The 115,343-nt window shown below is 65.5% G+C and carries 100 protein-coding genes and 1 pseudogene (1 of these 101 running past the window's edge); 67 read left to right on the forward strand and 34 right to left on the reverse strand.

Annotated elements, in window-relative coordinates; all coding sequences use genetic code 11:
* Positions 1 to 354 precede the first annotated feature (354 nt).
* From LWE61_RS20750 to LWE61_RS03270, 3 genes are all read right to left on the reverse strand, one after another.
* Complete coding sequence (locus tag LWE61_RS20750; protein ID WP_234148606.1) at positions 355 to 2,472, reverse strand: DUF262 domain-containing protein; 2,118 nt, start codon at positions 2,470 to 2,472, stop codon at positions 355 to 357.
* Positions 2,473 to 2,527: 55 nt separating this feature from the next.
* On the reverse strand, positions 2,528 to 6,325 hold the full coding sequence (locus LWE61_RS03265) for a hypothetical protein (RefSeq protein ID WP_234148607.1): 3,798 nt from the start codon (positions 6,323 to 6,325) through the stop codon (positions 2,528 to 2,530).
* A gap of 105 nt (positions 6,326 to 6,430) precedes the next feature.
* Complete coding sequence (locus LWE61_RS03270; RefSeq protein ID WP_234148608.1) at positions 6,431 to 6,661, reverse strand: helix-turn-helix domain-containing protein; 231 nt, start codon at positions 6,659 to 6,661, stop codon at positions 6,431 to 6,433.
* Positions 6,662 to 6,750: 89 nt separating this feature from the next.
* Between LWE61_RS03270 and LWE61_RS03275 the strand changes: the two genes are divergently transcribed.
* Positions 6,751 to 7,536 carry a hypothetical protein gene (locus LWE61_RS03275; protein WP_234148609.1) on the forward strand — a complete coding sequence of 262 codons (786 nt, stop codon included), beginning with the start codon at positions 6,751 to 6,753 and terminating at the stop codon, positions 7,534 to 7,536.
* Between the two features lie 115 nt (positions 7,537 to 7,651).
* Here the strand turns inward: LWE61_RS03275 and LWE61_RS03280 are convergent, their stop codons facing one another.
* The 8 genes from LWE61_RS03280 to argH form a co-directional block, all read right to left on the reverse strand.
* The gene (locus LWE61_RS03280; protein ID WP_234148610.1) at positions 7,652 to 9,094 is read right to left on the reverse strand and encodes a hypothetical protein; all 1,443 of its coding nucleotides are present in this window, start codon (positions 9,092 to 9,094) and stop codon (positions 7,652 to 7,654) included.
* A 527-nt stretch (positions 9,095 to 9,621) separates the two neighbouring features.
* Positions 9,622 to 10,821 (reverse strand): tyrosine-type recombinase/integrase, encoded by a 1,200-nt coding sequence (locus tag LWE61_RS03285; RefSeq protein WP_234148611.1) that lies wholly within the window; start codon positions 10,819 to 10,821, stop codon positions 9,622 to 9,624.
* 362 nt (positions 10,822 to 11,183) lie between these two features.
* A complete protein-coding gene (locus tag LWE61_RS03290; RefSeq protein ID WP_326490598.1) occupies positions 11,184 to 11,681 on the reverse strand; it encodes a class I SAM-dependent methyltransferase in 498 nt (165 codons plus the stop codon).
* A gap of 149 nt (positions 11,682 to 11,830) precedes the next feature.
* Positions 11,831 to 14,140: an FtsK/SpoIIIE family DNA translocase gene (locus LWE61_RS03295; protein ID WP_407696185.1), complete on the reverse strand. Its 2,310-nt coding sequence runs from the start codon at positions 14,138 to 14,140 to the stop codon at positions 11,831 to 11,833.
* Positions 14,141 to 14,287: 147 nt separating this feature from the next.
* On the reverse strand, positions 14,288 to 15,229 hold the full coding sequence (locus tag LWE61_RS03300) for a DMT family transporter (RefSeq protein ID WP_234148614.1): 942 nt from the start codon (positions 15,227 to 15,229) through the stop codon (positions 14,288 to 14,290).
* Between the two features lie 199 nt (positions 15,230 to 15,428).
* On the reverse strand, positions 15,429 to 16,715 hold the full coding sequence (lysA, locus tag LWE61_RS03305; RefSeq protein WP_234148615.1) for a diaminopimelate decarboxylase: 1,287 nt from the start codon (positions 16,713 to 16,715) through the stop codon (positions 15,429 to 15,431).
* 18 nt (positions 16,716 to 16,733) lie between these two features.
* Positions 16,734 to 16,997, reverse strand: a complete 264-nt coding sequence (locus tag LWE61_RS03310) for a hypothetical protein (protein WP_234148616.1) — start codon at positions 16,995 to 16,997, stop codon at positions 16,734 to 16,736.
* Entirely contained in the window at positions 16,994 to 18,370 is a 1,377-nt protein-coding gene (gene argH / locus LWE61_RS03315) for an argininosuccinate lyase (RefSeq protein WP_234148617.1), read from the reverse strand. The genes LWE61_RS03310 and argH overlap by 4 nt, the downstream gene beginning before the upstream one ends.
* A 43-nt stretch (positions 18,371 to 18,413) precedes the next feature.
* On the opposite strand from argH, the gene LWE61_RS03320 reads away from it, so the two are divergent.
* Positions 18,414 to 19,052: a TlpA family protein disulfide reductase gene (locus tag LWE61_RS03320; RefSeq protein WP_234148618.1), complete on the forward strand. Its 639-nt coding sequence runs from the start codon at positions 18,414 to 18,416 to the stop codon at positions 19,050 to 19,052.
* 52 nt (positions 19,053 to 19,104) lie between these two features.
* Here the strand turns inward: LWE61_RS03320 and LWE61_RS03325 are convergent, their stop codons facing one another.
* Positions 19,105 to 19,998 (reverse strand): tyrosine-protein phosphatase, encoded by an 894-nt coding sequence (locus LWE61_RS03325; protein ID WP_234148619.1) that lies wholly within the window; start codon positions 19,996 to 19,998, stop codon positions 19,105 to 19,107.
* Between the two features lie 122 nt (positions 19,999 to 20,120).
* Positions 20,121 to 21,233, reverse strand: a complete 1,113-nt coding sequence (locus tag LWE61_RS03330) for a serine hydrolase domain-containing protein (RefSeq protein ID WP_234148620.1) — start codon at positions 21,231 to 21,233, stop codon at positions 20,121 to 20,123.
* Between the two features lie 144 nt (positions 21,234 to 21,377).
* Between LWE61_RS03330 and LWE61_RS03335 the strand changes: the two genes are divergently transcribed.
* The 4 genes from LWE61_RS03335 to LWE61_RS03350 all read left to right on the forward strand — a co-directional run bounded on the left by LWE61_RS03335 (position 21,378) and on the right by LWE61_RS03350 (position 24,388).
* A complete protein-coding gene (locus LWE61_RS03335; protein WP_234148621.1) occupies positions 21,378 to 21,731 on the forward strand; it encodes a hypothetical protein in 354 nt (117 codons plus the stop codon).
* 114 nt (positions 21,732 to 21,845) lie between these two features.
* Entirely contained in the window at positions 21,846 to 22,649 is an 804-nt protein-coding gene (locus LWE61_RS03340; RefSeq protein ID WP_234148622.1) for a transglutaminase-like domain-containing protein, read from the forward strand.
* Between the two features lie 118 nt (positions 22,650 to 22,767).
* On the forward strand, positions 22,768 to 24,015 hold the full coding sequence (locus LWE61_RS03345) for a M23 family metallopeptidase (protein WP_234148623.1): 1,248 nt from the start codon (positions 22,768 to 22,770) through the stop codon (positions 24,013 to 24,015).
* Positions 23,954 to 24,388, forward strand: a complete 435-nt coding sequence (locus LWE61_RS03350) for a bactofilin family protein (RefSeq protein ID WP_234148624.1) — start codon at positions 23,954 to 23,956, stop codon at positions 24,386 to 24,388. The genes LWE61_RS03345 and LWE61_RS03350 overlap by 62 nt, the downstream gene beginning before the upstream one ends.
* Positions 24,389 to 24,579: 191 nt before the next feature.
* Here the strand turns inward: LWE61_RS03350 and LWE61_RS03355 are convergent, their stop codons facing one another.
* The 3 genes from LWE61_RS03355 to LWE61_RS03365 form a co-directional block, all read right to left on the reverse strand.
* Positions 24,580 to 24,927 (reverse strand): hypothetical protein, encoded by a 348-nt coding sequence (locus tag LWE61_RS03355; RefSeq protein ID WP_234148625.1) that lies wholly within the window; start codon positions 24,925 to 24,927, stop codon positions 24,580 to 24,582.
* 452 nt (positions 24,928 to 25,379) lie between these two features.
* Complete coding sequence (locus LWE61_RS03360; RefSeq protein ID WP_234148626.1) at positions 25,380 to 25,637, reverse strand: hypothetical protein; 258 nt, start codon at positions 25,635 to 25,637, stop codon at positions 25,380 to 25,382.
* Positions 25,638 to 25,785: 148 nt separating this feature from the next.
* The gene (locus LWE61_RS03365) at positions 25,786 to 27,303 is read right to left on the reverse strand and encodes a fumarate hydratase (RefSeq protein WP_234148627.1); all 1,518 of its coding nucleotides are present in this window, start codon (positions 27,301 to 27,303) and stop codon (positions 25,786 to 25,788) included.
* Between the two features lie 144 nt (positions 27,304 to 27,447).
* Here LWE61_RS03365 and LWE61_RS03370 point away from each other — a divergent pair, with 144 nt between their 5' ends.
* Positions 27,448 to 27,702: a GlsB/YeaQ/YmgE family stress response membrane protein gene (locus LWE61_RS03370; protein ID WP_234148628.1), complete on the forward strand. Its 255-nt coding sequence runs from the start codon at positions 27,448 to 27,450 to the stop codon at positions 27,700 to 27,702.
* Here LWE61_RS03370 and LWE61_RS03375 read toward each other — a convergent pair.
* The 6 genes from LWE61_RS03375 to LWE61_RS03400 all read right to left on the reverse strand — a co-directional run bounded on the left by LWE61_RS03375 (position 27,676) and on the right by LWE61_RS03400 (position 34,074).
* Entirely contained in the window at positions 27,676 to 29,022 is a 1,347-nt protein-coding gene (locus LWE61_RS03375) for a dicarboxylate/amino acid:cation symporter (protein WP_407696186.1), read from the reverse strand. The genes LWE61_RS03370 and LWE61_RS03375 overlap by 27 nt on opposite strands.
* A gap of 146 nt (positions 29,023 to 29,168) precedes the next feature.
* Positions 29,169 to 29,729, reverse strand: a complete 561-nt coding sequence (locus LWE61_RS03380) for a hypothetical protein (protein ID WP_234148629.1) — start codon at positions 29,727 to 29,729, stop codon at positions 29,169 to 29,171.
* 392 nt (positions 29,730 to 30,121) lie between these two features.
* Positions 30,122 to 31,213, reverse strand: coding sequence for a chorismate synthase (aroC, locus tag LWE61_RS03385; RefSeq protein ID WP_234148630.1), 1,092 nt, complete (start codon positions 31,211 to 31,213; stop codon positions 30,122 to 30,124).
* A gap of 15 nt (positions 31,214 to 31,228) precedes the next feature.
* Entirely contained in the window at positions 31,229 to 32,035 is an 807-nt protein-coding gene (fabI, locus tag LWE61_RS03390) for an enoyl-ACP reductase FabI (RefSeq protein WP_234148631.1), read from the reverse strand.
* Positions 32,032 to 32,997 carry a YihY/virulence factor BrkB family protein gene (locus tag LWE61_RS03395; RefSeq protein ID WP_234148632.1) on the reverse strand — a complete coding sequence of 322 codons (966 nt, stop codon included), beginning with the start codon at positions 32,995 to 32,997 and terminating at the stop codon, positions 32,032 to 32,034. Before LWE61_RS03395 ends, fabI begins: the two co-directional genes overlap by 4 nt.
* Positions 32,998 to 33,153: 156 nt before the next feature.
* A complete protein-coding gene (locus LWE61_RS03400) occupies positions 33,154 to 34,074 on the reverse strand; it encodes a DnaJ C-terminal domain-containing protein (protein ID WP_234148633.1) in 921 nt (306 codons plus the stop codon).
* A 151-nt stretch (positions 34,075 to 34,225) separates the two neighbouring features.
* On the opposite strand from LWE61_RS03400, the gene pdxH reads away from it, so the two are divergent.
* The 3 genes and pseudogenes from pdxH to LWE61_RS03415 form a co-directional block, all read left to right on the forward strand.
* Entirely contained in the window at positions 34,226 to 34,810 is a 585-nt protein-coding gene (gene pdxH / locus LWE61_RS03405; protein ID WP_234148634.1) for a pyridoxamine 5'-phosphate oxidase, read from the forward strand.
* 82 nt (positions 34,811 to 34,892) lie between these two features.
* Complete coding sequence (locus LWE61_RS03410) at positions 34,893 to 35,879, forward strand: cation diffusion facilitator family transporter (protein ID WP_234148635.1); 987 nt, start codon at positions 34,893 to 34,895, stop codon at positions 35,877 to 35,879.
* A gap of 37 nt (positions 35,880 to 35,916) precedes the next feature.
* Positions 35,917 to 36,670, forward strand: a pseudogene (locus tag LWE61_RS03415) (PhzF family phenazine biosynthesis protein); the annotation flags it as partial.
* On the opposite strand, the gene LWE61_RS03420 reads toward LWE61_RS03415, so the two are convergent.
* Positions 36,648 to 37,781 carry a serine hydrolase gene (locus LWE61_RS03420; RefSeq protein ID WP_234148636.1) on the reverse strand — a complete coding sequence of 378 codons (1,134 nt, stop codon included), beginning with the start codon at positions 37,779 to 37,781 and terminating at the stop codon, positions 36,648 to 36,650. The pseudogene LWE61_RS03415 and the gene LWE61_RS03420 overlap by 23 nt on opposite strands.
* Positions 37,782 to 38,031: 250 nt before the next feature.
* Here LWE61_RS03420 and LWE61_RS03425 point away from each other — a divergent pair, with 250 nt between their 5' ends.
* The 15 genes from LWE61_RS03425 to LWE61_RS03495 all read left to right on the forward strand — a co-directional run bounded on the left by LWE61_RS03425 (position 38,032) and on the right by LWE61_RS03495 (position 52,614).
* Entirely contained in the window at positions 38,032 to 38,466 is a 435-nt protein-coding gene (locus tag LWE61_RS03425) for an RrF2 family transcriptional regulator (protein ID WP_234148637.1), read from the forward strand.
* A complete protein-coding gene (locus LWE61_RS03430) occupies positions 38,463 to 38,807 on the forward strand; it encodes an ArsC family reductase (protein ID WP_234148638.1) in 345 nt (114 codons plus the stop codon). Before LWE61_RS03425 ends, LWE61_RS03430 begins: the two co-directional genes overlap by 4 nt.
* Before the next feature lie 354 nt (positions 38,808 to 39,161).
* Complete coding sequence (locus LWE61_RS03435; RefSeq protein ID WP_234148639.1) at positions 39,162 to 39,824, forward strand: RBBP9/YdeN family alpha/beta hydrolase; 663 nt, start codon at positions 39,162 to 39,164, stop codon at positions 39,822 to 39,824.
* 128 nt (positions 39,825 to 39,952) lie between these two features.
* The gene (locus LWE61_RS03440; RefSeq protein ID WP_234148640.1) at positions 39,953 to 40,123 is read left to right on the forward strand and encodes a YezD family protein; all 171 of its coding nucleotides are present in this window, start codon (positions 39,953 to 39,955) and stop codon (positions 40,121 to 40,123) included.
* Positions 40,124 to 40,288: 165 nt separating this feature from the next.
* A complete protein-coding gene (locus tag LWE61_RS03445) occupies positions 40,289 to 42,772 on the forward strand; it encodes a TonB-dependent receptor (RefSeq protein WP_234148641.1) in 2,484 nt (827 codons plus the stop codon).
* A 305-nt stretch (positions 42,773 to 43,077) separates the two neighbouring features.
* Positions 43,078 to 43,854, forward strand: a complete 777-nt coding sequence (rfbF, locus tag LWE61_RS03450) for a glucose-1-phosphate cytidylyltransferase (RefSeq protein WP_234148642.1) — start codon at positions 43,078 to 43,080, stop codon at positions 43,852 to 43,854.
* Positions 43,845 to 44,909: a CDP-glucose 4,6-dehydratase gene (gene rfbG, locus LWE61_RS03455; RefSeq protein ID WP_234148643.1), complete on the forward strand. Its 1,065-nt coding sequence runs from the start codon at positions 43,845 to 43,847 to the stop codon at positions 44,907 to 44,909. Before rfbF ends, rfbG begins: the two co-directional genes overlap by 10 nt.
* Positions 44,906 to 46,141, forward strand: coding sequence for a class I SAM-dependent methyltransferase (locus tag LWE61_RS03460; RefSeq protein WP_234148644.1), 1,236 nt, complete (start codon positions 44,906 to 44,908; stop codon positions 46,139 to 46,141). The genes rfbG and LWE61_RS03460 overlap by 4 nt, the downstream gene beginning before the upstream one ends.
* Positions 46,138 to 46,680 carry a dTDP-4-dehydrorhamnose 3,5-epimerase gene (gene rfbC / locus LWE61_RS03465; RefSeq protein WP_234148645.1) on the forward strand — a complete coding sequence of 181 codons (543 nt, stop codon included), beginning with the start codon at positions 46,138 to 46,140 and terminating at the stop codon, positions 46,678 to 46,680. The genes LWE61_RS03460 and rfbC overlap by 4 nt, the downstream gene beginning before the upstream one ends.
* Positions 46,677 to 47,921: a glycosyltransferase family 2 protein gene (locus LWE61_RS03470; protein WP_234148646.1), complete on the forward strand. Its 1,245-nt coding sequence runs from the start codon at positions 46,677 to 46,679 to the stop codon at positions 47,919 to 47,921. The genes rfbC and LWE61_RS03470 overlap by 4 nt, the downstream gene beginning before the upstream one ends.
* Before the next feature lie 26 nt (positions 47,922 to 47,947).
* Positions 47,948 to 49,072 carry a DegT/DnrJ/EryC1/StrS family aminotransferase gene (locus LWE61_RS03475; RefSeq protein ID WP_234148647.1) on the forward strand — a complete coding sequence of 375 codons (1,125 nt, stop codon included), beginning with the start codon at positions 47,948 to 47,950 and terminating at the stop codon, positions 49,070 to 49,072.
* Between the two features lie 5 nt (positions 49,073 to 49,077).
* The gene (locus tag LWE61_RS03480; protein WP_234149054.1) at positions 49,078 to 49,830 is read left to right on the forward strand and encodes a cephalosporin hydroxylase family protein; all 753 of its coding nucleotides are present in this window, start codon (positions 49,078 to 49,080) and stop codon (positions 49,828 to 49,830) included.
* Positions 49,831 to 49,883: 53 nt separating this feature from the next.
* On the forward strand, positions 49,884 to 50,606 hold the full coding sequence (locus LWE61_RS03485; RefSeq protein WP_234148648.1) for a WbqC family protein: 723 nt from the start codon (positions 49,884 to 49,886) through the stop codon (positions 50,604 to 50,606).
* Positions 50,603 to 51,460 carry a phytanoyl-CoA dioxygenase family protein gene (locus tag LWE61_RS03490; RefSeq protein WP_234148649.1) on the forward strand — a complete coding sequence of 286 codons (858 nt, stop codon included), beginning with the start codon at positions 50,603 to 50,605 and terminating at the stop codon, positions 51,458 to 51,460. The genes LWE61_RS03485 and LWE61_RS03490 overlap by 4 nt, the downstream gene beginning before the upstream one ends.
* Positions 51,457 to 52,614, forward strand: coding sequence for a class I SAM-dependent methyltransferase (locus LWE61_RS03495; RefSeq protein WP_234148650.1), 1,158 nt, complete (start codon positions 51,457 to 51,459; stop codon positions 52,612 to 52,614). The genes LWE61_RS03490 and LWE61_RS03495 overlap by 4 nt, the downstream gene beginning before the upstream one ends.
* Positions 52,615 to 53,698: 1,084 nt before the next feature.
* On the opposite strand, the gene LWE61_RS03500 is transcribed toward LWE61_RS03495, so the two are convergent.
* Entirely contained in the window at positions 53,699 to 55,939 is a 2,241-nt protein-coding gene (locus LWE61_RS03500) for a tetratricopeptide repeat protein (RefSeq protein WP_234148651.1), read from the reverse strand.
* Positions 55,940 to 56,202: 263 nt separating this feature from the next.
* The gene (locus LWE61_RS03505) at positions 56,203 to 57,039 is read right to left on the reverse strand and encodes a flagellin N-terminal helical domain-containing protein (protein WP_326490606.1); all 837 of its coding nucleotides are present in this window, start codon (positions 57,037 to 57,039) and stop codon (positions 56,203 to 56,205) included.
* A gap of 345 nt (positions 57,040 to 57,384) precedes the next feature.
* Here LWE61_RS03505 and LWE61_RS03510 point away from each other — a divergent pair, with 345 nt between their 5' ends.
* From LWE61_RS03510 to LWE61_RS03615, 22 genes are all read left to right on the forward strand, one after another.
* Positions 57,385 to 58,671 (forward strand): sigma 54-interacting transcriptional regulator, encoded by a 1,287-nt coding sequence (locus LWE61_RS03510; protein ID WP_234148652.1) that lies wholly within the window; start codon positions 57,385 to 57,387, stop codon positions 58,669 to 58,671.
* 14 nt (positions 58,672 to 58,685) lie between these two features.
* Positions 58,686 to 59,063: a flagellar hook-basal body complex protein FliE gene (gene fliE, locus LWE61_RS03515; protein ID WP_234148653.1), complete on the forward strand. Its 378-nt coding sequence runs from the start codon at positions 58,686 to 58,688 to the stop codon at positions 59,061 to 59,063.
* Positions 59,064 to 59,074: 11 nt separating this feature from the next.
* Positions 59,075 to 60,814 (forward strand): flagellar basal-body MS-ring/collar protein FliF, encoded by a 1,740-nt coding sequence (gene fliF / locus LWE61_RS03520; protein ID WP_234148654.1) that lies wholly within the window; start codon positions 59,075 to 59,077, stop codon positions 60,812 to 60,814.
* Positions 60,807 to 61,844: a flagellar motor switch protein FliG gene (fliG, locus tag LWE61_RS03525; RefSeq protein WP_234148655.1), complete on the forward strand. Its 1,038-nt coding sequence runs from the start codon at positions 60,807 to 60,809 to the stop codon at positions 61,842 to 61,844. Before fliF ends, fliG begins: the two co-directional genes overlap by 8 nt.
* Positions 61,837 to 62,514 (forward strand): FliH/SctL family protein, encoded by a 678-nt coding sequence (locus LWE61_RS03530; RefSeq protein ID WP_234148656.1) that lies wholly within the window; start codon positions 61,837 to 61,839, stop codon positions 62,512 to 62,514. The genes fliG and LWE61_RS03530 overlap by 8 nt, the downstream gene beginning before the upstream one ends.
* Positions 62,511 to 63,857 carry a FliI/YscN family ATPase gene (locus LWE61_RS03535; RefSeq protein ID WP_234148657.1) on the forward strand — a complete coding sequence of 449 codons (1,347 nt, stop codon included), beginning with the start codon at positions 62,511 to 62,513 and terminating at the stop codon, positions 63,855 to 63,857. Before LWE61_RS03530 ends, LWE61_RS03535 begins: the two co-directional genes overlap by 4 nt.
* Complete coding sequence (locus LWE61_RS03540) at positions 63,854 to 64,285, forward strand: hypothetical protein (RefSeq protein WP_234148658.1); 432 nt, start codon at positions 63,854 to 63,856, stop codon at positions 64,283 to 64,285. Before LWE61_RS03535 ends, LWE61_RS03540 begins: the two co-directional genes overlap by 4 nt.
* On the forward strand, positions 64,282 to 66,306 hold the full coding sequence (locus LWE61_RS03545; protein WP_234148659.1) for a flagellar hook-length control protein FliK: 2,025 nt from the start codon (positions 64,282 to 64,284) through the stop codon (positions 66,304 to 66,306). Before LWE61_RS03540 ends, LWE61_RS03545 begins: the two co-directional genes overlap by 4 nt.
* A gap of 85 nt (positions 66,307 to 66,391) precedes the next feature.
* Positions 66,392 to 67,039: a flagellar basal body-associated FliL family protein gene (locus LWE61_RS03550; protein ID WP_234148660.1), complete on the forward strand. Its 648-nt coding sequence runs from the start codon at positions 66,392 to 66,394 to the stop codon at positions 67,037 to 67,039.
* 38 nt (positions 67,040 to 67,077) lie between these two features.
* The gene (locus LWE61_RS03555) at positions 67,078 to 67,947 is read left to right on the forward strand and encodes a flagellar motor switch protein FliM (protein ID WP_234148661.1); all 870 of its coding nucleotides are present in this window, start codon (positions 67,078 to 67,080) and stop codon (positions 67,945 to 67,947) included.
* 14 nt (positions 67,948 to 67,961) lie between these two features.
* A complete protein-coding gene (gene fliN / locus LWE61_RS03560; RefSeq protein ID WP_234148662.1) occupies positions 67,962 to 68,288 on the forward strand; it encodes a flagellar motor switch protein FliN in 327 nt (108 codons plus the stop codon).
* Between the two features lie 10 nt (positions 68,289 to 68,298).
* Entirely contained in the window at positions 68,299 to 68,559 is a 261-nt protein-coding gene (locus LWE61_RS03565; protein ID WP_234148663.1) for a FliO/MopB family protein, read from the forward strand.
* A gap of 13 nt (positions 68,560 to 68,572) precedes the next feature.
* Positions 68,573 to 69,352 carry a flagellar type III secretion system pore protein FliP gene (gene fliP / locus LWE61_RS03570; protein WP_234149056.1) on the forward strand — a complete coding sequence of 260 codons (780 nt, stop codon included), beginning with the start codon at positions 68,573 to 68,575 and terminating at the stop codon, positions 69,350 to 69,352.
* A 23-nt stretch (positions 69,353 to 69,375) separates the two neighbouring features.
* Positions 69,376 to 69,648 (forward strand): flagellar biosynthetic protein FliQ, encoded by a 273-nt coding sequence (locus LWE61_RS03575; RefSeq protein ID WP_234148664.1) that lies wholly within the window; start codon positions 69,376 to 69,378, stop codon positions 69,646 to 69,648.
* Between the two features lie 19 nt (positions 69,649 to 69,667).
* Positions 69,668 to 70,450: a flagellar biosynthetic protein FliR gene (gene fliR / locus LWE61_RS03580; RefSeq protein WP_234148665.1), complete on the forward strand. Its 783-nt coding sequence runs from the start codon at positions 69,668 to 69,670 to the stop codon at positions 70,448 to 70,450.
* 3 nt (positions 70,451 to 70,453) lie between these two features.
* Positions 70,454 to 71,590 (forward strand): EscU/YscU/HrcU family type III secretion system export apparatus switch protein, encoded by a 1,137-nt coding sequence (locus LWE61_RS03585; protein ID WP_234148666.1) that lies wholly within the window; start codon positions 70,454 to 70,456, stop codon positions 71,588 to 71,590.
* Positions 71,591 to 71,804: 214 nt separating this feature from the next.
* The gene (locus LWE61_RS03590; RefSeq protein WP_234148667.1) at positions 71,805 to 72,257 is read left to right on the forward strand and encodes a hypothetical protein; all 453 of its coding nucleotides are present in this window, start codon (positions 71,805 to 71,807) and stop codon (positions 72,255 to 72,257) included.
* Positions 72,258 to 72,549: 292 nt separating this feature from the next.
* Positions 72,550 to 73,947 (forward strand): flagellar filament capping protein FliD, encoded by a 1,398-nt coding sequence (gene fliD, locus LWE61_RS03595; protein ID WP_234148668.1) that lies wholly within the window; start codon positions 72,550 to 72,552, stop codon positions 73,945 to 73,947.
* A gap of 61 nt (positions 73,948 to 74,008) precedes the next feature.
* Positions 74,009 to 74,398 carry a flagellar export chaperone FliS gene (locus LWE61_RS03600; protein WP_234148669.1) on the forward strand — a complete coding sequence of 130 codons (390 nt, stop codon included), beginning with the start codon at positions 74,009 to 74,011 and terminating at the stop codon, positions 74,396 to 74,398.
* 253 nt (positions 74,399 to 74,651) lie between these two features.
* A complete protein-coding gene (gene ung / locus LWE61_RS03605; protein WP_234148670.1) occupies positions 74,652 to 75,395 on the forward strand; it encodes a uracil-DNA glycosylase in 744 nt (247 codons plus the stop codon).
* Positions 75,396 to 75,408: 13 nt separating this feature from the next.
* On the forward strand, positions 75,409 to 76,362 hold the full coding sequence (locus LWE61_RS03610; protein WP_234148671.1) for a DUF808 domain-containing protein: 954 nt from the start codon (positions 75,409 to 75,411) through the stop codon (positions 76,360 to 76,362).
* 205 nt (positions 76,363 to 76,567) lie between these two features.
* Entirely contained in the window at positions 76,568 to 77,857 is a 1,290-nt protein-coding gene (locus LWE61_RS03615; protein WP_234148672.1) for an MFS transporter, read from the forward strand.
* Between the two features lie 206 nt (positions 77,858 to 78,063).
* Here LWE61_RS03615 and LWE61_RS03620 read toward each other — a convergent pair whose 3' ends face one another.
* Both LWE61_RS03620 and LWE61_RS03625 read right to left on the reverse strand, forming a co-directional pair.
* Entirely contained in the window at positions 78,064 to 78,708 is a 645-nt protein-coding gene (locus tag LWE61_RS03620) for a hypothetical protein (protein ID WP_234148673.1), read from the reverse strand.
* 142 nt (positions 78,709 to 78,850) lie between these two features.
* Positions 78,851 to 79,024 carry a DUF1674 domain-containing protein gene (locus tag LWE61_RS03625; RefSeq protein ID WP_234148674.1) on the reverse strand — a complete coding sequence of 58 codons (174 nt, stop codon included), beginning with the start codon at positions 79,022 to 79,024 and terminating at the stop codon, positions 78,851 to 78,853.
* An 83-nt stretch (positions 79,025 to 79,107) separates the two neighbouring features.
* Here LWE61_RS03625 and LWE61_RS03630 point away from each other — a divergent pair, with 83 nt between their 5' ends.
* The 7 genes from LWE61_RS03630 (at position 79,108) to LWE61_RS03660 (ending at position 88,692) form a co-directional block, all read left to right on the forward strand.
* Positions 79,108 to 80,424, forward strand: a complete 1,317-nt coding sequence (locus tag LWE61_RS03630; protein ID WP_234148675.1) for an RsmB/NOP family class I SAM-dependent RNA methyltransferase — start codon at positions 79,108 to 79,110, stop codon at positions 80,422 to 80,424.
* A gap of 116 nt (positions 80,425 to 80,540) precedes the next feature.
* A complete protein-coding gene (rpe, locus tag LWE61_RS03635) occupies positions 80,541 to 81,200 on the forward strand; it encodes a ribulose-phosphate 3-epimerase (protein ID WP_234148676.1) in 660 nt (219 codons plus the stop codon).
* The gene (locus LWE61_RS03640) at positions 81,197 to 82,957 is read left to right on the forward strand and encodes a heparinase II/III family protein (protein ID WP_234148677.1); all 1,761 of its coding nucleotides are present in this window, start codon (positions 81,197 to 81,199) and stop codon (positions 82,955 to 82,957) included. The genes rpe and LWE61_RS03640 overlap by 4 nt, the downstream gene beginning before the upstream one ends.
* A 102-nt stretch (positions 82,958 to 83,059) precedes the next feature.
* Positions 83,060 to 84,649 (forward strand): bifunctional phosphoribosylaminoimidazolecarboxamide formyltransferase/IMP cyclohydrolase, encoded by a 1,590-nt coding sequence (gene purH / locus LWE61_RS03645; RefSeq protein ID WP_234148678.1) that lies wholly within the window; start codon positions 83,060 to 83,062, stop codon positions 84,647 to 84,649.
* A gap of 264 nt (positions 84,650 to 84,913) precedes the next feature.
* The gene (locus LWE61_RS03650; protein WP_234148679.1) at positions 84,914 to 86,431 is read left to right on the forward strand and encodes an NAD(P)/FAD-dependent oxidoreductase; all 1,518 of its coding nucleotides are present in this window, start codon (positions 84,914 to 84,916) and stop codon (positions 86,429 to 86,431) included.
* Between the two features lie 4 nt (positions 86,432 to 86,435).
* Positions 86,436 to 86,855 (forward strand): GtrA family protein, encoded by a 420-nt coding sequence (locus tag LWE61_RS03655; protein WP_234148680.1) that lies wholly within the window; start codon positions 86,436 to 86,438, stop codon positions 86,853 to 86,855.
* A gap of 13 nt (positions 86,856 to 86,868) precedes the next feature.
* Positions 86,869 to 88,692, forward strand: a complete 1,824-nt coding sequence (locus LWE61_RS03660) for a hypothetical protein (protein WP_234148681.1) — start codon at positions 86,869 to 86,871, stop codon at positions 88,690 to 88,692.
* On the opposite strand, the gene msrB is transcribed toward LWE61_RS03660, so the two are convergent.
* Entirely contained in the window at positions 88,679 to 89,167 is a 489-nt protein-coding gene (gene msrB, locus LWE61_RS03665) for a peptide-methionine (R)-S-oxide reductase MsrB (RefSeq protein WP_267961577.1), read from the reverse strand. The genes LWE61_RS03660 and msrB overlap by 14 nt on opposite strands.
* A gap of 94 nt (positions 89,168 to 89,261) precedes the next feature.
* Between msrB and queG the strand changes: the two genes are divergently transcribed.
* Complete coding sequence (gene queG / locus LWE61_RS03670) at positions 89,262 to 90,326, forward strand: tRNA epoxyqueuosine(34) reductase QueG (protein WP_234148682.1); 1,065 nt, start codon at positions 89,262 to 89,264, stop codon at positions 90,324 to 90,326.
* Between the two features lie 34 nt (positions 90,327 to 90,360).
* Here the strand turns inward: queG and LWE61_RS03675 are convergent, their stop codons facing one another.
* The gene (locus LWE61_RS03675) at positions 90,361 to 90,768 is read right to left on the reverse strand and encodes a hypothetical protein (protein WP_234148683.1); all 408 of its coding nucleotides are present in this window, start codon (positions 90,766 to 90,768) and stop codon (positions 90,361 to 90,363) included.
* Positions 90,769 to 90,949: 181 nt separating this feature from the next.
* On the opposite strand from LWE61_RS03675, the gene LWE61_RS03680 reads away from it, so the two are divergent.
* Genes LWE61_RS03680 through LWE61_RS03710 form a run of 7 tightly spaced genes read left to right on the forward strand, consistent with a single transcriptional unit; the run spans position 90,950 to position 99,062 of the window.
* A complete protein-coding gene (locus LWE61_RS03680; RefSeq protein WP_234148684.1) occupies positions 90,950 to 91,570 on the forward strand; it encodes a CerR family C-terminal domain-containing protein in 621 nt (206 codons plus the stop codon).
* The gene (locus tag LWE61_RS03685) at positions 91,567 to 92,568 is read left to right on the forward strand and encodes an HlyD family efflux transporter periplasmic adaptor subunit (protein ID WP_234148685.1); all 1,002 of its coding nucleotides are present in this window, start codon (positions 91,567 to 91,569) and stop codon (positions 92,566 to 92,568) included. The genes LWE61_RS03680 and LWE61_RS03685 overlap by 4 nt, the downstream gene beginning before the upstream one ends.
* Positions 92,569 to 92,573: 5 nt before the next feature.
* Positions 92,574 to 94,343, forward strand: a complete 1,770-nt coding sequence (locus LWE61_RS03690; protein ID WP_234148686.1) for an ATP-binding cassette domain-containing protein — start codon at positions 92,574 to 92,576, stop codon at positions 94,341 to 94,343.
* On the forward strand, positions 94,340 to 95,461 hold the full coding sequence (locus LWE61_RS03695) for an ABC transporter permease (protein ID WP_234148687.1): 1,122 nt from the start codon (positions 94,340 to 94,342) through the stop codon (positions 95,459 to 95,461). The genes LWE61_RS03690 and LWE61_RS03695 overlap by 4 nt, the downstream gene beginning before the upstream one ends.
* Positions 95,461 to 96,564, forward strand: a complete 1,104-nt coding sequence (locus LWE61_RS03700; RefSeq protein ID WP_234148688.1) for an ABC transporter permease — start codon at positions 95,461 to 95,463, stop codon at positions 96,562 to 96,564. Before LWE61_RS03695 ends, LWE61_RS03700 begins: the two co-directional genes overlap by 1 nt.
* Before the next feature lie 5 nt (positions 96,565 to 96,569).
* The gene (locus LWE61_RS03705) at positions 96,570 to 98,015 is read left to right on the forward strand and encodes an efflux transporter outer membrane subunit (RefSeq protein ID WP_234148689.1); all 1,446 of its coding nucleotides are present in this window, start codon (positions 96,570 to 96,572) and stop codon (positions 98,013 to 98,015) included.
* Between the two features lie 36 nt (positions 98,016 to 98,051).
* On the forward strand, positions 98,052 to 99,062 hold the full coding sequence (locus tag LWE61_RS03710) for an adenosine kinase (RefSeq protein ID WP_234148690.1): 1,011 nt from the start codon (positions 98,052 to 98,054) through the stop codon (positions 99,060 to 99,062).
* A gap of 452 nt (positions 99,063 to 99,514) precedes the next feature.
* Here the strand turns inward: LWE61_RS03710 and LWE61_RS03715 are convergent, their stop codons facing one another.
* The 4 genes from LWE61_RS03715 to tsaD form a co-directional block, all read right to left on the reverse strand.
* Positions 99,515 to 101,725 carry a putative bifunctional diguanylate cyclase/phosphodiesterase gene (locus tag LWE61_RS03715; RefSeq protein WP_234148691.1) on the reverse strand — a complete coding sequence of 737 codons (2,211 nt, stop codon included), beginning with the start codon at positions 101,723 to 101,725 and terminating at the stop codon, positions 99,515 to 99,517.
* 86 nt (positions 101,726 to 101,811) lie between these two features.
* Positions 101,812 to 103,368: a lipopolysaccharide biosynthesis protein gene (locus tag LWE61_RS03720; protein WP_234148692.1), complete on the reverse strand. Its 1,557-nt coding sequence runs from the start codon at positions 103,366 to 103,368 to the stop codon at positions 101,812 to 101,814.
* Positions 103,369 to 103,501: 133 nt separating this feature from the next.
* Positions 103,502 to 104,479, reverse strand: a complete 978-nt coding sequence (locus LWE61_RS03725) for an NAD(P)H-dependent glycerol-3-phosphate dehydrogenase (RefSeq protein ID WP_234148693.1) — start codon at positions 104,477 to 104,479, stop codon at positions 103,502 to 103,504.
* Positions 104,476 to 105,567: a tRNA (adenosine(37)-N6)-threonylcarbamoyltransferase complex transferase subunit TsaD gene (tsaD, locus tag LWE61_RS03730; RefSeq protein ID WP_234148694.1), complete on the reverse strand. Its 1,092-nt coding sequence runs from the start codon at positions 105,565 to 105,567 to the stop codon at positions 104,476 to 104,478. Before tsaD ends, LWE61_RS03725 begins: the two co-directional genes overlap by 4 nt.
* Before the next feature lie 44 nt (positions 105,568 to 105,611).
* On the opposite strand from tsaD, the gene hemC reads away from it, so the two are divergent.
* The 5 genes from hemC to LWE61_RS03755 all read left to right on the forward strand — a co-directional run bounded on the left by hemC (position 105,612) and on the right by LWE61_RS03755 (position 112,676).
* On the forward strand, positions 105,612 to 106,544 hold the full coding sequence (gene hemC / locus LWE61_RS03735; protein WP_234148695.1) for a hydroxymethylbilane synthase: 933 nt from the start codon (positions 105,612 to 105,614) through the stop codon (positions 106,542 to 106,544).
* The gene (locus LWE61_RS03740; protein WP_234148696.1) at positions 106,537 to 107,214 is read left to right on the forward strand and encodes a uroporphyrinogen-III synthase; all 678 of its coding nucleotides are present in this window, start codon (positions 106,537 to 106,539) and stop codon (positions 107,212 to 107,214) included. The genes hemC and LWE61_RS03740 overlap by 8 nt, the downstream gene beginning before the upstream one ends.
* A 47-nt stretch (positions 107,215 to 107,261) precedes the next feature.
* Positions 107,262 to 108,179, forward strand: a complete 918-nt coding sequence (locus tag LWE61_RS03745) for an MICOS complex subunit MIC60 (RefSeq protein ID WP_234148697.1) — start codon at positions 107,262 to 107,264, stop codon at positions 108,177 to 108,179.
* A gap of 272 nt (positions 108,180 to 108,451) precedes the next feature.
* Positions 108,452 to 110,533 (forward strand): M13 family metallopeptidase, encoded by a 2,082-nt coding sequence (locus tag LWE61_RS03750; protein ID WP_234148698.1) that lies wholly within the window; start codon positions 108,452 to 108,454, stop codon positions 110,531 to 110,533.
* 85 nt (positions 110,534 to 110,618) lie between these two features.
* Complete coding sequence (locus tag LWE61_RS03755; RefSeq protein ID WP_234148699.1) at positions 110,619 to 112,676, forward strand: acyltransferase family protein; 2,058 nt, start codon at positions 110,619 to 110,621, stop codon at positions 112,674 to 112,676.
* 39 nt (positions 112,677 to 112,715) lie between these two features.
* Here LWE61_RS03755 and LWE61_RS03760 read toward each other — a convergent pair whose 3' ends face one another.
* Positions 112,716 to 115,343, reverse strand: the 3' portion of a protein-coding gene (locus LWE61_RS03760) for a PAS domain-containing protein (RefSeq protein ID WP_234148700.1). Its footprint extends 654 nt past the window's final position; the window shows 2,628 of its 3,282 coding nt (coding positions 655-3,282); its start codon lies beyond the right edge, outside the window — the gene reads right to left on this strand; the stop codon is at positions 112,716 to 112,718.

The following is a 115,343-nucleotide window of genomic DNA, read 5'->3' on the forward strand; positions in this document are numbered from 1 at the left end:
CAATATCAACATCCCGATCCCGCCGTCTGGTCATCACCAAACGGACGCAACTAAACCATCGAGATGGGGGTCCCTTTTAGACGCCGATCACCCCCATAACGGGGTCCTTTTTGCACGCCGATCCACAGCGAGATGCATCGGCCTCCCGAGAACCACATATTTCAGCAACAACGTGCTGCCTTTGACTAGCAGCGTTGGTTCGAAACCATTATCGCCTTTGGCATACTCAAAGCGTACCAGTTCCGGGCAGGCTAGAAATTCCGAGCGATTATGATCTGCCAGCCAGTGCATTTTCCATATGTGGCATAGATTGGCTGCTTGACGAAAGATGCCCGTAGATACCGCGCCTCGTCATCAGTTAGCCATTGCGGGCAACCCTTGCCGCCACTCATCCGCGAGTAAGTCGGCTGCGGTTCCGGGAAGGCGAAGCCGCCAATCCATCCATCCGTTCCGACTCGTGCCCGTCACCATCCGCGATGCTGCCGTGAAGGTGGAGGCCAGACCGTCCAAGCTCTCGATCCGCATTCCACCTTCGATGATAAGGCCGTTCCAAACTTTGTCAGCATAGCGGAAGCTGCATTCTGTTCCGATGGGAGGCAGGCCAGCGGCATAAGCCATCCCACTGCCCGATCCTGCCGGAATGGCACCCTCCGGCCTATCAGGCGCACCCCAAACCAAACGGGCTACCTTAAAAAGAGTCAATCCGCGCTCGGCTACGGCTTCTTCGTCCCAACTCTGATAGGCTCCCAATTCCCGGTTGAGTGCAAGCGACGAGTGGGCGCGAACGGCAGGCATTTTCACGTCGAATGGTCCGTTCGATACTGACGCATTGAGGCTGTGCGTCAGTAGAGTCAGGTTGCCCATCTTGTTGATGCACATGCTCCGGGCGATCTCGGTATCCACCGTCCCCAGAATGTCGATTTCCCCTTCTATCTGAGAAACCGGCCAGTTGTCGCGCCACGACTGAGGCATGATATGCTCGATGGTCAGCGCAGAGCGGATTTCGATGTCCTCATTCAACAGGGACCGTTTGCGCTGTTCGATCCCCTCGAAAATCAGGCGCAGGCGGGGTTGCCTCGCATTCTTGTATTGATCCCGGCCAAGCCAACCGTTCCGGAATTCCGCGTCGTCGGGCCAACGATCAATGTCCGATGTCCGGCCCGAGAGATATTCACGCAAGTTTGCGGCAATGTCGCCCTCTGCCTTGCGTAGCCATTGGACGGTGCCGACGAAGAACCGATTGTAGTTCTTGGTTGTGAGGCCGCACACGTCCCGGCGCAGGATGTAACTTTTCAGGGATGCCAGTGCATCGGCCAGCGCCATCTCATCGCTGATCGTGTTGGCGAGGTAGATCACCAGCGGCATCGCCGTTGAAACGTCGAAGGCTTCGGCAAATCCGCCAAACTGCCCCAAGGCATCATCCTTTGATTGCTCGAACAGCCGACGCTCGATTGCCGCTGTTGCCGAAATTGCCTTCAACTCATCCTCGGTGGAGGCAAAGGGATGCTGAGTGAGAACCCACTTCCGATAGGTATCGAACAGACCGTCCACGGAAACCAAGTCCGCCAAGTGCATCGAAAGGTGGTCCGTTAGCATCCACACCAGACGGGGGCGGAACAAGCGCCCCCTAGAGGCTGGCGTCTGCCAGAATGAGCCGTCCAGCGGCAGCCAGTGCATCGCATACAGCTTGTCGATGTTGAGCGAACCGGCAGACTGGCCCAAGCCCTTTGCCCGTTGGAAAATGAAGTTCCGCATGAGGTCGCCGGGAGTCAACTCCACCCCTCGGCTGTTCAATGTTTCAAAGATCGTCTGCGGATCGTCGCCACCCTCCAGTTCGATGGAGACAACCGCCAGCCCCTCTTTCAGCGCCTCGAAAAGCCGCTCCAACCTATGCTCCTCATATTCCCCATCATCGGGCAAAACATGATTTCGAACCCGCTGGAGGAAGTAGGCGTGAGCCTCGGTCGAGCGGCGCACATAGCTGGCTTCATCAATCACAGCCGCTTCAATCTCTGAGGGATCGGCGGAAGGGTCGATGAGCGAGACAAACGCGCGGCGATCAGTCAGAGAAGGCCACAGCTTGTAGCGTTCGACCGCAGGGGTTTCCATGACCCCGCTGTTCAACAGGTAGTCCTGAATTTCCGCGCCGTAGGCCGATCCAAATTCGTTCGCCACGTCCCGCAATGCGGATAGTAGGATTTGAAACGTCGTAAGGCGCTGCTGGCCGTCGATAATCTCGTAAGCCTGGACCTGCTTGCCGAAGGTCTTGACCTGGCTGATGACTATCGCCCCCATGAAGTGCGGGGTCAGGGTGGTCCGGTCGGTGTTAAGCCGGTCAACGGCCCGCTCGATGTCCTCCCACAGCAATTCAAGCTGAGCAATCGGCCAAGCATATTGCCGCTGATAGAGGGGGATGAGGTATCGCTTCTTGCCGTCGAAAAGATCGACGATAGATCGTGTAAACGGCTTCACTGAATACCCCCTAATTCCCCTGATCGCTCACAGCAGCGATATATGTCCGTTAAAACTACTCAAACGCCTCTTCTCGCTCGGTTTCTCGCTCTCGTTCATGGTTTGCCCATGCCTTGAGATTGGTGACTTGCTCTGTAACCCACGCTCGAACGTCTTTATCGAGGTGGTCCGCTATCGCGCTGAGATATTCACGGCGGCGATCCAAAATGACCGAGAGATTTCCAGACCAGCCATTTGGGCGCATTCGGTCCGCGTTACTTTTCAGGAAGGCTGCCCGATCCGGTGCCCTTTCCAGCCCCTCCAGAAACAGCGGGGATAGGCCGTTGTCGTCATCAAAATCTTTGGTGGCAAAGACGTTCAACGAACGGCTTACGAGCGGGTATCTCACAGCGGGAGCTTGATCGACCCATGACCAGAGAACGGCGGGATCGACTTTTTCAAGCGGAGATTGCCTACTGAGGCCGATATTTCCGTAGATCGAGTCCTCATCGTCCGCTTCGGACGCCAACAGAAATTTGTCTAGGGCAACTATCGGCTGCACCTCAAATAGAGCGTCGAACGCATGGTCTAGGTTGAAGGCATATACCTCGCGGGCGGCAACTTTAGCTTTGAGCAGGCGGCATAGCTCACGCGCACCGGCCTCGCCTCGCGGACCAGAATAGCATTCCGCGATGGTCTGTTGGACTCGGTACTCCCTAACGTCCTGAGTGTTCTGGTAGTCCGTGCGGAGCAGAAGTTGATGCCCGATGTCGAGTAGAACGCCCTCCACCTCTAGACCGTCAGTTTTTAGGCAGTAGGTCGCCATGTGGAAGATTTCGAGTGCAGTTGCAGTGCCCCCTTCCAGCCCGCAGAGATCGTCCAACATTCCCGCAAGCGCCTCTTGCGGAGCGGGGCCGATGACTCCTGAGGCTAAGGAATAAAAGCTGTGAGCCTTGATATGCCCTGACGAGATTGCTCTCCTCAGTCGCGCAATAGCTTCGTCGTTCATCTCCGCCTGCGCTTGGAGATATACAAAATGAGGAGCCATATCTGGATCGTTGAGCATCTCATCGAGGATCGCTGACCCAAGCGCGGCATCAGTTCGATTGAGCTTGTGCAAGAATCCACCAAGGATCGTGGAATTACGTTGTTCAACTGGAAGCGCGAGTAGCGCGGTGCGAAGCGTTTGCCATGTCTCCGCCAATGGCACCGAGGACTGAGCTAGCCCCACGCCAAAAGAGAAAGCGCGAGGAGCATGATTGGCTTGCAGGGCTTCGGACAGGAACGGCGTCAACAATTCCTTTTGGCCGCCAAAGTCTCGTCCGATGGCTTCCGCCTTCTGCGCTAACCGTTCGTGGGCGGCTGCATAGTCTCTTTCACCGTCCCCGTGGTCATCACCGTCGAGAAGGTCGAAGCCTGATCCTCTGCCCTCCAAAACATAGGCTTTCGCTACATTAAGCGGATCGGACGGACGTAGTTGTTTCTCTATGGCCAAAATCCGACTTTTGACCTCAGGCTTCCAGTTCTTGCCGTCGAATTGAATAGCGCCACGAACAGCGAGCCACCCGTCGATCCATTCCCCGTCTTTGAGAAATTCCGTCACAGCAGCCTCAATGGCGCCGAGGCAAGCTTCGATTCTCAGAACGCCTCGCAAACCGGCCGAAACGATGCGCCTGATCTCTGGACGCATATGGACATCTGCGCTCAACTCAACAGCGAGATTGATGCCGTCGCTATACCAATTCCAGATGTCCCCATAGGTCGGCGGGTGCCAGCCAAAATCTCTAGGACGCGCGCCGAAGTCGAAGTTTGATGAGGAAGAAAAATGCCCGGATTGTAGCAGAGCACGCATCGCGAGATGCCCGCAGCGGACGGAGCCGGAGTCGCCGCTGGCGTAAAGGCTGCGGATCAATTTCCGCCGCTGATCGGGAGGCGCTTGGGTGCCTGAAAGATGTAGGTGGAAGAGTTCCTCGAACGATCCACGGGCTGCGTTATGATTTTCCTTCGGGGCCTCCGCTGCCACGAATTTTCCTAGCAGCACCGCCGCGCGATCAAACAATTCCGTATCGTAGGCCAGCGACTTTAGGATCATCGTCAACTGCCAGCGCGAAGATGATTTCGGGTTGAGTATTGCGGCTCCCTTGGGGCCTGCCACTTCTTCCTCCATACGCCGCAGAACGGCCTCCGGGGCGACCGGAGCGATATTGCGGAGGAGTTGGAGGGATTGGTCATCTCCGACCATGAGATTGCCTAGTGGGCCATCTGCACGAAGCCAGCGCGCGGTAGCTTGTTTGGCTTGGTCGTTGTCATGCAAATAACCGAGTCTTCGAGTCAGAGACTTTTGCATCCGAGGTGGGACGTTAGCGCAGAGCCTATCCAACTCGTCCGCAGGTATGCGCTCCAACGCCTGCGCTGCCAATCGGTTGGCGATCGCATGGGGTAACAGCGCCCTCCATCGTCCACGCGATTGAACGACAGAACGCCGCTTTAGCTCAGCGACGAAGGCATAAAGCTTTGTGGCGCTGATACCGGCGATAGGAGCTAGCATCGCAAGCTCGCCAGATGCCGAGGTATCGGTTCCGTCGAACGAGTAAACCAAGGAAAGGGCTTCTGCCGCGCTCAGCAAGTCATCGCTATGGTCATTACGCTGTTGGAAAATGCGAGCAAAAAGCTCGCGATCTTTCAGATTTCCAAGCGTGTCGCCCTTTTTCAGAGTGTCAGTCAGCACGCCAGCTACGCGAAAATTGCCACCGCTAAACTCGGCTATTCGGTCGCGATCAACTTGGGAAACGTGATCGAAATTTGCCTTTAGCCATTCCCCAATCGTACCCTCCGAGGCGGCTTGCAGTCTAAAAACCTCTGTTCGTTCTGGCTCGTCGTCGCGGACGTCATATTCGACCGTAATAAGGCTAAGCTTGCTTTTGCTGCTGGCGCAGATTTTCGCCAGATCGGAATGGGTTTGTGGGTTGCAGTTATCTACAACGAGGATGGCCCGCTGGCCTGTTTCAACCAAACTCAGAGCCAGTTGCTTTGCGGTAGGGTCCGGGGTTTCGGAGTAGTCGGTATAGACGGCAAGAGACGGATCGAGCGCGTCGGCTCCAACTTCGCTTTCAAACAGGGCCTGAACCAGCCTCGTTTTGCCGAGGCCAGACATTCCGATTAGCCGCACACATTGCCCAGGCAGAGCCAAGGCCTCTCTTATGCAATTGATGCCTTCTATAATGGGAAGAACGGTTTGCTCCTTTGAGCGAGCATCAACCAAACAGGCCGCGTCATCCGTTATATATTTGCCATCCCCGCCAACGCGGATGCCCGACCAGTCTCCCAGCGACTGCCAACCAGAAAGGGGCCGTCCAATGCGTGCCCGGACCCATGCCGCAACGCCGGCATATTGATTGACCCAAAGCGCAAGGCGTTCGCGATCATAGAAATCAGTATGCACCTTGTGCGCCGAGGCGTGCCCCGAAAAGGCATCTGTCATGGCTTTGCGCCGGTTTTGAAGCGGCTTATCGGCCACAGAGCCTTGCGAGCTTACAATGACATAGGCCCCGCTATCGTCAGCCAGATCGCCTAGAACAGTTCTCAGAGCGCCGTTCGGCTTCATCTCGCCCGTAATGGCCGCAGGCCCCATGTCAGGTTTCTTGACCTGAAAGCCCAATGGAGTGCGAGGGATGAAATCTCCGGCGTAGACGCTGCCGAGAAGTTCAACGCGAACGTCAAGGCCGCCATCGGCTGCGTTTTGATCGCCACCTGCGGTCACACCTGAAACAGGAAGCACCTTTGCGTTTAACTCTGCGATTGCCAAGCGAGCGACCAGAGTGCGCAACTGCACATCATCAAGTCGTTGTATCTCGTCTCCGGTGACTTCGAACATTGCCGCTCCGATCAACTTACCGCCGAAACGATATACGACCGTCGCTTGCGACAAAAGGGGAACATTAAAGCTGGATTGGAGAAAGCATCCGTTGCGCGTTTCGGTTCAATTTGCCGCCGGAAGCTCTCTCGTGAGTTGAGCTAAATCGCAACGAAGGGCAACGCACAGGCGGCAGAGGACCGTAAAAGTGACGTTGCGCTCTCCACGCTCCACAGCGCCGTAATATGACCGATCCACATTGGCCGCTAAGGCAAGCGCCTCCTGCGTCAGGCCGATGCTCTTACGCTGCGTCCTGATCCGTTTGCCCAATTCAAGAAGGATAGCCCCTTCGTCCATCGAGTAGGATAGACGGCAAATGATGACTTTCAGTCCACGGGCATTTATACCTCATTTTGGGGTTGCGATTTTCCGGGGGCTGACTGCCAATGTATCGAATAGCTATCGTTCTTGTGGCGTTGGCCTGCGCCACGGATGCTTTGGGTCAATCCACCAGCACGACGATGGATATGGGCGGCGGGATGACCCACGTTGATACGATGGGACCGAGCGGCGCAATGAGTTCGTCCAATTGCATGAACGTGGGCGGGGGCATGGCCAAGTGCAATACGATGGATATGAGCCAGCCACAGCGCGCCAATCCAATGCCCGACATGAGCCGCCCACAGACTAACGGAACGACAACCAGCTTCATTGGCGGCCTGATTGGGCAATCTCGGGAACGCTCCTTTCAAAAGAAAGTGGGGCAAATGCTGGCAGCGGGCGATTGCATTGAAGCATCGACGTTCGCCCATGCTCATGGCCACGAGGCGCAAAGCGACCAAATTTTGCGGTCCTGCCGTTTCAACCAGCCAGCGGCCGCCAATACCGAAGCGGCCCCACGGCAAGGCGTTGCCCAGCCAATTCCATTGACAGAGCGGCTGAGGTTGGCGGCTGTAACGGCCAACGCGGCAACGCCGATAGCTCTGGACGAAATCACCACGGTTTCGAAGGTCGAGGCAATTGGCAGTCAGATATTGTTGACCGCCACCGTCAACGCCACAGGTACGACGATTTCCGAACCGTTCCGATCCAAGGTGCAGAACCGGCTTTGCGCCGATCAATCAGCCCCCGCCTTGCTTACTGCCGGGGCGTCCATCCGTATCAAGTATTTTGAGCCGAACGGGAAAGAAATTGGCTCTGTCATGGTGACACGAAATGAATGTGGATTGTGAAATTTATTCACGACCGAGCCGGTGCAAGAGCTTTCCTTACGGGTTCCCATTAATGGTGTAAGATCATAGATATTAAGGTCATTCTAATTTTATAGATTATCCAACTAGAAATCATTCAATTGATGTCTGGATTCATTCCGAACCTATGGAAATGGGCTTGGTTCATCAACTCTTCCAACCTATCCCTTTTATTGACCGTCGTTATGAAAGAGTCGTGGACCGACAGGGCGACCCAGCCTTCGGCCATCGCTGTTGTCACGATCTCCAAAGCTATGTCGGACTCCAATCGCATCAACCGCAAACCCGCGCCTGTCTTGAAGGCATCGGCAATCGGCTGGTGCCGTGCCTCAAGCAAAGCCACGATCTCCCGCAACGTGAAACCCGGCGGAAGGGCAAGATGGTCCGGCAACTCCTTTTCGTTCGGTCGCCTTTTTCCGTTTATCAGCACCTGCATCGCCCATTTGACTAGGCGACGGAAATTATCGCCAATCTCGGGCAACGCATACAAGTCCCCGTCGCAGTTCAGCCCCCGTTCGGCATAGAGCATCCGAGGATGGCAGTTCCCATAATCCAGTTCCACCGTGGACTGTCCGTTGATGGTGATCGCTTCCCGCAGTCCCTCAGAAATGTGCATCCACCAGCCGCCGAACATGCGCCCGCCCTGACCGAACCTCGGGTTATCCTGATCCCCGTTGTTGAACACGCGGTAGATGTCCGTCCCGAATGTTTCCGGTAGCCGGTAGGGCGTTCCCGTCCGGTCTGGATCGGCGTTGCGTTCGGTCAGCCAAAAGTCCAGTTGCTCCGGGGCCAAGCCAAGCGAAATATCCTGTAGCCTGTAGAAGGCATTGATTGCCGCTAAGGTTGCCGTCCATTCGGCTGTTTCGGCAGTTGGCTCGAACGTGATCCGCTTGCCCTTACGGGGCTGGACCAATCCGCCCTTAGTCCAGTCAAATTCGGGCTGAGGCTTCGGCCCAAAAAGCCTGACCAGTTCCTCGGCTGGTATGCTTCGCCGGATCGACTGCGCCGTTATGCCGCATTCCAGAGCGATGCCGATCAGTGCTTCGGCCGGAGCGTAGGAGGATGCCGACGATGGCGTTACGGAGCCGTCTTGCATCTTTCTCCCCGTTATGGTCCTAAACAACCCCGCATCCGCCAGAGCGTCCACAGCCTCTCCTAGCGCGCCGTGGCGCATCCATGACGGGCTATCCTCATACCACTCCGCATCTGCCTTCCTGAAATAAAGGACCGAAGGCAGAACGCGGAAAAAATGCGCCCGCATGGCGTTCGCCAGCAACCGGCATATTCGCTCGGTATGATTGGATTGCGCCGCTTGGTTTCGTTTCCTTTGCCGTGGTCGCACCTCATCAAAGACTGCCAGCACCTGCTCCACCAGTGCCATCCCCTCGGGATTGCGGATTTCGATAAATTCATCGAAGAACGTTCCTCTTCCCGGCATCAAGACAACCTCGCCGGATTGCTCCGGCTCGGCTGGCTCCACGTCAAAAGCGAACACGTCGAAGGGTTCGGCCAAAAGGCCGGGGTCAAACATCCCTTCCATGTCCGTTAGCCCCGGATCGCGGTTACGAAGGCTTCCACCTCTTCCCGGACGTATCGAGCGCAAGCCCCGATGTAGCGGGGTTCAAGATCGAAGGTGCAGGGTTCACCGTGTCGGCGCTTATGCCGCTGTCCCCGCACCCACGCGGACGACATACAGAGGATACGCGCAACTTCTTTGTCAGAATAAAATTCAGGACTCGCATTCATGGCGATCTCACTTTTACCGTAATGCGATAGACGGTAAAATCGCGCCAGAATGCCTCAGAGACTACTCCTCAGTCGCTACAACCCAAAAGGGCAACTCCAGTTACGGACCCCTATCGCAGGGCCATCGCCGGAATTAATGCAACTGGTTCTTCTTTCGTCCCTTAACCCCCGAAGGGGCGCTTTCTAGTGTCCTTCACTTTACGAAGCACCATGCCCGTGGCCATATTATACCAACATCGGATCGCAAACGCAACGGTTCCAGCGAACAGCCGAATGACTAGACTTTGCTAGACCGGCGCTAGACCCTTAAACCGAGGAAAATCAGCCGAAAGCCGCCGCCGCTTCCTTGTCTCCGCGATCAACGGCATAGTGTTTTGCCAGCATTGCCGTGCCGGTATGCCCAAGGCGTCCCGCAACCGTGCGGACATCAAATCCCTTGCCAACTAGGATGGTGGCATGGCTTCGGCGAAGGTCGTGCAAGCGAACATCTTTCAGCCCTGTTTCTTTCCAGAGGGCGGTCAGCGCGCGTTTCAGAGTGGTCAGGGACAGGGGGAAAAGCCGCTTGTCGCCTTCCTCGCGTGGCAGGGCTTGGAGCGCCGTCAGAATGTTCCGCATTTCCGCCGTGCAGGTGACATAGCGGGATTTGCCATTCTTGGAGTTTAGCACTTCCACAACGATATGCTCGGCATCGACCTCCCGCACATTGTCCCATTCCAGCCCTAGGATTTCAGAACGGCGCATCCCCGAGTTGTAGGCCCATGCAACGAAGTGACGAAGCCATCCGCGCTTCTCTTGCGGCATCAACTCGCGCCGTTCCTCCTGCTCCTGTTCGATCCGGTCGCAGGTTTCCAGAATGACTAGCCATTCTTTTTCGGTAACGAACCGCTGCCGCTCCTCACCCGCCTTGACCCGCTTAGCGTGCTGTGAGGGATTGGCGTCGATAACGCCCTCTTTCACTGCCTCATTCATGATCGAATTGAAGGTGTTTAGCTGCCGTTTGACCGTGGCAGGGGCGAGCGTGGCACTCTGCTTCCCGATCCAGCGGTTCACGTCCGCCACGGTGATCGCATTCAACGCAATCTTGCCGAACGTCGGATTGAGCGCCGTCTTCACATGGCCGTTGCTGATCCCATAGCCTTTGAGCGTTGGCTTTCGCCTTTCCAGCCATGCTGCCGCATAAGTGGCGAAGATTTCGGCTTGAGCCTGTTCCAATGGCTCATTGCGATCCGCGAGGCCCTGTAGGCGGTCCCGCTCGGCTTCTAGCTGTTGCCACGTCCACGACGCCCTGTTGCCTGCTTTGTGCTCTACTGAGCCGCCGGGGGGTACTGAGCGGCCATTATAGATGCCCCCGTGCGGCAGCCGGACCTTGATCCATACCGTGAAGGACTTCGCCCCCCGGAACAGTCCTATCCCTTCGCAGTAGGCCGGACGCTTGGTCATCACGGGAGGAAGCGACGCCTCCAAATCTTCATACTTCGCATATCGACCTGGCCGACCGATTGGGCGCTTCACTCCTGCCATGTCCGATCCCCTTCCGGTTGCATCGGGAGTGGCATAGCATCATTTTCAGTGGGGAATCGAGTGGGGAATTTCAAACGGCATCAAAATGGGGTGCCGATTTCACCCCACTAAATCCCCACTCGGAACGCTGGAAAATTCGGATAAACGCTAAAAACGGCAGAAACGCCTAGGTTTCAGGAATGGCGGAAATCCGGGAACGGCATGAACGGCGATAACGCCAAAAACAGATGATGCCGACCTTGCCAAGGTTGGGGTCGAGGGTTCGAATCCCTTCGCCCGCTCCAGTCGCCGCCTGTCCGGTCCTTTGATCCACCGGCGGGCAAGAGCGCACGAAGCACCTCCTCAGCCAGACTATTTCTTCGTCAGCCCGATTTCCGCAGGGCCAGCCATGTCCAGCGGACGCCGTTCGACCGGTTGCCCGCCTGAACAGAATCGGCCTCCACCCTCCGCACCTGTTCGAACCCGTGACGTTTCGCCAGCGCGACCGTGCCGTCCACCGACACGGGGAACACCGGCCGTCCTTCGGCGCCGGGGCCATGGCGCAGCGACAGGATCAGCAGGCTGTCCGGGGCGGCAATCGCGCCAAGGCTGGGCATCGCCTCGGCCCGCGCCGGATCGTCGAGATGCTGCCACACCGCGCATAGTGTCAGGAGGTCGAACGGCCCATGGGCGCGCGTGCGGTTCAGGGCGGGCAGGCGGTCGTCCAGCCACCGGATCGCCGGATACGCCGGGTCGCAATGCCGCGCCCTGCCAGCGTGGCGCAGGGCATCGACCGGTTCGACGGCCAGCCCATCATGACCCTGCCGCGCGAACCAGGCGGCGCCGCGCCCCGTGCCCGCGCCGATGTCCACCACCCGCACCGGCGCGCTGGGCCGCAGGTCGAGGACCGGGGCCTAGAGCGTGCGTGAATCCACCGCCTCGAACCGCGCGATCAGGTCGGGCGCGGCGGCGGCATAGCCGGCCAGACTATCTCCCACCCGCGCCTCCATCCGGACCGCGGCCTGCACCGTCAGAGCGGATGCCCGCTCTCGTCGCGCAGCACGTCGCGGCGGCCGACATGGTTGGGCGGGCCGACCAGGCCTTCCTCCTCCATCTTCTCGATCAGGCGGGCGGCGCTGTTATAGCCGACGCGCAATTGCCGTTGCAGCCAGCTTGTCGACGCCTTCTGGTTCTCGAACACCAGCTGGCAGGCCTTGCGATAGAGTTTCGCGTCGGCGCTGTCGTCGCCCAGATCCGCACCGTCGAGCGCAAAGCCGCCGTCTTCCGGTTCCTCGGTCACGGCGCTGATATAGTCGGGGGTGCCCTTGCTGCGCCAATGGTCGGCGACGGCGCGCACTTCGTCATCCGACACGAACGGGCCATGCACGCGGGTCAGGCCCTTGCCGCCCGCCATGTACAGCATGTCGCCCTTGCCCAGCAGCTGCTCGGCGCCCTGTTCGCCCAGGATGGTGCGGCTGTCGATCTTGGAGGTGACGAAGAAGCTGATCCGCGTCGGCAGGTTCGCCTTGATGACGCCGGTGATGACGTCGACGGACGGACGCTGCGTGGCGAGGATGAGGTGGATGCCCGCCGCGCGCGCCTTTTGCGCGATGCGCTGGATCAGGAATTCCACTTCCTTGCCCGCCGTCATCATCAGGTCGGCCAGCTCGTCCACCACCACCACGATCTGCGGCAGCGGCTGGTAATCGAGCTGTTCCTCCTCATAAATGGGCTGGCCAGTCTCAGGATCATATCCGGTCTGCACCCGGCGGCCCAGCGGCTTGCCCTTCGCCTTGGCGGCGCGCACCTTCTCATTATAGTTTTCGAGGTTGCGCACGCCGATGGACGCCATCATGCGATAGCGATCCTCCATCTGCTCCACCGCCCATTTCAGCGCGCGGATCGCCTTGTCGGGCGCGGTCACGACCGGGGCGAGCAGATGCGGAATATCGTCATAGATGCTGAGTTCCAGCATCTTGGGGTCGATCATGATCAGGCGCAGCTCGTCCGGCGTCATGCGATACAGCAGCGACAGGATCATGCAGTTCAGCCCGACCGACTTGCCCGAACCCGTCGTACCCGCGATCAGCAGGTGGGGCATGGGGGCGAGGTCCGCGACGATCGGCTCGCCACTGATGTTCTTGCCCAGAATGATGGGCAGCTTCGCTCCCTGATCCGCGAACGCCTGGCTGGTAATGAGCTGGCGCAGCACCACCGATTCCCGGTTCACATTGGGCAGTTCGATGCCGATGACGGTGCGGCCCGGAATGGTCGCGACACGCGCCGACAGGGCGGACATGTTGCGCGCGATGTCGTCGGCCAGCGCGATGACACGGCTGGCCTTGATGCCCGGCGCCGGCTCCAGTTCGTACATGGTGACGACGGGGCCGGGGCGGACCTCCGTAATATGGCCCTTCACATGGAAATCGTCGAGCACGGACTCCAGCAGCCGCGCATTGCGCTCCAGCGCGGGCTTGTCGATCTTCACCTCCTGCGACTGCGGCGGTGCGCTCAGCAGTTCAGGGGAGGGCAGCGAGCCGTTGCCGAACAGGTCGTCCTGGCTGGATACGGGGGCAAAGGCCTTGGACGCGGGGGTGCCGGTCTGGATGGTGATCGGCGGCTTGGGGCTGGTGTCCACCGGCTTGCGCGGTTCGGCCACGCGGTCCCGGTCGCGCTCCGCCCGCTCCGGCTGGTCGAAGGGCACGTCGCCGCGCTCCGCCCGTTCGGCCTTCGCGCTGCCCCGGAACAATTGCTTCACCGGGGCGAAGGAGACGCTGGGCACGGTGGGGCGGGCAAAGCGGAACAGCGGCTTTTCCAGCGCGAGGCTGCGGATCCAGATCAGCACGCCCGCGCCCAGCAGCACCAGCATGGCGATGCCCAGCACCCAGCGGCGCACGCTCTCGTCCATCACCGCCGCCAGGCTGAGGATACCGCGCGCCGCGACCAGGCCGAGCAGGCCGCCCCATCCGGCGGGCAGGCCGACCAGCGGTTCCGGCTGGAACAGCGACAGCGACAGGCCGATCAGGAAGATACCGAGCAGGCATTTGCCAATCTGCCCCTGCCATCCCTTCATATCCTGGTCGAACCACATGCGCCGGGCGCTGATGAGCATCAGCGGCAGGGCGAGGCCCACGGGCACGCCCATCAGCCACAGCAATATGTCGGACGCCCATGCGCCGGGCGTGCCCAGCACATTGGCGACGACCGACCCGGCCTCGGTGTTCATCGACCGGTCGGCGGGGCTGTAGGTCAGCAGCGCCAGCGCCAGCATCAGCGCGATGGCGCACAGCGCCACCGCCGTGCCCAGCGCCGCCATGCGTATCAGGCTGCGCTTCAGCATGACGCGCCATTCCGGTGTCCGATTGGCCGAAGCCCGGCTTGCCATTGTCCCCGATGTCCCCGAAATCCTTGGGCTATCGCGCGAATGGAGGGCGCGATGGACCCGAAATGTTCCCTTCTGGCACAATCGGCTTTTAGGGCGAATCCGTCAAGAGTCCCCGTGTTGGTTGATAGCCTGACCGCCGATCTCTTCATGCGGCGCCGCCGGGGTGCCACCCCGCGCCGTCCACAGGCAGGCGCCCATGATGAGCGCCGCGCCCGCCAGCGTCGCGGGCGTCACCGTCTCGCCGAACACCAGCCAGCCGAACAGCGCGGCCCATAGGAAGGCGCTATACTCCACCGGCAGCAGATATTGAGCTTCCGCCCGCGCATAGGCCCAGGCGACCAGCATGATGGAGACATTGGCGGAGCAGGTCGCGGCCAGCAGCGCGGGGAGATGCGCGGACGGCGGAAAGGCCGCGAACCACGGCGCGCCGGTCAGGAACAGCCCGCCCGCGACGATGTTGAAGAACAGCGCGATCTCCAGCGGCCCGGCGCGCTGCGCCAGCGGGCGGCTCAGCACCGTGCCGATCGCATAGAGCAGCGCGGCCAGCAGGATGGCGGCGGGCGCGCGCCAGTCCGTAATGACCGCGCCGCCGCCCGGCTGCCCCGCCAATATCACCAGCACGCCCGCAAAGGCGACGACCGACGCGCTCACCGCGCGGCTCCCGACCCGCTCCTTCAGGAACAGCGCCGCCAGGCCCAGCCCGATCAGCGGGGCGACGAAGGACAGGGCGATGCCCAGCGCCATCGGCACCCGCGCCAATGCCCAGAAGAACAGGACCAGCGAACAGCCCATCACCAGGCCCCGGCAGGCATGCAGGACCAGCACGGTTCGCGACGGCCAGCGCCCGCCCAGCAGCAGGAAGGCGGGCGTCAGCACGATCAGCGAGAACATCGTGCGCCACAGCATGGCGTTATACGCGCCCATCACCATGGAGAGATGCTTCATCACCGTGTCCATGATCGAGAAGATCGCGATGCCGAGACAGGCCGCGCCAAAGGGCAGCAGCGACGGCGGGAGAAGGCGGGCGGCAGGGCTGGCGGTCATGGCGGGCCTATCGGCGCTCGGCGTGGCCAAGTCCAGCGGCGGGTTGGGGCTGAGGCGGGGGACTGTGCCGCGCGACCCGATGCTGTGCGAAGGGCGCGCTCTTGCCCGTCATCCCGGATTGGGTCCGGGATGACGGGTTGTCTATCCTTTTGAAGGATGGGGTCTTGGAAGGATGGGAAGCGGAAGTTGCCAGCCCCGTTCAGTCCGCCAGAAAGTCCGGCACATGCTCCGCCGCGATGATCGTCTCCGGCTTGATCCGTTCGGCGACCACCGCGAACCTGTCGCCATCCACCATCACTTCCGGCACCAGCGCCCGGCTGTTGTACGTGCTGGCCATCGTCGCGCCATAGGCGCCCGCGGTGCGGAACACGGCCAGGTCGCCCGCCTTCACCGCGTCGATGTCGCGGCCCATGGCGAAGGTGTCGCCGCTCTCGCACACTGGCCCTGCGATATTGGCGATCATCCGCTCGCCGGTCGGCGCTACCGCCTCGAAATCATGCCAGGCGTCGTACATGGCGGGGCGGGCGAGGTCGTTCATCGCCGCGTCCACGATGATATAGGGGTTCACCGCGCCCGGTTTGACCCAGATCACCTCGGTCAGCAGCACGCCGGCATTGCCCACGATCACCCGGCCCGGCTCGAACATGAGCGTCACGGGAGGGTGACCGTCGGCACCATCCCGCCAACCCTTCGTCGCGCGCTCGACCATCTGGCCATAGGTCGCGGGGCTGGGCGGCACCTTGTCGCGCTCGTACGGCACGCCGAGGCCGCCGCCGAGGTCCACTCGGTCGATGACATGTCCGGCGGCGCGCAGTTCCGCGACTTTGTCCCCGACATGGCCATAAGCGGCCTCCATCGGGCCGAGGTCGAACAACTGGCTGCCGATGTGGCAGGCCAGACCGCGCAGCGACAATCCCGCTGTGCCGGACAATCGGTCGAAGATGCCGTTCGCCTCGCCGATGGCGACGCCGAACTTATTCTCCTTCTTGCCGGTCGAGATCTTGGCGTGGGTGCCCGCGTCCACGTCCGGGTTGACGCGCAGCGTGGCGGTGGCGGTCTTGCCCATCGACGCCGCGATCTGGCCCAGGACCGCGCCTTCCTCCTCCAGCTCCAGGTTGAACTGGCCCACGCCGACGCCCAGCGCATATTCCATCTCGGCGCGCGTCTTGCCGACGCCGGAGAAGACGATGTCCTCCGGCTTCATGCCCGCCGCAATGGCGCGCGCGACTTCGCCGCCGGACACCACGTCCGCGCCAAAGCCCTGCTTCGCCAGCACCTTCAGCACCGCGATATTGGGATTGGCCTTGATCGCGAACGCCACATGCACGCGCGGCAGGCCGGACAGGGCCTCGCGGAACACCTGCGCGTGTCGCTCCAGCGTGGCGCGGGAATAGACATAGACCGGCGTGCCGACCGCCTCCGCAATGCGGGTCAGCGGCACATCCTCCACATGGAGGACGCCATTCTTATACTGAAAATGATCCATCTTTAGTCCTGACGGCGCTTATTTCTGGCGGCCATTGTCCGGGCCGGGGGGAAGGTCGAACGGGTCTTCGGCCCGTTTTTCGGACCGGGTGAGGACATCCACGTTGCGGCTGGGTCGGCTCTGCGTGTTGGGCGCGATCAACTGGTCGGCGGTGGCCGGTTCGCTGGCGCCCGCCGCCACGGGCAGGGGCCGCATACCGGTCGTCCGTTTCAGCGGGGCCATGCGCCCGCACCCGCCGAGTCCGACGGCGACGATCATCAGCGTTGCGGCGGCCCGGTTCATGTCGTGGCTCCCAACAAAGCACGGGCGTCGGCGATCCGGGCGCGCACCTGGTCGGGCGCGGTGCCGCCATGGCTGCGGCGGCTGGCGACCGATGCGTCGATGGTCAGCACGCCATAAACACGCTCGTCGATCCGCGCGTCGATGGCCGTCAGCGTCCCGATGGGCAGGGCGGCGAGCGCCACGCCCGCATCCTCCGCCGCCTTGACCGCGCGGCCGGTGATGTGATGCGCCTCGCGGAACGGCACCTTGGCCTCCCGCACCAGCCAGTCGGCGAGGTCGGTTGCGGTGGCAAAGCCGCTTTCGGCCAGCGCGCGCATCCGGTCGGTGCGGAACGTCACCGTCTCCACCATGCCGGTCATCGCCGCGATGCACAGGCCCAGCAGGTCGTGCGCCTCGAACAAAGGCGGCTTGTCGTCCTGCATGTCCTTGGAATAGGCGAGCGGCAGGCCCTTCATCGTCACGCACAGCGACGTCATGCAGCCCATGATCCGGCCCGCATGGCCGCGCACCAGTTCGGCGGCGTCCGGGTTGCGCTTTTGCGGCATGATCGAGCTGCCGGTCGAATAGGCGTCGGGCAGCGACACGAAGCCAAAGGGCTGGCTGGCCCAGATGATGAACTCCTCCGCCAGCCGCGACAGGTGCAGCGACAACTGCGTCGCCGCCATCAGATAGTCGAGCGCGAAGTCGCGGTCGGACACGGAATCGAGGCTGTTGTCGGTCGGCCGGTCGAACCCCAGCGCGCTGGCCGTCGCATGACGATCGACCGGAAAGCCCGTGCCCGCCAGCGCCGCCGCGCCCAGCGGACACTCGTTCATCCGCACCCGCGCATCGGTAAAGCGGCTGCGATCGCGGCGCAGCATCTCATAATAGGCCATCAGGTGATGGCCCAGCGTCACCGGCTGCGCGCTCTGCAAATGGGTAAAGCCCGGCATGATGGTGTCTGCGAATGTCTCCGCCCGATTTACCAGCGCGCGCTGGAGACCGGCGAGACCCGTGTCCACCTCGTCCAGCGCATCGCGCACCCACAGGCGGAAATCGGTCGCCACCTGATCGTTGCGGCTGCGCGCGGTGTGCAGGCGACCGGCGGTCGCGCCGATCTTCTCCGCCAGCCGCGTTTCCGTGACCATGTGGATGTCTTCCAGCGCCAGGTCGACCGGTACGCCGTCCCGCTCATAATCCGCTGCGACCTGCCCCAGCCCGTCGATGATCGACACGGCGTCGGCGGCCTCGATGATGCCCGTCGCGCCCAGCATGGTGGCGTGCGCGACCGATCCTGCGATATCCTGCCGCCACATTCGCTTGTCGAAGGGGATGGAGGCATTTATCTCCCGCATCACGGCGGCCGGACCTTCCGCGAAACGGCCGCCCCACATGCTGTTGCTGGCCTCCGCCGGGGAGATTGTCTTGCGATCCGAAATGACCTTGCTCCTGCTTTGCGGGATGACGTTGATGACTGGCGGCTGCGATAGGCGATCCGGCGAAAACGGGCAAGGCGGCAGCAACGCCGCCGTCAATGCCGCGTCCGTGCCGTTGCCCGCCGATATCTCGTCCGGTGAAGTTCCGCCCGCGGGCGATGCGACGGCGGGGGGCGACAAGGGCGCCTTCACCGCAAAGCTCGACCGCAGCCATGCGGGCGCGGACCTGCCCGACCTGATCTTCACCGATCCGGCGGGCAAGGACGTGACCCTCGACAGTTTCCGGGGCCGGCCGGTGCTGGTCAACCTGTGGGCGACATGGTGTGGCCCGTGCGTGGCGGAAATGCCGATGCTCGACAGGCTGGCGGCGCAATATAAGGGCAAGGGGCTGGCCGTGCTGACCGTCTCGCAGGACACGGGAGAGGCGGGGGCGATCACCGCCTTCTTCGCCAGGAACAAGCTGCCTCATCTGGCCGCATGGCGCGACCCGGAAAATGGTCTGGGCTTCCATTATGCCACCGGCGTCCTGCCAACGACGGTGCTGTACGACCGCGAGGGGAAGGAAGTGGTGCGGGTCGTGGGCGCGAAGGACTGGTCCGACGCGGAAGGCCGGGAGCTGATCGAGGATCTGGTGGATTGAAGCGTTCGCGACGGCAGCGGGGCGATGGTCCTGCTGCCGTCGCGCGCGCACCTTACGCCTTCGTAAGGTACATCCCCCGCAATTGCGCGATGGCCGCCGCATCCAGCCCCAGCTTCTCCCGATAATAGGCGTTCGCCCCGCCCGGATAGGCGTCGATGGTGGCAAAAGCGGTCTCGATATAGCGGCGGTCGACGCCCATCAGCGCCTTCAGCACGTCCGGCGACAGGCCCTGCATCGCGGCGGCATGGGGGTCGCGCGAATCGAGCGCGGTGGCCGGTTTGAAATATTGGTTGGACAGGAGGTAATCCTGCACCGCCGTTTCCCGGTCCACGCCCAGCACCGACAGCAGGATCGCCGCCGCCACGCCGGTCCGGTCCTTGCCCGCCGAACAGTTGAACGCCAGCGGGGCGTGTCCCGCCAGCAGTTCCGCGAACAGGAGGCGATACTGGTCGGCAAAGGCGGTGGGAATGTCGCGATAGAGCTGCGCCATCACCGCGCGCGCCTCGTCCCCGGTCAGTCCCTTCTTGACCAGCGGCGCCATCAGCGACGCATTGGCCAGTTCATAATCACGGGCGAAGACGACCGGCTTGGACGCTTCGGGCCAGACGACCGGCGCGGATTTGCGCTCGCCCGATCCGCGAAAATCGACCACGGTCTTCAGGCCGATGGAGGCGAGATACTGGAAATCGGCGGGGGTCAGCCGGTTCATCGCGCCGGACCGATAGAGCATGCCCCATTTCACCCGATGCCCGTCGGCGGTGCGATAGCCGCCCAGGTCGCGGAAATTCTGTCCGCCCTCCAGCGGGACCAGCCGCTGCTCGCCAGCCTTCGCCGGGGCAGGCGGCACCTCCCGCGCCATCACGGCGGCTGCGGGCAGCGCGGTCGCGATCAGGGCCAATGCGGGCAGCAGGGCCAGTCGAACAGGGGTGGGCACAGGGGTCGTCATCGGGTCATCCTCTCCAGTCGGGGCGATGCGGATGCCGCCATGTCGATGGCTGGTCCGCGTCGTCTGCCTTCCTGTTAGGCGAAGATGCCCGCCGCCGTCAGCCCGTTTTCATCCGCATATTTTCAACCACCCGGAAATTTGCGGATGATGCGGGCCAGCCGCTCGCGCAACGCGGGCAGCTGCTCGTCGCTGGTGACGCCCAGCCGCACGATGGTCAGCCCCTGCGCGGGCGACACGATGACATATTGGCCGCGCAGGCCGTTGGCGGCGTAGAGGCTGCGTGGCGCATCGTCGACGAACATCACCCGCTCCGACCCCGGCCGGTTCAGCCAGAGGTGGCCGCCATAGCCCTCATGCACCGGCGTCGGCCGCGTCATGAACTGCACCCAGCGTTGCGACACGATCTGCCGCCCACGCGCCAGCCCGCCCCGGCGCAGCAGCTCGCCCAGCCTGCCATAATCGCGCGCCGTCATATGCATGATCGCCCCGCCGATCATCGTGCCGCGCGCATCATATTCGGGGATCAGGCTGTTGAGGCCCACCGGCACCATTAACCGTTCGCGGACGAACCGCTGCATCGCATCGCGCCGCGCCTTCGGGCTGTCCTCATTGGTCAGCAGGCGCGTCATCATGTCGGACAGGATCAGCGTGGTGGCGCTGCTATATTGCCATGTCTCTCCCGGCGTATGGGCCAGCGGCTTGCTCTCGGCATAGCGCGCCATGTCGCTCGCCCCGTCGCCCACCAGCATGCGCAGCGTGTCGGTGCGTTCCAGCGGCTCCTCTTTTTCATTGTGCGTCAGGCCGGACGTCATGGTCAGCATCTGGCGCAGGGTGATCGCCCCGCGTGGGTCCGCACCCCGTTGCCACGCCGGGACCGGCACCGGTTCGTCCAGGCTGAGTCGTCCGTCGGACACCATGATGCCGACCAGCACCGCCGTCACCGTCTTGGCCACCGACCAGCTCAGGAAACGGCTGTCGGCGGTGAAGCCGGGGGCGTAGCGTTCTGCCACCACCTTGCCATCGTGCAGGACGATGACGGCGCGAGTCTCGCCCGCCGCATCCTGCCCCTCGTCATCGAACAGCGATTCGACCGCCGGGCGCAGCGCATCCGTGCTGACGTCCGAATCGCCCGTATAGACGGCCGCCACCTCGCCCTCTCTGGACGATGGCGAACAACCGCAGGTGAGGGCGATCAGGGCCGCAAGGCCGAGGCGGGCGAAGGGAGGCAGGTGCATCGCGCGGCTTTTAGGGGCTGTGCCGCCCGGAGGAAAGCATGGTGATGGACCTGGCCCGTCCCGGCATCACCTCTCTTCCCTCGCGCCGGGACAGGCATTAGAGGCGGGCGGGCAGGGCGCTCCCGCTCGCCCGATGGGGATTTCATGAAACGGCGTTTCGACTGGCGGCTTCCCGTTCTGGCGGTGGTGGCGATCATCCTTCTGGCCTGCGTCTGGAACTGGTCCGCATGGCGCGACCGGGCGTGGATCGCCGCCGGATTCGGCGCGCGCATCGCCTGCTCCTGCCGCCATGTGGAAGGACGCCCGATCGAAAGCTGCCGGACGGACTTCGCCCGGCTGACCGGCATGGGGCTGGTCCATCTGTCCGACACCCCCGCCGATAGCGATGGGCCGGGTCGGGGCGCGGCAGGTCGGGGCGTGGACGCCAGCGTGCCCGTGCTCGCGCATCGCACCGCCCGTCTGGTGCCCGGCTTCGGCTGTGTGATGCAGGATCGCTGACCGGCCCCGGCTACGACTGATATTTCTGCAATCGCCACAGGCCGTGCAACACTGGCACATATGGCGTGTTACGGTCGCATACTCCCCACATCATAAATCCGAGAGACACTCCGCATGCGCTGCAAGATCGAAGTGCTGATGACCTATGACCTGCCCGGCCCGGCGGACATACTGCTGGCGGTGCAGGCGATCCCGATGGCGGACCAGCAACTGCTCAGCGACAATCTGCTGGTGACGGGTGCGGAGCCGATGAAGCCGGTGATCGACCCCATCGACGGCAGCAGCCGGACATGGTTCACCGGCAATGGCCGCGTCACCGTGGATTATGTGGCGGAGGTGCTGGTGGACCGCGCGCCCACCTCGCTGGCGGGCAAGCCGCTGGGCCGCCGCATCGACCTCCCGGCGGAGGCGGTGCCCTATCTCTTCCCCAGCCGCTATTGCGAATCGGACCGGCTGCCCCTGTTCGTCGGCGATACCTTTGGCGAATTGCAGGGCGGCGATCAGGTGGAGGCGATGGCGGACTGGATCTGCGAGCATCTGACCTACACGCCCGGCGCCAGCACGGCGGAGACGACGGCGATCGACACCTTTCTGTCCCGCCGGGGCGTGTGCCGCGACTATGCGCATCTGATGATCAGCTTCGCGCGCGCGGCGGGCATCCCGGCGCGGGCTGTATCCGTCTATGCCCCCGGTCTCGACCCGCAGGATTTCCATGCGGTGGTGGAGGTGTATCTCGACGGCGCATGGCATCTGGTCGATCCGGCTCGCATGGCGCCGGACCAGCATTTCGTCCGCATCGCCACCGGGCGCGACGCGACGGACATCAGCTTCATGAGCATTTTCGGCTCGGCCATGCTGGTGTCGCAACGGGTCAACGCTTTCGACATGGACGCCCTACCGGACAGCGCCGCCGCCTGAAATCCCTCCGAGTCGAGGGACGATTCCCCCGATCCTGTGACCAAAAAGTCACGGGAATATTCGATTCATCTCAGTAACGGTTCGACTCGTCCCGCGAATCCGCCAGCGGATTCGGATCATGCTGCCTGCTCTGGTAGCGCCCCGCCCGTGGGGTAATCATAACATCGGGTCGCCAGTGCTGAAAACCAATATGGGGACGGGGATCGTCCCGCGCCTGCTGGCGCTCGTCCCCGAACGCGAGATTTTCGTCCGTGCGGGCGGGACCGTCCGTTTCGTGCGGATCACGACGCGCATGCAGGTCATGGCGGCCGGGATCGTGGCGATGCTGCTCGGCGTCTGGCTCGTCCTGATGGGCCTGATGCTGTGGCGGCAGGCGTCGGTGGAGGCGCAGCAGGCCGCGATCCTCGCCACCCGCACCGCCGTCAGCAGCGAGGCCGCACGGGCCAGCGCCGACCGCCGATCCGTCGATAGTGTCGCGCGCGATCTGGAAAAGCGTCAGGATGCGCTCGACGCCCTGATGCAGACCCATTTCGGTGAGGATGTGGACCAGTCCCGCGTCGTCGGTGAAGCGGCCAGGGCTGCTTCCGGGAAGCCCGCCGCAGACCCCAAACCCCGGACGCTGGGCATGACCGGCCACAGCGGCGCGGGCCGCCTCGCGATCCTGCGCGAACGGCAGAGCGATTTCGCCGCCGCGCTCGGCGTCGCGGCCAAGGCGCGGCTGGCCAGAGTGGAGGCCGCGATCCGGCAGGTCGGCCTCAACCCCGCGCAGCTTGCCCGCTCCGGCAGCGGCGGTCCCTTCATCCCGGCGGCGGGCACGGTCGCGCTGGCCACGCTGGGCAAGGACCGGCAGCTTCGTTCGCTCTCCACCCTGCTCGACCGGCTCTCCGCGATGGAATCGGCGCTGACCGTCCTGCCATCGGGCAGCCCCACCGCGTCGCCGATGCTGACCAGCTCCTATGGCTATCGTCGCGATCCGTTCAACGGCCTCGCCGCCTTCCACAGCGGCATCGACTTTCCCGGCCGTTACGGCCAGCCGATCCTCGCCGCGTCGGAGGGGCGCGTCGCCTTCGTCGGCCAACGCAGCGGCTATGGCAATTGCATCGAGGTCGATCATGGCCATGGCATCCTGACCCGCTACGCCCATCTGGCGGGCTTCGTCGCCCGGCCCGGACAGGCGGTGGAGCGCGGACAGCCGATCGGCCGCATGGGTTCGACGGGCCGCTCGACCGGCACCCATCTCCATTTCGAAGTACGGATCAACGGCGCGGCGGTGAACCCCCGGCCTTTCCTGGAGGCACGACCCCATGTTCTCGAAGCCCGCGAAGACAGCCTCCCGTCCGGCCGTCGGCCCGGCAACCGGGGCTAACCGGATTCCCTTCTCGCTCATCGGCGCGGACGTCACCATCCAGGGCGATGTGGCGGCGTCGGTCGATCTGCATGTCGATGGCCGGGTGAACGGCAATATCGCCTGCGCCGCGCTGGTGCAGGGACCGGAAAGCCATATCCATGGCGCGATCACCGCCCGCAGCGCGCGCATCGCGGGCCATGTCGAGGGCAGCATCGCCGCCGACGAACTGATCGTGGAGGCCAGCGCCCGCATCACCGGCGACATTGTCTATCAGTCGATCAGCATCGCGCCCGGCGCCGAAGTCGCGGGCCAGTTCAGCCATCGTGGCGGAGAGGCGCATGCCGACCTGCGTCTGGTCAGCAATGAGGGCGCGACGGTCGGCCAAAGCTGAAGGATTTTGCTGACGGCGTTTCTCGCCGGATGGTGAAGAAAGGCGGGATACTCTCCCACTGATCCGCCGCCGGCCGTTCGGGCAAAGGGCATCCGACGGGGGCGTTCAACGGCGACCGCGCCCCATTCTTCCGGCGGCGCATTGTGTAGCGTCCGCCATCACCCCCTGCGCTGTGCGAAGCCGCTCCCGCTTCAGCGCCGGTCGCGCGGAACGCTGGCCCGATAGACATCGGCGATCTGGATGATCTGGTCCACGCTGCGCCCGCTCACCATTCGGGCGAACTGCGGCGTCATATTGCCGATCGAGCGGGCGTCGTTCTTGTCCGGCGAGACCAGCGCCAGCGTGGTGATCGCCTGCTCGAACGCGACTTGCCGCTTCCCCTCCAGTCCCGCCTTCAGCCGGCTGATGGATGACGCCACGTCGCGCGGCGTATCGCCCGCGATGCGCGGCGCGTCCGGCACCTCATCCGTGTGCATGCAGGCGCAGGCGACCAGCGCGAGGGCTGGAGTCGATGCCCGAAAAATCTTCCAGATCAACATGATGCCCGTAGACAGCAGCGCGGCTAAGGAAACGGCAACGGCCGGGGTTAATGTTGGTTACAGCATGGACTGGCGACCGGTTCGGCCCCTTGGCGTGACGGGGGCATGGCTGACCGGGCCGTTCGTCCCTCGGCTCCGGGACGTTGCAGGGGGATGCGAGCGGCCACCGCCGCCAGACCTTCGTTCGGTTACAGCATGGACAGGCGGCCATTCCAGAGCATGATCCATCGGCTTGCACCGCTCCATGCTCTTTTTTCCGTTTGGCTCCGCATTTCCGGGTCAGCGTATGACGCCATCCGCTTCGAAAAGCGCCCCGGCGCTCACGGTCCGGCGATGACGGATATGACCGTGTGAGATCGGGCCAGCTCTTCCGCTGCCGAGGTCATCGACCGGCACCGCCACCGTCACCCGATGCCCTATCCCCTACGCCGCGCGCACAACCCTACCGGCCCTCACGCCCCGTTCACCGTCCGCAACCCCTCGACCGGCCAGCGCGCCGCCCCGTCCGGCGCCTTGCCCCGGCCCATCGTCCAGTTGGATTGCATCCGCACCTGCGGATTGGGCGCGCACCAGATTTCGCCGGTCGCGTCGATCGCCGTCACCCAGATCAGATTATGCTCCGGGCCATAGTCAATCATGCCGATCGCCATGCCCTTTCCCTTGTCGAGGACGTCGAGCGGGATCGGGGGATTGAGCTGGGTGAAGGACATGGGGGCGTCTCCTTGCCCATGGAAACGTCCCTCTCGCGGCGGGGTTTCCCGCCTTGATCCAGTATAACGGGAAAATGGCGGCCCCCGTTTCCCGACGACCGCCACCCGATGCCCTATGCCCTATGCCCTATGCTGCCGTCGCGCCCGATCAGGCGAGCAGCTTTTCCTTCGCGATCCGCTCTTTCCATTCGGCAGGGGCGAGGGTGTGGACATTCTTGCCCTCGCTATCCACGGCCACGGTCACCGGCATGTCCTGCACATCGAACTCATAGATGGCTTCCATGCCCAGATCCTCGAAGCCGACGACCTTCGCGCCCTTGATCGCGCGGGCGACCAGATAGGCCGCGCCGCCGACCGCCATGAGGTAGGCGCTCTTATGCTTGGCGATGGCGGCGGTGGCGGCGACGCCGCGCTCCGCCTTGCCGACGCAGGACAGCAGGCCCTGCTCCAGCATCATGTCCATGAAGCTGTCCATGCGGGTCGCGGTGGTGGGGCCGGCGGGGCCGACCACCTCGTCACCCACCGGGTCGACAGGGCCGACATAATAGATCACCCGGCCCTTGAAATCGACGGGCAGCGTCTCGCCCTTGGCCAGCATGTCCTTGATCCGCTTGTGCGCGGCGTCGCGGCCGGTCAGCATCTTGCCGTTCAGCAGCAGGCGGTCGCCATGCTTCCAGCTCTGCACCACGTCGGGGGTCAGCGTGTCGAGGTCGACGCTGATCGCCGCCTTGTCCGGTTTCCAGTCGACCTTGGGCCACTCGTCCAGCTTGGGCGCTTCCAGATAGGCCGGGCCGCTGCCGTCGAGGGTGAAATGGGCGTGGCGGGTCGCCGCGCAATTGGGGATCATCGCCACCGGCTTGCCCGCCGCATGGCAGGGATAGTCGAAGATCTTGACGTCGAGGATGGTGGACAGGCCGCCCAGACCCTGCGCGCCCACGCCCAGCGCGTTGACCTTGTCGAAAATCTCGATCCGCATCGCCTCGATGTCGTTCTGCGGACCGCGCTCTTTAAGCTGCGCCATGTCGATCTGGCCCATCAGCGATTCCTTGGCCAGCATCACGGCCTTTTCCGCCGTGCCGCCGATGCCGATGCCCAACATGCCGGGCGGGCACCAGCCTGCGCCCATCTGCGGGATCATGTCCACGACCCAGTCGACGATATTGTCGGACGGGTTCATCATCTTGAACTTGGTCTTGTTCTCCGACCCGCCGCCCTTGGCCGCGACGTCCACATGCACATGATGGCCGGGCACCATGTCCACGGTCAGCACGCAGGGCGTATTGTCCTTGGTGTTGCGGCGGGTGAAGGCCGGGTCCGCGAGGACGGAGGCGCGCAGGCGGTTTTCGGGGTTGAGGTAGGCGCGGCGCACGCCCTCATCCACCACATCCTGCAACGACCGGCTGGTGTCGTCCAGGCGGCAGTCCATGCCCCATTTCAGGAAGACGTTGACGATGCCCGTGTCCTGGCAGATCGGGCGATGCCCCTCCGCGCACATGCGGCTGTTGGTCAGGATCTGCGCGATGGCGTCCTTGGCCGCGGGGGATTTCTCCGCCTCATAGGCGTCGCCCAGTGCGCGGATATAGTCCATCGGGTGATAATAGCTGATGTACTGGAGCGCATCGGCGACGCTATCGATCAGGTCTGCCGTCTTGATGATGGTGGTCATGGCTGTTTCCCTTGCCTTGGATCGCGCCGCGATAGGCGCTCCGGCTAATGGCAAAAGCTTGCCAAGTCCATATCATGCGGGGCCTTGCGCCGTGGCGGATGCGCCACATATCATTCCGGCGTTCTGGCAAAGGGGGAGTGAACGATGTTCTATATTCTGCGGCTCATCATCGTCGGCCTCTTTTTCGGATGGCTGGCCCGCTTCTTCTACCCCGGCACGGTGCCGATGGGCTGGATCGCGACCATCCTGCTGGGCCTTGGCGGGTCGTTCGCGGGCGGGCTGGTCGGCAAAGTCTTCAGCGCGCGGCGCGGTCGCCCGGTGGAGCCTGCGGGATGCCTCGGCTCCGTGCTGGGCGCGATGCTGCTGATCTTCCTAGGGCGCCTGTTCAACCTGATGTGAGGAGAGGGCGGTGGCGGAGGTGGCGCTGACCACCTGCGCCGCCACCAGATCGCCGATCACGTTGACGGTGGTGCGGCACATGTCGAGGAAGCGGTCGACGCCGAGGACGAGGCCGATACCCTCCGGCGGCACGCCCATGGAGCCAAGGATCAGCGCGATCACCGGCAGAGTCCCCGCCGGGACGCCCGCCGTGCCGATGCCGCCCAATATGCAGATCAGCATCACCACCACCTGCTGCCCCAGGTCCAGGTTCACGCCGAAAAACTGCGCGAGGAACAGGACGGTCACGCCCTCGAACATCGCCGATCCATTCTGGTTGGCGGTCGCGCCGATGGTCAGCACGAAGCGGGCGACCGTATCGGGCAGGTGCAACTTGTCGCGCGCGGCCACCAGAGACGTGGGCAGCGTGGCGTTGGAGGAGGCGGTGGCGAAGGCCATCACCATCGGCTCGCGCACCTCGCGGAAAAAGGCGACGGGGCTTTTGCGGCCCAGCGTGGCGAGGATCAGCGGAAAGACGCCGAACATCTGCAACCCCAGCGCCAGCAGCACGACCGCGACATAGCCGGAAAGCCGGATCAGCAAGTCCCATCCGAACTGCGCCGCCAGATTGAACATGAAGCAGAAGATGGCGAGGGGCGCGAGCCGGATGACGAGGCCGATCAGCTTCATCGCAATCTCGAACACGCCCTCGATGGCGGCCTTCAGCGGGGCGGTCTTCTCCTCCGGCGTGAACAGGAAGCCGATGCCGAAGAGCAGGGCGAAGAACATGACGGCCAGCACGTCATTCTCGCTCATCGCGCGGATGAAGTTGGACGGGACGATGGCGATGAACTGCTCCATGCCCGTCTTCGCTTCCCCGGCGGAGGCGGTGATCGCCTTGGCGCTGTCGCCGGACTGGGCCAGCATCTGCGCCGCGACCTCGCGGCTGACGCCCGCGCCCGGCTGGATCAGGTTGACGAGGGCGAGGCTGATGACAACCGCGATGGTGGAGACGGCGATGGTGTAGATCAGCGTGCGGACGCCCACGGACTTCAGCGTCCCGATCTCCCGCATGTCCGCCACGCCGACGATCAGCGCGGACACGAGCAGCGGGATGACCAGCATGAACAGCAGGCGCAGGAAAATCTGGCCGATGGGGCTGGTGACATGGCTGATGACCCATCCGACCCATGCGGCGTCATGCGCGCTGCTATAGACGATCAGGCCGAGGATCAGGCCGCCCAGAAAGCCGCCCAGCATCCACCATTGCAGGGTCGAACCCTGTTCCCCGCCAGTGGCGTCCCCGTCTGCCGCTTTCCCGCCTGTGGCCGATACCGTCATTGATGCTGCGCTCCCGATACAGGCTCGATACAGGCCCAATACAGGATGGCAGCATGGCATGGAAACGGGGGCGACGCCTATGCAAAAGGTCCGGGCGGTAAAGCCCGGACCTCTTTCATGGCGTATAGGGGGGAGGGAACGAAGCGTCAGCGACCGTTCGTCGCGCCGCCCGATCCCGCCGCGCCGACATTGGCGCCATTGGGGGTAACCGACGCGCCTGCGCCGACATTCGCGCCGCCGGCCGCGCCGCTGGCGTTGGAGCCGCCCGCCGCGCCCGATGCGCCAACCGAACTGCCGCCGGGCGTGATCGCACCGACCGCCCCGGCGTTTCCGCCCACGCTGCCGGTGGTCGCGCCGGATGCGGCACCGGTCGCGCTATCGGTGGTGGAACGGGCGGTGTCCGCCGCCTTGTCCGCGGCGTTGCGGCCCGCCCGCTTGGCCTTGCGCGTGGTGTCGCGCGCGGTGCCTGCGCCCTGCGTGACGGCAGCGCCAGCATGGTCGCTGGTCTGGCCCACGGTCGATCCGACGACATCCACGGTGGAGCCGGTCGGTGCGGTAACGGAACCGCCCACCGTGCTGCCAACCTGTCCGCCGGCGCTACCCACCGTCGATCCAACGGTGCCGCCCACCGCACCGCCGATCTGGGCCTGCGCGGCGAAGGGAAGAACGAGTGCCGACAAGGCGGCAATAATGGGGAACCTCTTCATATCCAATCCTCACGAATTTTCTGTGCTTGTCTAAAGCGTGCCTAATAAGCCGCTGGACGGTGCAAAGGTTCCGGTCGATCCGGTCATAGGGATGAAGCGTCTGATACTATTGATCTATATCAGGATAGTGCGCGCCGGTTCGCATCATCTGTGGATCGGATGGAATACACAAAGAAGAGAAGAGGGAAAGCATGGCCCGGTTAAGGTGGAACGGGCCATGCTCCGGTCCCGTCGCGCGGCGGCAGGGGCCGCGTCCAAAGGACTGGCGAGCGCGGGACAGGGGGCAGGGGGAGGCAACCACACTGTGACGGGGGTGGGGTGTCACTGTGACGGGGCAGGGGGGGGGCAGGCGGCGGGGGGAGGCAACCACAGGAGAGGATGCCCGTCGCCGGTCAGGCCCCCCGCACGCCGCATTGTGCGCGGTCGAGCAGATATTGGTCCGCCAGCACCAGCGCCATCATCGCCTCCACCACCGGTACGCCACGGATGCCGACGCACGGGTCGTGGCGGCCCTTGGTGACGATCTCGGCCGCCGCGCCGTCGCGCGTCACCGTGTCGACGGGGATCAGGATGGAACTGGTGGGCTTGAACGCCACGCGCACCCGGATCGGCTGGCCGTTGGAGATGCCGCCCAATATGCCGCCCGCATGGTTCGCCATGATGCGCGGGCCGCTGTTGGAGCCGGGCGGGCCGGGGCGGATGGGGTCGGCATTGTCCTCACCGCGCGCGGAGGCCGCCTCGAACCCGTCGCCGATCTCCACGCCCTTGACCGCGTTGATGCTCATCATCGCGGAGGCCAGTTCGCTGTCCAGTTTGGCATAGAGCGGCGCGCCCCAGCCTGCGGGAACGCCGGTCGCCTCGCACTCCACCACCGCGCCGATGGACGAACCGGCCTTGCGCACCTCGTCCACCAGCTTCTCCCACCGCTCTGCGGCGCGGGGGTCGGGGCAGAAGAAGGGGTTGCGGTCGATCTCCGCCGCGTCGAAATGGGCATAGTCGATGCCGTCGCCGCCGATGGCGCTGACCCAGCCACGGATGCTCACGCCCGGAATGGCCGCCCGCGCTACCGCGCCCGCCGCGACCCGGCTCGCCGTTTCGCGCGCCGACGAACGCCCGCCGCCGCGATAGTCGCGAAAGCCATATTTCACGTCATAGACCTGATCTGCATGGCCGGGACGATAGGCGAGCGCGACGTCGCCATAATCCTTCGACCGCTGGTCCACATTCTCGATCATCAGGCTGATCGGGGTGCCCGTGGTCTTGCCCTCGAACACGCCGGACAGGATGCGCACCTCGTCCGGTTCGCGCCGCTGCGTGGTGAAGCGGGACGTGCCGGGCTTGCGCCGGTCCAGCCAGGGCTGGATGTCCGCCTCGCTCAGCGGGATGCCGGGGGGGCAGCCGTCCACGACCGTGCCGATGGCGGGGCCATGGCTCTCCCCCCAGGTGGTGAAGCGGAAGACGCGACCGAAGGTGTTGAAGCTCACGCGATCAGCCTGCCTTCACTTCACCAGCGCGATGTCGGGCGCGTCCTCGGCCTTCATGCCGACGACATGATAGCCCGCGTCGACATGATGCGTCTCGCCGGTCACGCCCGACGCCAGGTCGGAGAGGAGGTAGAGGGCGGAGCCGCCCACATCCTCGATCGTGACATTGCGGCGCAGCGGCGAATTCAGCTCGTTCCATTTCAGGATCAGGTTGAAATCGCCGATGCCCGACGCCGCCAGCGTGCGGATCGGCCCGGCGGAGATGGCGTTGACGCGGATATTGTCCTGGCCCAGGTCGGCGGCCAGATATTTCACGCTGGTCTCCAGCGCCGATTTCGCCACGCCCATCACATTATAATGGGGCACGACCTTTTCCGCGCCATAATAGCTCAGCGTCAGCAGCGATCCGCCGTCCGGCATCATCGCGGCGGCGCGCTGGGCGACGGCGGTGAAGCTGTACACGCTGATGTTCATCGTGCTCAGGAAGTTTTCGAGGCTGGTGTCGGCGTAGCGGCCGCGCAGTTCATTCTTGTCCGACGCACCAATGGCGTGGACGAGGAAGTCGATCTTGGGCCAGCGCGCCGCCAGTGTCGCAAAAGCGTCATCAAGCGCGGCCATGTCGGACACGTCGCAGGGGAACACGAAATCGCTCCCCAGCGACTCCGCCAGCGGGCGCACGCGCTTTTCGATCGCCGCGTTGGGAAAGCTGAAGGCAAGCTCCGCCCCCTGCGCGTGCAATGCCTGCGCAATACCCCATGCCAGCGACTTGTCGTTCGCGAGGCCCATAATCAGCCCGCGTTTTCCGGTCATCAGTCCGCTCATTCCCCGGAAGTCTCCCTCATTTCAGTGGCTGGCGTCATGGTGTCGAGTTCCTCGCCCGTATCGGGGAACTCCGCAAGCGCCGCGTTTAATTCCGCGCCAATTACCACGCCAAGCCCGATGATGAAGAAAAAAATGAGGGTGATCATCGCACCGGCCAGACCGCCATAGGTCAGGTTGTAGCCGCCGAGGTAGGACAGGGCGGTGGGAAGCGCCAGGCAGGTGACGTACCACCAGCCCGTCGTCATCGCCGCGCCGGGCCATTTGGGGAAGGCCGGTCCCCGGTAACGGCTGGGTGTCAGCGCCGCGAAAAGATAGAAAAGGCCGACGAACAGGATCAGCGCGGGTGCGATCCGCGTCGCCTGCACGATGGCGATGGCCTCGTCCGCGAAGGGCAGCAGCCGGTGCAGGAAGGCGTCCGCCGCCCCGATGATGACCTGCAACGAAAAGGCGAACATGATCGCGAACACGCACACGAAGATGATGCCGATCGACCCCAGCCGATAATGCCAGAAGGGGCGGCTGCTCTTCGTCCCATAGGCGCGGCGCAATATGTCGCGGATCGTCTCGATCAGGCTGCCCACCGTCCACAGCCCGACCGCCGCGCCGAACCACAGCAGGTTGCCGGTGCGCGCCACCAGCGCCTGATGGATCGGTTCGCGCAGCACCACCTCCACATTAGGCGGCAGGGTGGAGAGGAAGGCGTTGACCGCCGCCAGCCCCTCCGTCGTCTTGCCGAACACCTGCGCCACCGCCGCCGCGACGATGAAGAAGGGGAACAGGGCGACGAGGGTCAGATAGGCCAGATTGCCCGCGTGGATGAACCCGTCGGAATAGACGCCGACCGCGACCCGCTTGATGATCTCCACCGTGCGCAGGCCCAGTTGCTCCTCAACCTCCGCGCGAAAGCGGGCGGTCCCGCGTTTGCGCCGCGCCTCCGGGGACTGGGGGGAAAGATCCTGCATCCGCGCTCCTGCCCCCTTTCGGCCTTATGCCCAGTCGACCCTATGTCCTGCCAACGCTATCCCGCGCCGGTATCCCGCGCCATCGTGCAACGCATGACGGGCCTTGCGGTCCCATGCCTGCCGCAAAGCTGTCAGGGACCACAGGGGCGCAGGGCGTCAGACGCCCAGGTCGCCCCGCACCGCCCGCGTATCCGTCCAGTCCGCGACAAAGGCCTTCAGCCGCTCGTCATCGGCGGGCAGGTCGATCATCAGCGTGACATATTGCGCGCCGCGCGTGCCGTCCTTGCGGGTGAAGCCCCTTTCCTTCAGGCGCAGCGACTGGCCGGACCGGGCGCCAGCGGCCACCGCCAATATCACCGGGCCGTCGACCGTCGGCACCTTGATCCGCGCGCCGTTGACCGCCTCGTCCAGCGTGATGGGCACGTCCACCCGCACATCGTCGCCATCGCGCTTGAAAAAGGGGTGGTTGTCGATCTCGATGGTGACGATGGCGTCGCCCGCGCCGCCGGGGCCGCGCTCGCCCTTGCCGGACAGCCGCATCTGCATACCGCTCTCCACGCCCGCGGGCAGCTTGAGGTCGAGCGTCTTGCCATCCTGCAACGTGATGCGCTGCGGCGCGCGGGTCGCCGCGTCGATGAAGCCGACACGCAGGCGATATTGCACATTGTCGCCCTGTCGTGGCGGCTGGGCGCGCGCGCCAAATCCGGTGAAGCCGCCGGTGCCGCCGCCCCGCCGTCCGCCGCCGAACAGCCCTTCGAAAATATCGCCGAAATCATTGCCGCCGGTTTCGAACCCGCCCGGACCCTGGCGAAAACCGCCGCCGCCGCCGAATCCGCCACCAAAGGGGTTGGTGGGGTTGCCGCTGCCGTCGATCTCGCCCCGGTCGAACTGGGCGCGCTTGTCCTTGTCCGACAACAGGTCATAAGCGGCCGTCACCTCCGAAAAGCGGTCCGCCGCCTTCGGATTATCCTTGTTCTTGTCCGGGTGCAGCTCCTTGGCGAGCTTGCGATAGGCGGACTTGATGGCCGCGTCATCGGCCGTGCGGGGTATGCCCAGCAGGGAATAGGGATCAGCCATTGCGTCTTTTCATGCTCCGTGGCGCTCCATCTGGCAATTTGCGGGCCGCTCCGCAAGTGCAACCGGCCTTTCGCCGTGCGGGATCGTCGTCATGCCCGGCGGCGCGTCAGCGTCTCGACAGGGGCGGGGGCCGGGGCTAGACATGGCGGCCATGACCCAGACCGATCCTTTTTCGCTGTTCGACCAATGGTATGCGGAGGCGCGGTCGAGCGAGATCAACGACAGCAATGCCATGACGCTGGCGACGGTGGACGCGCAGGGACGGCCCTCCGCGCGCATGGTGCTGCTCAAGGGGCACGGGCCGGACGGCTTTGTCTTCTACACGAATTTCGAAGGGCGCAAGGCGGGCGATCTGCTGGGCAATCCCCATGCCGCGCTGCTGTTCCACTGGAAGTCGCTGCGGCGTCAAATTCGGATAGAGGGCGTCGTGGGCCGGGTCGACGATGCGACCGCCGACGCCTATTTCGCGACGCGCAGCCGCGATTCCCAGCTCGGCGCATGGGCCTCCGACCAGTCGCGGCCGCTGCCCGGCCGGGACGTGTTCCTCGCCCGCTTTGCGGAGCGGGAGGCGCAGTTCGCCGGGGGCGACGTGCCGCGCCCGCCCCACTGGTCGGGCTTCCGGCTGGTGCCGGACCGGATCGAATATTGGCAGGACCGCGAATATCGCCTGCATGAACGCACCCTGTTCACGCGCGACGGGCATGGCGGCTGGCGGAGCGGGCTGCTCTACCCGTGACGCGGGGTCACCCCTCATGCCGGGCGATCCCTGATGCCGGGCCATCCATGACGCAGGCTCCTTCGATCAGAAAGGCCGCGGCATGACGCAGGCGCTCTACGCCGCGCAGGACCGGCAGCATCTGGCCGCGACCGGGGCGCTCAACCGGCGGGCGGCGGTGGCCAGCGTGTCGGCCGCGCTGCTGCTGGGCCTGCTCAAGGGCTATGCGCTCTGGGCGACCGGCTCCATCGCGATGCTGGGGTCGCTGGCGGACACCGCGCTGGATCTGGTCGCCAGCCTCGTCACGCTGGTCGCCGTGCATGTCGCGGCGCAGCCCGCCGACGCCCATCACCGTTTCGGCCATGGCAAGGCGGAGGCGCTGGCCGCCCTGTTCCAGGTTTCCCTCATCAGCGTCGCCGCCATCGCGATCATCGCCCGGTCGGTGGATCGGTTGCAGGGGGGCGCCGCGCCGGAGGGGCTGGGGACAGGCGTGGGCGTGTCCCTTGCGGCGATGGCGGTGACGCTGGCGCTGCTTGCCTATCAGCGGCGGATCATCCGCCGGACCGGCTCGGTCGCCATTCAGGCGGACAATGTCCATTATCAGTCCGACCTGCTGCTCAACGGCGCGGTGATCGCGGCGCTGCTCCTCGACATAGTGGCGGGGCTGCGCGGGGCGGATGCGCTGTTCGGCATCGCCATCGGGCTGTGGCTGGGCTGGGGGGCATGGCGCGCCTCGACGCAGGCGATCGACCAGTTGATGGATCGCGAATGGCCGCTCGACCGGCGGGAGCGTTTCCTGGCCGTCGCCAGCCGCCACCCGGAGTTGCAGGGCATCCATGATCTGCGCACCCGGACGGCGGGAGCGCGCGATTTCGTGCAATTTCACGTCTGGATGGACCCGTTTATGCCGCTTTCGCACGCGCATCGGGTGATGGACGAGGTGGAAAGCCGCCTGCGGCTTGAGTTTCCGGGGGTGGAGATATTGATACACCCCGATCCGGTTGGTCATGTTGATAAAGGCGATCCCCTGACAGAGCGCGACGCGCGCGATCTCGTGGCCGATCAAAAGGCGGAAAGGCGGGGGTTTTGACGTCTCCCACGCGCCTGCCCTTCACCTAGGTTGACGCTTCGCCGACGCGCCCTTCACCGGCAATCCCGCCGCCGTGATCCATCTCGACGCCTGGCTCCCCGACCCTGTGTTGCAGGCCATCGCGGCGGAAAATAATCTCGCCGAATCCGCCTTCACCGTCGCTTTGCCAAAGAGGGCGGGGGCGGATCATGAACTGCGGTGGTTCACGCCGACGGTCGAGGTTGCGCTCTGCGGCCACGCAACCATGGCGTCGGGCCATGTACTGATCGGCGAGCGGAACCATATCCTGTTCCGTACCCGGCAGGCGGGTGGTCTGCTGGTCAGCCGTATGGCTGACAGATTGGCGTTGCGCCTGCCGGATTGGGGCGCAGAACCCAGCGCGCTGCCGGATTTCCTCGCGCCCATGGGCGGCCCGGTGGAGAGTACGCTATGGCGGGAGGGTGGGTACGCCGTCTTCGTCTATCCCGACGAGGCTGCGATACGGGCGTTGGCGCCGGACCTCTCAGCTTTACGCGAGATGGGCTATCCTGTTGATCGCAACAGCGCCAGGGGAGGCGATGGATGTGGTCAGCCGTGTCTTTCTGCCCGGTGGAGGCGTGGGAGAAGATACTGTTACCGGTGCGGCCTATTTCGTCATCGCCCGCTATTGGGCGCAGCGTCTCGGCCGCCGCACCTTCACCGCCCATCAGGCCAGAGCGCGGGTTGGCAGACTGGACTGCCGACTGGACGATGTGACGGTGACGCCGACCGGCCGTTGTCGCACTGCCATCAGGGGCGATTTCTACCTGTGATATTATCGTTATAGGCTGAGCGCGCGGCGGGCTGGTGCATGCCTGCCACCGTGCGCGACACCGCCTGCATCAGCGCCCAGCGTTCGGGAATGGATACGGTCGTGCTGCCGATCATAACCGCCAGCGCATAGCTGGAGCCATCGGGGGCAGTCATGATGCCAACATCGTTGAAGCCGGTGGACCGTGGGGCCAGCTCCTGCCCGGTCCCGGTCTTGTGGGCATAATACCAGCCGGCGGGAACGCCCCCCTTGATCCGCTGCGGTCCGGTCTTGGCTTCGGACATGGTGGATAGCAGGATGCTGGTCGACGCTGGCGAGAGCATCTCGCCGCGCTTCAGCTTGGCGAGCGCGGTCACAATGCCGACCGGCGATGCGCCATCCGGCGGATCGGCGAGATAGGCGTCGAGTGCACGATTGCGTGCCGCTAGGGGCAAGGCTGCGCGCGCGGCATAGAAACTGCGGCCATAGGCCAAGTTCTGGTCCCAGATTAGACCCGCCGTGCCGCTTTGGAGCAGGCGTTCGCCGGGGCCGAAGCGCACACCGTCGATGAAGCGTCTGGCCAGGAAACCCTGCACTGCCGATGGACCGCCGACTGCGCGCATGACGCTGTCGTTGGCGGTATTGTCGCTCTGCGTCATCGCGCGATAGAAAAGATCCTGTACCGTGGTCGTGTAACCTTCCGGCTTGACCATGGCTGCGATCGGCTGATGGAACAGGGTCAGATCCTGCGGGCGGATGGTGACGGGGGTGGCGAGCGTGATCTTGCCGCGGTCCACGGCGTCCAGCATGGTCATGGCGACCCACAGCTTTGATACGCTCTGCTGCGGATAACGACGGTTGCCGTTATAATTGATCGTCCAGCCATCATCGATGCTCTGCACGGCGATACCGACCTGGCCATTGAAGTTGCGGCCCAGCGACTGGATGACGCTATCGAGCGCGGCGGGCGCTGGTGCACGGACCGGGGCGGGAGCATTGGCCCTGTCGCTGGTCCAGAAACCGGGAAGCTGGGTCGGCTGGTTTTCGCGATACTGACCGTTATCGGCAAGCGCCAGATTAATGCCCGGCGCGACAAAGGCCGTGGCGGCCATGACGGCACCCGTCGTCGCCAAGAAAACACCGCCTTTAAACCAACCGCTCATTCGCCCGCCCGCGTCATTAAAATCATGTCATGTCCCGTTCGCCCCACCCACACGGCCATATTATGGCAAACAACTGATTAACAAGCTCAAAACAATGGAAAGTCGATTGCGCCGAATCGGGGCCTGAGCGCGCCAAGCCGTCCTAGCATTGGCAGATTACGGCGGTTGCGGTGCGACGCGTGGCGGGTTAGGAGTAGATTACTAAACCAAAAGAGTAGGCATGCTTTCGCAACGAACCCGATATACGATCCGTGCGCTTCAGCATCTGGCGCGCCGTTATGGCGAGGGACCGGTGCATCTGGCGGAAATTGCCGAAGCTCAGAATATCCCTGCGAAATTCCTGACTGTCATCCTGTCCGAAATGTCGCGAGAAGGCTTGATCGCCACGCAGCGCGGCCGCGACGGCGGTTATTGGCTGGCTTTGCCGCCGGTTGACATACGCTATGGCGACATTTTGCGGTTGACCAATGGCGCGCTGGCGTTGGTTCCCTGTGCAAGCCGCTTCGCTCATGAGACATGCAAGAATTGCCTGCCGGAGGAGAAGTGCGAATTGCGGCGGATCATGTTGCTGGTGCGGGATGAGACGGCAGCTATCCTCGACCGGCTGACGCTGGCGGATCGGTTCGACATGAGTGACGAGAGCGCAATTCCATGAGCATCATCCTATATGGCATCCCCAATTGCGATACTGTAAAGAAGGCTCGCCTGTGGCTGGACGGCAAGGGCGTGGATTACAAGTTTTACGATTATAAGAAGCAAGGCGTGGATGAAGCAGCCTTGCGCGATTGGGTTTCAGAAGCGGGTTGGGAAGCGTTGCTTAACCGGGCGGGCACCACCTTTCGTAAACTGCCAGAAGCAAAACGAGCCGATCTCGATGCAGGCAAGGCTGTGACGATCATGTTGGACAACCCCTCCGCCATCAAGCGGCCGGTCGTGACCGGCGCGGGCGCGATCCTGATTGGGTTTAAGCCGGACGATTGGGCGGCGCACCTTTAGGACTATCCGCCGAGTTCATTGGAAATGCCTGCGATGGTTTCGTGGTGAATTAGCTAGAAGGCGCGGAAGTCATACATTCCGCAGCTTTGGGGACAGGGTGGCATAATTGCCTGTACTCGCCGGATGGCGCGTGGATGCCATAAATTTATAATTTTTTGTCTTGGCTGTTCTTGTTCCACATTGGCGGAGCATGGGTTGGTCCAGCAGCTTTTATAAGCAATATTGTGCCGTCTTGCCGTTGGTCGCAACGCCCCAACGCTCAATCGCTCCACCATTGTCTACTCTACAAATAGAATTATCTATCGGGCGTCGGGCGATCATGCCCGATTCGGATCTTCAAGGAGCCGCCCGTCCATGAACAGCAGCATCGACAATGGCAGGATCCAGCCGCTGGTATTGACCGTGCCCGGACTCGACAATAGCGGCGCGGGGCACTGGCAGAGTATCTGGGAGCGTGAGCGCGCCGATTGTCAGCGCGCTGATCTTGGCATGTGGTCCAACCCGCATCGCAATAGCTGGGTGACGATGCTGAACAGTGCGATCCGGCAGGCAGATTGCCCGGTCATTCTCGCGGCGCATAGTCTGGGATGTCTCGCCGTTGCATGGTGGGCGGCGCTGGAAACGCAATCTTATGGTAATCCCGTTGCGGGTGCGCTGCTGGTGGCGCCGCCGGATGTGGATGCGGCTGGCCCCGATCCGCGGCTCGCTGGCTTTGGTCCAGCGCCTAAGGTTATCCTGCCCTTCCCCAGTGTGACCATCGCGAGCAGCAATGATCCCTATATCGATCTGGCGCGAGCGCGCAGCCTAGCCAAATTCTGGGGCAGTCATTTTGTCGAAATTGGCGATGCGGGGCACGTCAACGCAGAGTCCGGGCTAGGCGACTGGCAGGAAGGGCAGCAATGGCTCGACCGTCTGCTCGGCTTGGCGACGGGCGATGACGTACGTAGTGAAATATTAGGAAAATCAATATTTTCCAGTTCTTTGAAGGGGATTCGGCCGATTTCTATCGACAGCTGATTTTCCGTTAGCAGCAACCCCGCCGGGCGGTTTCGAGAGAAATAGTTTTTCTTGAAACCGCCCTTTCTTTAATTTTATTGTCTATCGAACAAATAGACATTATGGCCGATTCTCAGGAAGGAAAGCTCATGAATCGACATACGACGCTCAGTCCCAAGCCGACGCCCGACCATGATGCGGCTGTGGAGCAGATCAGCCAGGCCCTGAACGGCCTACGCTTCGGTTCCATTTCCGTCGTCGTGCACGATGGCCGGGTGACGCAGATTGATGTGACGGAAAAGCGTCGTCTGGGCGTCTGACGGACCGACACCGGCGGGCACGCGCCCGAGGGTTACATCTGTTTTGGTTCTCCTTTCGGACTTGTCCTACCCGTTCCCCGGGCGGACCAAAATGCAAACATTCTTTGGGGGACACCCACCGGGCAACCGGAGGAACACCAAATTTATAAGGTTCGGGAGGACCACATGACCATGAAGACCATTCGGCTGGCGGCAACCGCCAGCGTGCTGCCGTTTGCAGCCCTTTTTGCCAGCACAGCCTTTGCGCAGGCCCCCGTCCCGGCTGACGCCGCTCCTGCTGAGCAGGCCGCCGATGCGGGTGCAGCCGGTCCCGGCGACATTGTCGTCACCGCGCGCCGTCGCGAAGAATCCGCGCAGGGCGTGCCCATCGCTTTGTCGGTGCTGGACGGCAAGACGCTTGACGGCACAGGGGCCTTCAATGTCGCGCGGCTCCAGCAGTTGCAGCCGGCAATCCAGTTCTACTCCAGCAATCCGCGTAACAGCGCGATCAACATTCGCGGCCTGGGCGCGCCGTTCGGCCTGACCAACGACGGTATCGAGCAGGGCGTCGGCTTTTATGTCGATGGCGTCTATATCGGCCGCATCGGCGTTGCCACGATGGACTTCATCGACGTGGAGCGTCTGGAAGTGCTGCGCGGCCCGCAAGGTACGCTTTATGGCAAGAACACAACGTCCGGCGCGTTGAACATCACGACACGCAAGCCCAGCTTCACGCCAGAAGGTCAGGCGGAGTTCTCCGTCGGCAATTATCATTTCGTGCAGGCGAAGGCATCGGTTTCCGGCCCGTTGTCGGACAAGCTCGCGGTGCGCCTGTCCGCATCCGGCACGCGGCGTGACGGCACGGTGCTGAACACCAGCGGTCTGGACCTGCACCGGCAGGATAATGTCGGCGCTCGCGCTATCGTGCTGTGGAAGCCGACCGATACGCTGGACTTCAGTCTGTCGGGCGACTTCAACGTGCAGAACCCGCTGTGCTGCGTGCAATATTATGCGCGCACCGTGCCGAACGCCAAATATACGGCTCTGGCGAACGGTATCGGCTATAAGCCTGCCAGCCTCAATCCGTTCGACCGCGTGACCGATCTGGACGCAGAGAGCAATTCGCGTCAGGAAATCGGGGGCGCATCGCTGGTCAGCAACTGGGACTTCGGTCCTGCAACGCTGACCTCCGTGACCGCCTATCGTTATTGGGACTGGAAGCCCAAGAACGACCGTGACTTCGTCGGTCTGCCGATCACGACGATTTCGCAGAACCCGTCGCAGCAGCGCCAGTTCAGTCAGGAACTGCGCATCGCCTCCAACGGCAAGAACACGATCGATTATACGTTCGGTGCCTATTTCTTCACGCAGGCGATCAATACGCAGGGTTCGCAGGTTCAGGGTTCGCGGGCCAGCTACTGGCTGCTGAGCGCCTATGCCAATAATGTGCTGACGGTGGGTGCGAACGCAGCGAACCCGGCAGTGCTCAACGGTCTGACCAGCACCAATGCCATTCGCCTGAGCAACCAGAGCGCGGCCATTTATGGCAAGCTCAACTGGGCAGTAAACGACCGGCTGCACATCCAGCCCGGTCTGCGCCTCAACTATGATAAGAAGACGGGTTCCTACAACTCGGTCGTCAGCATCAACAACGGCACCTATAATTATTCGATCACGGCGGCTCAGGCAGCGGTGTATGCGAACAATGCGGCTCAGAATCCTGTCACCGGAGCGACATCCCCGATCAATCAGGTCACGGGCACGGCCGTGCCGCTTGCCGTGTACAGGGATCAGGTCAAGACGCTGGCGCCACTCTACTACACGCCGACCTTCAGCGATTGGAACCTGTCGGGTGACGTCAACGTCTCCTACGACTTCAGCCGCGACATCCATGCCTATGCAACCTATGCGTACAGCTTCAAGTCGGGCGGTATCAACCTGTCGGGTATCCCGTTTGCCGCTGACAACGTCACACCGGACTATACCAAGCAGACGGTGGCGCCGGAAAAGGTCAATCATTATGAAATCGGCCTGAAGACGCAGTGGCTCGACAAGCGCCTGACCATCAACCTGGCCGGTTACTGGACTGATATTTCTGACTATCAGACCACGGTGAATGGTCAGGCTGTCAGCACGATCCGCGGTTATCTTGCGAATGCGGACAAGGTCCGTTCGCGTGGCGGTGAGTTCGATACGTCGTTCCGTCCGTCGGACCGTCTGAGCCTCTACTTCAACGGTGCATATACGGACGCGGAATATGTCCGTTTCACCAATGCGCCTTGCCCGCCGGAGAAGTCCGGCACGTGCGACATTTCCGGTCAGGTTCTGCCGGGCGTGTCCAAATGGTCCTTCTCTTATGGCGGTGAAGTCAATTTGCCGGTCGGTGCGGGCGAAGGCCAGATCTATGCGGGTTATGACGGTAATTATCGTTCGCGCTTCTCGTCCAACCCGTCGCCGTCGCAATATATGTACATCAACGGCTATTCGCTCTCGAATTTCCGGCTGGGCTACCGCGAAGGCACGAAGTTGAACATCTTTGCCTGGGTTCGTAACGCATTCGACGAGAATTACTTCGAACTGCTGACCAGCCAGTCGGGCAGCACCGGGCTGATCATCGGACAGCCGGCCGATCCGCGCACCTGGGGCCTGACGGTCAAGACCAGCTTCTAAACTTCTCTCTCCTGTCAGGGAGGGCTTCCGAAAGGGAGTATGACCGGCCCCGGAACCGCGCTTGCTTCGTCACGCGGTTTCGGGGCCGGACTATTTTTACGGTCTGGCGCTTGTGCTTCAAATTGCTTGCGTAACGGACTGACTTGCGAGCATATCACCACCGTTCATATCGGTTCAGCGAAGGCGTCTTTCGTGGAGAGTTCGATCCCGGAGCGGGAACGCCGCAGAAACACATATGTCGAGAGTGGCCCTGAGATGTACTTCGCCGAAATAATGGGCCAGCCACTGTCGCCGGACCGCATTGCATGAAAGCCGTCATTCTAGCCGGAGGCTTCGGATCGCGCCTCTCAGAAGAAACGGTGGTGCGGCCCAAGCCGCTGGTGGAAATCGGCGATAAGCCGATGCTGTGGCATATCATGAACATCTACGCCCATCATGGGGTGAAGGACTTCATCATCTGCGCCGGCTACAAAGGCTATATGATCAAGGAGTATTTCACCAATCTGTTCATCCACCACAGCGACATTACGGTCGACCTGTCCAACAACAGCATCGAATATCATCGGGCGACCCAACTGGACTGGCGGGTGACGGTGGTCGATACCGGCGTCCAGTCGATGACCGGGGGACGTCTGCGCCGCATTGCCGACTATCTCGATGTGGAGGGGCCGTTCTGCATGACCTATGGCGACGGTCTGGGTGACATCGACATTTCGGCGGAAATCGCTTTCCACCGCAGTCATGGGCTGAAGGCGACCATGTGCGCGGTCATCCCGCCCGGCCGGTTCGGCGTTGCCAATATCGAGGATGGTCGGGTGAGCGCCTTTGTCGAGAAGCCGAGCGGCGCGAATCAACAGCGCATCAACGGTGGCTTCTTCGTGCTCGACCGATCGGTGATCGACCTGATCGAGGATGACCAGACCAGTTGGGAAGGCGAGCCGCTGGAGATGCTGGCGGGGCAAAACCAGTTAGCAGCGTTTGAGCATGACGGCTTTTGGCAGCCGATGGACACGCTCCGCGAGAAGGCGCAACTGGAGGAATATTGGAACAACGGCAACGCGCCCTGGAAGATATGGGCCTGAACCAATTCTGGAAGGGCCGCCGTGTATTCGTGACCGGGCACACGGGGTTCAAGGGCGCTTGGCTCTGCCTGTGGCTGGAGCGGCTGGGTGCGGCAGTGCGCGCTGTTGCGTTGGTACCGGAACCGCCCGTTTCTCTCTATGACAGCGTGGCACCATGGCCCAATGCAGACCATCATATCCTCGATATCCGCGATGCGGCGGCACTGGCGGACGATGTCCGGACTTTCCAGCCGGATATCGTTCTGCATCTCGCGGCACAGGCGCTGGTGCGGCGGAGCTATGCCGATCCGGTTGAGACATTTTCCACCAACATATTGGGCACGGTCAACCTGCTGGAGGCGGTGCGGGATGTGTCGTCGGTTCGTACCGTTCTGGTGGTCACATCCGACAAGGTCTATGCCAATGCCGGGCAGGGGCGACCCTTTGTGGAGGGTGATCCGCTGGGCGGGACCGACCCATACAGCAGTTCCAAGGCGTGCGCGGAACTGATCTGCGCCAGCTATCGCAAAAGCTACTTTCAGAGTGCTAGCGTGGCACTGGCGACCGCGCGGGCGGGTAATGTCATCGGTGGCGGAGACTGGGCGAAGGATCGGCTGGTGCCTGATTTCATCCGGGCGCTGTCGGCTGGCAAACCCGTCGAGTTGCGCTACCCCGATGCGGTCCGGCCGTGGCAGCATGTACTGGAGCCGCTGGGAGGCTATTTGCGCTATGCGCAGGCTTTGACCGAGCAGGGCGGGGATGCGTTGCCGGCTGCACTGAATATTGGCCCGGACCCGCGAGATTTCGCTCGCGTGGCAGAATTGGCGGAAGAGTTGGGCGCGGCGTTCGGTATCGATGCAAGCTGGCGGCAAGCGCCCGGAGAGTGGGAAGTGGAAGCGTCGCTCCTGACGCTGGACTCCACGCTGGCAGCGGAAACGCTTGGCTGGCGTCCGCGTCTGGCGCGCGCGCAGGCAATGGACTGGACAGCGGCATGGTACAGAGCCGAGCGGGAAGGAGCCGACATGCGCCGCTTCACGCTCGACCAGATTGCGGCCTATGAGGATTTGGGACGATGACTGAGCGGCGGTGCCGATTTTGCGATACGGCTCTGGAGCATGGTTTTGTCGACTTGGGTTCGACACCGCTCGCCAACAGCTTCCTGACCGCAGAGCAACTGGAGCAACCGGAACCGTCCTATCCGCTCCGGGCTAGTGTATGCGGCCAGTGCTGGTTGGTGCAGGCGGACGCTTTTGTCTCCGCAGAGGAGATTTTCAGCGATTATGCCTATTTCTCCTCGATCAGCGATAGCTGGGTAGAGCATGCTCGCCGCTATGCTACGATGACCCGCGAGCGTTTCGGCCTGGACCAGACGTCGCAGGTGATCGAGGTGGCGAGCAATGACGGCTACCTGCTCAAGCATTTCGTGGCAATGGGGGTGCCTGTACTGGGCATAGAGCCGGCTGAGAATGTTGCTCAGGTCGCGCGGGCGATCGGCGTGCCGACGGAGGCGCGCTTTTTTGGCAGGGATACCGCCGCGAATCTCGTCGCGCGCGGACTGGCTGGGGATCTGGTCATCGGTAATAATGTACTGGCCCATGTGCCGGACATCAATGATTTCGTCGGTGGACTGGCGGCGGTCATCAAGCCGGGGGGCGTGGTCAGTCTGGAGTTCCCACACCTACTCCGTCTGATCGAGGGCGCGCAGTTCGATACCGTTTATCACGAGCATTTCTATTATCTGTCGCTGCTGGCGGTGGAGAATATTTTTGCAGCGCATGGCCTTGTGGTGTTCGATGTCGAGGAATTGGAGACCCATGGCGGCAGCCTGCGCGTCTTTGCGCGGCGGGCGGCGGCGGTGCGGGATCGCGTGATGCCGGGCGTGGACAAGATACGGCGAGACGAAGCGGTGGCCGGGTTTGACCATGTCACCGTCTACAAGGCTTTTCAGGAGCGAGTAGCGCCGATCCGGGAAGGGTTGCTGGCCTTCCTGCAGCAGGCGAAGGTGGATGGGAAGACGGTCGCGGCCTATGGCGCGGCGGCCAAGGGCAATACGCTGCTCAACTTTTGCGGCATCGACATCGGCCTGATCGACTATGTGGTTGATCGCAGCCCGGCGAAGCAGGGCTTGTTCTTGCCGGGCAGCCGTCTGCCCATCCTGCCGCCCGAAAAGATTTTCGAGACGCGGCCCGACTATCTGCTGATCCTACCTTGGAACATCCGGGAGGAGGTGGTGGCGATCAATCGCGGAATTGCTGATTGGGGCGGGCGTTTTGTCGTGGCGGTACCGGAACTGATGGTGTTTGGATGAAATTCCTGGCTACGGCCATTGTGGGTGCCTTCGTCGTGGAGGTGGAGCCGCAGGTGGACGAGCGTGGCCTTTTCGCCCGGACCTTCTGCGCCGAGATGTTCGCGGCGCAGGGATTGCCGTCCCACTATCCGCAATGCAATGTGTCGATGAACCACAGTCGGGGTACATTGCGCGGCCTGCATTTTCAGGCGGAACCGGGGAAGGAAGCCAAGCTGGTGCGGGCGACGCGGGGCACGGTCTATGACGTGGCTGTCGATTTGCGGCCGGATTCACCCAGCCATTTGCAATGGGCGTCGGTCGAACTGAGCGCGGACCGGCGCAATGCTTTCGCAATTCCCGCGGGCTGCGCGCATGGCTTCCTAACTTTGGAAGATGGTTGCGAACTTATTTACCATATGTCGTCCATCTATGCGCCGGACCTCGCCCGTGGGGTCCGGTGGGACGATCCGCTGTTCGGCATCGACTGGCCTTTTTCGCCGGTGGTGATCGGAGAGCGGGATGCGACCTATCCGTCGTTTAATCAGGAGATGGTCCGTTGAAGGACGTCAAGCTTAGCATCTGTATTCCGACGTACAATCGCGAAATCTATATTCGCAACGCGCTGGAATATTGCGAAGCCTATAACTTCAGCTTTTCATATGAGATCATCGTGTCGGACAACGCCTCGACCGACGCCACGGGCGCGGTGGTGGCGGAGTTTATCGCCAAGGGCCTGCCGATCCGCTATTTCCGGCGGGAGGTGAATGGCGGGTCCGGCCCGAATCTGGCCAATGCCTTTCACCATGCCGTCGGGGAGTATTCCGTTTATCTGGCTGATGATGACCTGTTGGTCGTCAGCGGGGTCGAGGAAGCGATCCGTCATCTGGACCAGAATCCCGAAGTGGTGGCCTGCCACGCGCCTTGGAACATGTACGATGAGGTGGAAGGTCGCGACCTCTCGCAATTCTACGCCGTGGAGGAAGACCGCACGTTCGATCGGCAGGATTTTTTCGACATGTTCCGCTTCATCTTCGAGGGGCATATCTTCCCGGAGATCGCCATCTATCGTTCGTCTGCGCTGCGGTCCTGCTGGGTGCCACGCGAATATTGCTTTTGGGCCTTTTCCTATCTCGCCCATTTCCTGGACCAGGGCGCGGTCACCTTCCTGAAGCAGCCTTTCTACCGATCCGTGGCGGTCTCCAAGTTGAACGCGACCCGCCAGCAGGCCGGGCATGACGATGTGATGACGTCATGGGATAAATATCGTGGCGGGCTGGAATATTATCTGCATATCGCTGCGCAACGTGGCGTGCTGGACATGTCGGAGGAAGCCTGTGCCGTCTATGAGCAGATGTGCCGGATCTTCACTTTGATCCGCATGTCGGTCGCCATCCGTTTCTGGTATGCGCGCAAGGATTATATCACCGCTTATGAGCTGTGCACCCGGATGGTGATCGGCGGGCAGGGCGATCATCCCGAAGTGGTCAAGATCGCCAAGACTTTGCCCACGCTGGTCGGCCTTCAGACACTGGCGTATCAGGTCAACGCCACGTCGGGTATCTGTTGCTTGGTCATCGGGGGCATGGCTGACCCGGACTATATCGCCGCTCTGCTGTATGAGACGGGCTTGTCCCCACAGGTCGTGGTTATTGCTGACACTGCCGCTAACGATGTGGATATGATCGCACAATCGGCGGTGTTCATCGGCGATGAGGTTCTGCGCGAGGAATATGAAGCGAAGGGCTATCAGCCCAATCTGATCTTTTCCGAGCTTGAACTGACCCAGCATGTGCTGATCTGAACCGGCCAGAAGGGGGAGGATTAGTCATGAGCAGCAGGATATTCTATACCAAGCCGTCCATCACCGGGCTGGAGCAGGGCTATGCCGCCGACGCTGTCGCCAACGGCTGGGGTGCGCGCTGTTATGAATATATCGTGCGGTTCGAGAGGGACTATGCGGCATGGCTTGGCAGCGAGCATGCCATTGCCACCTCCAGTTGCACGGGCGCCCTGCATATGGGGCTGGCGGCATTGGGCATCGGCGTGGGGGACGAGGTCATATTGGCCGACACCAACTGGATTGCAACGGTCGCGCCTATCCGGCATCTGGGTGCGACGCCTGTGTTCGTGGACGTGTCACCCGATAGCTGGTGTATCGACGTTGCCGATGCGGAGCGCCATATCACGCCGCGCACCCGCGCGATCATCGCCACCCATATCTATGGCAATTTATGCGACATGGATGCGTTGCTCGACCTCGGTCGCCGGACCGGTGTGCCGATCATCGAGGATGCGGCAGAGGCGATAGGGACGCAGTGGCAGGGCCGCCGTGCGGGGTCGATGGGGCTGTTCGGTACCTTCTCCTTCCATGGCACCAAGACGTTGACCACGGGCGAGGGAGGCATGTTCGTCACCAGCGATCCGGTGCTGTTCCGGACCGTACAGACGTTGAGCAATCATGGCCGCGTGGCGGGGGACACCCGGCAATTCTGGCCGGAGGTGCTGGGCTTCAAATATAAGATGTCCAATGTGCAGGCCGCCATCGGTTGCGGCCAGCTGGAGCGGATCGACGAGCTGGTCGCGCGCAAGCGGGCGATATTGGCGGGTTATCGTCAGCGATTGTCGGGATTGAAAGGCGTTCGGCTGAACCCCGAACCTGTGGGAACGGTCAATGGTGCATGGATGCCGACGGCGGTGTGCGACGCGGCGCTGGGCATCACGCGCGAGCAACTGCTCGCCGCCTTCGAAGCGGCGGACATCGACGCGCGGGTCTTCTTCCATCCGCTCTCCAGCCTGCCGATGTTCGAGGACCAGCCGTCGAACGTCAACGCCTGGCACATTCCGACGCGGGCGATTAACCTGCCTAGCTATCATGACATGGAGGAGGCTGACATCGACCGGGTCGCGAATACGCTGATCCAAGTCGTGCGCGGCACTGAAGAAGGGCTTTGAGCGACATGATCACCAAGGACGATCGCCAGGAGTTCGAGGCGCACAAGCGCGAGATGGCGCTGGCGTTGGGCCGGGACAAGGAGGCGTTCCGGCAGAGCCTGGACACGCTCGTTACGCTCGACCGCTATGATTATGCCTATCTGTGGTCATGGATGGGCCTACCCATCATCCAGATGCCGGCTGACATCATGGCGACGCAGGAGGTAATCTGGGCCAACAGGCCGGACGTCATTATCGAAACGGGCGTGGCGCGTGGCGGGTCGCTGATCTTCATGGCCTCATTGCTGAAGGTCATCGGTACGGGCAAGGTTATCGGCGTCGATATCGACATTCGCGCGCATAATCGCGAGGCCATCGAGGCGCATCCGGTCGCGCCGCTCATCACCCTGATCGAAGGTTCCTCCACCGAAGTGGAGACGGTGGCGCAGGTGCGTGACGCCATCCCACCGGGGGCGTCGGTCATGGTGGTGCTCGACAGCGATCATAGCCGCGAGCATGTGCTGGCGGAATTGCGCGCCTATGGCCCGCTAGTGACGCCGGGCCAGTATCTGGTGGTCGCCGATACACTGCTGGGGCAGAGCGAGGCGTCGCAGACGCCGACCAAACGCTCCGCCATCTGGTATCCGGGCGACGAGCCCTATGCCGCGCTCAACGCCTATCTGGCGGAGACTGATCGGTTCGAGGTGGACGAGGCGCTGAACGGCAAGCTGGTGCTGGCCAGTTCGCCGGGCGGCTATGTGCGATGCAAGAGTGTGTAAGGTGATGGCACTCGCTATGCCTCCCTTGAATCAGGCGCTGGATTGCGGATAAGATGACAGCCGTCGTCATCAGCCAGCCGATGCTGTTTCCCTGGCCCGGCTTTTTCGAGCAGGTGATGCTGGCCGACGTCTATGTCGACCTCGACGATGTGCAATTTTCCAAGGGCAGCTTCACCAACCGCATACAGTTGAAATTTGCCGAAGGGCGGCGCTGGATGACTGTGCCGTTGGCGGGCAAGGGCAGCTTTCAGGTGATTGCCGATCTGCAGGCGGCGGACGGCGACTGGCGTATCCAGCACCGGGAGATGGTGCGGGAGTCGTTGCAGGATGCGCCTTATCTGGCCGATGCGCTGGCGATCATGGACGAGGCTTATGCGCAGGAGCGATTGTGCGACCTGCTGATCGCCAGCATCGACCTGCCCGCTGCTTATCTGGGAATCCGAATCCCCCGTCGCGTGGGTAGCCATGATCTCGGCATCGGGGGGCAGTCCTGGAGTCGTGTATTGGACATGGTACGGCATCTGCGCGGTGATCGCTATGTCACCGCGCATGGTGCGGCCCGCTATCTCGACCACCCTGCATTCGAGGCGGCGGGCGTGGCGGTGGATTATGTCGATTATAGTTGTACCCCTTGGCCGCAGGGGCCGGGAGACTTTACTCCCTATGTCTCGATCCTCGACCTGATCGCGCGAACCGGACCGCAAGCGGTCGGCTATCTGAAGCCGCGGACGCTGCCTTGGCGGGCGTTTCTGGACCGGACGGAGGCATCGGCATGACCCCATCCATCGCCTCCGATGTGCAGGACAGGTTCGGGGTCGACGGTTATGTCGTCTTGCCCGGCTTCTATGATCTGGCCGCTGATGTGGCGCCGATCCAGGAGGGCATTCGCCGCATCGTCGCCTTTCTGTGCGAAAAATATGGCGTCGACGCGCCGACTGGAAGCGCGGTCGAGGCGATGACGCTGGCCTATCCCGCGCTGATCGCGCGCAACCGGGCATGGGGCGGCGAGGTCTATGATGCGATCAAGCAGATACCCGCTTTTCTGCGGCTGGTGTCCAGGGAGCAGAATGACGATTTGTTCCGCGCGCTTCGTCCGGGCAGTTTGCCGGGCATCGCGGCGGGTGGCTATGGCATCCGCATCGACAATCCGGGGGAAGAGAAATTCCGCGCACATTGGCATCAGGAGTTTCCCTCCCAGTTGCGCAGCAGCGACGGCATCGTCTTTTGGTCGCCGCTCCTGCCGGTGACGGAGGAGATGGGGCCGGTGCAGATTGCGGCAGGGTCGCAGGCCGAAGGGCCGATCCCAGTCTATCGTGATGGCAAGGGCGTCGGCGCGACCGGCGCCTATGCCCTGCATCTTGACCAGTCGGAGGAGAGGCTCGCCCGCTATGATCGCGCGGCGCCGCTGACGAAGCCGGGTGACCTCATCCTCATGGATTTCATGACATTGCATCAGTCCGGCCATAACAGGGAGTGCTTTCCCCGCTGGAGCATCCAGTTCCGGCTGTTCAACTTTGCCGATCCGATGGGCGTCCGCATCGGATGGCGGGGATCGTTCGCCGCGGGGGAGGACTTTGGCGAGATCGTACCGGAGTTGATCGCAGCCACACCAGACCAGGGATTGAAATGACGGATATTGCTTCTTGCCGGGTATGCGGCAGCGCCCTTGGCGAACCCGCCTATTGCGCCGCCGCGCCCGCGCTGACTTCCATCATGACCACGCTCGACAGCGAGACGGTGGTGCATGTCTGTCCCCGGTGCAGCCATGCGCAGTGCCCGAACATGCCGGACATCCAGGCCTTCTACGACACGGAATATCGCATCTCGCTGGAGGCGGACGATCATGACCAGTTGTTCGCGGTGGATGCGCAGGGCCAGCCGCTCTATCGCACCGATCATCAGGCCGCGATCAGCCTGCGTATGCTGGACCTGTCACCGGGCGCGCTGATCCTGGATTATGGCGCGGCGAAATCCGATACGCTGCGCAAGATGGTGGGGCAGCGGCCGGACATCGTGCCGCATGTCTTCGACGTCAGCAGCGACTATGCCTTTGCGTGGGACGGCTGGGTCGCGCCGGATCATCAGGCGACCTATACCATCGACGCAGGCTGGCATGGCCGGTTCGACGCGGTGATGAGCCATTTCGCGATCGAGCATGTCGCCGAACCCATGGCTTTCCTCGCGCAGATCCGGGCGGTGCTGAAGCCGGGCGGCCGGCTGCTGTTGTCGATGCCGGACGTGCAGGGCAATCCGGGCGACATGATCGTGATCGACCACCTCAACCATTTCACCGCCCCGTCCATCCGCCACGCCCTGGAGGCGAGCGGTTTTGCGGTGGACGTGCTGAACGACACGGACTTCCCCGGCGCCTTCTTCGTCAGTGCGACCGCGTGTAACGGGGGCGCGACGGAGCCTGTGCCCGGCGTTGCGGAGGCGGTGGGGCGCAATGATGAAATCTGCCGTTTCTGGGAAAAGGCGCATGGCCTGCTGAAACAGGCGCGCGACCGGGCGGCGGGGCAGCGGTGCGCCATTTATGGCGCGGGCTTCTATGGCAGCTGGATCGCGCAGCAACTGGAGGGGACGGTGGAGATCGCCGCCTTCCTCGATCTCAACCCCAATCTTCAGGGGCGGGAGCATCTGGGTGTGCCGGTCTTGAATCCCGCCGCGCTGGACGAGGGGGTTCGGACGATCTTCGTTGGGCTGAACCCGCTCAAGGCGCGGGCCATTATCGAGGGGATGCCGCTGTTCAGGGGGCGCGACCTGGAGTTTGTCTGGCTGGATTAGAGGCGGCTGGCGTCTCGCTTTTTTTTGGGGGTGATTTCAACATGACCAACCAAAAGGGTGTTTTGGAATTTGGGGGAGGGAATGCCAGAATCCAACAGCGGGCTATCCAACAAAGGACATCCAACAGGGCGCTATCCAACAGAGGGCACCCAAAGGGGGGCGTCCAACAGGCTCCGCCGTATCCGACAGGGTTCACCTGATCCGATGGAGCGTCCGTCCGGCAGGCCGCCGTTCAGCAGGCGCAGCCCGATCCAGCGGGGCGGGGCGATGTCGCAGGTTCCGCAGCGCAAGAGGCCCTCGGTCCGGCGGTTTCCGGCCTGACAGGCGTGTCCGTGGAGCAGGATGAGGTTTCCGCGAATCGCCCTTGCGACTGTAGCGAGCCGCAGGCGGGTGAAGTCCAACCCATTCCCTGCGGCGCTCATGGATTGCGTCGCGGCGCTCGCAAAGGCGAGGCGGGCGCGCTTACCGTCATCACGCTCTGGTCCAACAGCCATTTGTTTAGCGCGGCGGGCCGCTTTCCGTACGATGGGGGTGAGGCTATCGGAGCGACGCCGGTGTATGGCGGTGCGGGTCGCCTTGATCCGGCGGGTGGGAGTGACGGTGTCGAACAGGGGGCGTGAGGGGCCGGTTGGTCGCCAGCCATGCCCTGATCCCGGTCCGCGTCGAGACCTTGGCGGCGCGAACGACGGCTTTCGCGGATGACGCTGTGGCGGGTTGTCAGAACCCTGCGGTCGTTCAGAACATTCGCGGCGGGGCCTTCTGTTGACGCTGCACCACACTGACCCGGATTCGTTTGCGAAAACCGATCCGGCGGGCGGACCCGTTCCGGCGCGCGGGCTTCATAGTCCACCGCCGTGTGGGTGATGAGGTCGGGCGGCTCGATGGCCGCCAGCGGCCTTACTGAGTCTGGCAGGCCCCCGGTTGGGCAGGCCTGCGGTCCGACAGGTGCGCCTTTAGCGCGTTTTCCAAGCCGATGGAATCACCGGCTGACTCGGAAAACGCGCTAAACCAAAAACTGAGAGCGGCGGTCCGATGCAATCGGATAGGAAACGGCTCCCGCTCAGCAAGCCCCCAGCCCCAGCCCTCAGCCCAGCAGCATATGGTCGGGCGCGAGGCCGTCGCGGTGGCGCTGGTGGGTGGCGGTGTAGGCGGCCTCGATCTGGCGGGTGTGGGCGACGGTGTCGAACAGGGGCGTGGTCAGCCGGTTGGCGGCCAGCCGCGCCCTGACCTCGGCCAGCTTCTCCGGCGAACGGGCCAGTTCCAGCGCACGGGCTTCATAGTCCGCTGCCGTGTGGGTGATGAGGTCGGGCAGGTCGATGGCCGCCAGCAGGCTGGCCGCGACGCGCGCCGCGAACTGTTCGCCCGCCAGCGTCAGCACCGGCAGGCCGCCCCACAGGGAGTCGCTGGCGGTGGTGTGGGCGTTGACCGCGAACGTGTCCAGGAACAGGTCGGCATGGCGGTGGCGCGCGAGATGGTCCGCATGTGGGGCCTTGTCCGCAAAGACGAGGCGTTCCGGCCGGACGCCGCGTCGGATCGCCTCCTTGCGCAGATTGGCCTCGACCAGCGCGTTGGAACGGATCAGCCACAGCACGCTGCCCTCCACCTGTTTCAGCAGGCGCATCCAGATGTCGAACTCCGCCGGGCCGATCTTGTAATTCTGGTTGAAGCAGCAGAACACGAAACCCGCCGCCGGCAGGCCCAGCGCGGTGCGGTCGTCCGGGCAGGCGCCGATGGCGCGCCGGTTGTCGTTCGCCTGATAGCTGCCGGGAAGGCGGATCACCTTCTCGCTGTAATGATGTTCCGACCCGTGCGGGATCACCACGGAATCCGCGATGATATAGTCCATGAAATCGCCGCCCACCGTGCCGGGATAGCCGAGCCAGGCGATCTGCACCGGGGCCACCCGTTCGGCAAACAGGTTCATGCGGGTGTTCGCGGTATAGCCCTTGAGATCGACGGCAATGTCCAGCCGGTCGGCGCGCGCGCGCTCCACCGCCTGCGCGTCGGTGAGATCCTGAATGGGGATGAAGGCGTCGACCAGCGGCAGGATCGCCTGCCGCTTCGCGTCATCCTCATGCCCGAAGCTGTAGGCGCGGATTTCGAAACGCGCGCGATCATGTTCGCGCAGCAGGCCGCCCATCAGATGGAGGGTGGCATGGTCGTGGAAGTCGGCGGAGAAATAGCCGATGCGAATCTTCTCGCCATCGCGCGCGCGGGGAAAGTCGAAGCGCGGCAGGACGGGCTGGAGGCTGGTGTCGACCATAAGCTGCGACCGGGCAAGCTGGCGCGCGCCGTCATCCTCGAACGGCAGCGCGGTGAACGGCTGCACCACGTCCGCCTTTGTCAGCGCGTCGAAGGGCAGGTCGCGAAATTCGTGGCGGGCGTGCCAGTCGCAGATCACCGCCTCATGATAGAGCAATTGCGCCTTGATCGAGCGGCTGTCGGGCTTGAGTTCCAGCGCGCGGATATAGGCGGCATGGGACCGGTCCATGACGTTGGCGACGCGCAGCACATCCGCCAGGCGGAAATGCGCCTGGCAACTGTCGGGGCTGACCATCGTAGCCTGATGATAGACATCGACCGCTTCCGCCCGCTTGCCCATGTCCCAGAAGGCATGGGCGAGGCCGAAGACGGAATCGAAATGGTCCGGCTGGAGGGCGATGGCCCTGAGATACAGGTCGATGGCCTCCGCATGGTGTTTCGCGGCGAGGCGAATCTTGGCGAGGCCATGGTGCGCGCCGACGTTGTCGGGATCGAGCGCCAGCGTGGCCTCGAACGCGGCTTCGGCCTCGGCATGGCGGTCCTGCTCCAGATAGAAGCTGGCGAGCTGGCAGTGCACCTCCGCATGACCGGGGTCGAGCGTGACGGCTTCGCGGTACATGGCTTCCGCGTCGGGCTGGTTCCCCTGCCGCTGCCGCAGCAGGACCAGATTGTCGCGCGAGGCCCGGTGATCCGGGTCGATCTGGAGCGCCTGAAGGAACGCATGTTGCGCCTTGGCAAGGTCGCCCCGGTCGAGATGGGCGGCGCCGAGCAGGTTGGCGAAATCGGGCGAGGCGGCGAACCGATGGGCGATCGCCTCCCCCTTCACGATCGCGCCCGCGAAGTCGCCGAGGGCGTAGAGGCGCAAAATCTCGTCCAGCGCGGCCTGCGACCGGGGATCGGAGCCGGTGCTCATCTCGTCGAGGCGCGCCAGCCCGCCCGCGGCGGTCTTGTTATTCGGATATTTCTTCAACACCTCTTCCAGAAGCCGACGGGCTTCGGCGTCCTCGCCCCGCTGTTCAGCGCGCTTGGCTTTGAGGAAGACTGCGTTGAGGCCAGCGTTCATGGTGCGATCCGCATGTTGTGAGGAAGCTATCGCGCTCTTTCTATGCCGGTATGGATAACAGAAGGTTAACCCGCCTCCGCGCGCTGGCCCGGCCCCTTCGCCCACCGGGAGGGCGGACGCGAAAAGACCCTCGTCCGGGGGAACGAGGGTCTTCGGTTCTGGTCCTATCGAAAGTTGTGACCCCCGGCCCGGTGGGGACATGATGGGCCGGGGGATCATTAACCTGCCGGGGTGGACCAGTACCTCGGCAGATCAATCTCTTATTAGCGCAGGAGGCTCAGCACGCCCTGCTGGCTCTGGTTCGCCTGGGCCAGCATGGCCTGCGATGCCTGCGACAGGATCTGGTTCTTCGCCATCTGGGTCGATTCCGTGGAGAAGTCCGTGTCCTCGATCCGCGAGCGGGCTTCCGTCAGGTTCGTGACCGTGGTGGTCAGGTTGTTGATGGTCGATTCCAGCCGGCTCTGGAACGCACCGAGGTTGGCACGCGCCGTCGTGGTGGTGGTCAGGGCCGAGTCGAAGTCACCCAGCGAAGCCGTGGAGACCATGCCGCCGCTCGAGAAGTCGACGATCTTGGCCAGCGCGCCGGTGGTGGCGTCGAGGTCGGTGATGCTGATCGTCAGCGTGTCGCTGGCGTTCGAGCCGACCTGGATGCTGATCTGGGCGTCGCTGCCGCTGGTGGAGCCGCCGGTGAAGAGGCTGACGCCGTTGAACTTGGTGTCCTTGACGACGCTCTTGATCTGGTCGGCGAGCTGGTTCTGCTCGGTCACGATGTTCGTCTTGGCTTCGCTGTCGTTCGTGCCGTTCTTGGCCTGAACCGCCAGTTCCCGCATACGCTGAAGCATGTTGCCGATTTCGCCGAGCGCGCCTTCAGCCGTCTGAGCCAGCGAGATACCGTCGTTGGCGTTGCGGGTGGCAGCGGTCAGGCCGCGGATTTCCGAGGTCATCTTGGTCGAAATGGCGAGGCCGGCGGCGTCGTCCTTCGCGCTGTTGATGCGCTTACCCGAAGACAGGCGCTCCATCGCGGTGTTCAGGCCAGCCGACGCCTTGTTCGAGGCGTTCTGGGCACGAAGGGCAGAAATGTTAGAATTGATAACTGTCACTGGAATTCTCCCGCTCATCAGGGTCGCTGCCAGGGGGCGAGTGCGGCCTCGAAGCTCCAGAACGGACGATGCCGCCGGGTCTTTAGGGGGCGATGCGATTTTTTTTGAAAGGCCCGGAAAGCCCGCCCCCTTTGGATAAAAAGATTCGCGCGCGTGAGGGGACGGCGAAAATTTTTTTCCCGGCACGGAAAAGGGCGGGGGCGGCAGGCGGAAAGAAGTTGCCGCTTTCCGGCAAATCTTGCCGGTTGTTAACCATATCATAAAGGTTTGCGGCGACATTGGGCCTATCGAAAGTGCCGGTACCGCTCGGGGGAGTAGGACTGGCGAACCATAGGGACTGATCTCATGTTGCCAGTCGACATGAGCCAGCGCGTCAGGCGGCTGTTGCCGGACCTTGGCGAGCGGCTTGAACAAGCGTGTTACACCGTGCGGATCTTCGATCCGGCCAAGGCGCGCGAAAAGCATGTGATCCGTATCCTCGGCATCGAGGAGATCGCGGCGGCGACGCATCGCGACATCCTGCTGGACATCCGCGAGGAAGCCCCGTCCTTCCTGCCCGCCGCCAACGGCCTGCCCGCCCGGCTGCGGTTCGGCATGGCCGACCGCGAGATCGGCTATGCGCTGATTTCCGAACTGCTGCGCCCCGCCGTCATGCCCGCCGTGGGCGACGCCAAGAGCGCCACCCTGCTGCGCCTCGCCGCACGGGTCGCCGCCAGCGACGCCACCGTCCTGATCCAGGGCGACACCGGCACCGGCAAGGAAGGCATGGCGCGCTTCATCCACGCCAGCAGCCCCCGCCACGACAAGGATTTCATCGCGGTCAATTGCGCCGCCCTGCCCGAAACCATGATGGAAGCGATGCTGTTCGGCCATCGCAAGGGCAGCTTCACCGGTGCGGCCACCTCTTCCGAGGGTCTGTTCCAGGCCGCCAATGGCGGCACGCTGTTCCTCGACGAGGTCGCTGAGCTGCCCCTCGCGCTTCAGGCGAAACTGCTGCGCGCGTTGCAGGAAGGCGAAGTCCTGCCCGTCGGCGCGACCCACCCGGTCGCCGTCGATGTGCGCGTCGTCGCCGCCTGCAACCGCGATCTGGCCGCCGAAGCCGATGCGGGCCGGTTCCGGGCGGACCTGTACTGGCGCCTGAATGTCATGCCGCTGACCCTCGCGCCGCTGGCCGAGCGGGCGGGCGACATTCCCGCGATCACCGCCGCTTTCCTGCTGCGTCACCAGATGCCGATGGGACCGCAGGGCCGCTTTGCCCTGCCCACCGCCGACGCGATGGCGCAACTGGACGCGCATAGCTGGCCGGGCAACGCCCGCGAGCTGGGCAATGTCCTGCACCGTGCGCTGGTCCTGCGCGAAGGCGATGCGATCGAGGCGAGCGACCTGAGCATCGCGCCTGCCCCGGCCCCGATCCGTCCGGTCGTGAGCCGCCCCGTCGCCGATCCGGTGCCGCAGCCCGTCACCCCCGTCGCCCTGCGCGATGTCGCCCGCCATTCCAAGAATGACGCGATCCGCGCCGCGCTGAGCGAGACGGACGGCCATCGCGCCCGCGCCGCGCAACTGCTCGGCATCTCCGAACGCACGCTCCGCTACCGGCTTGCCGAAATGCGCGAGCTGGCGGTCGCGGTTTAAGGGAGGGCTGAACGATGGTCGGTCTATCCGTCGATAATGTCATGGCCCTGCGCCAGAGCATCCTCCAGCGCAACAGCGCGCTCAAGGATGCGACCTCTGGCGCCGGCACCAACGGCGTCGGGACTGTCGGTGGCGGCATCGCCGATACCGGCGGCGCGCAAGGCACGGGCGGCGCGGACTTCGCCTCCGCCCTCAAGAACGCCATCCAGGGGGTCAGCGGCCTCCAGGAAAATGCGGGCGCGCAAGCCAGCGCCTTCGAAAAGGGCGAAACCACGGACATTGCCGCCGTGATGCTCGCCAAGCAGCAGGCGTCGGTCGGGTTCGAGACGACGTTGCAAGTCCGCAACAAGCTGTTGTCCGCCTACAAGGACATCATGAGCATGCCGGTTTGAGGGTCTGACAGATGAGTGACGCAAACATCGCCACCACAGGGTCTGGCCTGCCTGCGCTGACCGGCGCGGGCGGCAGCCCGATCGACGCCGCGCGGCTGAAGCTGACCGGCTTCTTCAAGCAGCCCGCCGTGCAGAAGAGCCTGCCCATGGCCGGCCTGCTGGGCGTGACCGCCCTGTCGGGCCTCGCCTGGCTGGCGCTGCGCGAACCGCCGCAGCGCGACCTGTTCCGGGGCCTGCCCGAAGGGGACAAGGCCGCCGTGGCCGAGGTGCTGGACAAGAGCAACATCCCCTACAGCTTCGACCAGAGCAACGGGTCGATCACCGTGTCCGAGGACGCCTATTTCGACGCCAAGATGAAGCTGGCCGCCGAGGGCCTGCCCAAGAGCGCGCCCGACGGCGCCTCCATGATCGACTCCATGCCGATGGGCGCGAGCCGCGCGGTGGAGGGCGAGAAGCTGCGCTCCGCCCGTGAGGTCGACCTGGCCCGCACCATCGAACAGATCGGTTCGGTGCAGAAGGCGCGCGTCCATCTGGCCGTCGAGCCGCCGAGCATCTTCCTGCGCGAACAGATGAAGCCGACCGCGTCGGTCATGCTGCAACTGACCGGGGGCCGTTCGCTGAGCCAGGAGCAGGTGGACGCCATCGTCCATCTGGTCGCTTCGTCCGTGCCCAACATGACGCCGGAATCGGTGTCGGTGGTGGACCAGAGCGGTCGCCTCCTGTCCAACGACGGGCAGGACAGCGGGCAGGACAAGCAGATCGAGGTGCAGAACAAGATCGAGGAACGCTATCGCCAGTCGGTGATGGCGCTGCTGACCCCCATATTGGGCGCGGGCAAATTCTCCGCCGAAGTGCATGCGGAGGTGAATTTCTCCGAACGGCAGGCGACCCGCGAAACCTATCCGCAGGACGAGGCACGGCTGCGCGCCGAGCAGGGCACATGGAACAGCGACGCGGCGACCGGATCGACCGCGGGCGGCATCCCCGGCGCGATCGCCGCCGCGCCGCCGCCGACCCCGACCGCGCCCGGCACACCGCCGCCGACCGCCGCGCAGCTCGCCGCGCAGCAGGGCACGGCCGCGGGCGCGACCGGTGCGCCCGGTCCGCAGGGTGCGCCGCAGATGCCGCCCTACAAGACCAACGAGACGTTCAACCGCCAGTTCGAGCTGGGCCGCGAGATTTCGGTGACGCGCGATGCGGTGGGCACGGTCAAGCGCCTGTCGATCGCCGTCGCCCTCGACAATGGCACGGACGGCAAGCCGCGCAACGCGCAGGAAGTCGCCGCGCTGGAGGCTCTGGTGAAGGGCGCCGTCGGGTTCGATCAGGCGCGTGGCGACGTGGTCGCCCTCTCGTCGCGCAAGTTCGCGTCGGTCGAGGACACTCCCGCCGCCTGGTATGAGGCAAGCTGGGTTCCGCTGGCCGTCCGCAACGTGTCCGCGCTGCTGGTCACGCTGGTCCTGCTGCTGGGCATCGGTCGTCCGCTGCTGAAACGTTGGGCCGCGAGCAAGGCGGAGGCGGCCGCCGCCGAAGCCGCGCGTCAGGAGCAGATCCGGCAGGAAATCTCCACCGCCATCCAGGAGACGGCGGAAGTGCGCGACCCGGAGGCCCCGGTGACGCTGGAGCAGATCAGCTCCACCCACGACTATCAGGATCGCGCCGCGCTGATCCGTGACTTTGTGAAGCAGGACCCGGACCGCGCCGCGCTGGTCGTCCGCGACCTCCTGCGGGAAGGGAAGAAGGACGATGGCTGAGGCCGATCCCGCGCTGGGCGAAGACGCCGAAGCGACCCCGATGACCGGCAGCGCCGCCGCCGCCGTCCTGCTGATGCTGTTCGACGAGGATGAGGCCGCGCAGATATTGTCGCGCCTCGAACCGGAGGAAGTGCGCGAACTGGGCTATGCCATGTACGATGTCGTGGATGTCGAGGTGGACGAGGTCAACCATGCGCTCGACAAGTTCGTGAACAAGGCGAAGGGCCGCACGACCATCGGCTATGGCGCGGCCAACCATATTCGCGGCGCGATGCACAAGGCGCTGGGACCGGAGCGGGCCGACAATATGCTGGCGCGCATCACCCCGCCGCAGAAGTCGCCCAAGCTGGCCATGCTGAAGTGGATGGAGCCGAAGGAGATTGCCGGCGCGATCGAGGCGGAGCATCCGCAGATCATGGCGATCGTGCTCGCCCATCTCGACCATATCGCCGCCGCCAGCGTCCTCCAGATGCTGCCCGGCGAGGTGCAGGACGAGGTCGTCTATCGCGTCGCCACGCTCGGCCCGGTCAGCGCCGACGCGCTCGACGATCTGGAACAGTTGCTGAGCAGCGCGGGCACGGGCCGCAAGTCCACCGGCACCGCCACGCAGCGCGGCGGCACGGTCGAGGCGGCGGCGATCATGAACAATATCCGCAAGGATCATGAGCAGCGCATCATGAAGGCGCTGACCAAGCGCGACAAGGGCGTGTCCCAGTCGATCGAGGACGAGATGTTCGTGTTCGACAATCTGATGGGCCTGACCGAGAAGGATCTGGGCACGTTGATGCGGTCGGTGGACAACGACCAGCTTATCGTCGCGCTGAAGGGTGCGAACGAGGGGCTGCGCGCCAAGATATTGGGCAGCATGTCCGCCCGCGCGGCGCAGTCCATCTCCGACGAGATGGAGGAGCGCGGCCCGATGCGCCTGACCGAGGTGCTGGAATCGCAGAAGGTCATCATCGCCTCCGCCCGCCGCATGGCCATGGAAGGCACCATCCAGCTCGGCGGAAAGGGCGACGATTATGTCTGACATGTCGAGTTTCTGGGCGCCGCAGGATGGCGCGGGGGCCACGGCCATCTCGCCCGTCACCGGCTTTTCCGCGATGAGCGCGCCGCGCGGCGGCTTTCGCTCGCGCTTTGGCGCGGTGGGCGATGGCGCGGGCTGGACCGCGACGCGCAGCCCGACGCCGGACTATATGGAGCCGGAACCGGAACCCGAAGTCGATCCCATCGAGCAGGCGAGCCAGGAGGGCTTCCTCGTCGGGTTTCAGGAAGGTGAGCGGATCACGCGCGAGGCGCATGAGGCCGACGACAGCATCCGGCGCGACCTGATCGCGGCGATCGGCCAACTGGGCGGCGTGGGCGAGGGGACGCTGGCGTCCCTGTTGAGCCACAGCGTCCTGCGGCTGGTCACGCAGATCGTGGGCGAAGTGCCGGTGGACGAGGAGCGGCTGGCCGAGCGGTGCGCCGCCATCGCCGCCCATATCGACCCCGACGACGGCAAGGCGGTGCTGGAGGTCAATCCGCTCGACCTGCCGCTGATCCCGACGGAAGGGCTGGGCGTCGCCCTGACCCCCAACGCGCAATTGTCGCGCGGGTCGGTGCGGCTCGCCACGTCGGACGGCTGGATCGAGGATGGCCCGGACGTGCGGCTAGACCGGCTGAAGGCGATGATGGACGATATGGAGGGACGGCTGTGATTGCCGCCGATCTGGACCGGGCGGGCAAGCTGCTCGACCATTTTTCCGTCACCAACATGCAGCCGCGCCATGTCGGCCGGCTGGTCGGCCATGACGGCGGGATGCTGGAAGTTACCGGTTTTTCCCGGCCGATGGGATCGGGTGCGCGCATCCGGGCGTCGGACGGGACGGAAGTGCGCGCCGAAGTCGTCGGCTTTCGCGGCAGCAAGGCGATCCTCGTGCCGCTGGATCAGGATGCGCCGCTGGAAAATGGCGCGCGGGTCGAGCCGGACAGCGCCGCCAACATGATACAGGTGGGCGAGGGGATGCTGGGCCGCGTCATGGATGCGATGGGCCAGCCGCTCGACCGCAAGGGACCGATCATGGCCAATGGCCAGTGGCCGCTGGCAGGGGTGCGCGGCAATGTGCTGGACCGGGGCCGGGTGCTGGACCGGTTCGACCTGGGCGTGCGCGCCGTCAACTCCCTGCTGACCGCCGGGCGGGGCCAGCGCATCGCGCTGATCGCCGGTTCGGGCGTGGGTAAATCCGTGCTGATGGGCCAGATGATCGCGGGTGCGGAGGCGGACATCGTGGTCGTCGGCCTGATCGGCGAGCGTGGCCGCGAGGTCAGCGACTTTCTGGAGACGAAGCTGGCTGGGCGGCTGATGGACCGTAGCGTCGTCGTCGCCGTGCCCGCCGACCATCCGCCAGTGCTGCGCCTGCGCGCCGCCGCGCGGGCCACCGCCATCGCCGAATATTTCCGGGCGCGGGGCAAGAATGTGCTGCTGCTGATCGACAGCCTGACCCGCTGCGCCCATGCCCAGCGCGAGATCGGCCTGTCCCTGGGCGAGCCACCTGCAATGAAGGGCTATCCGCCCTCCGCCCTGGCGTTCATCCCCAAGCTGTGCGAGCGGGCGGGCGTGGACAGCCGGTCGGGTGGGTCGATCACCGCCATCTACACCGTGCTGGCCGATGGCGACGACACCACCGACGACCCCATCGTGGACACGGCGCGCGCCATCGTGGACGGCCATTTCGTGCTGTCGCGCCAATTGTCCGAACAGGGCATTTTTCCCGCCATCGACATCGGCAAGTCGCTGTCGCGCGTCATGTCGGACGTGGTGGATGCGGACCATCTGAAGGCCGCGACCGTCTATCGCCGCCTGTGGGCCGCCTATGAGGAAAATCGCGACCTGATCCTGATGGGCGCCTATCGCCCCGGCAACGACCCCATCATCGACGAGGCGGTGGAGCGGCGGCAGGAGGTGCTGGAGTTCATCAAGCAGGATGTGAAATCCACGATGACGATTGACGAGAGCGTGGCGCAACTGATGATCCACTTCGCACCGGAGCTGATGCAGTGACCCGGCTGGTCAAGAAACGCGCCCGCCTGCTGCGCGTGCGCCATGTGCAGCATATGCTGGCCGTGGCGGAGACGAGCCGCGCGCGGGACGAGGCGGCGCATATCGAAAGCAACGCGGAGCGGCTGGCGCTGATGCGCGGCGAATTGTTCGGGGCGACGGGGTCGCTGGACGGCGCCACCCTGTCGGCGCAGCGCGAACTGGCCGCCCGGCTGGAGCAGGCCGGACGGCAGCTCGACGGGGCGCTGTATGACGCCAACCGCCGGATCGAGCAGAAGCAGGCGCTGGCCATCGCCGCCGACCGCGAGCGGGAAATCGCCGAGCGGCTCAAGGACAAGGCGCGACGCGCCGCCGACGATCAGCTGGAAGCGAGGATCGCGGCCATACCCCAATATCGACGTATGCAAACGAAGGGACAAGGCGGCATATGACACAGATCGCCACGACAACCGCGACCATCGGCAGCACGGCAACAGGCATCGGCGGCGCGCAGAGGGCGCCGGGCATGAAGACCGGCGCGGCTGGCGATTTCGCCGCCATCGTCGCGGGCTTTGCCCAGCCCGATGACGAGGAGAACGGGACGGAAACCGATGGGCTGGCGCTCGCCGGTTCCGACGGGAGTGAGCGGGCGGAGTCCGACGGCGCGACCGATGACGAGCCGGTCGTGCGCGACCTGGCGCTGGGCGCGGCGGCGCAAAGCGCCATGGCCGACATGGTGGTGACACCGCCGCCGCCTCTGGCCGTGGCGGCTGCCACCACGGCGGCTGTGAATGTGGCTGGCGTCGAGACGCCTGCCGCCGATACGAGCGTTGCGGGCGTGACCGGGGCTGTCGCCATCGAAGCGGGGACGGCGGCGCCGATCCGGGGCCGTCAGCCCTTTGCATCGGCTGTGCCGGGTGCGCCTGCCATACTGACGCCGGGTGCGAAGGCACCGTCTGTGGGGGCGGCGGCGGACAGGGATGTTCCGGCTCCGCAGCGCGGTCGGGGGGCTGAGATGGTCGCTTCGCCGGTTGCAGGGGGCAAGGCCGGGGTTGCCACGCCGGCCGTGAAGCCCGCTGCACCCGCGCGTGATGGGGCGGTGGAGAGCGCCAGCCCGATCCTGGGCAGCGACGCGGCGGCGGTTGCGGATGCGGCACAGTCCGATACCCGCCCGGTGACGCAGGGCGGGATCGCGCCCGACCTGTTCCGGCAGATGGCGGCGGCCAGTGGCCATGCGACGGGCCGGAGTCAGGCGAGCGACGCCAGCGCCAGCATCGCCCCGGCGCGCGAGACCGTGCTGTCGGTCGAGGATATTGTCGCGACATTGCCGCAGACATTGGGAGAGGCCCTGCCCGCGCCGCTGAAGGGCGATGCGCCGGTCGCAGGCCGCCTGTCCGCCCGGCAGGCCGGGAAACTGGCAGGCCAGCAGGCCGAAACACCGGTCGGGGCACAGGCCGCGACGCCACCGACCGCCGGACAGGCGGAGACGGTGGCCACGGACCCGGCGGCGGTCATCATCCAGCCGGTCATGTCGGCGCTCCACCGTTCCGCCATCGCTGCCCCGGCGCGTGGAGCGGAGGGTCGGCCCGCCGATCCGGCGGCGCTGCCCCTGACGGGTGCGGCGCTGACGGTGGCCAACGACATGGCGGGCCGGAATGGCGATCCGGCGTCGGACAAGACTTCGCCGCAGGACAGCGGCAATGCCGCGAGCGCGGACAGCGTGACGGGGGCCGCATCCGCGCCGACCGACGCGGTGCCCGGCGGCCGTCCGTTCGCGGACATCCTACAGGGCCTGCCGCCCATCGCGCAGGGCCGCATCGCGGGGGCCGGCGATGTCGCGCCCGCCGTGGCGGGACCGGTCGATGTGGGGGCGACCCTGCAATCGCAGGTGATCGACATGGGCGTCGGCGGTCAGTGGATCGACCGGGTGGCCAAGGAGATCACCGCGCTGGCCGATGGCACCGGGCACAGCCGCTTCCAGCTCAGCCCGCCCAACCTCGGCCGTATCCAGATCGACGTCTGGCAGGGCGAGGATGGCGGCCGGGTGCAGTTGCTGACCGAGACGGACGAAGCGGCGCGCCACCTGCGCGACGGCCAGTCCAGCCTTCAGGCGGACGCGCGCCTCGCCGCGCTCCAGCTCACCTCTATCACCATCGACCGGGCGTCGAACAGCTTTGACACGCCGCAGGATCAGCCCAACCAGCCGCAGCCGAACCCGCGCCAGCAGCCGGGCGGCGATCAGGGAGGGCAGCAAGGCTCCACCCAGACCGCCAGCCAGGGGCAGGGTGGCAACCCCCAGCAGGGCCAGCCCAATGGCCAGGCGGGGCTGCAATCGGGCATGAATGGCGGAAATAATGGCGGACAGGGTAAAAGTTCGCCGCGTCGGGACGTTCTTAACCATCAAGCGGATACAGTGAGTCAACAGGCGGGCGGCACGGGTCGGGATGGGGACCGGCTCGTACGATATGCCTGATGGCTTGATGGGCCTGACGCCGTGATGGCGTGACGCCTCAATGGGCCAGACGCCTCATGGGCTTGATGCCTGATGGAGACCGGGAATGAGTAAGGACGCGGCCGCGCCGCCAGCAAAGAAAAAGGGTGGCGCGAAAAAGCTCATCATCATCGGTGCTGCGGTCGCCCTGCTGGGCGGCGGCGGCGCGGCGGCGGGATTCTATGCGGCTGGCTCCATGCACAAGGAGGCCGGGCCGGTCGAAGATCCCAACATGCCCCGTCTGGTGAAGAAGGGTGAGAAGCCGGAGGATGTGGCCGCCAAATATGCGCCCGCCGCGGGCGAGCATGGCGAGGCCGCCGAAACGGATGCCGAGGCGGTCGAGCCGGAACACCCGCACAAGCCGGTGGACCTGCCCTCGCCCCGCAACCCGTCCGCCTATCAGGCGACCTATTATCAGATCCCCGCGCCCTTCACGTCGAACATGTCCGACTCGGACGCCTTCGCCCAGATTTCGATCGCGGCATCGACCTACTACGACCAAAGAGTGATCACCGCGATCCAGACTCACGAGCTGGCGATCCGCTCTGCAATTTTAATGATGCTGGCCCAGGAACAGGAGCTGGACCTTGCGACTCCGCAGGGAAAGGAGCGTTTGCAGGGTAAATTGGTGAAAATAATAAACAATGTTCTCAAGGACCGGACCGGTTACGGCGGCGTGGATAACGTTTATTTTACCAATTTCGTGATTCAATAGCACTGTGTCCGACGGGGGTCGGACGGGGACAGTGCAGTATGAACGACGTTAAGCCCTATCAGTTCGGACGCACGGCGGCTCAGGCCCCGGCGCTGCTGAACGCCATCGACCGCCTGGGCGACCGCCTGGCGCGGCAGCTGCGTTTGATCCTGGAGCCGCTGTGCGGCACCCGGCCGCTGGTGACGGCCAAGCCCATCGACAACACGATGTTCATGATGTGGGACGCCTGCGTCCCTGCCTTCACCTCGCTCAGCCTCTATCGGCTGCATCCGGTGAAGGGCGTCGTCGCCCTGCGCATCGACGCGCCGCTGATCTCCACGCTGGTCGACCGCTTCTACGGTGGCCGGGGCAATGCCCCCGACCTGGAGGCCAAGGAATTCCGCCCCACCGAAAACCGCCTGATCGACCGCCTGTCCGCGCAGGTGATGAGCGCCGTCACCGGCTGCTGGAAAGAGGTGGTGCCGATGGAGGCCACGCTGATCGGCCGCGAGACGGGCGTCGTGCAGGCGGAGATCGCCGCCGCCGACGCGGACGTGGTGGTGCAGAGCTTCGAGGTCAATCTGGGCGATCGCGACAACTGGACGATCGAGATCATCTACCCCCTCGAAGGGCTGAACAGTGTCGAAGGCGTCAACCTGCCCCGCGCCGCCGAGGAGGTGCGCCCCGTCGACCCCCGCTGGCAGCGTGACCTGGCGGACTGCATGGACCATGTCCGGCTGCCCGCCCGCACCGTGCTGGCCCGTCCCAACATGAAGATGACCGAGCTGATGGCGCTGAAGCCGGGCGACGTCATCAACATCCATATCGCCCGTCACCTGCCCTTGCTGGTCGGTGACCGGGTTTTTGCACATGGTACGATCGGTGAGCAGGACGGGCGCGCTGCTTTCATGATAGAAAAACTGGCCTGAGGACATCCAAGGAAATGAGCGATATGAGCGAAGCGCCCCGCATCGAGGACGGCATGACGGAAGCGCCCGGTGGACGCAATTTCCGCCTGCTGGCCGATATTCCGGTGCGCATGTCCGTCGAGGTCGGATCGACCCAGATGCGGCTGGCCGAAATCATGAACCTGGCCGAGGGAAGTGTTGTCGAGCTTGACCGGCAGGCCGATGAGCTGCTTGATATTATGGTTAACGGCACGCTCGTCGCTCGTGGCGAGGTCGTGACGGTCAATGGCCGCTACGGTATCCGCGTCGTCGAGATCGCGTCCACGGACGCGCGCATGGCCGGTATCGAGCGGCGCAGCTGAAGGGTTCCTCATGGTCTGGTATTTCGTCAAGCTCCTGATCCTGTTGCCGATGATCGGCGGCATGGCGTTCGGCGCATTGTGGCTGTGGCGCAAATATCAGCCCGGCCTGATGCAGGGGCAGGCGAATCGCCTGGTCAAGGTCGTGGACGCGGTGCCGCTGGGCAGCTTCGGCAAGCTGGCGGTCGTCGAGTTCGGCGGCAAGACGCTGTTGCTGTCCGTCACGCGCGGCCGCATCGAACGGATCGCGGAGAGCGACCAGCGTGGTTTCTGATCGCGTCCTGAAAATGGCCGGTGTCGCCGCGGCGGTCGCCATCGGGGCGATGGTGCTGGTGGAGCCTGCCTTTGCGCAGGCCGCCCCCGCCGTGCCGACGGGCGCCGCGAGCAGTTCCAGCGCGCTGAGCCAGGCGCTGGGCGAGGTTTCGGGCAACGGTCGCCCGCTGTCGCTGTCGCTGCAAATCCTCCTCCTCATGAGCCTGCTGACGGTGCTGCCGTCGCTGGTGCTCATGATGACCAGTTTCACCCGCATCATCATCGTGCTGTCCATCCTGCGGCAGGCGATGGGCCTGACCCAGACGCCGCCCAATCAGGTGCTGGTCGGCCTCGCGCTGTTCCTGTCCATGTTCATCATGCGCCCCGCGATCGACCAGATCACGGCGACCGCCTACACCCCCTATGGTCAGGGCCAGATCAGCATCGAGGAAGCGGTGGGCCGCTCCGCCAAGGTGCTGCACGGCTTCATGGCGAAGCAGACCCGCCAGACCGACCTCAAGCTGTTCCAGGGCCTCGCCAAGGCTCCGCCGTTCCGCACGGCGGCGGACATCCCCTTCACCATCCTGCTGCCCGCCTTTGTCACGTCCGAACTCAAGACGGCGTTCCAGATCGGCTTCATGATCTTCCTCCCCTTCCTCATCATCGACCTTGTCGTCGCGTCCACGCTGATGGCGCTGGGCATGATGATGCTGTCGCCCACCATCATCTCCCTGCCTTTCAAGCTGTTGCTGTTCGTGCTGGTCGACGGCTGGGCGCTGACCATGGGGTCGCTGGCCGGGTCGTTCGCGACATGAGCGGGCGGGAGAAGGCATAAGCCATGGAGAACGGCGATTATTTCATCGGCATCGCGCAACAGGCGCTGTGGATCGCGGCGCTGGCCACCGCGCCCATCCTGCTGCCCGCGCTGATTTCCGGCATCATCATCGGCATGATCCAGGCGGCGACGTCGATCAACGAGCCGACGGTGGCCTTTGTGCCCAAGCTGATGGTGGTGGGTGCCACGCTGGTCCTGTTCGGCGGGTCCATCCTGATGCTGATTGCCGATTTCATGCGCGAGATGTTCGAGCGCGTCCCCGACCTGCTGAACTAGGGGTCAGCGGACGATGGATATGATCGCACCGGGATTTGCAGGGGTCGAGAGCCAGCTATGGCTGTGGCTCGTCGCGATGATCCGTCCCGGCGCGGCCTTCATCGCCGCGCCCATATTCGGTGCGCCCGCCGTGCCGGTGCAGATCCGCCTGATCCTGAGCCTCGCCGTGGGCATGGCCGCGCTCAACAGCGTCACCGTCACCCTGCCCGTCGCGGGCGTCGTCTCCTTCGCCGGAATCGCGCTGGTCGGGGGTGAGGTGGTGTGCGGCCTGATGCTCGGCTTCACGCTCCAGATCGCCTATGCCGCCGCCTATATCGGCGGGGAGACGATCGCGGCCGCCATGGGGCTGGGCTTCGCCAATATGATGGACCCGCAGAGCGGCGCGTCCACCCCCGTCGTCGGCCAGTTCCTGTCGATCCTCGCCACCTTCATGATGCTGTCGCTCGACGGGCACCTGCTGCTGGTCCAGTTCGTCGTGGACAGCTATCGCGCGCTGCCCCCCGGTGGCGGCCTGATGCCCAACAGCGCGGTCCACGACCTCGTCTGGTTCGGCGGGTCGATGTTCGGTGCGGGCCTGACCATCGCGCTGCCGGTCGCCTTCTCCCTCATCATGGTGCAGGTGGTGATGGCAATGCTGGCGCGGTCCGCGCCCTCGCTCAACCTCTTCTCCGTCGGCCTGCCCGCGACGCTGAGCGCGGGCCTGATCCTGCTGTCCATCGCCGCGCCGGTGATGGCGGACGCGATTGGCGATGCGATTTCCAGCGGTCTCGACATGACCCAGACACTGGCCGGGGGACGCTGATCCATGGCTGAAACCGCCGGCGAAAAGTCCGAAAAACCGACAGCCAAGCGGCTGTCCGAAGCCGCCAAAAATGGTGACATCCTCCAGTCCAAAGACCTGGCGACCGCGATGGTCGTGATGGCCGGCATCGCCACGCTGGCGGTGATGGGGCCGGAATATGTGGGCGCCGTGCGCGACATGCTGCGCGAGGGGCTGCGCATCACGCCGGGCGAGATACAGAGCTTTGCACCGGGCAAGCGCGCCGCGCATCTGGCCGCGCTGGTGGTGATGCCGGTCGCCGCGATCCTGGCGACGACTTTCCTCGCCGCCGTCGCCGCGCCCGCGCTGCTCGGTTCGCTGGGCTTCCGGCCGGGCGCGTTCGCGTTCAAGGCCAGCAAGCTGAACCCCGGTGCGGGCCTGAAGCGCATATTCGGGCCGCAGGGGGTGATGGAGCTCATCAAGTCGGTGGCCAAGGTGGTGCTGCTGGGCGCCATCGGCTGGTGGCTGATGTGGGACCGGCTGGTCGAGATCCGGCAGATGGGCAAGTCCGGCATCGTCCCCGCCTTCGACGAGATCGGCAACATCTTCATCATGGTCTCGCTGGGGCTGGCGGGGGCGCTGTTCGTGGTCGCGGGCATCGACGTGCCCGCGCAGATCATGCAGCGCGCCAAGCGGCTGAACATGAGCAAGCAGGAAGTGAAGGACGAATATAAGGAAGCGGAAGGCAGCGGCGAGGCGAAGGGCGCGATGCGCCGCCGCGCGGCCGAGGTCGCATCCGGTTCCGTCCGCAAGGCGGTGAGCGAGGCGTCGGTGATCCTGACCAACCCGACCCATTTCGCGGTCGCGCTGCGCTATCGCCCCGGCGTCGATCAGGCGCCGGTGGTGCTGGCGCGCGGCGCCGACGAGATTGCGCGCATCATCCGCGAAAGCGCGGGCGAATTCAGCGTTCCCGTGCTGCAATATCCCGAACTGACCCGCGCCATCTACTTCACCAGCCGGGTCAACCATGTCATCGACGAGCGGCTGTTCCTGGCGGTCGCGACCATCCTGGCGTTCGTCTTCCGCATCGAGAATAATATGGCGACCCAGATGGACCGGCCGCATATCGACCTGCCGGAGGATGTCCGCTTCGACGCCGAAGGGCGCAAGACGCAGGGTTGAGGCGGGGGCGGTTGACGGGTGAGGCGGTGCCCCCGGCGATCATGGCCGGCGCGTAAGGGCGGGCATCCCCCCTCCATTCGACCATGGCGCAACGATCCCCGCGCCGGGCGGTGAAAGAGGGTGAATTAAAGATTATCTCCGTCTGTCCGTCCTTTGGTGATGGGGACGCCCTAGAAGGTGCGTCATGACAGACTATACTCATCGGAATCCGCCCGTGACCCCTGTCACCAGTGCGCCGGATCGCGTGCCCGCCGCATCGCGCATAATGCCGGTGGAGGCGGTGACGCCGCACGCCGACGCCCATCCCGCGCCCCGCCGCCTGCTGCCGTCCGTGCCCGACGCCGCGAGCGACCCCTCGCCCGACACGGACGCGCAGGCGCGCAGCCATGCGGACTATGCCAAGGTGCATGAGGAGATCGCCGCCATCGTCTCCAACCTGGCCACGCCATCCGCGCGCCAGGACCCCGGCGCGCTGAGCCAGGCGGAGAGCGCGATCGCGATGCTGATGCCGCAGCCGTCCATCGTGCTGCCGCTGCCGCCCGCCAGCGATGCGATGGTCGCCTTCGTCAACCAGGTGCGCCAGTCCATCGTGGCGCAGGCCGCCCGCACCCGCGCCGCCATGTCCAACGTCAGCGCCGCGACGGTGGATGCGGCGATGGCGGGGTAGGATGGAGCGGGGGGAGGAAGCGGCAACTTATGGTCGCTTCGGCCCCTCTGCACTCTGCCATGCTGGCCGGAGAAACCGGATCGGGCGAAGCGTGCGGGACGGTCGGGCGCGCGATCCGTGGCCGAGCGTCACCGCCGCGTCGTCCCCTCTTCCCCCACCGCTGTTGCTCGCGCGGTCCGTGCCGGGCCGCGTCCATCGCGCGGCCGCATGATTTTTTCGCCAATTTCCGAACGGCGCCCTTAAGCCGCGCGGACGGCGGTCGTTCTGGGTCTTGCAACAAGGAACGAGCGACATGGCCACTTCTTCGATCGACATTGCCAGCGCCCTCGGCATCGGCTCCGGCATCAACACCAAGCAGTTGGTGTCCGATCTGGTCGCGGCGTCGCGCGAACCGAAGGCCACCGCGCTCAATGGCCGGATCAGCACCAACAACGCCCGCATTTCCGCGCTGGCATCGGCCAAAAGCTCGCTGACGACCTTTTCCGGCGCGCTGACGGAGCTGTTGAAGTCGACCAGCTACAGCGGCCAGCCCGTTTCCGCCGATTCCACCATCGCATCGGTCAGCCTGATCGAGGGCGGCACGCCCAAGGGCCTGCCCGCGCAGCTCGTCGTCACGCAGCTCGCCACGGCGCAGGTGATGCAGTCCGACACGCTGAACGGCGCGACCGCCGCATCGACGGCGGGCACCGGCAAGATCACCATCTCGCCCAACGGCGGCACCGCGTTCGACGTGGAACTGACCAGCCCCAAGAACACGCTGGCCGACCTCGCCACGGCGATCAACGACAAGAATGGCGGCGTCACCGCCAGCATCGTGACCGACAGCACGGGTGCACGCCTGGTCCTGAAGGGCCAGACCGGCGCGACCAACAGCTTCACCGTCGCGGTCGATGCGGGCGCGGATGCGGAACTCCAGCGTTTCGGCGGCACCGCCGGCGCGCTGACGCAGAAGCAGGCCGCGGACAACGCCAAGATCAGCATCGACAATGTCGACATGGAATTCGCCACCAACGAAGTGACGACCGCCATCCCCTATCTGCGCATCGACCTGAACAAGGCCGCGCCGGGCACGACCGTCACGCTGGCCACCGACCAGCCGACCGCGACGATGACCGATCTGGTCGCGGAGTTCGTGTCGACCTACAACAGCCTGAAGACCGCGCTGAACACCTCCACCAAGTCGACCGATTCCAAGATTGGCCTGCTGTCGAGCGATCCGGGCGTGCGCGAGATGACCAAGCGCCTCGCCACGCTGACCAGCACGGAACTGACCGACACGGGCACCTATCGCACGCTCAGCTCCATCGGCATCGCGACCAACCGCGACGGCACGCTGACGCTGGACGAGGCCAAGCTGAAGAAGGCCTTTGCCGAAGACCCGGAAGCCATCACGCAGATGCTGAACCCGACCACGCCGTCGTCGACCAAGATCGGCATCGCGGGCGCGCTCAAGTCCGTCACCGATTATCTGAACGGCGCCGACGGCCCGCTCGCCAGCTCGACCGCGACGTACACCAAGTTGCAGGAAGCCCTGACCAAGCAGACCGAGAAGCTCGACGCCTCCATGGAGAATTATGAGGCGCAGCTCACCAAGACCTATTCGGCGATGCAGACCCAGCTGGCGTCGATCAAGGCCACGCAAAGCTATCTGGAACAGCAGATCGCCATCTGGAACGGCACCAACAACTGATCTGGACCAAGATCATTCGTCGGTAATTTTTTAAAGATCAAGAATACGGGGACCAAGGATTATGTTCGGAACGCAGGGATATGCCGCCGCCAGCCGCCGTTACGCCGCGATCGACGCGGGTGGCAAGATCGAGGGCGCGACGCCGCACCAGCTCGTGAAGATCCTGTTCGACGAGTTGCTGCTGGCGATCGAGTCCTCCGCCCTGTCGGCCGCCGCGGGCGACTCCGCCAAGGCGCGCGACAAGCAGGTGCGGGCGCTGATGCTGCTGCGCGCGCTCGACAGCAGTCTGGATTTCGACAAGGGCGGTGATGTCGCGCTGAGCCTGGGCGTCATCTATCGCGAAGTGCGCCAGCGCCTGCTGGTCGCGGTGCCGCAGAATGACGCGGAGCGCATCATGAGCGCCCATGCCGTGATCGCCGAAATCGCCGGAGCCTGGACCCAGATCGGCTGACGAGCCGGGCGGGGAGCGAACCCATCGCTGACGACTTGTTGCAGATTCCACGCCTGCCGGTCCGTTCCCCGCCATCGTCCCTGCCGCCCGACCCATCCACCGCACCGGCCCGTTCCCCCCGGCCTGTTCCGGTCTAGCCATTCCACGCTGGCCTGCTCTACCCAAGCCTCCTTGTTGCATTGGCGGCTTGCCTTCCTCCTCGCTCGTCCTTCCAGACTCTTGCCTCTCCCGCCATCGCCGCTATCGTCGCGGCATGGCAACAGAGGCAGCATCATCGACCCCGCCGCAACCCCGGCTCGAACCCGGCTGGCTCGCCGCGGTGGGCGGGGAGTTCGGCAAACCCTATATGGCCGAGCTGAAAGCCTGGCTGGTGGCGCAGAAGGCGGGCGGCGCGCGCATTTTCCCCAAGGGGGCCGACTGGTTCCGCGCGCTCGACCTGACCCCGCCGGACCGGGTGCGGGTGGTGATATTGGGGCAGGACCCCTATCATGGGCCGGGGCAGGCGCATGGCCTGTGCTTCAGCGTGCAGCCCGGCGTGCCGCCACCGCCCAGCCTCAAGAATATCTACAAGGAAATGAAGGCCGACCTGGGCATCGACCCGCCGCGCCATGGCTTTCTGGAGCATTGGGCGCGGCAGGGCGTGCTGCTGCTCAACACCGTGCTGACGGTGGAGATGGGGCAGGCGGCATCGCATCGCGGCAAGGGGTGGGAGCGGTTCACCGACGCGATCATCGCAGCGGTCAACGCGCAGGCGACGCCCACCGTCTTCATCCTGTGGGGCGCCCATGCCAAGACAAAGGCGGCGATGATCGACGACGTGGCCAAGGGCGGGCGGCACCTGATCCTGACCTCCGCCCATCCCTCGCCCCTGTCCGCCCATAATGGCTTTTTCGGCAGCGGACCTTTTTCCAGGGCCAATAAGTTCTTGCGCGATCAGGGGCTGGACCCCATCGACTGGGCGCTCCCGCCCCTGGACCCGGTTTCGGCCTCTCAATAGGATTTAGCGCCCCATGGCATCCGGCCTTGCTGCCCTGCTCGACGACGTCGCCGCCATCGCCAAGCTCGCCGCCGCATCGCTGGACGATGTGGGCGCGGCCGCCGGCAAGGCGGGGACGAAGGCGGCGGGCGTCGTCATCGACGATACCGCCGTTACCCCCGGCTATGTCTCCGGCCTCGCGCCCGAACGGGAATTGCCGATCATCTGGCGGATCGCGGTCGGATCGCTGAAGAACAAGATCCTGATCCTGCTGCCTGCGGCCCTGCTGCTCAGCGCCGTCCTGCCGTGGGCGATCACGCCGATCCTGATGCTGGGCGGCGCCTTCCTGTGCTTCGAGGGCGCGGAGAAGCTGGTCGAGGCCCTGTCCGGCGGCCATGCGCCGGGCGAGGATGCGGACCTGACCGGCGACCCCGCCCATATCGAGCAGGAGCGGATCAACGGCGCGATTCGCACCGACCTGATCCTGTCGGCCGAGATCATGGCGATCGCGCTGGGCGAGCTGGCCAACACGACCCTGCTCAACCAGGCGATCGCGCTGATCCTCGTCAGCATCGCGGTGACGGCGGGCGTGTATGGCGCGGTCGGCGTGATCGTGAAGATGGACGATGTCGGCCTGCATCTGGCGCGTGAGCGGACGGGGGCCATCGCCGCCTTTGGCCGGGGGCTGGTCAAGGCCATGCCCAAGGTGATGAGCTTCCTCTCCACCGTCGGCATGGCCGCGATGCTGTGGGTCGGCGGCGGCATCATCGTGCATGGGCTGGAGGAATTCCACCTCGATACCCTCCCGCACCTCGTCCATGGCGCGGCGGACGGCGTGGCGGGCGCGATCCCGGCGCTGCACGGGCTGGTCCACTGGCTGGTGACAGCGACCCTGTCCGGCATCGTCGGACTAGCGGTCGGTTTCGTGATCGTGTGGCTGTTGCACAGCGTGCTGCCGCTGGTGACGGGAAAGAAGGCGGCGCATTGAGGAGGGGAAACGAATAGTCGTCTCGCCGCCCGCAAGTGAAATGGGCGGGGTGTGGGCCTGTTACGGTTCAAGCTAGAGCTTTGGCTTGCGAACGGCGCCTGCCCACCGCCGACCCCTCCCGCCGACGGGAGGGGAGAGCAACACGAATCCAGCGGGAATAACCGCAGACGCCACCAGAACGAAAAGCAAGGGGATGGATATGACGATGACGGCAGAAACGGTCGCGCCGGGAGTATCGGACGCACCCGGCGCTCTGGCCGAATGGCGTCGCGGCTGGCCGGTCGTGCTGGCGGCGGGCATCGGCTATGGCACCGGCGGGGCGATGATCCTGCTGATGGCGGGCCTGTTCATCAAGCCGATGCGCGATGCGCTGGGCTGGTCGACCAGCGCGGTCGCCATCGCGCCCATCGTGTCGCTGGTGTGGGCGCTGTGCTATCCCTTCTCCGGCTGGGCCATCGACCGGATCGGCAGCCGTCGGGCGGGGATAGCGGGCGCGCTGGGGCTGGCGGTCTGCTTTGCCGCGCTGGGCCTGTTGCCGATCAGCCAGACGATGCTGTTCACCATGGCGGCGCTGCTGGGTGTGTTCGCCTCGCTGACCGCGGTGCCCACCTATACCCGTGCGGTTGCGAGCTGGTTTCGCCGCGGGGTCGGCCTCGCCTTTGGCATCACGCTGAGCGGATCGGCGCTCGTCACCATCTTTGCCACGCCCTTCACCGGCACGATGATCGCCCAGCATGGCTGGCGCGCGGGTTTCCTGACCATGGCGGGGATCACGCTGCTGATCGGCCTGCCCGTCATCCTGCTCTTTTATCGTGAACGGACGCAGGATGGGGCGGCGGGCGCTACGGCGGCGGGGGTAACGGCGGCCCCGGTCGCAGCCCCGATTTCCGGCGCGACCATCGGGGAGGCGCTGCGCGATGCGCGCTTCTGGCTCTATTTCTTCGCCTTTGCCATCGCCTGCGTGCCGCTGGGCGGGTTCGTCGGCCATCTCCAGCCGATGCTGGCGGACAAGGGCTTCCCGCTCGCCACCGCCCTGTCGCTGGGCGTGATGTATGCGCTGTCGATCAGCTTCGGCAAAGTGGTGGTCGGCATATTGCTCGACCGGCTGTGGTCGTTCGGGGTTGCGGCGGGGGTGACGATGCTGGCCGGGCTGGGCGCGGTGGGGCTGGCCAGCGCGGGGGCGGGCACGCCGTTGCCGCTGATCGCCGCCATGCTGTTCGTGATCGGCACGGGGCAGGGGGCGGAGGGCGATTTCGTCGCCTATTTCGCGCTGCGTTCGTTCGGTATGCGCGCCTTTGCCACCATCGTCGGCCTGCTGGGTATGATGAGCACGGTGGGCCTCGCCATCGGGGCCTTTCTGTTCAGCCAGATTTTCGACCGCACCGGCAGCTATGTGCTGGCCTGCGGCATCGGAGCCGGGTGCCTGCTGCTGTCGGGGGTGATGCTGGTCGCGACGGGCGTGGCGGACCGGCGGCGCGGTGCCGTGAGGGGGTGAGCGGGGTGTCGGGGTCTTCGGGATTCCGGCCTGTTTTCCCCTGTGGGGGTCGTGCCTCGGTCGTCGCCGCGCTGGCCATGACGTAGGGAGTGGGGGGACGCCCCTTTGACGTCACCCCGGACTCGATCCGGGGTGACGGGGTGGTCGATGACTACAAAGACCCGAAAACGGGCAACGCCGAAAGCGTCGCCCCGACCCGCCCGGCTTCAGATCGCGCTCAGCCGTTCCTTAATCATCTCGATGGTCGCGATTTCCCGCTGCATGTCGGCCAGCGAGATGCGTCGTTCGCTGTTCTTGCTGTCGCGGCACAGGAGGATGTCCGCCTCCGACGCCTGAAAGCCGGAGATAACGAGGAGGTGGAACTGGGCGATGCGCTGGATATGGTTTTCCAGCTCGGCTATCACCACCAGTCCCTGCTTGTCATGCCGGTCGCGCATCGACACCAGCGCGCGCAGTTCCGCCAGCAGGCGCGCCATGCCGGGCCGCATCCGCCCGCCGACCAGCCGCACGTCGCCCGCCGCCAGCCGCATCGCGGTCAGCTTGTCCATCGTCGTGCGTTCCAGGCTGCCCCAGCTGCACACCAGTGATCCGACCGCGCGGACGACTTCATCGTGCGAGGCAAGTGCGCCAGAGGGGGGGAGCGCGTGCCCCGGCCCGTCATGGGCGTCAATCGCCTCGACCGGCTCCAGATCGTCCAGCTCCAGACCGTCCGCCGCGTCGAACCCGACGATAGGCTCCGCCGTCAGGTCGAGGAAATCCTCGCCCGTCCTGTCCGGCGCCCGATCCGGCACATGGTCGGGCGATTCGTGCCCGGCGAGGGCATGCAGGGTTTTCGGTGCGGCGTGAGCCATGGCGCCCGTCCTTTTCATTATAAATCATCGTCCCGCCCGACGCCGCGCAGGGGCGGTCGGGGGAGGGGGAGGGGGATCATGGCCCCGGCGGCGGGAAATTGCACCCGGCCCGGTCGTAACGCCGGACCATTTCGCCGCAAAATCAGAAGTCTACGGCGACGCCCTTGCGTTCCCAGTCGCCAAAGCGGGTGGGGTTCAGGGTGCCGTCGGGATCATGGTCCGTGTCGCGGGCGACGTCCAGCGGCTCCGGCTCCGGCACTGGCGGAGACTTGGAGAGATAGGCCGGGGCCTTTACATGGTCTGGTCGCTTGCCCATGGGCATGATGTGGTGCGGAACACGCGCCCCGTCAATCGCCTAACCCGTATTTTCCAGCACCTTTTGATGACAGGCTCCCCGCCATGACCCCGGCCGATACCCCCGCTTCCCCGCCCGCCTCCCGCTATCCGGCGCGGGCGCCCGAACAGCCGGGCCTGCCCGCCCGCCGTGCGGCGCTGCGCCTGCTCGACGCGGTGATCCGGCGCGGGCAGCCGCTGGAGACGGCGCTGCATGGCGCGACGCAGGGGCTGGCCCCGTCCGACCGGGCGCTGGTCCACGCCATTGCGGCGGAGACGCTGCGCCGTATCCCGGACCTGGACGCGCTGATCGACGGGGCGACGCCGCGCCCCCTGCCGGAGGATGCGAAGGCGCGCATGGTGATCCGCATGGCGCTGACCCAGATGCTGGTGCTGGGCACGCCCCATCATGCGGCCATCGCGACCGCCCTGCCGCTGGTCGATGGCGGGCCGCGCAAGCTGGTGCATGGCGTGCTGGGCAATCTGGGTCGCGCCAATGTGGTGCTGCCCGACGCCATCACCCTGCCCGCCGAGGTGGAGGAGCGATGGAACGAGCAATGGGGCGTGGACATGTCGATTGCCGCCAGCGCCGCCATGGCGAGCCGCCCGCCGCTCGACCTGTCGTTCAGGGACGCGGCGGAGACGGACGCCTATGTGGAGACGCTGGGCGGGGTCAGCCTCGCCCCCGGCCATGTCCGCCTGCCCGCCGATCAGGATGTGACGGCCCTCGCCGGGTTCGACGCGGGGGCGTGGTGGGTGCAGGATCTCGCCGCCTCCATCCCCGCGCGCCTGCTGGGCGCGGGTGAGGGGCGGCACGTCCTCGACATCTGCGCCGCGCCGGGCGGCAAGACGATGCAACTGGCCGCCGCCGGATGGCGCGTCACCGCGCTGGACAAGTCGAAGGCGCGGCTGGCGCGGATGGAGAGCAACCTGGAGCGCACCGGCCTGTCCGCCGCGATCGAGGCGGGCGACGCGCTGAAATGGGAGCCGTCCGAGGGCGCCGACGCGGTGCTGCTCGACGCGCCCTGCTCCGCCACCGGCATATTCCGCCGCCATCCCGACGTGCTGCACCGGGTCGGCCCGCGGCAGGTGGCGGAGATGGCGGAGATACAGGCGGCGCTGCTGGCCCGCGCCGCCGACTGGATCGCGCCCGGTGGGCGGCTGGTCTATGCGACCTGCTCGCTGGAGCGGGCCGAGGGGGACGAGCAGATCGAGAGATTCCTCGACGTGCGGCCCGATTTCCGCTGCGTGGCCCCGGCGCCGGGCGTCCTGCCCGACGGCATCGCCGCCGCGCCGGAAGGCTGGGTGCGCACCACGCCCGCGACGCTGCAAGGCGCGGGCGGCGTGGACGGCTTCTTCATTGCGCTGCTGGAGCGGACATAAGCGGCTGGTATCCCGGCGATTGTCCGAAAATAGCGCGCATCGGGCGCATTTCATCCACAGTTTTGTCCATGCTGCGGTTGCGTGATGCAGGGGGGCTGGCTAAGGCCAGAGCTATCATGTCCGCAATCCGCATCGCTCCATCCATCCTGTCCGCCGACTTTGCCCGTCTGGGCGAGGAGGTGCGCGCCATCGACGAAGCCGGGGCCGACTGGATCCATGTCGACGTCATGGACGGCCATTTCGTGCCGAACATCACGATAGGCCCGATGGTGGTGAAGGCGTTGCGCCCGCACAGCGCCAAGCCGTTCGACGTCCATCTGATGATCTCCCCGGTCGACAGCTATCTGGAGGCGTTTGCGGAGGCGGGCGCGGACATCCTGACCGTCCACCCGGAGGCCGGGCCGCACACCCACCGCACCGTCCAGCGGATCAAGCAACTGGGCAAGCAGGCGGGCGTCGTCCTGAACCCCGGCACGCCGGCCAAGATGCTGGACTATCTCATCGAGGACGTCGATCTGGTGCTGGTGATGAGCGTCAACCCCGGTTTCGGCGGGCAGAGCTTCATCGAGAGCCAGTTGCGCAAGATCGAGGCGATCCGCAAGATGATCGACAAGACCGGCAAGGACATCCGGTTGCAGGTGGACGGCGGCATCGACCTGATCACCGCCCCGCGCGCCATTGCGGCGGGGGCGGACGTGCTGGTCGCGGGCACCGCGACCTTCAAGGGCGGGCCGAGCGCCTATGCCGACAATATCCGGAGGCTGCGCGAGGGATGAACAAACCCGTCCGGCGACAGAAACCCATCGCGGTGGACGATCCGTCCACCGATGGCATCGAACTGGGCAAGCGGCTGATCCGCCTGTCCGACGATCGTGGACTGTCGCTGGCGGAGAAGCTGGCCAACAGCTTCTATCGCATGACCTGGAGCACGCCGCTCCACGCGATGCGCCTCAAGGGCAAATATCCGCTCAAGCTGCTTGCCGTTCCCGATGACGAGATCATGGGCGACGCCCGCGCGGGCAAGGCGATGCGCGCCGGCCATTTCCTGTTCCGGGGGCTGAAACAGCCGATCGAGGACATGGATTATGCGCGGATCAACCAGCCCGCGGAATTCCAGGACTATATCCACAGTTTCAAATGGCTGCGCGACCTTGCCGTGGCGGGCACGCGCGACCAGCTGGCGCCGCTGGCCGAATATATCCTGCGCGGCTGGCTGGCCGCCCATGCTGAAACGCCCAGCGAACCGGCATGGCGCGCGGACAATGCGGCGTGGCGCATCCTGTTCTGGGCCAGCTATGCCCCGTTCATCCTGTCCAGCGGCGACCTGGTCTATCGCAGCCTCGTCCTGAACAGCATCGCGCGCGGCGCGCGGCATCTGGACCGCAGCGCGGACAAGGCACCCGCCGGTCTGGACCGCATCACCGCCTGGGCGGGCATCGTCGCCGCCGCCATCCTGCTGCCCGGTGGCGAGCCGCGCCGCATCTTTGGCGAGGCGGGGCTGAAGCGCGCGCTGGAGCATGGCATCTACGCCGACGGGGGCATCATCTCCCGTTCGCCGCTGGAACAGCTCGACACCATCATGCTGCTGGGCATGTTGCGCTCCACCTATGATGCGCGGCGTGAGGAAATGCCCGGCTTCATCAGCCAGACGCTGGAAAAGATGGTCGCGGCGCTGCTCGGCCTGGTCATGGGCGACGGCAGCATCGGGAGCTGGCAGGGGTCCGCCCCCATCGACCCTGAATATCTGCGCAGCGTCGTCCAGATGTCGCGCGTGCGCACTCGCCCGCTGCGGCAGGCGCGCGACTGGGGCTATCAGCGGCTGGTGGCCGGGCAGACGACCCTGATCGTCGACGCCGCCCCGCCGCCGGTCGCCCGCCTCTCCGCCGGGGGATGCGCCTCCACCTGCGCGCTGGAGCTGTCGGACGGCAAGAACCGCATCATCGTCAATTGCGGCGGTGCCGCCCTGTCCGGCGCGATGATCCCGCAGGATCTGGCGCGCGGCCTGCGCACCAGCGCGGCGCACAGCACGCTGGTGCTGGCGGACGCCAATTCGACCGCGATCATGCCCGATGGCGCGCTGGGCAAGGGCGTGCAGGAGGTCGAGCTGGACCGGCAGGAAGTGGCGCAGGGCAGCCGCCTCGAAATCGCGCATGACGGCTATGTCCGGCGGCTGGGCTTCACCCATCGCCGCCTGCTGCTGCTCAGCCAGGATGGCCGGGAATTGCGCGGCGAGGACATGCTGCTGCCCGCACAGCGCCGCAAGAAGCCGAACGCGGCCGACTATGCGATCCGATTCCACCTCGGCCTCGATGTCGAACCGACGCTGACGGCGGACCGGCAGGGTGCGGTGCTGCGCCTGATGGGCGACAGCAGCCTGTGGCAGTTCCGGGTGAGCGAAGGCACGCTGGAGATCGAGGAAAGCTGCTGGGTCGATGGCGCGGGCCGCCCGCACAGCAGCCAGCAACTGGTCGTGACCGGCACGGCGACATCCGGCGGGGCGAGCGTCGGCTGGCTGTTCAAGCGGTCGGGCTGACCGGCCGGACGCGCGCGACGATCATCTGCGGACTCGGAAATCGCGATCAAAATAGATAGAGGGCCGGGGAATCGGCGCTCAGGGAAGTTTAAGGAAAATCATATGGCGGATGTGGTCATTCGTCGGGCACTGCTTTCGGTGTCCGACAAAACGGGTATCGTGGAACTGGCGGGCGCACTGGCGCAGCGCGGCGTGGAGCTGGTCTCCACCGGCGGCACGGCCAAGGCGCTGCGCGATGCGGGCCTGCCGGTGAAGGATATTTCGGAGATCACCGGCTTTCCCGAAATGATGGACGGCCGCGTCAAGACGCTGCACCCCGTGGTGCATGGCGGCCTGCTGGCGGTGCGCGACAATGACGCGCATGTCGCCTCCATGGTCGAGCATGGCATCGGCGCGATCGACCTGGTCGCCGTCAACCTCTACCCCTTCGCCGCCACCGTGGCCAAGGGCGCGGACCGGGACGAGATCATCGAGAATATCGACATCGGCGGCCCTTCCATGGTCCGTTCGGCGGCCAAGAATCATGACAGCGTCGCCATTCTGACCGACCCCGCCGACTATGCGCGCGTGGTCGAGGAGATGGACGCGAACGGCAACACGACGACCCTGCCGTTCCGCCGCCTGCTCGCCGCGAAAGCCTATGCCGCGACCGCCGAATATGACGGCATGATCGCCAACTGGTTCGCGACGGTGGATCAGGGGCAGAAATTCCCCGCCACCCAGCATCTGACCCGCAAGCTGGTGACGACGCTGCGCTATGGCGAGAATCCGCATCAGGATGCGGCGCTCTATGTGCCCTCCGGCCCACATGTCATCGGCATCGGCCAGGCGACGCAGGTGCAGGGCAAGGAACTGTCCTACAACAACCTCAACGACGCCAATGCCGCGCTGGAACTGGTCGCGGAGTTCCGCGATGGCCCGCCGACCGTGGTGATCGTCAAGCACGCCAATCCGTGCGGCGTGGCGACCGGCGCGACGCTGGCCGAGGCGTTCAAGAATGCGCTGGAGTGCGACAGCGTGTCGGCGTTCGGCGGCATCATCGCCGTGAACCGCCCGATCGACGGCCCGACGGCGGAGGCGATCAGCGCGATCTTTACAGAGGTCGTCGCCGCCCCCGACGCGGATGACGCGGCCAGGGCGGTGTTCGCCAAGAAGAAGAACCTGCGCCTGCTGCTGACCGGCGACCTGCCCGATCCGGCGCGCGGTGGCCAGACGCTGGCCCTGATCGCGGGTGGTATCCTCGTGCAGGACCGCGACAATGGCCGGGTGGCGCGCGACGACCTCAAGGTCGTGACGAAGCGCGCGCCAACGGAGCAGGAACTGAACGACGCCCTGTTCGCCTGGACCATCGCCAAGCATGTGAAGTCCAACGCCATCGTCTATGCCAAGGACGGGGTGACGGCGGGTATCGGCGCGGGCCAGATGAACCGCCGCGACTCCAGCCGCATCGCCGCGGCAAAGGCGAAGGAAGCCGCCGAAACCTATGGCTGGGCCGAGGCCCGCACGGTGGGCAGCGCGGTCGCCTCCGACGCCTTCTTCCCCTTCGCCGACGGCCTGTTAGCAGCGGCCGAGGCGGGCGCGACGGCGGTGATCCAGCCGGGCGGTTCCATCCGCGATGAGGATGTGATCGCGGCGGCGGACGAGGCCGGGCTGGCGATGGTGTTCACCGGGATGCGTCACTTCCGGCATTGAGTTTGCGGGTCACGGTATCGACATCATCCCGGATCGGATCCGGGATGATGTCCACCTTTCCGGTCGCTGCCGGGATGCCTTGCCCTGTTCAGGACGGAAACAGGTTGGGTTCGGGATCAAGTCCGGGGTGACGACCTGTTGAGATCGGAATGATCGCGCCGCAGGCGACGTCAGATGTCCCCTCCCCGCAACCCTTCGTTAACCACATCTTAGAGGATTTCGGTCACTTCGTTTCGGGAGAATTTCCGTTCGAGGGACACGAACATGACCGCCACCGATCACAGCACCGACGTCGCCATCATCGGCGCTGGCCCTGCTGGCCTCACGGCCGCCTATCTGCTCACGAAAAAGGGCTATACCGTCACGGTGATCGAGAAAGACCCGCAGTATGTGGGCGGGATCAGCCGCACGGTGGAGCATGAAGGCTTCCGCTTCGACATCGGCGGTCACCGATTCTTTTCGAAGGCGAAGGAGGTCGTCGACCTCTGGAACGAAATTTTGCCCGACGATTTCATCCAGCGTCCCCGGATGAGCCGCATCTATTATGAGGGCAAATTCTACAGCTATCCGCTGCGCGCGTTCGAGGCGCTGTGGAACCTCGGCATCCTGCGCTCCACCTTGTGCATGGCGAGCTTTGCCAAGGCGCAGATTTTCCCCAAGAAGGACGTGCGGAGCTTTCAGGACTGGACCGTCAACCAGTTCGGGCACAAGCTGTTCTCCATCTTCTTCAAGACCTACACCGAAAAGGTATGGGGTATGCCGTGCGACGAAATGTCGGCGGACTGGGCGGCGCAGCGCATCAAGGGCCTGAGCCTCGGCGGCGCAGTGCTCGACGGGCTGAAGCGCAGCCTCGGCCTCAACAAGAAGCCCAACAACGGCATGCAGACCAAGACGCTGCTGGAGACGTTCCGCTATCCGCGCCTCGGCCCCGGCATGATGTGGGAGGCGGCGCGCGACAAGATCATCGCGGGCGGCAACCGCATCCTGATGGGCCAGAGCCTCAAGCAACTGGCGCAGGATCAGGTGACGGGCCGCTGGCGCATGGTGGCGACGGCGAAGGACGGCACGGAGGCGGTCATCAACGCCGCCCATGTCATCTCCTCCGCGCCGATGCGCGAACTGGCAGGCCGCATTCATCCGATGCCGGCGACGCTCAGCGAGGCGCTCGACCTGAAATATCGCGACTTCCTGACCGTGGCGCTGATGATAAAGTCGGAGGATCTGTTCCCCGACAACTGGATCTATATCCACGACAGCAAGGTGAAGGTCGGCCGTATCCAGAATTTCCGCAGCTGGTCGCCCGAAATGGTGCCGGATCAGGATATTGCCTGCGTCGGCCTCGAATATTTCTGTTTCGAGGGTGACGGCCTGTGGTCCGCGACCGATGCGGATCTGGTCGAGCTGGCCAAGAAGGAAATGGCGATCCTGGGCCTGTGTAAGGCCGACCAGGTGGTCGGCGGCGCGGTGGTTCGGCAGGAGAAGGCCTATCCGGTCTATGACGACAGCTATGCCGAGAATGTGAAGCTGATGCGCGAGGAGCTGGAAGCGAAATATCCGACGCTCCACCTCGTCGGGCGCAACGGCATGCACCGCTATAATAATCAGGATCATGCCATGATGACGGCGATGCTGACCGTCCGCAATATCGAGGCGGGCACGCGCGTCTATGACATCTGGGGCGTCAATGAAGACGCCGAATATCATGAGTCGGGCGACGAGGGGGAGCGCGCGGCGCTCGCCAGCGAACGGCTGGTCCCCGGCCGCATCGGACGCGCGGCCTGACGCCATGCTGGCGCGTTCGCTCGCCCGGATCGAGGCCTTGCTGGCCGGCCGCACCTATGGCCGCTATGTGATCGCCAGCGCGGTGTCGCTGGGCGTGGACATGGCGCTGTTCCTGCTGTTGCTTCATCTGGGCGTGCCCGCGATGGGCGCGTCGGCGCTGGGCTATGCCATGGGCATAGTGGCGCACTGGCTGCTCTCGACCCGTTTCGTCTTCGATGACGGCATGGCGAGTAGCGGCGGGCAGCGGGCGCGGCAGAAGGGGCTGTTCGTCGGGACGGCGATCATTGGCCTCAGCCTCACCACATTGATAGTCGGGGGAGCGGACGGGATGGGGCTGGACCCGCGTCTGGCCAAGGTGGCGGCGATCATCATCAGTTTTCAGGCGACCTATTTCGCGCGCCGCATCACCATTTTCCGCGCATGACGGGCTTTCGCGCATGAGCGGGCCGCAACCGGCGCGCGGCGCCGCCCTGCGCGACCTGGAGCCGCGCTGGTCCTGGGCCATCGTCCTGCTGCTGTGGCTGGCCTGTTCGGCGGTGCTGCTGTGGGTGGACCGCACGCATATCCTGCGGATGAGCTTCAACGACCCGGACGACGCGCTGCGCCTTGTCGAGGTTCGCGACTGGATGGCGGGGCAGAGCTGGCAGGACGTCACCCAATATCGCAGCCAGCCGCCCGCGGGCGCGCCGATGCACTGGAGCCGCCTGGTCGACCTGCCCATCGCGGGGCTGACCCTGCTGGGTTCCTGGTTCCTGCCGCTCGCGGATGCGGAGCGGGTGGCCATCGTCGCCGTTCCTCTGCTGACCCTGCTGCTGCTGAGCGGCCTGCTCCATGCGCTGGCCCATGCGGTGTCGGGCAAGCGGTTGGTCGGTGTCCTCTCCGTCGCGATGCTGACCCTGTCGATCGGCGTGCTGGTGCAGTTCCGGCCGAACCGGATCGACCATCATGGCTGGCAGATCACGCTGGGCACGCTGGCCGTGCTGTTGCTGGTGCAGGCGGTGCAGGGCCGGAAATATCGCGCGGTGCTGGCCGGGATCGTGGCGGCGCTGGCGCTGGAGGTGGCGATCGAATCGCTGCCGCTGACGGTCGCCATCGGCGCGGCGTTCGGCGTCCTGCACCTGTGGAGCGGGCGCATGGGCGGCCCGTTGCGCAGCTATCTCGTCACGCTGGCCATCGGTGCGGCGCTGCTGCCGCTGGTCATGCTGGGCTGGCCCGCCGCCGCTGTCCCGTGGTGCGATGCGCTGTCGCCTGCCTATCTGTGGCCGGTCGCGACGGCGGCGATCCTGCTGTCCGTGCTGCTGCCGCTGGTGCCGCAGCATCGCTTGCCCCAGCGCCTCGCCACGCTGGCGGTGGCGGGTGCGGGTGCGGCGCTGGCCTATCGCCTTGCCGCGCCACAATGCGCGGCCGGACCGTTCGCGACGCTGGACCCGCTGGTCTATCGCCTCTGGTATCGCAGCGTGATGGAGGGGCTGCCGATCTGGAGCCAGTCGCCGGACGTGTGGATCATGGTCGCGCCGCCATCGCTGCTGGGACTGGCCGCCGGGTTGTGGGCCGCCGCCCGCGCCGATGCGGACCGCCGTCCGTTGTGGATCGTGATGCTGGTTGTGCAGGCGGTGACATTTCTGGTGTCGATGCTGGTGATGCGCGCCATGGGGCTGGCCCATCTGATGGCGCTGCCCGCCAGTGCCTGGCTGTTCCTGCGCCTGTTCCGGGCCGCGCGGGGCCTGTCCACGCCGCTGGGCCGGATCGCGGCGAGCGTGCTGTGCGTCGTCGCCACGCCCATCGGCGTGCAGACCGTGCTGATCGCGGTGTTGCCCACCGTGCCGGACGATGCGACGTCGGACATGGCGAACCCGCGCCGCGCCCGCTGCCTCACCCCCGCCACCCTGCACGGGCTGTCCGCGTTGCCGCGCGCGACCCTGTTCGCGCCGCTGGACATCGGCGCGCACCTGCTGGTCTATACGCCCCATTCCATCATCGCGACCGGCCATCATCGGGCGCGGGCGGGGATGAAGACGGTCATCACCGCCTTCACCGCGACGCCGGACCGGGCGCGCGCCCTCATCATGGCGACGCCCGCCAGCTATGTGGTGCTGTGCCCGCGCGAGAATGAGGTGCTGAAATATGCGCGGCTCTATCCCACCTCGATCGACGCCGCGCTGCTCAAGGGGCGGTTGCCCGACTGGCTCCAGCCCGTGCCGATGCGCCTTGGCGAGCCGATCCGCGTCTATCGCATCCTGCGGCCCGTCACGCCGCCGTAAAGCGCAGCGCGACCCCGTTCATGCAATAGCGTTTGCCGGTCGGGCGCGGGCCATCGTCGAACACATGGCCCAGATGCCCGCCGCATCGCGCGCAATGCACCTCCGTCCGTTCATAGCCGATGTCATTGTCCGTGCTGGTGCCGACCGCGCGCGGCAGCGGTTGCCAGAAGCTGGGCCAGCCGGTGCCGCTGTCGAACTTGGTCTTTGACGAGAATAATTTTTGCTCGCACCCGGCGCAGGCAAAGACACCCGCGCGATGCTCCTTGTTCAGGGGCGAACTGAACGGCGCCTCGGTGCCCTGTCGCCGCAGCACAGTATATTGGCCGGAGGTCAGCTTTTTCCGCCACTCCGCATCGGGCAGCGTGACCGGAAATCCGGCGGCCTCCGCCGCGTCGCCGGGCCAGCCCGCGCCGAAATAGACCGCCGCGCCGACCAGCAAGGATCCCCCCAGGAAATGGCGGCGGCTGATCTGCATGGCTCTTCTCCTGGATGGCGTCCTGCCAATCTAGGGACGATGGGGCCTTTGCGCCAGTGGCGCTCGGCGATCACAGGCTTTACGGGGGACGAACGTGACCGCTCCTCCCCCCCTCGACGCCGCACGGGCCGACGCCTTTGCCGATGCGCTGAAAGCCGAAGCGATCCGGCTGGGCTTTGCGGACTGCCGCATCACCTCCGCCGATGCGATCCCGGACGCAGGCGAGCGGCTGCGCGACTGGCTGGCGGCGGGCCATCATGGCGAGATGGGCTGGATGGAGGCCCGCGCCGATGAGCGCGCCTCGCCACGGGGGCTGTGGGGGGATGTGCGCAGCGTCATCATGCTGGGCATGGCCTATACCCCCGGCCATGACCCGCTGGCGCTGGCGGATGTGCCCGACCGGGGCCGCATATCCGTCTATGCGCAGGGGCAGGATTATCATGACATCGTCAAGAAGGCGCTGAAGGCGCTGGCCCGCTGGATGGTCGAACAGGCGCCCTGTGCGCTGAAGGTGTTCGTGGACACCGCCCCGGTCATGGAAAAGCCGCTGGCGGCGGCGGCGGGCCTCGGCTGGCAGGGCAAGCATAGCAATATGGTCAGTCGGGGGGAGGGGAGCTGGCTGTTCCTCGGCTCCATCTACACCACGCTCGACCTGCCGCCGGATGCGCCGGGGCGCGATAGCTGCGGCTCGTGCGACGCCTGCCAGCGGGCCTGCCCCACCGACGCCTTTCCCGCGCCCTATCGGCTGGATGCGCGGCGCTGCGTCTCCTACCTCACCATCGAGCATAAGGGGCCGATCCCGGAGGATCTGCGCCCCGGCATCGGCAACCGCATCTATGGCTGCGACGATTGCCTGGCGGTGTGCCCGTGGAACAAGTTCGCGGAACAGGCGCGCGCGCACCGGGCCTTCCTGCCCCGCGCGGAACTGGTTGCGCCGCGCCTCGGCGACCTGCTCAACCTGGACGATGCTGGTTTTCGGGAGATGTTCGCGGGGTCGCCGATCAAGCGCATCGGCCGCAACCGCATGGTCCGCAATGCGGCCATCGCGGCGGGCAACAGCGGGGATGGCGGCTTCCGGCCCGCGCTGGAGGCGCTGCTGGCGGATGAAGACCCGGTGGTCGTGGATGCGGCGGGGTGGGCGTTGGGGCGGCTGGGGTGACGCCGCAGGGCGCCTGCACGCTGCCCCTATTCGCCTATTTCCCCTCGCGCAGTGTCTTGGCGCAGGCGCTGCTGTCCACCGCCGCGCCGGTCAGGCTGCGCGCCTCCACATAGGTCGTCACCGGCTCGCGATTCTGGCCGGGCGGATAGAGATAGGCGTCCAGCACGCACCGCTGGTTGGAAAATTGCAGCTTGCGCGCGGACGGATCGCGGATGTCGAGGCGCGGCTTGCCGAACTGGCGTTGCAGCGCGCGGGCGTCGACGCCGATCAGGTCGGTGGTGCCGGGCCGGGTCGCCGGGGTGAAGCCGACGGCCGGCGGCGGCACGGTGCCTCCCCCGCCCGTGCACGCGCCGAGCAGCAGGACGGACAGCAGCAGGACCGGGTGGGACAGCAACAGGATTGGCGGCCGACCGGCCGGCCGGGCAGGATAGAGGGCACGCATCACAAATTCTCCGTCACGCCAGCGTCGCATCCCAGCGTCGCATCGTCGCGGCATGGCATAGCCTGCGCCCCGGCCCGCGCAAGGGGTGGCGGCAGGGCGCAGCGCCGGTTGCGGGGAAGCGCACTCCTTTCGCGCCGTAAACGATCTTGACGAAATTCGTTCGATCGAACAAGAGGTGGGCATGACCTATGCGCGCCTTCTCGAAACCGCCACGGAACATTTCGGACGCAAGGGGTATGAGGGGGCGAGCACGCGGGAGATTGCGGCGGCGTCCGGCACGGCCATGTCGTCCATCACCTATCATTTCGGCGGCAAGGAGGGGCTGTACCTCGCCGTTGCCGACCATATCGCCGTCCAGATCAGCCAGCGCCAGTCGGCGGCGCTGGACGCCGCATGGGAGCGTGCGATCATCACGCCCGCCGACGCGATCAGCGCGTTGCAGGACATGGTGGAGTCGTTCGCGCGGATGCTGCTGGCCCCCGACTCGGCGGCATGGGCCAACTTCATCGTGCGGGAGCAGCAGGAGCCGACAGCGGCCTTCGAACGGCTCTATGACGGCGCGATGCATGATCTGGTCGAGATGCTGGTGCGCCTGATCGGGGTCGCACGCCCCGACCTCGACGACCGCGCCGCGCGGATGACCAGTATCTTCCTTTATGGTCAGGCGGTGATCCTGCGCATCGGTTTCGCCTCCGTTTGCCGGACGCTGGGCGTCGATTCGCTGGACGGCGGGACACAGGCCGCGCTGTTGGCCCGGCTCCGCGCCACAACCCTTTGCCTCCTGTCGGAGAAGTCCGCATGAACCGCCGCCTGCTGATCGTCGTCGCCGTCGCCCTGCTCCTCCTCGCGGCCCTGCTCACGCGGGGTTTCGGCCTGTTCGGGGGCAAGGGCGACGCGAACCTGACCCTTTATGGCAATGTGGACGTGCGGGAGGTGGCCATGGCGTTCCGCGTGCCCGGCCGCATCGCGGACATCGCGGTGGAGGAGGGGCAGCGGGTGCGCCGGGGCCAGCCGCTCGCGATCCTCGACACCGCCAGCCTGGACGCGCGCGATGGCGAGGCGGCGGCCCGCGTGGCGCAGGCGCGCGCCGAATATGCCAAGCTCCAGAACGGCAGTCGCAGCCAGGACGTGGGGCAGGCCCGTGCCCGCGTCGCGGCGGCGGAGGCGGGGCTGGCCGCGGCGGCGCAGGCCTATGACCGCCGCCAGCCGCTCCTCGCCCCCGGCGCGATCAGCCGCGAGGTCTGGACCCAGACCGTGGCGGAGCGGGACCGGGCGACGGCGGCTCTGGCGGAGGCGCGGCAGGCGCTGTCGCTGACGCAGGCGGGCGCGCGTGCCGAGGATGTGGCCGCCGCCCGCGCCGCACTGGCGGCGGCGGAGGCGAGCGCGAAGAGCGTGACCACCGACCGGGGCGACGCTCGGCTGCTGGCGGCGGTGGCGGGAACGGTCGTCACCCGCGCGCGCGAACCGGGAGCGATCGTGGCGGCGGGGGAGACGGTGCTGACCCTCTCCATCGACCGGCCGCTGCGCGTGCGCGCCTATGTCGCAGAGCCGCAACTGGCCCGCATATCGCCGGGCATGGCGGTGGTGGTGACGGCGGACGGCAATGCGCGGCGATACCATGGCACCATCGGCTTCATCTCGCCCAAGGCGGAGTTCACGCCCAAGACGGTGGAGACGCAGGATCTGCGCACCGACCTCGTCTATCGCCTGCGCATCATCGTCACCGACCCGGACGACGCGCTGCGGCAGGGACAGCCGGTGACGGTGGCCGTGCCCGACGCCCGCCCGGCGGCGGACTGAGGGACATGACGGACGCGCCCGCCGTTCCCGGTAAAGGCCCGGTCGCCACGGCGACGGCTATCGTGAAGCGGTTCGGCAAGGGCACGTCCGCGTTGGTTCCCGCGCTGGACGGCGTGGGTATCGAGATTCGGCCGGGCGCGATCACCGGGCTGGTCGGCCCCGATGGCGCGGGCAAGACGACGCTGATCCGCATCCTGGCGGGCCTGATGGCCCCGACGGAGGGGGAGGTCCGCATTCTGGGCGGTCCGCCGGCGGATGCGCTGGACGACATCGGCTATATGCCGCAGCGGTTCGGCCTGTATGAGGAACTGACCGTCCTCGAAAACCTCGCCCTCTATGCGGAGGTGCGCGACCTGCCGCCGCAGGACCGGCAGTCGACCTTCGACCGACTGCTGGACTTCACTGACCTGAAACGCTTTGGCGACCGGCAGGCGCGCAACCTGTCGGGCGGCATGAAGCAGAAGCTGGGCCTTGCCTGCGCGCTGGTCCGCACGCCGCGGCTGCTGTTGCTGGACGAGCCGGGCGTCGGCGTCGATCCGATCAGCCGCCGCGAACTCTGGGCGATGGTCGATGCGCTGAAAGCCGAGGGCATCGGTGTGCTCTGGTCCACCGCCTATCTGGACGAGGCGGAGAAATGCGACCGGGTCTATCTCCTCAACCATGGCAAACTGCTGTTCGAGGGCGTGCCTGGCGACCTGACCGGCGCGGTGCGCGACCGGGTGGTGCGGGTGACGGGCTTTGCGGAGCGCCGCCGCCAGTTTCTCTCCCACGTCCTCGACCGGGACGACATCGCCGACGGGACGATACAGGGGCGGGCGGTGCGCCTGCTGGTGCGGGACGGGCAGGCGGTGCCGGACGCCGCCGCGCTGAACGCGGGACCGGACACGCGGATCGAACCCGCCACGCCCCGGTTCGAGGATGGCTTCATCGATCGGCTGGGCGGCGGTCCGAAGGGGACCAGCCGCCTCGCCGCCGCCTATCGCACCATCCCCGAAACCGACCTATTGGCGATCGAAGCGAAAGGGCTGACCAAGCGGTTCGGCGCCTTCACCGCCGCGCAGGACATGAATTTCGCCATCCCGCGCGGGCGCATCTTCGGCCTGCTCGGCCCCAATGGCGCGGGCAAGTCCACGACGTTCAAGATGCTGTGCGGCCTGCTGACCCCCACCAGCGGCAGCGGCGCGGTGGCGGGCAAGGATCTGGGCCACAGCGCCGCCGACGCCCGCGCCTCGCTCGGCTATATGGCGCAGAAATTCTCGCTCTATGGCGACCTGTCCGTACGGCAGAATCTGGATTTCTTCGCCGGCGCCTATGGCCTTGGCCGGGCGGCGGCGGGGCAGGCGATCGAGCGGATGGCCGACATCTTCGAACTCGGTCCCTATCTTAAAAGCAATGCGGGCCTGCTGCCGCTGGGCTTCAAGCAGCGGCTGGCGCTGGCCTGTGCGGTCATGCACGAACCGCCCGTCCTCTTCCTCGACGAGCCGACCAGCGGCGTCGATCCCGTCACCCGGCGGGAGTTCTGGATGCATATCAATGGGCTGGTGGAGAAGGGCGTCACCGTCCTCGTCACCACCCATTTCATGGACGAGGCGGAATATTGTGACGAGGTCACGCTGATCTATCGCGCGCGCCAGATTGCCAGCGGCACGCCCGACGCGCTGAAGCAGCGGGCCGCCAGCCTCTCCGGCGCTGACGACCCGACGATGGAGGACGCCTTCATCGCCCTGATCGAGCAATCGGATGCGGAACGCGCCGCGACGGAGCAGGCCGCATGAGCCGCACCCGTTTTTCGCCGCGCCGCCTGCGCGCGCTGGTGGTGAAGGAGTTCATCCAGGTCGCCCGCGATCCGTCCACCTTCATCATCGCCTTCCTGCTGCCGCCCTTCCTCCTGTTCCTGATGGGCTATTCCGTCTCGCTGGACACGGCGCAGGTGCGGGTCGCGCTGGTCAATCAGGACAGCAGCGCACAGGCCCTCGGCCTCGCCACCGCTTTCGCCCGCTCCCCCTATTTCTCCGTCACCCCGGCCCGCGATGTGCAGTCCGTGCGCGGCGCGCTGGAGGGCGACCGGGAACGGGGCATCATCGTCATCCCGCAGGGTTTCGGGGAAGGGGTGCTGTCCGGCCATCCGCCGCCGATTCAGGTCATCACCGACGGGTCGCAGCCCAACACCGCCAACTTTCTGGGCGCTTATGCCGATGGGGTGCGCGCCGAGTGGCTGGCGTCGGAAACCGGCCGCGCCGCCGCGCCGCCGATCAGCGTCAACACCCGCTACTGGTATAATCCGGGGCTGGAGAGCCGCTATTTCCTCGTCCCCGGTTCCATCGCCATCGTCATGACCATGATCGGCACGCTGCTGACCGCGCTGGTCATCGCGCGTGAGTGGGAGCGCGGCACGATGGAGGCGATGATGGCGACGCCGATCAGCATGGTGGAGTTCGTCGGGTCCAAGGTATTGCCCTATTTCCTGCTCGGCCTCGCCTCCATGGCGGTGTGCACCATCCTCGCCATCATCTTCTTCCATGTGCCCTTCCGGGGGAGCGTGGCTGCGCTGCTCGCCATATCCTCGGCGTTCCTGCTGCCCGCGCTGGGCCTCGGCCTCTTCATCTCGGCGGCGACCAAGAACCAGTTCGTCGCCAGCCAGATCGCCCTGCTCTCCGCCTTTCTGCCGACCTTCCTGCTGTCCGGCTTTCTGTACGAGATCGCGTCCATGCCCTTTGCGATCCGGCTCATCACCTATGCGGTTCCCGCGCGCTACCTGATCCCGCCGCTCCAGACCGTGTTTCTGGCGGGGGACATATGGGGGCTGATCCTGCCCAATATCCTCATCATGCTCGGCTTTGGCGTCGGTTTCTTCTATCTCGCCTTTCGCGTGACGAAGCGGAGTCTCGACTGATGCGTCGCCTTCGCGCCATGATCGTCAAGGAGATGTGGGCCGCGCTGCGCGATCCCAAGCAGCGGCTGATCCTCATCATGCCCGCGCTGATGCAATTGTTCATCTTCAGCTATGCGACCACCCTGGACGTGACCCATGTCGACATCGGCGTGCTGGACCGATCGGGCGGCGTCCATGCCAGCGAATTGCTGAACCGGGTTGCAGGAAGCCCCACCTTCCGCTCCGTCGTGCGGCTGGAGTCGCCCGCCGCGCTGCGCACCGCCATCGACGACCAGCGGGTGATCGCCGCCATCGTCATCGACCCGGATTTCGACAGGCTGGTCGACGCGGGCCGCCCCGCCAGCATCGGCATGGTGCTGGACGGGCGCAAGTCGAACGCGGCGCAGATCGTCTCCGCCTATGTCAGCCGCATCGCGGGCGGCATGGGCGCGGACCTGTCCCCCCGCGCGGCCGCGATGATGGGGGAGGGCACGGTCGTCACCCACTGGTACAATCCCTCGTTGGATTTCGTCTGGTTCACCCTGCCGTCGCTGATTGCGATCATCACCATGATCGGCGCGATCGCGGTCATGTCGCAGTCGGTCGCGCGCGAGCGGGAACTGGGCACGTTCGACCAGTTGATGGTCTCGCCCCTGCGCATCCATGAGATCGTGATCGGCAAGGTGGTGCCGCCCTTCGTCATCGGCCTGTTCAACGCGACGCTGTTCCTGATCCTGGCGCCGCTGGTGTTCGGCGTGCCATTCACCGGGTCGCTGATCCTCTTCTACCTCGGCCTGATCTTCTACACGCTGGCACTGGTCGGCATCGGCCTGTTCGTGTCCGTCCTGTGCGGGACGCAGCAGCAGGCGTTCCTCGGCTCCTTCCTCATCACCATGCCGCTCATCATGCTGTCCGGCTATGCCAGCCCGATCGAGAATATGCCGGGCTGGCTTCAGATCGTGAGCCTGGGCGACCCGGTCCGTTATTTCCTCGTCATCGTGCAGGGCGTGTTCCTGAAGGCGATGCCCGCGGGCGCGGTGTTCCACCAGCTCTGGCCCCTCATCCTCATCGCCACGGTCACGCTGGGCGCGTCCGCCTGGCTGTTCCGCGCCCGCATGGAGTGATCCCGATGCTTCGCCAATCCCTCCTGATCCCCGCGATCCTGCTGGCGGGCTGCACCGTCGGCCCGGACTATCGCCGCCCGATGAACCCTGCCGCATCCGCCAACTGGGTGGAGCCTGCCGATACGGGCGCGGTCCATCCCCTGTGGTGGCAAACATTCGACGATCCGGCGCTCACCGCCCTCATCACCCGCGCCCTGCTCAACGGCCCGGACATGGCGGAGGCGACCGCGCGTCTGCGCGAAGCGCGGGCCAATCGCGACGCGGCGGCGGGCGGGACGCTGCCCACCCTGACGGCCAAGGGGTCCGCGACCGAAAACCGCCTCAGTGAAAATGGCCAGATCCCCATCGGCGCGATCCCTGGTTTCTCGCGCGATATGTCGCTCTTCGACGCCGGGTTCGACGCCAGTTGGGAGATCGACCTGTGGGGCCGGGACCGGCGCAGGGTGGAGGGCGCAAGCGCCCGCGCACAGGCCGCCGCCGCCTCGCGCAGCGATGTCATGGTGATGTTGGCGGCGGAGGTTGCGCGCAATTATGTCGACCTGCGCGCCGCGCAGGCGGATGCCCGCGCCCTGACCGGCATTGCGGAGGCGGACGCCGCCCTGTCCCGCCTGATCCGGCTGCGCTTCGCGGCGGGCGAAGCTTCCCGGCTGGATGCGGAGAGTGCCGAGAGCGCCGCCCGCGCCAGCGCCGCGGCCATCCCGGACGCCCGCGCGATGGCGGCGGCGGCGGCCTATCGCATTGCCGCGCTGGTCGGTGCCCCGCCGGAAGAGGTCGCGCCCGACCTGATCGCGCAGCCGGCACCCCAGCCGCGCAGCCCCGCCACGATTCTGGTCGGCGTCCGGTCCGACCTGCTCCGGCGCCGGTCCGACATCCTGCGCGCCGAACGGGAACTGGCGGCCGCCACGGCGGACATCGGCGTGGCCAAGGCCGACCTGTTCCCGCGCTTTTCCCTGTTCGGCAGCATCGGCCAGCAGGCCCGCCGCATCGGCGACCTGGGCGATGGCGGCAGCACGCGGTTTCAGGTCGGACCCAGCTTTTCCTGGCCGATCTTCGCCGCGGGCACCATCCGCGCGCAGGTCCGTGCGTCCAGCGCCCGTGCCGATGCCGCCGCCGCCCGCTATGAAAAGGCGGTGCTGGGCGCGCTGTCGGACAGCGAGACGGCGATCAACCGGTTCCTCAATGCCCGCAGCGCGCAGGGGGATGCGGACACCGCCCTCGCCGCACAGGACGCCGCCCATGCCCTGGCCGTGCGGCGCACGGAGCGGGGCGAGGACGACCGGCTGGCTTTGATGCGCGCGACCCACAGCCGCCTCGCCATCGAACGGCTGGCCATCGGCGCGCGCCGGGCGGAGGCGCTGGCGGCGGTCGCCCTGTTCAAGGCGCTGGGCGGCTGGTGGATGGAGGGGCCGGTGGCGGTGCCGCCGCTTGCGCCCGTCCGGGCGGACCGATAGGAACCGCCAACCCGTTTCCAGACCAAAGGACATGCCTTGACCGAGCCAACTTCCGCCCCGACGCTTGATATTGTCGCCATCGGCAATGCCATCGTCGATGTGATCGCCCGTTCGGACGATGCCTTCCTGGCCACCCACAGCCTCGTCAAGGGTGGCATGCAACTGGTCGATACGGCGACGGCGGAACTGCTCTATGCCAATATGGGGCCGGGGATCGAGGTGTCGGGCGGGTCCGCCGCCAACACGCTGGCCGGCATGGCCGCGCTGGGCCGGTCCTGCGCCTTCATCGGGCAGGTGCGCGACGATGGGCTGGGCAAGGTGTTCAGCCATGACATTCGCGCGCTGGGTATCCGTTTCGACACGCCCCCCCGGACGGAGGAGCCGCCGACGGCCCGCTGCCTCATCATGGTCACGCCCGACGCGCAGCGCACGATGAACACTTTCCTCGGCGCGGCGCAGCACCTGCCGCCCGCCGCCATCGACCATGACCTGATCCGCTCGGCCCGCGTGCTGTATCTGGAGGGCTATCTGTGGGATCCGGAGGAGCCGCGTTCCGCCATGCGCGCCGCCATCGCCACCGCGCGCGATGCCGGGCGGGAGGTCGCCTTCACCCTCTCCGACGCCTTTGTGATCGAGCGCTATCGCGACGATTTCAACGCGCTTCTCGACGAGGGGCTGATCGACATCCTCTTCGCGAATGAGGTGGAGGTCGCATCGCTGACCCAGCTTGCCGATTTCGACGCGGCGGTCGCCGCCATCGCGCCGCGCGTGTCCACGCTCGTCGTCACACGCGGCGAGGCGGGCGCGATCGCGGTCAAGGGCGGTGAACGCTTCGAATGTGGCGCGTTCCCGGTGGCGGAGGTCGTGGACACGACCGGCGCGGGAGACCTGTTTGCGGCGGGCTTCCTCAGCGGCCATATCGCGGGCCGCTCGCCAGTGGACAGCCTCGCCATCGGCGCCATCGCGGCGGCGGAGATTATCAGCCATTATGGCGCGCGCCCGGAGGCCGACCTGAAGGCGATGACGGGCAGTTTCCTGACGGCCTGACTCTACGTTTCTCAGGAAAATGATTTTTCCCGAAAAAAATGCGGGGGTGCGGAACCAAAGCCGTACCTCCGCCGTTATACAGTCTCCATCGCACGGAAATCGATCCGAGATCTGGATGATGGAGAAGCGGAAGATCAGAGATTCGGAAACGAATATCGGTCATCCAAGGGAGCCCCGCCGCCACTGGTGACGGGGCTTACCCTTTGGGAGAGGATGCCCATAGGGCGCACCGTCCAGCAGGACGGGCGACCGGCCAGCGACTGGCACCCCGGTAAAAGGCCCCCCGGAAAGGGTGGGCAGTAAAGTCGCTTTTTCCTGAACAGTTTTGCCTGCTTACCCGGTTTGCGCGGGCTTTGCGCTGATTGGCGTCTGCCTGTCGTGGGGCGCTCAGTCGTGGGGTATCATATTCGTCAGCCATAAGCGTGCTGGACGTATCTGCCGTGATCGGCTGGTCAGCCCTGCGCCCGATTGCGAAGCGGCAGGTTGTCGCCCTGCCCGCCATCTCCGCCCCGCTCGCTGTCCCCGTCGCGGCCCAGCCGTGCCACTGTCTCTGCCAGCATTTCGGGCGCCACGGGCCGTCCATGCAGCCAGCCCTGCATCCGGTGGCATCCGCACGCCTTGACCAGCGCCGACTGGTCCTGCGTCTCCACGCCTTCCGCCGTGATTTCCAGCCGGAGCGCGCGGCCCAGCGCGACGATGGCGACCAGCATCTCTGCCGCGCCTTCCCCGACGTCGCCGCTGGCGGCCGCGTCGGACACGAACTGCTTGTCGATCTTCAGCCGGTCGAACTTGAGCTGGCGCAGATAGCCGATGCTGGCAAAGCCCGACCCGAAATCGTCCAGCGCCAGCCGGATGCCCAGTGTGCGCAATTCCTCCATCACACCCGCCGCCGCATCGGGCCGCCGCATCAGGTAGTTTTCGGTGATCTCCAGCTCCAGCCGGTCGGCGGGAAACGCCTCTTCCTTCAGGATGCGCGCAACGGAGTCGACCAGATGCGCGTCCCAGAATTGCGCGGGCGACAGGTTGACCGCCAGCCCGATGTCGAAGGGCGCGACGGCGCGGCACGCCTTGGCCAGCACCTGCTCGCCCAGCGCGCCGATCAGGCCGGTCATCTCCGCCAGCGGGATGAAGACATCGGGCGGGATCATCCCCTCGCGCGGGTGGGTCCAGCGGGCCAGCGCCTCGAAACAGACGATGCGGCCTGTCGCGGCGGACACGATCGGCTGATAGGCGACGTCGATGCCATTGGCGGCGATGGCGGTGCGCAGGTCATGCTCCAGCCGCTTGCGCACGTCATGGCCGGTGTCCATCCCCGCCGCATACAGGTGCCAGCGATTCTTGCCGCGTCCCTTGGCGCTGTACATGGCCACGTCCGCGCGGCGCATCAGCTCGTCCACGGTCAGCGCGCAATGGCGGGGCGTCGTCACCACGCCGATGCTGACCCCGACCCGCACATTCGCGCCGGAGATGGCGAACGTCTCCTGAAAGCCGTCGATGATCCGTTGCGCCAGCGCCGATGCGTCATGGCCCCGGCCGTCGGCGGCCAGCACGGCGAACTCGTCACCGCCCATGCGCGCGACCAGCGCATCCTCCCCGGCGAGGGTGGCGATGCGCACGGTCGCGGCGCGCAGCAGGTCGTCGCCCGCGCGATGGCCATACAGGTCGTTGACCTCCTTGAACCCGTCCAGGTCCATGTAGATCAGGCCGACCGCCCGCCCATCCAGCAGCCGCACCCGCACCCGTTCCAGCAGGACACGCCGGTTGGGCAGGGCGGTCAGCGGGTCGTGATCGGCATTATGGACCGCATCCGCCCGGCTGCTGCGCAGCGCGTCCATCGCCTGCCCACCCTGCCGCACCACCGATGCGGCGACCAGCGCGGACAACAGGATGATGAGGATCAGGCCGGGCAATATCTGGTCGCGCAGCCGTGATCCCGGCGTTCGCACCGCCAGGTCGACATGCGCCAGCGTGCGTCCACGAAAATCGGTGAGGGGGACGGCGCCCCGGTCCTGCCGCACGGTCAGCCCGACCAGTTGGTGCGCCTTGCGCAGCCGGGTCAGGAACGATCCGTCCACCTCATTGGCGATGGCCAGCACATATTTGCCGCCGGGGGGCAGCGTGACCTTGTGGGTCAGCGGAACCACCGCCGCCACGGCATAGATATAGAAATGGTCGCCCTGCCGGGTGAAGCCGCTGATCGACGGGGAATGGGCGGGGTCCATCCGCCGCACCGCCGCGATGCTCTCCGCAAAGGCGGGACCGAACAGCTCCGTCGCACCCTTGCCCGCGCTGGCGCGCGACAGGCTGCCATGGCTGAACGCATAGGGGGTGCTGCCGTCGGGCGCGATGACGAAGACATGGTCATAGCCCTGCGTCCGGCCCAGATAGGCGGTGACATTGTCGTCGATCCAGTCGGCGTCGAAATCGCGCGCGATGTGGCGCACGGCGTCGTCCCACATCGCATAATCCTGAAGATCGCGGCGCACCATGTCGACGTTTGTCCGCAGCGCGGCGGTCAGCGTGCGCGCCTCCCGCGCCGCCTCCATCCGGTCCTGCGAGGAGGTGGTGACATAGAGCAGCGCCAGGATACTGCCAAAGCAGAGTCCGACCAGGGCGAGCAGGGGCCAGAGATACTGGCCGGGGATGCGGCGTAACAATGACATGGCTTCTCTGACGCGACCTTTTGTCTGGCCATAGCGTCAGGGTGCTAGGGAGTGGTTAAAGTCCGCTTGGCTTTATGGCCGACAGGTTAGCCCCCGTCCGGTCCCTGATAGCAGGCCGGGGCGGGGGACGGCTTGGCCCCGCGCCGGAACAATTCCCGGTCGGCCGGGCCGAAACCGACGCGCCAGATGACGAGGCTGTAGGTCAGGATGATGGCCGGGATGCCTAGCAGTAACTCCGCCCATTCCAGGCTCCGGGGCAGGAGGGTGAAGGCGCCGCCCGCCGCGCCCGCCAGACCGCCCGCCAGGAACAGCGAGGGACGCCAGCTCGTCACCGGCGCCTGCACGATATGGCTCAGCGCGCGCGACTTGATCCACGACCCGGCGGCCAGCGCGACGGCCAGGCCCAGCGCGGGGCAGGCCGCCACCCACATTTCCGGCAGGGCGAGGTGGCGCGCGCCGATGACCAGCGCGAGGCTCAGCCCGGCCTGCAAGGCGATCGTGGCGATGGACAGCCACAGGTTCCGCCCGCGCGCCAGATAGACCAGCGCGGCCTCCGCCACCACGGACGGGGCCGATGTCGCCTCCGCCGCCAGCAGGAAGATCAGCGCGCCCGTCCCCGCCACGAACTGCGGACCCAGCACGCCCATCACCGCCTCGCCCGGTATGCCGATGGCCAGCGCGATGCCGACCTGCGCCGCGATGATCCAGAAGCCGACCTGGCTCACATGCTCCGCCACGGCGCCATATTTGCGCTCCGCGACATTGCGGGAGATGATCGGGCCGAGGATCGGCTCGAAACTGGTCTTCAACTTCTGCGGCAGGGACGAGAATTGCTGCGCCACATAATAGATGCCCGCCGCGGTGGGCGAGACGAAGAAGCCGAGTATCCACAGGTCCAGCCGCCGCGTGCCCCATTCGATCGCGTCGGCGGCGGCCAGCGGCAGGTTGCGCCGGGTCATCGTCCATAGTTGCATCGGTTGCGGCTGCCAGCCCTTGGGCAGGCCATAATGGCGCAACAGCGCCCAGATGGCGGTCAGGAAGGCCGACGTCATCGACACGACATAGGCCAGAATCAGGCCGTCGCGCGGGGAGTAGAAGAAGAGCGCGCTGGCCGCGATGCTGATCGCCCAAGGCTCGACGATCGACCGGGCGCGCACCGTCGCGCCAATGTCGTAGCGATAGGCGCAGGCGGCCAGCGCCACATCGGCGATGGCGATGCCGAAGATGATGAGCGGCAACAGCCGGTCGAGGCCGTTGATCGCGCTGTTGGGAAACATCGCGCCCGGAAAGGCGATCAGCGCCGCACTGGCCACGGCGGAGGCCATGACGGTCAGCAGCAGCGCGTCATAGACGACATGATTGTCCGGGCGGCTGCGCGCCGAAAGCTGTTCGGCCAGCCCGCGCTTAAGGCCCAGCGTCGCGATCTGCGCGGCAAATTCCACCACCAGCACGGCCAGCGCGAAACGGCCCAGCGTGTCCGCGCCATAGAGGCGACCCGCAACCAGCAGGAAGGGGATGCGCGCGCCCAGCCGCAGCATGAAGCCCAGCACATTGGTGCGCCCGCCCTTGGCCAGGGTGGCGAGATCGTCCTGCTTGTCCCGCCCGGTCGTGTCGGGAACCCCTGTCGTGTCGGCCGTGCTCAAGCGTCGTCGCCCTGCATTTGCATCCTTGCGCCGTCCGCCCGGTGTCGGACGCGGGGGCCGCCGCGACGGGCAGCCATGCCTGCTGCCCCGGTCAAACCGCGTGGTGCACCATATCGTTCCATTTTGAAAACGATCATTCCGACCGGATCGGCCGCGCCAGCAGCGTCGCGATCACGTCCGACACGGCGGCTTCATCGGACAGCAGGGCGCATACGGCCTCCACCACCGGCATGTCCACGCCCGCCGCGCGCGCCGCCTCGCGCAGCACGGGTGCGGTAAAGGCGCCCTCCGCCACGGTGCGCCGGTCGGCCAGCAATTCCGCCGCCGGGCGGCCTTCGCCCAGCCCCTTGCCCAGCGAGAAGTTGCGCGAGCTGGTGGAGGAGCAGGTGAGGACGAGGTCGCCGAGGCCGGACAGGCCGGTCAGCGTCTCGATCTTCGCCCCGCGCGCCAGGCCGAAGCGGGTCATTTCCGCAAAGCCGCGCGCGATGAGCGCCGCACGGGCATTCTGGCCCAGCCCCGCGCCCTCCACGACACCGCAGGCGATGGCGAGCACATTTTTGACCGCTCCTCCGATTTCCGCACCGACCACATCGGTCGACAGATAGGGGCGAAATGCTGGCTGGGCGATGTACGAACAGAGCCGGTCCGCCACCGCCGCATCCTCGCACGCCAGCGTGATGGCGGTGGGCAGGCCGCGGGCGACCTCATGGGCGAAGGTCGGGCCGGACAGGACGGCGATGGGGGAATCGGGATGCACCGCATGCGCCACTTCATGAAGCAACATCAGGCTGTCGGCCTCGATCCCCTTGGCGCACAGGATCAGCGGCTGGGCGTAGCGGGGCAGGTCATCGAGCACCGCCCGCATATGCTGGGCAGGCGTGACGATGAACACGGCGTCCACGGATTCGCAGACCCAGCCCGCGTCGGTGCTGGCTTCTATGGTCGGGGCGAGGGGGATGCCGGGCAGGAACAGATGGTTTTCGCGGCGGGCGTTGACGGATTCGACAACCTCGCTCTCGCGCGCCCACAGCCGCACGGCCTGTCCGTCGCTGGCCGCGACCTGCGCGAGCGCGGTGCCCCATGCCCCTGCCCCGATGACGCCGATGGTCATGCCTTCACTCCCGCCCCACGCGCTGTCTCCGCCGCCGGGTCGAGCGGCCAGCGGGGGCGCGCGGGGACCGAGAGGTCGTCCGTCATGCCCGCCGCGAACCGCTCCGCCCCGGCCCAGCCGATCATCGCGCCATTATCCGTACATAGCCAGAGCGGCGGCGCGACAAAGGGCAGGTCCGCGCTTGCCGCCAGATCGGCCAGCGCCGCCCGGATCGCCTGATTGGCCGCGACCCCGCCCGCCACGACCAGCGCGGTCGGGCGGCGCCCCGTGGCGGCCAGCGCGCGCCGGGTGCGGTCGATGAAGCAGTCGATCACCGCCTGCTGGAAACTGGCGCACAGGTCCGCCGCGCTCCATTGCCCCGTCTGCGATGCGCGCAGCACGGCGCTTTTCAGCCCTGCGAAGGAGAAATGGGGGTCCGCCGTGCCGACCAGCGGGCGGGGCAGGGGTACCGCCTTCGGATCGCCCAGCAGCGCGGTTCGCTCCACCGCCGGGCCGCCGGGGATGCCGAGGCCGAGCAGCTTGGCCGTCTTGTCAAAGGCTTCGCCCGCTGCATCGTCGATGGTAGTGGCGAGGCGGCGATACTGGCCCACGCCCAGCACCTCGATCAACTGGCAATGGCCGCCGGAGACGAGCAGAAGCAGATAGGGGAATTCCAGCGTCGGGTCGGCGAGGCGGGGCGAGAGGGCGTGTCCCTCCAGATGATTGACCGCGATCAGCGGCTTGCCCGCCGCCATCGCCAGCGCCTTGGCCGTGACGAGGCCGACCATGACCCCGCCGATCAGGCCCGGTCCCGCCGTCGCGGCAATGGCGTCGACGCGGTCCAGTGTCAGGCCCGCATCGGCCAGCGCGCCCTCCACCAGCGGGATCAGCGCATCGACATGCGCGCGCGCCGCATTTTCCGGCACCACGCCGCCAAACGGGCGATGGATCGCCTCCTGCGTCGCCAGCCGGTGCGACAGGATGCGCCGGTCCGACGCCACCACCGCGGCGGCGGTCTCGTCGCAACTGGACTCCAGCCCAAGGATCACGGCCCCGGACTGGCTGCCCGACTGGCTGCCCGATTGACTGGTGATGGAGGAGAGGGTCATCGGCCTTCCCTCTATCGCGCGTTGCGATTAGAGCAAGGCCGCATATGCCCGACACCCTCACCCCCCACCGCTTTCGCATCGGAACACGCGGCTCGCCCCTTGCCCTCGCACAGGCCCATATGGTCGCGGACGCGCTGCGCGCCGCCCATGGCTGGCGGGAGGAAGATGTCGCCATCGTCATCGTCACCACCACCGGCGACCGGGTGCAGGACCGGGCGCTGGCGGAGATCGGCGGCAAGGCGCTGTGGACCAAGGAACTGGACCGCGCCCTGCTAGAGGGGGAGGTGGACTGCTGCGTCCATTCGATGAAGGATGTCGAGACGATCCGCCCCGAGGCCATCGCCATCGCCGCCATGCTGCCGCGCGCGGCGGTGGAGGACAGGCTGCTGGGCGCGATCGGCATCGCCGCGCTGAAGCCGGGCGCCATCGTCGGCACCAGTTCGCCGCGCCGCGCCGCGCAGCTTCGCCGCATCCGTCCCGATCTGGTCCCCGTGCTGTTTCGCGGCAATGTCGCGACGCGCATCGCCAAGCTGGAGCAGGGGGAGGCGGATGCGACGCTGCTGGCCGCCGCCGGGCTGGACCGGCTGGGGCTGGCCGATGTCGGCGTCACCATCGCACTCGGCGAGATGCTGCCCGCCCCGGCGCAGGGCGCGGTCGGCATCGAATGTCGGGCCGATGATGGGGAGGCTCGCGCACGGCTCGCGCCGATCACCCATGCGGATACCTTTGCCTGCGTCATGGCGGAGCGGGCGCTGCTGGTCGGCCTTGGCGGCACCTGTCACTCCCCGGTCGCGGCGCTGGCCCGGATGGAGGATGGCATGATCCACCTCGATGCGGAAATCCTGTCGGCGGATGGCGCGGAGCATGTCAGCGGTTCCGTGCGCCTGATGCCCGGCGACGGCGTGCCCGCGACCGCGCTGGGCCATGACCTGCTGGACCGGGCTAGCCCCGCCGTGCGATCCCTGTTCCATGGCTGAACCCGTGCTTGTCCTGCGCCCCGAACCCGGTGCCACGCGCACCGGCGAGGCGTTGGGCAAGGCGGGGTTCCGCCCGGTTTCCTATCCCCTCTATGTCGTGGAGACGGTCGAATGGACCCCGCCCGACCCGGCGCAGTATGACGCGGTCCTGGTCACCAGCGCCAACGCCATGCGGCTCGGCGGGCCGGGCGTGTCACGCTATTGCCGCCTGCCCCTGTTCGCCGTGGGGGAAGCCAGCGCCCGTGCGGCGCAGCGGGCGGGGTTCCGCGACGTGACGACCGGCGGTGGCAATGCGCCGCTCACCCTGCCGTTGATCGTGGCGGCCGGATATAGCCGCATCCTGCACCTGTGCGGGATGGAGGTGCGGGAGGTCGACGACCTCGGCCTCTCCATCACCCGCCTGCCTGTCTATGGCACGATGCCGACGGGCGATGCGCAGGGACTGGCGCAGGCGTTGCCGCGTGAGCGGGAGATTTTCGCCCTCGTCCATTCGCCCCGCGCTGGCGGGCGGCTGGCCGAACTGGTTTCCCCGGCCGACCGCGACCGCATCACCATCCTGGCGATCAGCGGCGCGGCGTCGGAGGCGTGCGGCGAGGGCTGGCATGGCCGGGTCATCGCCGGGGCCGCGACCGACGCCGCATTGCTGGCCGGTCTGCAAATGCTTGTATGACGACGCAAATCGTCTAGTCTCTGCGGCTTCGCAACAATCAGGGCGTTATGACAGCCGAACCGGATCTGACATCGCCGCCGCCACGGCGCGGCATCGGTACACGCATGATTTTGGGGCTGCTGATCCTTGCCTTCATCGGCGGGGCCATCCTCATGGCATGGCTGTCGCAGAACTGGCGTTCGATGAGCGGCCGCCTGCCCGTGGTCAGCGCGGCGTCGAACAGCGCCGATGTGCTGCAAAACGCCGCCGGCGGGGCGGAGGGCGGGACGGTGCCGCGCACCCTGCTGGCCGCGCCTGCGCTGGTCGATGCACAGGCCGCGCGCATCGCTGATCTGGAACAGCGCCTCTCCCGCATCTCCGTATCGGCGCAGGCCGCATCCTATAACGCCAATCGGGCGGAGGCGCTGCTGACCGCCTTCGCCGCCCGCCGCGCGCTGGATGGCGGGCGACCGCTCGGCTATATCGAGGGGACGCTGCGCCTGCGTTTCGGCGACGCCCAGCCCAAGGCGGTGGCCACCATCGTCAACGCCGCGGCGGAGCCGGTGACGCTGGCCGACCTGCGCGTCGGCCTTCAGGATGTCGATCCCGTTGCGCGCGATCCGCGCCAGCGGGGAAGCTGGTGGCAGGGCTTTTGGCGTGAACTGGGCAGTATCGCCATCATCCGCAAGGCGGGCACGCCCTCACCGGAACCCGAACAGCGCCTGATGCGCGCGCGTCATGCGGTGGAAGTCGGCCAGATCGACGACGCCATCGCGGAGATGACGCCGCTTCTGCCCCGGCCGAGCGCCATTCGCTGGCTGGAGCAGGCCCGCCGTTATAATGAGGCGCACCGCGCGCTGGATGTGATCGAAGCAGCGGCGATACTGGAGCCGCGTTCGATGGTCGCCCCGGCCCCGGCCGCCGCCGCGGCGGAGGATGCGGACGCACCGGTGGCCAATGTCGCCACGCCGCAGGATGGGCGATAGCATAGTCTGTTCGGCCCGTGCTGGCTGATGTTGTCGCCCGTTCGTTCTCGATGCCCTTCCCCATCATCGCTGGGGTCGGCAACTGTCGCTGATCTTTCGGCCATCGGCTTCGTAAGACGTGATCGGCTGAGGCACTTGCGATGGGATTGCATCGGCTCGAAACCTTCCTCGTCTTGCGATCTACCGCATTTTCCGAGTCAGCAGATGATTTCCTCTGCTTCGAAAAGGCTTTAGGGAAGCGGGCGCCGGGGGGCATTGTCGGGAGTTTATGCATGCGTTCTTCGATCCTGCTTGCGATCCTTGCCTCCACTGCGCTCGGCGGATGCACGGCCGGCCTGTCTGGCGGATCCTTGGCCGACGCATCGTCAAATAGCGGATCGACGGCGGCGCCCGCTCTGGCGGCTGCTGGGTCCAAGCCCACCTATGGTCAGTTCGGTTTCGATACGGCGGGCATGGACCCGGCCATTGCGCCGGGCGATGATTTCTATGGCTATGCCAATGGCGTCTGGGCGAAAACCACCGCCATCCCCGCCGACAAGTCCAACTATGGCCTGTTCGCCGTCCTCGACGACCTGTCCCGCACCCGCACCAAGGAGATATTGGACGCGGCGAAGGACGATCCCGCCAGCAAGGTCGGCAACGCCTATGTCGCCTATCTCGACCAGTCGGCGGTGGAGGCGCGGGGCCTCGCCCCCATCCGGCCCTGGCTGGACCAGATCAAGGCTGTCCGCAGCAAGGCGGACTATGCCATCCTCCTCGGCAAGGCGTCGCGCAACGGCATCGACACGCCCTTCGCCGGCTATGTCGGGCAGGATGACAAGGCGCCGGACACTTATATCTTCGGCCTGTACCAGTCGGGCATCGGGCTGCCCGACCGCGACTATTATCTGCTCGACACAGCCAAGATGAAGGCGGTGCGGACCGCCTATGTGGCGCATCTGGTGCGGATGTTCACGCTGGCGGGGGAGCCGAACGCCGCCGTCCGCGCCGACGCGATACTGGCGCTGGAGAGCCGCATCGCACAGGTCCACTGGACGCGCGAGGACAGCCGCGACGCGGACAAGGTCTATAACAAGATGACGCTGGCCGAATTGGGCAAACGCGCGCCCGGTTTCGACTTTGCCGCATGGCTGGGCGCGCAGGGGTTGGGGCAGGTGAAGGAACTGCTCGTCGCCCAGCCCAGCGCGATTGCGGGCGAGGCGCGGATCATCGCCGCCGCGCCGCTGGCCGTGCTCAAGGACATCGCGCTGATCCGCAGTCTCGGCGCATTTGCGGACGAACTGCCCGACGCCATCGCCAACGAGAATTTCGCCTTTTACGGCACCACCCTGTCCGGTACGCCGGAGCGCGAACCGCGCTGGAAGCGGGCGGTGGATTTCGTCAAGCACAGCCTGGGCGAGGAAGTGGGCAAGGCCTATGTCGCCCGCTATTTCCCGCCGGAGACGAAGGCGGCGGCGGACACGCTGGTCCGCAATGTCATCGCCGCCATGGGCCGCCGCATCGACGGGCTGGACTGGATGAGCGCGGAGGCGAAGCGGAAGGCGCACCAGAAACTGGCCGCCTTTACGCCCAAGATCGGCTATCCCGACCGGTGGCGCGATTATGGCGGGCTGGACATCCGCCGTGACGACCTGTTTGGCAATGCGCTGCGGTCGAACCAATATGACCATGACTATGCCGTGGGGAAGCTGGGCAAGCCCATCTATCGCTGGGAATGGGGCATGACGCCGATGGAAATCAACGCCTATGCCAATTTCGGCATGGTGGAGATCGTCTTTCCGGCGGGCATATTGCAGCCGCCCTTCTTCGATCCCCATGCGGACCCGGCGATCAATTATGGCGGCATCGGCGCGGTGATCGGCCATGAACTGAGCCATCATTTCGACGATCAGGGCGCCAAATATGACGCAACCGGCAAGCTGGTCCAATGGTGGACCGACGAGGATGTGCGCCGCTTCAAGACGCTGACCGACCGGCTGGTGAAACAATATGACGCCTATGAGGCTCTGCCCGGCGAGCATGTGAAGGGGCAATTGACGCTGGGTGAGAATATCGCGGACCTGGCGGGCCTGACCGTCGCCTATGACGCCTATCAGGCGTCGCTGGGCGGCAAGCCTGCGCCGGTGATCGACGGTACGACCGGCGAGCAGCGTTTCTACCTGGGCTGGGCGCAGGTGTGGCGGCGCAATTTCCGGGAGGCGAACCTGCGCCAGCGGTTGCTGACCGATCCGCACTCGCCGTCGGAGCAACGGGTCGCGACGGTCCGCAACCTCGACCCGTGGTACAGCGGTTTCGCTATACAGCCTGGGGCGAAACTCTATCTCGCGCCGCAGGACCGGGTGAAGATCTGGTAGTCAGACACATACTGTCACGCTTGCGAAATTAAGCGGATATAAAGGGCCAGGGCTTATACCGCAGGGGTATCAGCAGGGGTTGCCAGTGACGTCGAGCGGACCAGAAGCGCGCAGCGGCGGCCGTGTCCGTGAGATCGACGCCCTGCGCGGCATCGGTGCGCTGATCATCATCCTGTTCCATTACACCAGCCGCTTTCCGGACATGTTTCCCGGCGCGGCCCATGTCGGGCTGAACATCGACGCGGGCTATGACGGGGTGGTGGTGTTCTTCGCCCTGTCCGGCTTTGCGCTGCAATTTTCCATCCGCCGCCTGAACCATGTCGGCGATTTCGCCTTTGGCCGTTTCGCGCGCCTGTTCCCCGCCTATTGGGCAGCGATGGCGGTCACGCTGGCGGTGCAGGCGCTGGCGCCTATCCCCCGTTTCGCGCTGCCCACGATCGACATGCTGGTCAACCCGACGATGTTGCAGGGGTTCGCGCATCTGGAGTCGATCGACGGCGCATACTGGACGCTGGCGGTGGAACTGGCCTTCTACGCCTGCATGGCGGTGGTGTGGCGGTTGGGGCGGCTGGCGCGGCTGGAGCGGGTGCTGGCGGGCTGGATCGCGCTGGCGCTCCTGATGCACTCTTGGCACGGCTTTCCAGAACCGGTCGCGCAACTGTTGGTGCTGCGCCACATCCCCTTCTTCGCCATCGGGCTGGTCAGCTATCGCGTCCATGACGGGGCGCGGACATGGGCGCAACAGGTGCCGATCCTCGCTATGGTCTTCTTTTGCGTCGCGCTGGTCGAACAGGGGCAGGTGCTGGTGATCTGCGCGCTGACGCTCGCCTTCTTCGTCGCGATGACGGACGGCAGGCTGGGCTTCGTCTGCAACCGGCCCCTGCTGTGGGTCGGCGCGATCAGCTATCCGCTCTATCTGGTCCACCAGCATGTGGGCATGACGGTGATGGCCAAGGCGAGCGACGCCGGGGTCGATCCCTGGATCGCGCTGGTCGCCGCCATCATGCTGGCGCTTGGACTGGGCTTTGCGATCCATCGCTGGATCGAGCGGCCCGCCGGGGACTGGCTGCTGCGGCGCTGGAACGCCGTCCGGGTGGAGGCGCATCGCCCACCGCCGGGTGTCTCACGCCGTCGACGCCTCGACGAACTGGATGCGCTGCGCGGCGTCGGGGCGATACTGGTGCTGAACTATCATTATTCGTCCCGCTACCCGGAGCTGTTTCCGGGCCGGCCCCATGTCCCCTTTCACCTGTTCAGCGGCAATTATCGGGTGATGCTGTTCTTTGCGATTTCCGGTTTCGCGATTTTTTTCACGATGAAGCATCTGAAGCGGGCGTCGGATTTCGTGGTCAACCGGATGGCACGGTTGTTGCCGGTCTATTGGGTCGCGCTGACCCTGACGCTGACCGCCGAATATCTGGGCAACGCACCGCAGTTGCAGATACCGTTCAGCGCGGCGGTGGTGAACCTCAGCATGCTACAGGCCTATTTCTATGTGCCCGCCATCGACGGGGCCTATTGGACGCTGGCGTTCGAGATCGGCTTTTATGTGTGCATACTGGGCCTGTGGGGGCTGGGTCTGCTAAGGCGGATCGAACCAGCCTTGCTCGGCTGGCTCTTCTGCAAATGGGTGATGTTCTACTGGGCGGGGATGCCGACGCGGCTGGCCGAACTGATGGTGCTGAACTGGATACCCTTCTTCGGCATCGGCCTGCTGAGTTATCGCGTGTGGGCGGGTGAGCGGACATGGCGTGACCAGATCCCCTATGTCCTCGCCATCCTGTTCACCGCCGCGCAGACATGCCCACCCGAACAGTTACTCGCCGCCATTGCCATCACCGGCGGTTTCATGGCGATGGTGGAGGGGCGGCTGGGCTGGCTGTGCGCGCGGCCGCTGCTGTGGCTCGGCGGGATCAGCTATTCCCTCTATCTGGTCCACCAGAATATCGGCTTTGTCGTGATGCTGAACAGCGACCGGCTCGGCCTCCATCCGGCGGTGGGCTATGGGCTGGCGACCGCGACGGCGGTGCTGCTCGGCGCGCTCCTCAACCGCACGGTGGAGCGGCCCGTGGGGGCGTGGATCATGCGGCGTTGGGCGGCGCGCGGGGAGAGGGTGTTGCAGGGGGCGACAGGGCGGGCCTGACCGAATTTCCCGCCGCCCGGCGCGTCTGTCGCCGTTCGATTATGCCCCGCCCTTGTCCCCGATGATCTCCCGGATGCGGGTGGCCAGAACCTCCATCGCAAAGGGCTTGGTAATCATGGCCATTCCCGGCTCCAGAAAGCCCGACGCCAGCGCCGCATTTTCGGCATAGCCGGTCATGAACAGCACCTTGAGGTCCGGCCGACCGATGCGCGCGCCATCGGCGACCTGGCGGCCGTTCAGTCCCGGCAGGCCGATGTCGGTGACGAGCAGGTCGATCCGCTGATCGGAGCGCAATATCTCCAGTCCCTTGACGCCGTCCGCAGCCTCTATGGCGCGATAGCCCAGTTCGCCCAGCACCTCCACGATCAGGCCGCGCACGACCGCTTCATCCTCCACGACCAGCACGGTTTCGCCTGCCTCTGACCCCGGCGCCTCCGCCAGCGTAGGCAGCGCCTCATGCGGTTCGTCCGCGCCGCGAAAACGGGGGAGGTAGAGCTTGATCGTCGTGCCCTTGCCCGCCTCGCTATAGATACGGGCATAGCCCTCCGACTGGCGGGTGAAGCCATAGATCATCGACAGGCCCAGCCCGGTGCCCTGTCCGGTCGGCTTGGTGGTGAAAAAGGGTTCGAAGGCGCGCTCGATCACATCCTTGTCCATGCCGACGCCGGTGTCGGTGACGCAGATGCAGATATATTGGCCCGGTTTCACCTCGCGCTGGCGGGCGGCATAGGCGCTGTCGAGATGGGCGTTGCACGTCTCGATGATGAGCTTGCCCCCCTCCGGCATCGCATCGCGCGCGTTGATCGCCAGGTTGAGGATGGCGCTCTCTAACTGGTTGGGGTCGCATTTGGTCAGCCACAGCCCGCCCGCCGTGACCAGTTCAAGCTGGACGGTCTCGCCCAATGTCCGGCGCAGCATATCCTCCATGGAGGATATGAGAGGATTGGCGCGGACGGGGCGGGGGTCGAGCGGCTGTCGGCGGGAGAAGGCCAAGAGCCGGTGGGTCAGCGCCGCCGCCCGCATCGCGGAGCTTTTAGCGCCGCTCAGCCAGCGGGGCAGATCCTCCTGACGGCCCTGCGCCAGCCGTCCTTCCATGATCTCCAGGCTGCCGGTGATCCCTTGCAGCAGATTGTTGAAGTCGTGCGCGATGCCGCCGGTCAGTTGGCCGACCGCCTCCATCTTCTGGCTCTGGCGCAGTGCATCCTCTGTCTCGCGCTGTTCGGTGATGTCGCGCCCCACGCCATGGATGCGGTCGCCATCGGGCACGGCGGTCCAGTCGAGCAGGCGATAGCTGTCGTCTTTGCAGCGATAGCGATTCTCGAAATGCAGAGTGGTGATGCCGGTCGAGATTTTCGCCACTTCGGCGGCGGTGCTGGCGAGGTCATCGGGGTGGATGAAGTCGGTGAGCAGTCTGCCCACCATGTCCTCCTCCTCCCACCCCAGCATGGTCTGGGCGGACGGGTTGATGGCGGTGATCCGCCCCTCATAATCGCACACCAGCAACAGATCCTGGCTGATGGTCCAGAGGCGGTTGCGGTCGGCGGTAGTGGTCGCCTCCTGCAATTTCTGCTCGTGAATATCGGTGTTCGTGCCGATCCACGAGCGGATCATCCCGGACGAATCGGTCAGGGGAACCGCGCGTGAGAGAAACCAGCGATACTCCCCCTCGGCGTTGCGGAGGCGAAATTCGGTCTGGTAGGTGGTGCCGGACTCCAGCGCCGCGGTCCATCGCGGGATCGCCGTCTCCAGATCGTCGGGATGCACGATCTGCGCCCAGCCAGCGCCGTCGAGGGCGCCCTGCGGCAGGCCGCAATAGCTGTAGACCTGATCGTTGAACCAGTCGAGTTGCCCGTCCGTCCTGCCGGTCCAGACCTGATTGGGCATGAACTGGGCGAGGGCGCTGAACCCCGCCTCGCTCTTCTCCAGCGCAAGCTGGATGCGCCGCCGCTCCGTCGTGTCCTGCACCGCGCCGACCAGACGGACAGGCTTGCCGGTCTCGTCCCGCTCATATTCGCCCTTGCGCGCGATGATCCGTTCCTCGCCCGTGTCGGCGCGCCGGATGCGATATTCCACGTCCAGCAGTGCGGCCCCACTGCGCCGCCGTTCATCGTTGGAGACGATCGCGGCATCAGAGGGCAGGATCAGGGCTTCGACGATGTGGGCGGGCAGAAATTCCTGCGGCTCCAACCCGAAGATGCGGCAGAATTCCGGCGTGCAACTGATGATGTTGGTGCCGATGTCGATTGAGAACAGGCCGACCGCTCCCGCCTGCTGCGACCGGCGGAGTTGCGCCTCGCGGTCGCGCAGATCCTGTTCCGTGCCGACCCGTTCGACATGCGCCCAACTGCGCTGCGTCACTTCGCGGATGACCGAAAGGTCATAGTCGCTCCAACGGCGTGGCGCGCTGTCATGAATCGCCATCAGGGCGGTGAGGCGCCCCTCCTTGACCAGCGGCATACAGATAGTGGCGGCGATGCCCATGGCCTGGAAGGTCGCGGCTTCCTCCGGCGCCAGTTCGACCAGATTGTCATGGACGATCAGCGGACGGCCCGCGCCCAGCTCCTGCACGGCCCGCTTACCGAAATCCGCCAGGCAATAATGGCCGAGAATGGAGGGAGCGGCGGGGTCATGCCAATTGCCGCGAATGGTGAAGCCATCCTGATCCGC

This window comes from Sphingobium sufflavum, assembly GCF_021403115.1.
GTDB lineage: Bacteria > Pseudomonadota > Alphaproteobacteria > Sphingomonadales > Sphingomonadaceae > Sphingobium > Sphingobium sufflavum.

Coding starts and splice junctions, on each gene's coding strand:
- fliE (WP_234148653.1), top strand. CDS start 58,686: ATGGTCGGTCTATCCGTCGATAATGTCATGGCCCTGCGCCAGAGCATC.
- rfbG (WP_234148643.1), top strand. CDS start 43,845: ATGGGCCTGAACCAATTCTGGAAGGGCCGCCGTGTATTCGTGACCGGG.
- LWE61_RS03700 (WP_234148688.1), top strand. CDS start 95,461: ATGCGTCGCCTTCGCGCCATGATCGTCAAGGAGATGTGGGCCGCGCTG.
- LWE61_RS03530 (WP_234148656.1), top strand. CDS start 61,837: ATGTCTGACATGTCGAGTTTCTGGGCGCCGCAGGATGGCGCGGGGGCC.
- LWE61_RS03460 (WP_234148644.1), top strand. CDS start 44,906: ATGACTGAGCGGCGGTGCCGATTTTGCGATACGGCTCTGGAGCATGGT.
- LWE61_RS03550 (WP_234148660.1), top strand. CDS start 66,392: ATGAGTAAGGACGCGGCCGCGCCGCCAGCAAAGAAAAAGGGTGGCGCG.
- LWE61_RS03475 (WP_234148647.1), top strand. CDS start 47,948: ATGAGCAGCAGGATATTCTATACCAAGCCGTCCATCACCGGGCTGGAG.
- LWE61_RS03400 (WP_234148633.1), bottom strand. CDS start 34,074: ATGGCTGATCCCTATTCCCTGCTGGGCATACCCCGCACGGCCGATGAC.
- LWE61_RS03410 (WP_234148635.1), top strand. CDS start 34,893: ATGACGCAGGCGCTCTACGCCGCGCAGGACCGGCAGCATCTGGCCGCG.
- LWE61_RS03615 (WP_234148672.1), top strand. CDS start 76,568: ATGACGGCAGAAACGGTCGCGCCGGGAGTATCGGACGCACCCGGCGCT.
- fliP (WP_234149056.1), top strand. CDS start 68,573: ATGGCCGGTGTCGCCGCGGCGGTCGCCATCGGGGCGATGGTGCTGGTG.
- LWE61_RS03295 (WP_407696185.1), bottom strand. CDS start 14,140: ATGCTGAAGCGCAGCCTGATACGCATGGCGGCGCTGGGCACGGCGGTG.
- LWE61_RS03340 (WP_234148622.1), top strand. CDS start 21,846: ATGCGCTGCAAGATCGAAGTGCTGATGACCTATGACCTGCCCGGCCCG.
- LWE61_RS03675 (WP_234148683.1), bottom strand. CDS start 90,768: ATGCGTGCCCTCTATCCTGCCCGGCCGGCCGGTCGGCCGCCAATCCTG.
- pdxH (WP_234148634.1), top strand. CDS start 34,226: ATGACCCAGACCGATCCTTTTTCGCTGTTCGACCAATGGTATGCGGAG.
- rpe (WP_234148676.1), top strand. CDS start 80,541: ATGTCCGCAATCCGCATCGCTCCATCCATCCTGTCCGCCGACTTTGCC.
- fliN (WP_234148662.1), top strand. CDS start 67,962: ATGAGCGATATGAGCGAAGCGCCCCGCATCGAGGACGGCATGACGGAA.
- LWE61_RS03485 (WP_234148648.1), top strand. CDS start 49,884: ATGACAGCCGTCGTCATCAGCCAGCCGATGCTGTTTCCCTGGCCCGGC.
- LWE61_RS03270 (WP_234148608.1), bottom strand. CDS start 6,661: ATGGACGAAGGGGCTATCCTTCTTGAATTGGGCAAACGGATCAGGACG.
- LWE61_RS03345 (WP_234148623.1), top strand. CDS start 22,768: ATGCTGCCTGCTCTGGTAGCGCCCCGCCCGTGGGGTAATCATAACATC.
- LWE61_RS03310 (WP_234148616.1), bottom strand. CDS start 16,997: ATGAACCGGGCCGCCGCAACGCTGATGATCGTCGCCGTCGGACTCGGC.
- LWE61_RS03745 (WP_234148697.1), top strand. CDS start 107,262: ATGACAGCCGAACCGGATCTGACATCGCCGCCGCCACGGCGCGGCATC.
- LWE61_RS03640 (WP_234148677.1), top strand. CDS start 81,197: ATGAACAAACCCGTCCGGCGACAGAAACCCATCGCGGTGGACGATCCG.
- purH (WP_234148678.1), top strand. CDS start 83,060: ATGGCGGATGTGGTCATTCGTCGGGCACTGCTTTCGGTGTCCGACAAA.
- lysA (WP_234148615.1), bottom strand. CDS start 16,715: ATGGATCATTTTCAGTATAAGAATGGCGTCCTCCATGTGGAGGATGTG.
- LWE61_RS03545 (WP_234148659.1), top strand. CDS start 64,282: ATGACACAGATCGCCACGACAACCGCGACCATCGGCAGCACGGCAACA.
- LWE61_RS03330 (WP_234148620.1), bottom strand. CDS start 21,233: ATGCACCTGCCTCCCTTCGCCCGCCTCGGCCTTGCGGCCCTGATCGCC.
- LWE61_RS03300 (WP_234148614.1), bottom strand. CDS start 15,229: ATGACCGCCAGCCCTGCCGCCCGCCTTCTCCCGCCGTCGCTGCTGCCC.
- hemC (WP_234148695.1), top strand. CDS start 105,612: ATGCCCGACACCCTCACCCCCCACCGCTTTCGCATCGGAACACGCGGC.
- LWE61_RS03350 (WP_234148624.1), top strand. CDS start 23,954: ATGTTCTCGAAGCCCGCGAAGACAGCCTCCCGTCCGGCCGTCGGCCCG.
- LWE61_RS03695 (WP_234148687.1), top strand. CDS start 94,340: ATGAGCCGCACCCGTTTTTCGCCGCGCCGCCTGCGCGCGCTGGTGGTG.
- LWE61_RS03265 (WP_234148607.1), bottom strand. CDS start 6,325: ATGTTCGAAGTCACCGGAGACGAGATACAACGACTTGATGATGTGCAG.
- LWE61_RS03285 (WP_234148611.1), bottom strand. CDS start 10,821: ATGGCAGGAGTGAAGCGCCCAATCGGTCGGCCAGGTCGATATGCGAAG.
- LWE61_RS03430 (WP_234148638.1), top strand. CDS start 38,463: ATGAGCATCATCCTATATGGCATCCCCAATTGCGATACTGTAAAGAAG.
- LWE61_RS03705 (WP_234148689.1), top strand. CDS start 96,570: ATGCTTCGCCAATCCCTCCTGATCCCCGCGATCCTGCTGGCGGGCTGC.
- LWE61_RS03325 (WP_234148619.1), bottom strand. CDS start 19,998: ATGACGACCCCTGTGCCCACCCCTGTTCGACTGGCCCTGCTGCCCGCA.
- LWE61_RS03625 (WP_234148674.1), bottom strand. CDS start 79,024: ATGGGCAAGCGACCAGACCATGTAAAGGCCCCGGCCTATCTCTCCAAG.
- fliR (WP_234148665.1), top strand. CDS start 69,668: ATGATCGCACCGGGATTTGCAGGGGTCGAGAGCCAGCTATGGCTGTGG.
- LWE61_RS03495 (WP_234148650.1), top strand. CDS start 51,457: ATGACGGATATTGCTTCTTGCCGGGTATGCGGCAGCGCCCTTGGCGAA.
- LWE61_RS03740 (WP_234148696.1), top strand. CDS start 106,537: ATGGCTGAACCCGTGCTTGTCCTGCGCCCCGAACCCGGTGCCACGCGC.
- LWE61_RS03435 (WP_234148639.1), top strand. CDS start 39,162: ATGAACAGCAGCATCGACAATGGCAGGATCCAGCCGCTGGTATTGACC.
- fliG (WP_234148655.1), top strand. CDS start 60,807: ATGGCTGAGGCCGATCCCGCGCTGGGCGAAGACGCCGAAGCGACCCCG.
- LWE61_RS03750 (WP_234148698.1), top strand. CDS start 108,452: ATGCGTTCTTCGATCCTGCTTGCGATCCTTGCCTCCACTGCGCTCGGC.
- LWE61_RS03690 (WP_234148686.1), top strand. CDS start 92,574: ATGACGGACGCGCCCGCCGTTCCCGGTAAAGGCCCGGTCGCCACGGCG.
- LWE61_RS03610 (WP_234148671.1), top strand. CDS start 75,409: ATGGCATCCGGCCTTGCTGCCCTGCTCGACGACGTCGCCGCCATCGCC.
- fliF (WP_234148654.1), top strand. CDS start 59,075: ATGAGTGACGCAAACATCGCCACCACAGGGTCTGGCCTGCCTGCGCTG.
- fliD (WP_234148668.1), top strand. CDS start 72,550: ATGGCCACTTCTTCGATCGACATTGCCAGCGCCCTCGGCATCGGCTCC.
- msrB (WP_267961577.1), bottom strand. CDS start 89,167: ATGCAGATCAGCCGCCGCCATTTCCTGGGGGGATCCTTGCTGGTCGGC.
- LWE61_RS03715 (WP_234148691.1), bottom strand. CDS start 101,725: ATGTCATTGTTACGCCGCATCCCCGGCCAGTATCTCTGGCCCCTGCTC.
- LWE61_RS03725 (WP_234148693.1), bottom strand. CDS start 104,479: ATGACCATCGGCGTCATCGGGGCAGGGGCATGGGGCACCGCGCTCGCG.
- LWE61_RS03365 (WP_234148627.1), bottom strand. CDS start 27,303: ATGACCACCATCATCAAGACGGCAGACCTGATCGATAGCGTCGCCGAT.
- LWE61_RS03510 (WP_234148652.1), top strand. CDS start 57,385: ATGTTGCCAGTCGACATGAGCCAGCGCGTCAGGCGGCTGTTGCCGGAC.
- LWE61_RS03680 (WP_234148684.1), top strand. CDS start 90,950: ATGACCTATGCGCGCCTTCTCGAAACCGCCACGGAACATTTCGGACGC.
- LWE61_RS03320 (WP_234148618.1), top strand. CDS start 18,414: ATGACCTTGCTCCTGCTTTGCGGGATGACGTTGATGACTGGCGGCTGC.
- argH (WP_234148617.1), bottom strand. CDS start 18,370: ATGTGGGGCGGCCGTTTCGCGGAAGGTCCGGCCGCCGTGATGCGGGAG.
- LWE61_RS03425 (WP_234148637.1), top strand. CDS start 38,032: ATGCTTTCGCAACGAACCCGATATACGATCCGTGCGCTTCAGCATCTG.
- LWE61_RS03370 (WP_234148628.1), top strand. CDS start 27,448: ATGTTCTATATTCTGCGGCTCATCATCGTCGGCCTCTTTTTCGGATGG.
- LWE61_RS03685 (WP_234148685.1), top strand. CDS start 91,567: ATGAACCGCCGCCTGCTGATCGTCGTCGCCGTCGCCCTGCTCCTCCTC.
- LWE61_RS03445 (WP_234148641.1), top strand. CDS start 40,289: ATGACCATGAAGACCATTCGGCTGGCGGCAACCGCCAGCGTGCTGCCG.
- LWE61_RS03360 (WP_234148626.1), bottom strand. CDS start 25,637: ATGTCCTTCACCCAGCTCAATCCCCCGATCCCGCTCGACGTCCTCGAC.
- rfbC (WP_234148645.1), top strand. CDS start 46,138: ATGAAATTCCTGGCTACGGCCATTGTGGGTGCCTTCGTCGTGGAGGTG.
- LWE61_RS03490 (WP_234148649.1), top strand. CDS start 50,603: ATGACCCCATCCATCGCCTCCGATGTGCAGGACAGGTTCGGGGTCGAC.
- LWE61_RS03650 (WP_234148679.1), top strand. CDS start 84,914: ATGACCGCCACCGATCACAGCACCGACGTCGCCATCATCGGCGCTGGC.
- LWE61_RS03280 (WP_234148610.1), bottom strand. CDS start 9,094: ATGGAAGGGATGTTTGACCCCGGCCTTTTGGCCGAACCCTTCGACGTG.
- LWE61_RS03440 (WP_234148640.1), top strand. CDS start 39,953: ATGAATCGACATACGACGCTCAGTCCCAAGCCGACGCCCGACCATGAT.
- LWE61_RS03555 (WP_234148661.1), top strand. CDS start 67,078: ATGAACGACGTTAAGCCCTATCAGTTCGGACGCACGGCGGCTCAGGCC.
- fabI (WP_234148631.1), bottom strand. CDS start 32,035: ATGAGCGGACTGATGACCGGAAAACGCGGGCTGATTATGGGCCTCGCG.
- LWE61_RS03480 (WP_234149054.1), top strand. CDS start 49,078: ATGATCACCAAGGACGATCGCCAGGAGTTCGAGGCGCACAAGCGCGAG.
- LWE61_RS03375 (WP_407696186.1), bottom strand. CDS start 29,022: ATGACGGTATCGGCCACAGGCGGGAAAGCGGCAGACGGGGACGCCACT.
- LWE61_RS03395 (WP_234148632.1), bottom strand. CDS start 32,997: ATGCAGGATCTTTCCCCCCAGTCCCCGGAGGCGCGGCGCAAACGCGGG.
- LWE61_RS03335 (WP_234148621.1), top strand. CDS start 21,378: ATGAAACGGCGTTTCGACTGGCGGCTTCCCGTTCTGGCGGTGGTGGCG.
- LWE61_RS03655 (WP_234148680.1), top strand. CDS start 86,436: ATGCTGGCGCGTTCGCTCGCCCGGATCGAGGCCTTGCTGGCCGGCCGC.
- rfbF (WP_234148642.1), top strand. CDS start 43,078: ATGAAAGCCGTCATTCTAGCCGGAGGCTTCGGATCGCGCCTCTCAGAA.
- LWE61_RS03630 (WP_234148675.1), top strand. CDS start 79,108: ATGACCCCGGCCGATACCCCCGCTTCCCCGCCCGCCTCCCGCTATCCG.
- LWE61_RS03380 (WP_234148629.1), bottom strand. CDS start 29,729: ATGAAGAGGTTCCCCATTATTGCCGCCTTGTCGGCACTCGTTCTTCCC.
- LWE61_RS03275 (WP_234148609.1), top strand. CDS start 6,751: ATGTATCGAATAGCTATCGTTCTTGTGGCGTTGGCCTGCGCCACGGAT.
- LWE61_RS03660 (WP_234148681.1), top strand. CDS start 86,869: ATGAGCGGGCCGCAACCGGCGCGCGGCGCCGCCCTGCGCGACCTGGAG.
- LWE61_RS03500 (WP_234148651.1), bottom strand. CDS start 55,939: ATGAACGCTGGCCTCAACGCAGTCTTCCTCAAAGCCAAGCGCGCTGAA.
- LWE61_RS03565 (WP_234148663.1), top strand. CDS start 68,299: ATGGTCTGGTATTTCGTCAAGCTCCTGATCCTGTTGCCGATGATCGGC.
- LWE61_RS03575 (WP_234148664.1), top strand. CDS start 69,376: ATGGAGAACGGCGATTATTTCATCGGCATCGCGCAACAGGCGCTGTGG.
- tsaD (WP_234148694.1), bottom strand. CDS start 105,567: ATGACCCTCTCCTCCATCACCAGTCAATCGGGCAGCCAGTCGGGCAGC.
- LWE61_RS03585 (WP_234148666.1), top strand. CDS start 70,454: ATGGCTGAAACCGCCGGCGAAAAGTCCGAAAAACCGACAGCCAAGCGG.
- ung (WP_234148670.1), top strand. CDS start 74,652: ATGGCAACAGAGGCAGCATCATCGACCCCGCCGCAACCCCGGCTCGAA.
- LWE61_RS03600 (WP_234148669.1), top strand. CDS start 74,009: ATGTTCGGAACGCAGGGATATGCCGCCGCCAGCCGCCGTTACGCCGCG.
- LWE61_RS03620 (WP_234148673.1), bottom strand. CDS start 78,708: ATGGCTCACGCCGCACCGAAAACCCTGCATGCCCTCGCCGGGCACGAA.
- LWE61_RS03355 (WP_234148625.1), bottom strand. CDS start 24,927: ATGTTGATCTGGAAGATTTTTCGGGCATCGACTCCAGCCCTCGCGCTG.